Origin of the sequence: Bradyrhizobium sp. Ghvi (assembly GCF_900115265.1) — a bacterium.
GTDB lineage: Bacteria > Pseudomonadota > Alphaproteobacteria > Rhizobiales > Xanthobacteraceae > Bradyrhizobium.
The window spans coordinates 1-115,343 of sequence record NZ_FOVU01000006.1; the positions used below are offsets into that span (position 1 = coordinate 1).

Here is a 115,343-nt window from a genome sequence, read left to right on the forward strand (position 1 = left end):
AGGGCGTTGAGGCGGTCGAGGGTCGGATGGGTGAGCAAGGGACGATCTCCTAATTGTAATAGCGCGGTCCGCGGATGTTGGCATGCAGGATCGGCGCATCGTCCGCGGAGCGCTGGTGAGCGGGACGCCGATCGAGATTGTTGGCGAGGATCGACTTGACCGAGCCATAGGTGCGCGCGCCGATGTCGATCGCCCGCGCAGCCGCCGCGTCCAGCCGTTCGCGCCCATAGGAGGCGGCGAGCCTGAGGATGCCGAGGCAGGCGCGGAAGCCTTGTTCGGGGTGTGAGCGCTCGTCGAGAATGAGGTCGCACAATGCGCTGGTTGCCGGCCCGATCGCGGCGGCATCCTGACGGATACGCCCGATAGTCCAGCCGGCGTAGCGCCGATGGCTGGAGGCCATGTGCTCCGGCACGGTGGTGTGCTTGTGATTGCCACTCATGCGCTGATGCGCGGCAATCCGCTCGCCTTTGTGGAAGATCTCGACGGTGCGGGCGGTGAACCGCACCTCGACCTCGGCACGCGCGAAGCGATGCGGAACGCTGTAATAATGCTTCTCCACCTCGACGTGGTAGTCGAGGCTGACGCGGCGGATCCGCCACTCGGCGAGCACGTAGGGGCTCGCCGGCAACGGCTTGAGCGCCGGCCGGTCGATCTCCTCGAGCAGCCGGCGGCGCGTCACGCCGAGCCGCCGGATCGGCCGCTCCTCGTTGAGCCTGGTGAGCAACTCGCCGATCGCTGCGTTGACCTCGGCGAGGCTGTAGAAGACGCGGTGGCGCAGGCGGCCGAGCAGCCAGCGCTCGATGATGAGGACGGCCTGCTCGACCTTGGCCTTGTCGCGCGGCTTGCGAGGTCGCGCCGGCAAGACGGCCGTGCCGTAATGCGCGGCCATCTCCGCATAGGTGCGATTGATCTGCGGGTCGTAGAGGCTCGCCTTGATGACTGCGACTTTGGTGTTGTCAGGCACCAAGAGCGCCGGGACGCCGCCAATCGCCGCGAAGGCGCCAACATGGGCGCTGATCCAGTCGGCGAGCCCCTGCGTCCACGTCGCCTGCGCGTAGGTGAAGCTCGAGGCGCCGAGCACGGCGACGAAGATCTGCGCCGTCCTCCGCTCGCCGGTGAGGCGGTCGACCACCACCGGCACGCCGTCGCCCGCGTAGTCGACGAACAGCTTGTCGCCGGCCGCGTGCGCCTGGCGCATCGTCACCGACAGGCGCCCCTCCCAGGCGCGGTAAAGCTCGCAGAAGCGCGAGTACCGGTATCCGCCGGGCTCGGCGCCGATGTACTCCTCCCACAGGATCGACAGCGTCACGTGCTTGCGCTTGAGCTCGCGCTGCACCGCCGCCCAGTCGGGCTCGGCGATGCGGCGATGACCCTGCCGGTTACCGTTGCCGGTCTTGGCGAACAGGCGGGCCTCCAGGGCCGCGTCCGTGAGTTCGTCGGGCAACGGCCAGCTCAGGCCTGCGGCCTCGAACCGCCGGATGGTCAGCCGCACTGTCGAGGGCGCCGCGCCCATCCGCCGAGCAATCTCGCGGCTCGGCAGCCCAGCCGCCTTCATCCTGATCACATCGCGCACACGGCGCATCGCAAGCCTCTCCGTCGGCATCCAGGGTCCCCCTTCGCAAAACCGAAAGGTTGACCCTATGGGAGCCAGAAGAGGTCTCGTCACCCGGGCGACATCATCCCGGAATGGTGGGCGACATCATCTCGGAACGGGTGGGCGACTTCAAATCGGAATGGTGGGCGAGATCATCTCGGAATCCTGGGCGACATCGATCGGAATCCGCAGGTACCACGATCTCGCCGTCCATCACCGCCGAGTTCGCCTTGATGCGCCAGGCGTCATGAGCGACCTTCTTGAAGCGATGTGTCCAGTCGTGGCCGCGCCGGGTGAAGATCTTCGCCCTCTCGTTGGCCAGATGGACCTGAACACGGTAGCCGTCGAGCTTGATTTCGTGAATCCAGCGCTGCCCGGACGGCACCTTCTCTATCGAGGATGCCAGGGCCGGTTCGATGAAGCCGGGAAGAGGCGCCTTGACGCCCATAGCCGCCGGCTTTTTACGCTGAAACGCCACTGAAGAACTCCACGCTACAGCCGATTCAAATTGGCACAGTTCGAATCGTTCCGGAACCTGCGAATCCTTGTCGCGTTGCTTCGATGTCGCAACAGGAGGCACCGATGGCGGTAGCAAAGAAGAGCAAGACGGCGCGCGGACGAAAGCAGGATCGGGCGCGGGTGGCCGGCGGGCAGGACTACGAAGTGCAGTACGAGGCGAAGAAGACCGGAAAGTCGGCGCCGGCGGTGAAGAAGGCCGTCAAAAAGGTCGGCAACGCGCGCAAGCGGGTGGAGAAACGGCTGGGCCGCTGAGTCGGAGAGACGGGCTGGCGTCCGAGGGTGGCTAGTCAGAGGGGCATTCAGGGCAGGTGTCACCGATCGAGTCCAGCACATCGCGAACCGCGGCCTCCGCTGCTTGACGGGAGACGCCTTCCGGCAGGTCTCTACAGGCGATATCGAAGGCCCGCTCTCGGGCTTGCGGATCGGCGCGGTCCTGCATCCAACCGTGCTCCTCGCACTCGCGGATGGCGCCGGCTTCGTTCAGCACGTTGATCGCCCAACCCCGCAGGGTGCGGATCGCTGGCCGTCTCTGCTTGGTCATCAGCATTGAAGGTTCTCCCACGCTGAGACGAATCGTTTAGTCCCGCAGACGTTCCCCATCGCTAACATCTCGTGGTCCAAAGGCCGAATTTTCCGCCCGGCCAAGTGCCAGGGCGGGCAAGAACCTCGCGGGGCAGAAACGAAAAACCGGACCTTTATGCAGCAGCCACCTGCACAAAGGTCCGGCCTTATCTTAGCGTGCCGCGATACCGAACGGCTGCAAAGGACGCTTCATGTCCTTTGGGAGGTCTCGCTTTTCATCCGGGTTTCGATCCGGAGGCGGCAATCGATCAGTAGCCGATACGGCTACTACTTTTTCTTTGAAGTCTTCTTTGCCACCTTCTTGGTAGCTGCCTTCGCGGTCTTCTTTGCTTTCTTCGCTTTCTTGGCCATGTCGTCCTCTGTAAGAATTGGCTCTCAGTGAACATGCCCACGCCGTGCATAGACATGCGCACGACTGGGACGATATCACAAAAGCAAAATTGATACCAAGGAGACGTAAATCCGCATTGAGTCGCTCGCCGGAGGCACTCGCCCTCGGGCCTGCCGTCATTGCATGCCGGCGTCGCTATCACTGCCCTTCGGGTCGGGTGCCTTAACTGGTCTCGCGACTGCACTCGGTCCCGGGTCCCGCCGCTACGCGTCGGCGCTATGCTGACCCTCCTGCGGGTGCCTCTTTCGCCGCGTCCGCGAGTGGTCTTCGCTTTCGCTCCGCCAACAGGCCTCTCTTTCAGAATTGTGAAACTCCTGTAAAAATGCCGGGTGGTTCTCGTCTCATTGCCTGCATCACGTTCGCTCAGGTTTTTGGCGCGTGCGGCCAGGGCCGCATCGGGCTCTCGTGAACCGAGCCGCGCAGCGTCTCGGCCTTGAGGCTTCGATCCGTCGCGCTAGAGCTTTGGTGCTCCTCGCCGGGGGCACTCGGGAAAGGGGCTCGCCTTTCGGCGATCGCTATCACTGCCCCGTTCCCGGGTGCCGCTATTGAACCGGTCTCGTCGCTGCACTCGGACCCGCGTGCCCCTTCGGGTCGCTATGCTCACGCTCTCCGGGTGCCATTTTCCGTTGAGGCGATGCGCCGCTGGCGCACGCCTGATCGGGCCTGCGACCCTCAGATTGCGAAGAGGCTGAGAGTAAGAGTGCAGGCTGGTGTTTCCGTGACGGGTTACAAGCTGCGAGAGAGGCTCGCGGTGCCCGTCGCGGAGACCCGCGATGTCAAACCCTAACGCTTGCGCGCGCGCCGGCAAGGACCGGGCGAACCTCTACAGCGAAATCACTGATAAGATCATTGCCGAGCTCGAGGCCGGACGCGTCCCCTGGGTCCAGCCTTGGGGTACGGCCGCGGCGAAAGCGCCGCTGGCCATGCCGAAAAATGCGTCGACCAACCGGCAATACAGTGGTGTGAACATCCTCATCCTATGGGGCGCCGTGATCGAACACGGGTTTACCGGTCAAAGTTGGCTCACATTTCGTCAGGCGCTCTCACTTGGCGGCCACGTTCGCAAGGGAGAGCGCGGCACCACAGTCGTCTACGCTGATCGTTTCGTGCCGAATGACGAAAAGCGCCGCGCCGCCGAGACCGGCGAAGACGCTCAGGCAATTCCGTTCCTCAAACGATTTACGGTTTTCAACGTCGATCAGTGCGCAGATCTGCCTGACGAGATTGCCACCGCCGCGCCGCCACCGCCGGCTGGCCTCATCGAACCCACAGTCGACGCCCTGATCAACGCCAGCGGAATTTCATTTCGCATCGGTGGAGATCGCGCATTCTACGCAACAGGCGAAGACTATGTTCAGGTCCCACCGCCGCAGGCCTATTTCGAACCCATGAACTGGCACCGTACCGCCTTGCATGAACTCGGTCATGCGACCGGGCACCCCTCGCGTCTTAATCGGGACCAGAGCGGATCCTACGGTACCAAGAAATATGCCTTCGAAGAGCTGGTCGCCGAGCTGAGTTCCGCGTTCAGCTGCGCGTCGCTCGGGATCGTCCCGACCGTGCGTCATGCCGACTATATCGGCTCCTGGCTTGAAGTCCTGCGCGAAGACGTCAGGGCCATCGTGCGTGCCGCCTCACAGGCAAGCAAGGCCGCCGATTATTTGCTCGGCTTCGTTCCCGCGTCCATTGAGCCCGCGGTGCTGGACTCGGTTGTCGCCAATCACGATGCGGCGTGATGCTCGGCCTCGTGTAGCCGGCGAGAGTGAGAGGAGGGGAGGCTGTTCGCGACGGGTTGGAAGCCGAGAGAGAGTCTCACGGCCGCCCGTCGTGGAGAGCCAAAATGACGAAAGCCGTACAAAAGATCACGCTGTCGCCTTCCCGGGACATCCCCTTCAACAAGCTCGTGCTCAGCCAGTCGAACGTTCGCCGCGTCAAGGCCGGTGTCTCGATCGAGCAGCTGGCCGAGAGCATCGCGCAGCGTACGCTTCTGCAAAGTCTCAGTGTCCGGGCCGTCGTTGATACCGATGGCAACGAGACCGGCACGTTCGAGGTGCCAGCGGGCGGCAGGCGCTATCGCGCTCTCGAGCTCCTGGTGAAACAAAAACGCATGTCAAAGACGCAGGCGGTGCCGTGCGTCGTGCGTGAAGGGGGCATTGCCGCGGACGATTCGGTGGCGGAGAACGATGAGCGGGTCGGTCTGCATCCGCTCGATCAGTTTCGGGCCTTCCAGACCCTCCGCGATCTCGGCATGAGCGAGGAAGACATTGCCGCCCGGCACTTCGTGAACCCTGCGATCGTAAAGCAGCGGCTGCGGCTGGCGTCGGTGTCGCCGAAGCTGCATGAGGTGTATGCCGAAGTCGGCATGACGCTCGAGCAGCTCATGGCGTTCTCGGTCACGGCCGATCACGCCCGCCAGGAGCAAGTCTGGGAGAATGTCAGCCGTTCCGGGTATGACGAGCCTTACCAGATCCGGCGCTTGCTCACCGAGAACACCGTACGCGGGTCCGATCGCCGCGCCCAATTTGTGGGCCTTGATGCCTATCAGAACGCGGGTGGCGGCGTTCTGCGGGATCTGTTCGAGCACGACGACGGCGGCTGGCTTCAGGACGTCGTGCTGCTCGACCGCCTCGTAACCGAAAAGCTCAAAGCAGAAGCTGAGACGATTGCGGCCGAAGGCTGGAAGTGGATCTCCGTCGCCGTAGAGTTCTCCTACGGTTATACTCAAGGCCTACGAAAAATCGAAGGCAAGCCTGTTGATCTCTCACCTGAGGAGCAGGCCACCATCGATGCCCTAAATGCCGAGCAGGCCAAGCTGGAAGCCGAGTACCAGGATGCCGACGAGCTGCCCGAAGAGGTTGACCAGCGTCTCGGCGAAATCGAGGCGGCGCTGGCGGCGTTCGAAGACCGGCCAATGCTTTACGAACCGACGGAAATCGCCCGAGCAGGTGTCTTCATCAGCATCGATTCCGAAGGGCGCCTCGCCGTAGACCGGGGGTACGTCCGGCCAGAGGACGAAGTGCAGGCAAGTGATCCTGATGTCGGGCAGGACGCCGACGTGTCGTCGAGCGAAGGTCAAGAGGAGGGCCCTTCCGTCCAGCGCACGGTCATCGCGGTCGCAGGTAGTGCTCCCGATGCCGAGGACGATGATGAAGACGCGGCCAAGCCTCTGCCGGATCGGCTGATCACCGAGCTGACGGCGCATCGGACGCTGGCATTGCGGGATGCGCTGGCAGAAAATCCAGCGGTCGCGTTCCAGGCAGTCCTGCATAACTTCGTGCTGACGGCCTTTTACCGGTTCGCGTCGTCCGGGAGCTGTCTTGAGATCGGCCTTCGCACGCCGAACTTTCCCGCCCAAGCTCCGGGGCTGAGGGAAAGTGTTTCTGCCAAAGCTGTCGAGGCGCGGCACGAGGCCTGGAAGGCGCGGTTGCCGAAAAGCGAGAACGATCTTTGGGATGCGCTGACGGCTCTCGATCCTGGTGTTCAGGCATCATTGTTCGCCCACTGTGCGTCATTTGCCGTCAACGCCGTCTATGAACCGGCCAACCGCTACAATCAGGGCCGTGTCTCCGCCCACGGCGTTCGGACGCGTCTCGATCGGGCTGATGTGCTGGCGCGCGCGGTCGGACTCGACTTGGTGCAGGCTGGCTGGCGACCGACCGTCGACAACTATCTCGGCCGGGTCACCAAGCCGCGAATTCTGGAGGCGGTGCGGGAAGCCAAGGGCGAGTCGTCAGCACAACTGATCGACCATCTGAAGAAGGCCGACATGGCCAAGGAGGCCGAGCGGCTTCTCGATGGCTCGGGTTGGTTGCCGGAGCCGCTGCGTCTTGTGGCTCCCGATGTGGCGCCAGTGGAGCAGGAGGGCGAAGCGGGCTCGCTGCCCGAATTCCTCGCCGACGAAGAGGATCAGGAGACCGCCGGCGACGAAGATCCGCAACAACTCGACGCGGCTGAGTGACATCACAGAGCGGGACGGCTCCGGCCGCCCCGCGGTTGCTTGGGGACCGGTGCTCAGCGCCGGTCGCCCATTCTTATGGGCGAGGGCTCAGAGGGAGAGGCAGGCCGGGAAGGTTTGAATCGCCGTGGTCCTGAGGAGAGCGCCTGGTGGTTCGACCCATTCCAGCTCTCCGAAAGAAATCCTGCCATGACCGAATCTCTCGCAGGCGGCGCTGCCGCCGCGCCGCTCTCGATGCGTGCCGCTGCAACTTTCACCTCCGCCGCTGTCAGGGCCGCCCGACAGCTCCTGACCGAGCTCGAACGCGGCCGGCGCATCGATGCCGCTGTTCTGCGTAGCGCCATGGAGGCTGCCTTCGGCGCCTCCGACGCGGCCGGCGCCTGGAACTGGAAGACCGCCTATGACGTCTGCGAGGCGGCTACCGTTCTGTTTCTTCGCAAGTTTGGACCGGCCATGCGCGCCAAAGCTGGCTCGACGACCACCATGCTGCCGATGCTGGCGAAGATCGCGAACTGTCTGCCGACCCACACGCGGCGTTCCGAGGACAGCCAGGCGCTTCAGCAATTCTCGACGCCGATCCCGCTCGGGCTTGCCGCATGCACCGCAGCTGGCATTACTCCGGCCGATCGGGTTCTGGAGCCCTCCGCGGGGACCGGCCTGCTCGCTGTCTTTGCAGAACTAGCCGGCGGCGCCTTGGTGTTGAATGAGTTGGGCGAGGCCCGCGCAGAGCTGCTCGGCCATCTCTTCGCCAACGTTCAGGTCACGCGGTTCGACGCCGCGCAGATCGATGACCACCTCGATGCGCGCGTCGCACCGACCGTCGTTCTGATGAACCCGCCGTTCTCTGCGGTGGCCAATGTCGATCGACGGATGGCGGATGCGGCTCTCCGCCACGTCGCTTCTGCGCTCGCTCGTCTTTGCGACTGTGGACGCCTAGTCGCCATCACTGGCGCCAGCTTCGCACCGGATAACCCAGCGTGGCGAGAAGCCTTTGTGCGGCTCCAGGAACGCGGGCAGGTAGTATTTTCTGCGGCGATCGACGGCGCCGTCTACGCGAAGCACGGAACACAAATCGACACACGGCTGATTGTGATCGACAAGCTGCCCGCTGCCGATCCGGAGGTCTTTCCTTTCTCGCAAGGTATGGCGGGCGATGTCGCTACCTTGCTTGACTGGGTGAGCCGGCATGTACCTCCAAGGCTGGCCGTCGCCACGCCATCGGAGATCGCCGCTATCCGGCGGCCCGCGATGTCGCGATCGACCAGCGCGGTTGCACCGCCCTCATCGTCTTTTTCAATAGGCGCAGCGCCAGAAGGCGTCGATCTTGCGTACGAAACGGTCGAATGGTCCCCGCCGGAAGGCGCCCGGCTGACCGATGCGCTTTATGAGGAATACGGACTACAGTCGATCTGCATTCCCGGATCGTGCGCACATCCGACCAAGCTCGTGCAGTCTGCAGCGATGGCGTCCGTTGCGCCACCGAAGCCATCCTATCGTCCGCACCTGCCGGCCGATGTCTTGGTGGACGGAGTTCTGTCGGATGCCCAGCTGGAGAGCATCATCTATGCGGGCGAAGCGCATTCCGAATTCCTGGCCGGCTCCTGGACGGTCGACGCGACCTTTGACGTGGTGGCAGCCGCGCGCGACGACGCAGAGAACGCCGTCCGCTTTCGCCGCGGCTGGTTCTTGGGCGATGGCACCGGGGCGGGCAAGGGGCGGCAGGTTGCCGGGATATTGCTCGACAACTGGCTCAAGGGCCGTCGTCGTGCAATCTGGGTCAGCAAGTCCGACAAGCTGATCGAGGACGCGCAGCGCGATTGGTCCGCGCTCGGCATGGAGCGGCTGCTTGTCACGCCACTGTCCCGGTTTCGGCAGGGCACGGCGATCCGGCTTTCGGAAGTCACCCTATTTACCACCTACGCCACGCTACGGACCGACGAGCGCGGCGAAAAGCTTTCGCGCGTCAGGCAGATCGTTGAATGGTTGGGCTCCGACTTCGACGGAGTGATCGTCTTCGACGAGAGCCACGCCATGCAGAATGCGGTCGGGGGCAAGGGTGAGCGCGGCGACCAGGCGGCCTCTCAGCAGGGACGCGCGGGCTTGAGGCTGCAGCACGCCTTGCCGAATGCTCGCGTCGTTTATGTGTCGGCGACGGGCGCAACCACGGTCCATAACCTCGCCTATGCCCAGCGCCTCGGCCTTTGGGGCGGCGCCGACTTCCCGTTTGCCACTCGTGCCGAGTTCGTCGAAGCGATCGAGCAGGGCGGCGTCGCGGCGATGGAGGTGCTGGCGCGGGACCTCAAGGCGCTTGGCCTCTATGCGGCTCGCTCATTGTCCTACGAGGGCGTCGCGTACGAGCTCGTCGAACACCAGCTGACGCCGGAGCAGGTCCGCATCTACGACGCTTATGCCGATGCGTTCGGCATCATTCACAACAATCTCGACGCCGCGATGCGGGCTGCCAACGTCACCGGCGAGACCGGCACGCTGAACGGGCAGGCCAAATCAGCGGCACGCTCCGCCTTCGAAAGTGCGAAGCAGCGTTTCTTCGGTCATCTTCTGACCTCGATGAAGACGCCGTCGCTGATCCGGTCGATCGAGCGCGAGCTCGAGGCTGGCCACGCCGCTGTTATCCAGATCGTGTCGACGGGCGAAGCGCTGATGGAGCGCCGGCTCGCCGAGATCCCGACTGAAGAGTGGAGCGACGTCCAGGTCGACATCACACCGCGCGAGTATGTCCTCGACTATCTCGCCCATTCCTTCCCGGTCCAGCTCTACGAGCCCTTCACCGACTCGGAGGGCAACCTCTGCTCCCGGCCTGTCTATCGCGACGGCCGGCCGGTCGAGAGCCGGGAAGCCGTCGCCCGCCGCAACCGCCTCATCGAGAAGCTTGCATCACTACCGCCGGTACCTGGGGCACTGGATCAGGTCATTCAGCGCTTCGGCACCGAACTGGTCGCCGAGGTGACGGGCCGCTCGCGCCGCATCGTTCGCAAGGGCGGCCGGCTGGTGGTCGAAAATCGAGCCAGTTCAGCCAACCTCGCCGAGACTTCGGCCTTCATGGATGACGTCAAGCGCATCCTCGTGTTCTCCGACGCCGGCGGCACGGGGCGGAGCTACCATGCCGAACTGTCGGCGCGGAATCGCCGGTTGCGCGTCCACTACCTGCTCGAGCCCGGCTGGAAAGCCGACGCCGCGATCCAGGGCCTTGGCCGCACCAACCGGACTAACCAGGCGCAGCCGCCGCTGTTTCGTCCGATTGCGACAGACGTGAAGGCCGAAAAGCGCTTCCTCAGCACCATTGCGCGCCGGCTCGATACGTTGGGAGCCATTACGCGCGGCCAACGTCAGACGGGAGGACAGGGTCTGTTCCGGCCCGAGGACAATCTCGAAAGCCAGTACGGACGTGACGCGTTGCGTCAACTCTACACGCTGCTCTCGCGAGGCAAGATCGAGGGATGCTCGCTTGGGAGGTTCGAGGATGCGACCGGCCTGAAGCTCACGGATACCAATGGCTTAAGGGACGACCTGCCGCCGATCACGACCTTCCTGAATAGGTTGCTCGCGCTCACCATCGACCTTCAGAATGTCCTGTTCACCGCCTTTGAACAGCTCTTGACCGCTCGGATCGAGGGCGCGGTCGCGTCGGGTACCTACGACGTCGGCCTCGAAACGCTCCGCGCCGAGAGCTTTGTCGTCACCGACCGGCGGACGATCTACGTCCACCCGGGTACTGGCGCCGAGACCAGCCTGCTCGCGGTCACCCAGCGCCAGCGCAATCGTCCGGTGAGTCTGGATGACGCTCTTGCTCGTCTTTCCGATCGTCAGGCCGTCCTGCTGGTCAATGAGCGCTCGGGACGAGCCGCCGTGCAGGTCCCCGCGGCGAGCGTCATGCTCGATGACGGCGAGATCGAGCGGCGAGTTCGTCTGATCCGGCCGATGGATCAGCACACGGTCCCCTTGACCACCATGGCCGAAAGTCATTGGGACGAAGCGGATGGTGAACGCTTTGCCGCGGCCTGGCTGGCGGAACTTGCGGAGGTGCCCGAGTTCGCGGAAAGCACGATCCATGTCGTGGCGGGCTTGCTGCTCCCCATCTGGAAGTGGCTGCCGAACGAATCGACCCGTGTCTATCGGCTCCAGACCGATGCGGGCGAACGCATCATCGGTCGGAAGGTTTCTGCCGCGTGGGTCGCAAACGTCCTTGCGACGGACGCGCCTTCGCTGACGGCGGGAGCTGCCTTTGCCGCGCTGATGGAAGGACGGACCGTCCTCGACCTCGCAGAGGGACTTCAGCTTCGCCGTGTCCGGGTGATGGGTGCACATCGCATCGAGCTGTCGGGATTCAACGACACGATACGCGATCGCCTCCGTGCTTACGGCCTCTTTGGGGAGATCATCTCCTGGAAGCTGCGCATGTTCGTACCCACGGACGCGAGCGGCATCGAGGTCCTGTCGAGGGTGCTCGACACCTATCCGGTTACGGGCGTCAGTGAGCGGAAGGCCGCGTGATGTCCGGCTATGTCTCCGAGCTGGCACGCCGCCTCGCGCGCGAGGCCGAGGCGGTGTGCCGACACTATCTCCCCAATGGTAAGCGGGCGGGGCGGTACTGGGTGGTTGGCGACGTCCACAACACCCCGGGCCGCTCGTTATTTGTGCGGCTCCAGGAATCGTCGAAGGGCCCCGCCGGCAAATGGACCGATGCCGCGACCGGGGAGCATGGCGATCTCCTCGACATCATCCGCGAAAGCCTTGCCTTGCGAGACTTTCGCGAGGTCGCTGAGGAGGCGAGGCGCTTTCTGAAGCTGCCTCGTTCTGAGGAACAATCACTCCCGAGACCCGTTCGTCCAGTCGTGCCGGCCGGATCGCAAGAAGCCGCCCGTCGACTTTTTGCGATGTCGGGTCCGATCGAAGGGACGTTGGTGGAAACGTATTTGCAACGTCGTGGAATAAGCCAAATCCACCATGGTGGTAGCCTGCGCTTCCACCCACGTTGCTACTACCGACCGGACGAGCATTTGCCGACTGAAACCTGGCCGGCGATGATAGGCTCTGTCACGGACCTCGAGGGACGGATCACGGGCGTGCATCGCACCTGGCTCGATCCACACGGCTTTGATCGCGTGCGGCTCGGCAAGGCCCCGATCGACACGCCACGACGGGCCATGGGCGACCTGCTTGGTAACGCCGTTCGCTTCGGCGTGGTCGATGACGTGCTCGCTGCGGGCGAGGGGATCGAGACCATGCTGTCGCTGCGTTACGTACTGCCGACCTTGCCCATGACCGCTGCTCTCTCGGCCAATCACCTCTCAGCCATATTGCTGCCGTCTGGCCTACGCCGACTCTATATCGCCCGTGACGCAGATGCCGCCGGAGATGCCGTACAGGCTATTCTCACCCAGCGCGCAGAAGCCGCCGGCATTGAAGCGATCGCATTGTCGCCCCGGCTGGGCGACTTCAACGAAGATCTGCACATCTTCGGCCTCGAGGCCCTCCGAGCAGCGTTGCTACTGCAACTCGTACCGGAGGACGTCGTCCGTTTCCTGCATTCGTCGATGGCAACCGCGGAATAGCCCCGGCAATTCGATGGGCGTCGACAGGTCGGTGCGGCCAGTGCCGGAAGAGGACGCGACCACTGCCTTCTAGAGGGCGATCGGACGGCAAGCGGCTCGGGCCGGCAATGGCTGCGTCCGGCTATTTTCCGCCGCGCGCCGGCGACCAGAAGACACATTAGCCATCTGGCGAGCGCGCTTTGCATCGCGAAGCAAAATAGCCGGCCTCAGCCATCCTCCGCTGCGCTTCGGCCCTCCGCTCTGCTCCGGGTTCTGGCCCGTTCCGCCTGCCGTCTGAGTGATCGCCACGAAGGCCGCGATGGTCGCGGCCGATCCGGCAAAGGATCGCCTCCATGACCGACCACAATGACATCGAACCGCCGCACGCCGCATCTGCGACCGAACACGTTCTTACCGAATTGCAACTCTTCGGTTACCGCCCCTTCGACGATCAGCCCGATCCACGGCCGCTTCCCGAAGGCAGGATCATCAGCGGTGCCGTCGCTGACATCTTTGATGCCTTGGTCGCGACGTTGAGCGATACGCGGCTCGAGCCGGACCTTGACGACTTGCTTTGGTCGACCGTCAACCTGTTTCACCGAGCCGTCGACCGCGTCGGTCGCCAACTGGACGACAACGAACAGGCGCAGCAGAAGCGCCAGCGTGAGCAAGACGGCTCCGAAATTCGATCCGTCGAACTCGAGCGCATCATTGCGGAGGGAATCACGCTGATTGAGCGCCGCAACTGCCTGGAACTCTTCCGTGACCAGGCCATCGAGCGCTTCGAGACTCAAACCGGCTCATTCTGGCGCCCCCGATCGGGATCGCTGGTGAACCACCGTACGCTGACCGCAGCGATGATCGACTCCCGCGACTTCATCGCAGCCAAGCGCCGCGCGGAGACCGAGGTCATGTTGCCCTCAGGACCGAAGATCGCGCTCACCGGCGGGCTCGACTTCAATGACCATCACCTCATCTGGGATCGCCTCGACAAAGTTCACGCCAAGCATCCCGACATGGTCCTGCTCCACGGCGGCTCCCCGAAGGGAGCCGAACTGATCGCCTCGAAATGGGCGACCAACCGCAAAGTGGCTCAGATCGCTTTCAAGCCCGACTGGACGAAACATGCCAAGGCAGCACCGTTCAAACGCAACGATGCCATGCTCGAACTCCTGCCGATCGGCGTCATGCACTTCCCGGGCACGGGCATCCAGGACAACCTCGCCGACAAGGCGAAGCGGCTCGGCATCCCTGTCTGGAGGTTCGGCGGCGCGTGAGCGCCATCTTATCGACTCCAAGCGTCGAGGCGGAATTGCTCACGCCGCAACTCCGCCTCGTTTCGGCTCTACATTGGAGTTGCGCCATGGTGGTGGTGGAAGGCGCGACTGCTAGATCTATGCACATGGAGCCACCACCATGCTCGCCCTTGGGCTCGCTCTCAACACACTCGGCATCGGCTTGTTCTGCTGGGCGATCTTCGCGCTCGCGGTGTATGCGTTGCCGTTGTTCGTCGCACTGAATATCGGGATGGCGGCGTTTCATAGCGGCGCCGGCCTCGTTGGCGCGCTGCTTATCGGAATGGCCGCTGGCGCGCTAACGCTGGCCGTCGGTCAGGTCGCCGTTGCCGTTAGTCGGTCCTTGGCCTTGCGCATCGCGATCGCGACGGCATTCGCTGTTCCCGCCGCCGTCGCCGGCTATCATGTGATCTTCGCCGTGTCCCAGATCGGGGTGCCTTCGCTGGTTTGGCGTGAGGTCTTCGCTTGCCTAGGGGCGGTTTGCATTGGTGTCACGTCATGGACGCGCCTGATGATTCTGGCGGAGACTCGTCCGATCGAGTCGGGCAGGGTGGTGGAGAACCCGTCCTAACCAGTTCTTACGGCCGCATGGCCCGAGGGATGACCGTTTCCCGCCTTCATCGTCGAACAGGTTCGGATAGATCGGCGCGTTGAACGGGGATGATCGAGACTTGAGCACGGCGGAGGCAGTCCTCGTAGGAACTCCTCAACCAAACTGCCGCCGTCTCGATTTGGCACGCGCAGCCGGGGCAGAGCGATATTACCTCGATCCGTTCTTGGGAGACGATGCCGCCCTTTGCAGGAGATTGTTTCTCTTTCTGCACTGAATCGCTCCGACCTCTTGTTCATCAAAACCGAGATAGCCACGCTTCTCCGTAAGATTGTGGTTCAGCACGCGGACGCACGTGGCCTCGTTGATGGCTTGATCTGGCCGAAGACCGGCTTCGCCTCGATCGTCTGAGCCGCAACGCCGTTGATGCGACTTTCTTCCCCTGGGCTTCGCCCATTCCTCGCGAGCCAAGAAAGTCGCCACAACGGCGTCCTCCGCTGCGCTCCGGCCCGAGCGGGTGCGTCGCCGATCGTCCTCGACCCTAGATCGCCATCGAGGCCGCGGTGGTCGCGGGCTCGAAACACAAAAGGAGAAGTGACATGGCTAACATTGGTTCTTTCAAGAAGGTCGGCAACGATTTCCAGGGCGAGATCGTCACCCTGAGTCTGCAAGCCAAGGGCGTCCGCATCGTCGCCGAGACCAACCGATCTAACGACAACGCTCCCAGCCACCGCATCTACGTGGGCCGAGCCGAGATTGGAGCAGCTTGGTCGAAGCGCTCCGAAGAGGGCCGCGACTACCTCTCGCTCAAGCTCGACGATCCTTCCTTCAACGCTCCGATCTACGCCAACTTGTTCGACGATGAAGGCGGCGAGGGCTATACGCTGCTCTGGTCGCGGCCGCGCAAGACCGGCGAGTAAGAGCGCCCCACCAAGCCCCGTCCGGTCCGCCGGGCGGGGCGCTTCACGGTCGGCCTGAGGCGGCTCACGATTTGCTAAGCCGCGCAGCCTTTTTGAGCAGGTCCCCCGGTTCGATCCCCAATGCTTCAGCAATTTGCCCGAGCACGGTGACGCTTGCTGACACATCGCCGCGCTCGATGGCGCCGACGTAACGGGCGCTTAAACCCGCGCGCTCGGCCAGTTCCTCCTGCGTCATTTGTAGATCGTGGCGTTTCCGACGCAGGTTCACAGCCATGATCTCTTTGAGATCCATGGCGATATGGGAACTGAGCCGGAACGATCGTTCTAGGAACGATCGTTCCTATTCGTGTCCAAACATGCTATGTCTGCGGCGATGCTATATGCGTGGCCGACTTAGGTTGCCGATTTGTCGAACGCATATTCAGCCTTCCAACGCGGCGGAGGTCTGGATTGCGACCAAACCATGGCGTAGCTTATAGGCGTTCTAAAAGCGGGTGTGATGCAGAAGCCATCCCTAGATCCAGACGTAGCGGACAGTGCGCCGGACGAGCCAACGCTGACGGCCTATGACGAACAGCATGTCGTCACGTACATGCGCCTTCTGCAGGCGGAGGGCGAGGGGGCGGACTGGCGTGAAGTGGCTCGAGTGGTCTTGCATATCGACCCGGAGCGAGAGCCGGATCGTGCGCGGCACGCATATCAGAGTCATCTTGCGCGCGCCAAATGGGTGACTGAACAGGGCCGCCTATTGCGTGGCACCGGGTCGAAATAGAAGAAAATCGCCGGTTGGCGACTTGCAGGCAGAACTATTTTCTTTTGCTAACCAGTGGTCATTCCGATGCACCACGTGGTGTCAAACTAGGGGCTTCCTACAACCGTCTCGTTCATACCTATTGTGCCGCAATCGTTGTTAGCAGCGTGCAATGGGACGGAAGAAATGCCTGAATTCGACTGGCGGTCGCCGGATTCCTACAAGAGCCTACAAGACGCGGAAGTCACCGACATCGCCTGGGAATGTCTCCGCCGCAACGCCGACTATCGGCGGGAGTACGAGGTGATGATTGCCAACAGTCCGAACGGCGAAGTGACCGACGAATTCAGGAGGAAATGGGGTATCTGCTTTCGCCCATGACCCGCAGAGGTCATTCGACGAGCAGACGATCTTTTGGGCGCCTGAGGTTCTAGCGGCCATTGTTCCGGTGACGGTTGCTGGGGCCGCCGATCGCAATTCAGCGTCTCAACCCCTGCTTGACCTTACAGCAGGTCAGGTGCGGCGCGCCGCCGACGGCTGGCACGCCGTGCTGCGCATCGGTGGGGTAGATCACCGTGTCTGGTCCAAGGACCCGCTGGTGCTTGGCGCGTCATATGCAGCCGAACTGCCGTTCGACGGCGATTTCGGCGCGCGTGCGTATGCAGCCCGCCGACTGTGGCGCGCGATCAATGGGCGCGCGCCAGGTCCGGCATTTCACACGCTATCCAAACTGCGGCGCGAACGCCTGAGCGCTGCGATCCGTGCGCTCGATGCGCATAGCGCCGGCGGCAGTTATCGCCTTATCGCCGAAGCGCTGTTCGGCAAGAAGCACATCCCCGATCGCGCCTGGAAGACGCATTATCTGCGCAATCGAACAATCCGCTTGGTGCAAGGTAGCCTCGCGTTAATGCGCGGTGGTTACCGCAAACTCCTGCGGCCCGGGCGCAAGGACGAGTAGCGCAGTCCGAAGGGGTGCCGAAAATCGCCCCCTCAAGATTCGGCATCCCCCTCCGATATCGCGCTCCTCCATGATGACCGCACACACGCCGGCCTAGCCAGGCGTGGTGCGCTGTCCTCCTGGAGTTCTCAAATGCCCGATCCGATGGCCGGTCTTCCCCCGCGATTCCTGCGTACACCTGAGGCCGCCCGCTATCTTGGCCTGTCCGGTCGCACGCTCGAGAAGCACCGCACGTACGGTACTGGACCGACGTATCGGAAGATCGGCGGACGTGTTGTCTACGCCGTCGATGACCTGAAAGCATGGGCCGACCGCGGCGCCAAGACGTCGACATCGGATCCCGGTAAGGGGACCGTGCTACCCGCCAAGAAGCATCCGGCCCTGCGTCCCTACGCAGGTCAGGAACGTCGTTGATTGCCGCGTGAGAGCAGTGACCATGCGGCGCAAGCACCATTCCGAGCGCGATCAGCTTGAGCTCTTTCGGGCGCTGCCCGGTGATCTTGCCCCCCGCGACGCGCAGGATCTCATGGCTTATCCGTTCTTTTCGCTCGCCAAAACCAAGCGGATCGAGCCGATCGATTTCCGCGCGGGTGCGATCGCAATTCGTGTCGAAGCCGTTCCGGAACACGGCATGGCGACCATCTGGGATGCTGATGTCCTGATCTGGGCTGCGTCCCAGATCGTGGAAGCCCGTGACGCCGGCTTGAAGTCCTCGCGCCTGATGGCAGCAACGCCCTACGAGATTTTGACGTTCGCGGGCCGCGGCACCAGCGCACGCGACTACGACCGGTTGAAGGCGGGTCTCGACCGACTTCAGTCAACGACCGTGCTGACGTCGATCCGTCAGCCGGCAGAGCGGCGACGGCATCGCTTCTCCTGGATCAACGAGTGGAAGGAGACAGCCGATGCAAATGGTCGGCCATTTGGGATCGAACTGATCCTGCCTGATTGGTTCTATGCCGGCATCATCGACGACGCGCTCGTGCTGACCATCGACCGCGCTTATTTCGATCTGACGGGCGGCCTTGAGCGCTGGCTTTACCGCCTCGTGCGCAAGCACGGCGGTCGGCAGGACGGCGGCTGGAGCTTCGACCTTGTGCACCTCCATGCCAAGTCAGGCATCCTCTCGCCGCTCAAGCACTTTGCGTACGACATACGCCAGATCGTCCAGCGTCAGACATTGCCCGGCTATCAGCTCGTGCTCACGCGAGACCGGAACGGTGCCGAGCGGCTGAACTTCTCGCCTTTGACTGTTGATCCCTTAACGGCCCGCTTGCGCCGCCGCGGTCTCATTCCAAATTCGGAGGACAACCTGTGAATCAGCTCGTGCTATCGGAGACCGCAGCCCTCGTGCTATCGGGGACCCGATCCTCGTGCTATCGGGGACCGGAATCGCGCTTAAGAGCTTGTTTCTCCGAGCTTTCCGGCCGCTCTAACTTTACTAACCAGAAATCCTTCGGATTTCTTCTAACGGACCAGGCGGAAAGCCGCGTTGGGGGCGCCCGGAAACGGCGGTCCGTCAGTCTAGCTCGCCCTTGCGGGCCACGCACACTCTCCACCGAGCCTCAAGCTCACGGCTACCAGCTCCAGCGTCAGGGAGCTGCCGCATGAGCGATCTCACCGAATTGGAAGTGTTGTGGCTCGAGAAGCGCATCGAAAACCGCATTCGGTTCGGTCGTATTGTCAAGGAACGGAAGCTTGATCGCCATCGGCGCGTTCTGTCATTTGTGCCCGGCAGCATCTTTGCCTTCGTCCGATGGACGTCCAACGACTTCGGCACGGTCATTTCGCGCATCGACATCTTGCGTGCGGTCGCTCCGGGACAGCGCTGCTCGACCGTACCGTACGTGAAGCCTGGCGGAGAGATTTTGCTGCGGCTGTCAGGCTGGCCGAAGGTCGAGCGCGTGCTGCAGATGATCGATGCCATTGACGCGCTCGGGATCGATCCGGCTGACGTCGCGCCTGATCATTGGCATCACGTTCATAACCGTCTGTCCGTCAACGAAAACCCACGCCCCTACACGAAAGCCCGCCACCAGGCTTGGCTTCACCGGCAGAGGGTCATGCGATGACACCGCGGCTCAAGACGTTGATCGCGATGCTCGGCGGTGCCGTCGCACTTATCGCGCCAATCGTTGTGGAGATTGCGCCAGCCTATATTTGGAATGCATCCGAGAGCGTACCGATCGGGCTCTACCGTGTGCAGCCCCCGCACAAACTATTCGTTACGGAACTTCTCGCCGTGCAGCCGCCGGAGCCGCTCGCGACCTTCCTCGACCTAAACGGCTATTTGCCCATTGGCGTCCCCATGCTGAAGCGCGTCCTCGCCCTTCCGGGGCAGAGTGTTTGCAGAACCGGCCTCACGATTTCGGTCGACGACGTCGCGGTGGGCGAGGCGAAGGATCACGACGGGCGCGGCCGGCCGCTGCCGAAATGGCAGGGCTGCCGCGTTGTCGGCGACGGCGAGCTGTTTCTGATGAACTGGCAGTCGGACGACTCTCTTGATGGCCGGTATTTTGGATTTGTTCCGGCATCTAGCGTGATCGGCCGTGCGATGCCGGTGTGGACGTGGGAGGAGTGATCGTGTGCATTCGACGTGTTCTGCTCGCCATTCCCTTGTTCGATCGATTGCGGGATCGTTCGTCCGTCATGCGCGTTTGCGCTGTCGTGCCGCTGATGCTTCTTTCGACCGCGATCGACGGTGCTGCTTTGGCCCAGAGCGGATCAGCCGCCCAGCCGGCGATCAGTGAGAGCGCTCACGCATTTGCCGGCTTCATCAGTGATGCCTCGCAACGCTTTGCGACTGCGCCGAACTGGATTCGATCAGTTCTAAGCATCGAGAGTGCTGGTGACGTGCACGCCAGATCGACAAAAGGCGCAATGGGCCTGATGCAGATCATGCCGGCGACTTGGGCGGAACTTCGCGAGCGCTACAATCTCGGGAACGACCCCTACGACCCGCACGACAACATTCTGGCCGGTACGGCCTACTTGCGCGAACTGCTCGACCGGTTTGGCTCGCCTGGCGTGTTTGCCGCGTACAACGCGGGACCATCTCGCTATGAAGAGCATCTCGCAGGCGGCTCTCTGCCAGAGGAGACGCGAGCCTACGTCGCGAAACTTGCAAATCTACTTGGCATCGAATTGCCGCCGAGATGGACGTCCAGCGGACAGTCAGCAGCAGCTGCAACGCTATTCGTTACGCGATCCGATCTCATGAAAACACGCTTTCGGTTGCCGGCGCTCATGCCGTTGGGCGGCGTCACGACCGCAATCTCTGCGCCCGATGTTTCGCCCATGGTCCCCCGGCCCATTGGCGTGTTCGTCCCTCGATCGGATTTGGCAGTATCTCAATGACCAAGTGTGCGGGTTCGCAAGCCTTCGTGTGCTTCACCAAGCAGGTGCCGCGTGCTGATGGCGTAGGGGCGATGCCTTCGGCCCGCGCTCTACTCGTCGCTTCGCTCCTCACCAAGCCACCCTTCGGGTGTCTCGGCCCTTCGGGTAACGATCGCTATCGCAAGCGCTCGGAAGCAATGGGGGCTTCGCGAATTGGCTGCCAAGTCGCGGTGGCTCTTTCGGCGACCGGGAGACCACGACGGCAACGGGCATATGGTTCTCTCGGCCAATTGGCGTGTTCGTGCCTCGATCGATTCGGGAGCATCGCAATGACCAAGCGTGCGGGTTCGCAAGCTGACGGCGTACGGGCGATGCCTTCGGCCCGCGCTCTACTCGTCGCTTCGCTCCTCACCGAGCCACCCTTCGGGTGTCTCGGCCCTTCGGGTAACGATCGCTATCGCAAGCGCTCGGAAGCAGCGGGGGCTTCGCGAGCCGGCTGCCAAGTCGCGACGGCTCTTTCGGGATCCGGCGACTGGGAGACCACGACGGCAGGACGGCGAGATAAAAGGGGCTCGCCGGTCGAACCGCAAGCCATTGGCATGGCTTGGGTTCTGGCGTGCCGGTCGGTCGGGGCGCGTGCCGCGCCTTGCATTTTCACGAGTGCAATCAAAGGGGTTTTCGGCACCATGTGCGCTTTTGATCGTTGGGAGGCCCTGCCGTGAGCGTGCGCGACAGCGATCTGCGTATTCGGCCTGGGCGCATCCGCAGCACCCGCGCGCCGAAGCAAAAGAGCTTCATCAACCAGGTGCTACGTGCCGCGGAGAAAGCGGGACACTCCTCGGGACAGGCTGGGTCTGGCAGACGCTCTGCGGCCTATGGGCGCTCGACGTTTGGCCGCGGGCGCCTCGCCTTTACCCGCGCCAGATTGTTCAGCCCGGCGCGGCGCGTTGTGGTGAAGGCGCGCGTGGTTCGTCACAAAGGGCGAGCCTTCCGTTCAGCACCGCTGACGGCCCATCTTTCGTATTTGAAGCGCGACGGTGTGACCAGAAGCGGTGAGCGGGCCGAGATGTTCGATGCCGGCAGCGACCGTGCTGACGGCGCAGCTTTCGCGGAACGGTGCGAGGACGACCGGCATCATTTCCGGTTCATTGTCTCGCCGGAGGACGCCGGCGACATGACAGACCTGAAGGCTTTCACCCGCGACCTCGCCAGGCAGATGGAGGCCGATCTCGGTACCCGGCTCGACTGGGTGGCCGTTGATCATTGGAATACCGACAACCCACACGTCCATCTTCTCGTTCGGGGCGTGGACGAGGAAGGGGCGGATCTCGTGATCTCCCGCGACTACATCAGCCAGGGCCTGCGCACACGCGCCGAGGAACTGGTCGGCATCGAACTTGGTCCAAAGCCGGAGCACGAGATTCGCAATTCACTGGAGAGGGAAGTCACGGCGGAACGATGGACGCGCCTCGATCGGGAGATCCGGCTGGCGGCCGATGAGACCGGCACTATCGATCTGCGCCCGGAGAATTCCGGCAAGTCCGATCTGGAGATCAGGCGCCTCATGGTCGGTCGCCTCCAATACCTCGAGAAGATGAGCCTCGCCGCTTCCGCCGCGCCAGGAGAATGGATGGTCGGACTCGAATCCGAGCGGAGTTTGCGCGACCTCGGCATGCGCGGCGACATCATCAAAACCATGCACCGCGCCTTTACCGAGCGTGGGGAAGTGCGCGGTGTCGCCGACTATGTCATCGAAGGTGAACAGCCGACCTCGCGGATCATCGGACGACTGGTCGACCGCGGATTGCACGATGAACTGACCGGCGAGGCCTACGCCCTGATCGACGGAACAGACGGACGAGCGCACCACGTGCGCTTCCGAGGGCTCGAGGCTTTCGAACAGGCGCCACCGGTCGGCGGCATCGTCGAAGTCAGACGCTTCGGTCAAGCCGGCGATCCGCGGCCGACCTTGGTTCTCGCGACACGCTCCGATCTCGACCTCGGCAGCCAGATCACGGCACGAGGGGCAACCTGGCTCGACCATCGGCTGGTTGAACGGGACCCCATGCCGCTCGCCATGGGCGGATTCGGCCGCGAGACCCGCGACGCCCTAGAAGCCCGTGCCGAGCATTTGATCCGGGAGGGCCTGGCGCGGCGGCAGGGCCCACGCATCATCTTGCAGCGCGACCTCTTGAACACATTGCGCCGGCGTGAACTTGACGAGGTGGCCGCAAAAGTCTCGGCCGAGACCCGGCTCCCTTACGTTAAGCCTGACTCCGGGGAGCATGTGGCGGGTACGTATCGCCAGCGGCTGACGCTCACCTCCGGACGCTTCGCCATGATCGACAATGGGCTTGGCTTCCAGCTCGTCCCTTGGTCGCGCGAACTCGAACAGAAGCTCGGCCAACACGTCACCGGCGTCGTGAAGGATGGGGGCGGCATCGAATGGGGCTTTGGTCGCAAGCGCGACCTTGGCCTCTAGCAATCTCCAATGCAGTTACGGAAGGGCGTTCGCGATGTCCGGAACCAAGATCCTCTGGGGACAGGTGATCGTTGTCGGCCTCATTGTTTTGCTGGCCATCTGGGGAGCAACCGAGTGGACGGCTTGGCGGCTCGCCTATCAGCCAGAACTTGGGCGACCCTGGTTCGAGTTGTTGGGCTTCAAAATCTACTACCCGCCAATCTTCTTTTGGTGGTGGTTCGTCTACGACGCCTATGCACCTCAGGTCTTTGTCGAGGGAGCCTTCATCGCGGCGTCCGGGACCTTCGTCTCAATCGCGGTGGCGATCGGCATGTCGGTCTGGCGCGCGCGTGAAGCCAAGAATGTCGAGACCTACGGTTCGGCGCGCTGGGCTGGTCTGGAGGAGGTTCGAGTGGCCGGACTTCTCGGTCCTGATGGTGTAGTGCTGGGCAAGCTCGAGCGCGACTACCTTCGCCATGACGGGCCGGAGCACGTGTTGTGTTTTGCGCCCACGCGGTCTGGCAAAGGCGTCGGTCTCGTCCTTCCCTCTCTGCTGGCCTGGCCCGGCTCGGCCATCGTTCACGACATCAAGGGTGAGAACTGGCAACTGACCGCGGGCTTCCGTTCGCGGCATGGCCGCGTCCTGTTGTTCGACCCCACCAACCCAAAGTCCTCAGCCTACAATCCGCTATTCGAGGTCCGGCGCGGGGAATGGGAGGTTCGCGACGTCCAGAACGTCGCCGACGTCCTGGTTGACCCCGAGGGCTCGCTCGACAAGCGGAACCATTGGGAGAAGACCAGTCATTCCCTCCTGGTCGGCGCCATCCTCCATGTCCTCTATGCCGAGGTGGACAAGACCCTGGCCGGCGTCGCAGCTTTCCTATCCGATCCGAAGCGGCCGATTGAGGCGACGCTGAAGGCGATGATGACCACGGCGCATCTCGGCGAGCAGGGTGCGCATCCTGTGGTCGCCTCGACCGCGCGCGAGCTCCTCAACAAATCCGAGAATGAACGCTCCGGTGTCCTGTCCACCGCCATGTCGTGCCTCGGACTTTATCGCGATCCCGTCGTCGCCCAAGTGACCCGCCGCTGCGACTGGCGGATAGCTGATCTGATCGCCGATCGGCGACCGACGACGCTTTACCTGGTCGTGCCGCCCTCCGATATCTCGCGGACCAAGCCCCTGATCCGGCTCGTGCTGAATCAGATCGGCCGGCGCCTGACCGAGGACCTGCACGCCAGTGATCGCCGGCATCGCGTTCTGATGATGCTTGACGAGTTCCCGGCGCTGGGCCGGCTTGATTTCTTCGAGTCCGCGCTCGCCTTCATGGCGGGCTACGGCATCAAGAGCTTCTTGATCGCGCAGTCGCTCAATCAGATCGAGAAGGCTTACGGGCCCAACAATGCCATCCTAGACAACTGTCACGTCCGGGTCAGCTTCGCGACGAACGACGAGCGGACCGCCAAGCGGGTGTCGGATGCACTGGGTACGGCGACCGAGATGCGCGCGATGAAGAACTATGCCGGTCACAGGCTGAACCCCTGGCTGGGGCACTTGATGGTCTCGCGCCAGGAGACGGCAAGGCCGCTGCTGACCCCGGGTGAAGTCATGCAGCTTCCGCCAATGGATGAGATCATCATGGTGGCAGGGACGGCGCCGATCCGGGCGAAGAAGGTCCGCTACTACGAGGATCGGCGATTTACCGAGCGGGTTCTGCCGCCACCAGATCCGGCGAGCGCCGGCCGATCATCGCGAACGGACGGATGGTCAGCGCTCGGACCGCTGAAGCCGACGGCTACTCCGGCTGACCAAGCTTCGGAGGCCGAGGAAGACACGGCGAACAGCGGACTCCGTCGTGAGCCCGAGCTCCCCGATCACGTCGCGATCGCCAGGGAGACGACCGAACCGACACCGGCAGAAGAATTTGCTGCCGTCCTTGACGATGACGAGGATGCGGTCCGTCAGTCCCGGCTCATACGCCAACAGATGCGAGGTGTCGCCCGTCAGGCCGCCCTGGACCCGAATGACGGTATGGAGCTCTGAGGCGATATGCGCGACCGGATGAACGTCTATTTTCCGCCAGAGCTTCTGAAACAGATCTCGGATCTGGCCGATCGCAAGAAACTTTCCCGATCCGCAATCGTGGAAGCAGCTGTCGCTTCGTTTCTGTCACCGGATGCAGCGGACAGGCGGGAGGCGGCGTTTACCCGGCGCCTCGATCGGCTGTCGCGTCAGATGCAGAGGCTGGAGCGCGACGTTGGTTTGACGGCGGAAACCTTGGCTCTCTTCATTCGCTTCTGGCTGACGATCACGCCACCGCTGCCCAACGACGCGCAGGCCGCCGCGCAAGCAAAGGGGCGGGAGCGATTTGAAGGATTTGTTGAGGCACTCGGGCGCCGCTTGCAAAAGGGACAAAGCTTTCTCCGCGAGATTCCGGAAGATATCCGCCGTCAGGAACCGGCAGAAGAGACTTGATCGAACCATGTAAAGACCGTGTCTCCGGTCCTTCTTTTTCTACGCCAGCCTACGACCGCAGCGATTTAGCCGAACTGGCAAAAGCTGGACGCGCTATTCGGCTCGAGCGAGCTGAGAGCAAAGGGCCAGCATGCAAATCTCAACACCATGGCGTCGCATCGCGCGCGCTTTTCTACCTTTTGTAGCCGGGTACTATCTCTCTTATCTGTTTCGAACGATCAATGCTCTAATCGCCAACCATCTCAGCTCGGATACCGGGGTTGGGACTGCCGACCTCGGCTTGCTTACGTCGGTCTATTTTCTTGTTTTCGCGGCCGCTCAGATCCCCGTCGGTATATTGTTGGATCGCTTTGGTCCACGTCGCGTCCAGAGTGTTCTGCTCTTGCTTGCCGCAGCAGGCGCCGGCCTCTTCGCGATATCGACTGATTTCCTGTCGCTTTTGATCGCGCGTGCAATGATCGGGCTTGGCGTGGCGGCGGCGTTAACCGCAGGACTGAAGTCGATCGTCCTCTGGTTTCCCAGGGAGCGTGTCGCCTTGCTGAACGGCTACATGGTCATGCTGGGATCGCTAGGAGCGGTGACCGCTACAGCTCCCGTCGAACACCTGCTCGCCTGGATGGGCTGGCGGCAGCTCTTTGAGATCCTGGCAGCCGTTACGGGTGTTACAGCCATTCTCATCTATGTCTTGGTGCCTGAACGACCAATTGTCCCATCAACCGCGCGCGCCACCCTTGGCTCCATTTTCGGCGATCGGCGCTTTTGGCGAATCGCACCGTTGTCGGCGACTTGCATTGGATCAGCCTGGTCTCTGCAGGCTTTGTGGGCATCACCGTGGCTGACAGACGTCGAGGGGCTTGATCGTGCAAGTCTCGTGAGACAGCTTCTTACGATGTCGATCGTCTTGAGCTGTGGTGCCTGGTTGTTCGGTACGACGGTCCATTACCTCAAACGTAGGGGAATCGGGGCTGAGACGATATTAGTGATGGTAGCAGTTGTGTTTGTCGCAGCTGAGTTAGCCTTGATCTTGCGAGCACCTCTGCCGTCCATTGTGCCTTGGTCCGTTGTCGCCATTGTCGGAACGGCAACTGTGGCCAGCTTCGCGGTGATGGCGGATTACTTTCCGCCTGAGCTAGCTGGTCGCGCCAATGGCGCCCTAAACGTCCTGCACTTCGGTTGGGCTTTCTTGGCTCAAGTCGGGACCGGCCTGATCTTGGAGAAATGGTCTGCGAATGGCGGCCATAGGCCCGTCCAAGCCTATCAAGTCGCCTTCGGCCTCAGCGTAGCACTGCAGATCGCGGCGTTGGTCTGGTTCGCGCTGCCTTTGCGCCGATCCTTCTCCTTATGGATGAGTTCAATCCTCTTCTTCAAGCCGGCTGATCTTGCCTACGCTGTCGAGTCAGTCGGGTTGTATGAGGATTCGGTCATACTCGTCTCCGCGGATGACGGTGCGGAGTGGTAGCGGTAGCTCGCCGAGTACGATCTATTGAGTAGGCTTCAAAAATCAGTTCGCACTCTTCCTTTTTCTACGCCAGCCTACGACGACCCAAAGCGCTTGTTGCGTCAAGTCCATCGGTGCCTTTTCTAATCATCCCCACATGAGGACGCTCGTTGGACGTCGTCATTCGGTGGGGACGAACGGTGGCAATCCATTCCATTCAATCGGAAGCGAGTTCGCGCGGCGCGCGAATGCTGCGCAGCGCGCTTGGTTCTGCGATCGCCGGCTACCTCGAAGACGAAGCGATCATCGAGGTGATGCTCAACCCGGATGGGCGGTTGTGGATTGACCGGCTGTCGAATGGCCTGATCGACACAGGCGTAACTCTGTCGGCAGCGGACGGCGAGCGCATTGTTCGTCTGGTTGCGCACCACGTAGGTGCGGAGGTGCATGCCGGCTCGCCGCGGGTCTCTGCCGAATTGCCCGGGACCGGCGAGCGCTTCGAAGGTCTGTTGCCTCCGGTCGTTGCGGCACCGGCATTCGCGATCCGCAAACCTGCGGTCGCCGTGTTTACGCTCGACGATTACGTCGCCAGGGGGGTCATGACCTCGGAGCAGGCCAGGATCCTGAAGGGCGCGGTCGCTGCTCGTAAGAACATCCTCGTCGCTGGTGGGACATCGACCGGCAAGACGACCTTGACGAATGCCCTCTTGGCGGAGGTGGCGAAGACCTCCGAGCGGGTCGTTCTGATCGAAGATACGCGCGAGCTTCAGTGCAAGGCGCCCAATCTCGTCGCTTTGCGGACCAAGGATGGTGTGGCCACGCTATCGGAGCTCGTTCGGTCCTCGCTGCGGCTACGACCTGATCGCATTCCGATTGGCGAAGTGCGAGGTGCCGAGGCGCTCGATCTGCTGAAGGCTTGGGGTACAGGCCATCCCGGCGGCATCGGCACCATCCATGCGGGCAGCGCGCTCGGCGCGCTGCGGCGGCTCGAGCAACTCATCCAGGAAGCCGTCATCACGGTTCCGCGTGCCCTGATCGCTGAGACGATCAACCTCGTCGCTGTCCTTGCGGGCCGCGGCGCTGACCGTCGCCTCGCTGAACTCGCCCTTGTTTCAGGGCTTGGCGCCGCTGGCGACTACGACCTTTCATCAGCAGGAGACTGACATGCGTCATAAATTTCGCTTTGTTCGAGGTGTCGTTTCATTGGCCCCCTCTGGCGCGGTACTTTTGGCGTCGGTGCCGGCGTGGGCGGCTGGCTCTAACATGCCGTGGGAGCAGCCACTCAATCAAATATTGCAGTCGGTTGAAGGACCGGTCGCCAAGATCATCGCCGTCATCATCATCGTGGTGACCGGGCTAACGCTCGCGTTCGGGGACTCGTCAGGTGGTTTCCGCAGGCTGATCCAGATCGTGTTCGGTCTGTCGATCGCGTTCGCAGCCTCGAGCTTCTTCCTGTCGTTCTTCTCCTTCGGCGGCGGCGTGGTGATCTGATGGATGATCAAGTCACAGGCTTTGTCGTGCCCGTTCACCGCGCGCTCACTGAGCCAATCCTGATGGGCGGCGCGGCGCGGTCGGTTGCGATCGTCAATGGCACGCTTGCGGCGGCCCTTGGGCTCGGATTGCGGCTCTGGATCGCGGGTCTTGTCCTCTGGTTCATCGGCCACATGGCCGCCGTCTGGGCGGCCAAGCGCGATCCCGCCTTCGTCGATGTGGTGCGCCGACATCTGCGCATTCCCGCACATCTTAACACCTGAGCTCTCGGTCATGATGAACCTTGCCGAATATCGCCATTCCAGCGCGCGCCTCGCCGACTTCTTGCCCTGGGCAGCCCTCGTCGATGAGGGAATCATCCTGAACAAGGACGGCTCATTCCAACGGACAGCAAAGTTCCGGGGACCTGACCTCGACAGCGCGGTACCGGCCGAACTTGTCGGCGTCGCCGGTCGCCTGAACAACGCACTTCGCCGCCTGGGATCCGGCTGGGCCGTATTTGTTGAGGGGCAGCGTCATTTTGCTGGGGCCTATCCTCCGAGTACATTTCCGGATGTCGCGTCCGCGCTGGTCGATGCCGAACGCAGGGCCCAGTTCGAAGAGGCTGGCGCCCATTATGAGTCCAGCTACTTCTTGACCTTCCTCTATCTGCCACCCGAGGAGGGAGCGGCTAAGGCGGAGCGTTTGCTCTATGAAGGTCGCGACCGCACAGTTGGAGCAGATGCCCGGGAGGTGTTGCGCGGCTTTATCGATCAAACCAACCGGGTGCTTCAGCTCGTCGAAGGGTTCATGCCGGAATGCGCCTGGCTCGACGATCAGGACACGCTGACCTACCTGCACTCGACGATCTCGGCCAAGCGTCATCGCGTTCGGGTGCCAGAAATTCCGATGTATATCGATGCGCTGTTGGCCGACCAGCCGCTCACCGGCGGGCTAGAGCCCATGTTGGGCTCAGCCAATCTTCGGGTCCTGACGATTGTCGGCTTTCCGGGTGCAACGACCCCGGGGATCCTGGATGACCTGAATCGCCTGCCGTTTTCGTATCGCTGGTCGACCCGGGCGATCATGCTCGACAAGACCGATGCCACCAAGCTGCTGACCAAGATTCGCCGGCAGTGGTTCGCCAAGCGAAAGTCCATCGGCGCCATTCTCAAGGAGGTCATGACAAACGAGGCGTCGACGCTGCTCGATACCGACGCCCACAACAAGGCGATTGACGCCGACGCGGCATTGCAGGAACTGGGATCGGATCAGATCGGCCAAGCATTCGTCACCGCGACCATCACGGTGTGGGACAGCGATCCCAATGCTGCCGATGAAAAGCTGAGGCTGGTCGAGAAGGTCATCCAGGGCCGCGACTTCACCTGCATGATCGAGACGGTGAACGCCGTCGAAGCCTGGCTCGGCAGTTTGCCCGGGCACGTCTATGCGAATGTGCGGCAGCCGCCGGTATCGACCCTCAATCTGGCCCACATGATTCCGATGTCGGCCGTGTGGGCGGGCGAGGCGAGGGATCTGCACTTCAAGGGTCCGCCGCTTCTGTTCGGCAAGACCGAGGGATCAACGCCGTTCCGATTCTCGCTCCACGTCGGCGACGTCGGTCATACCCTTGTCGTGGGGCCGACAGGCGCTGGTAAATCAGTGCTGCTCGCGCTGATGGCGCTACAGTTCAGGCGTTACCCGAACTCGCAGGTCTTCGCGTTTGACTTCGGTGGTTCGATTCGAGCGGCCGCCCTCGCCATGGGCGGTGATTGGCATGATCTCGGCGGCGCATTGTCCGACGGAGGTGAACAACCCGTCGCCCTGCAGCCGCTGGCCTGGATTGATGATCCTTCCGAGCGCGGATGGGCGACGGAATGGATCGGCGCGATCCTGGCACGGGAAAAGGTCGAGATCACCCCGGAGGTCAAGGATCATCTGTGGTCGGCATTGACATCTCTCGCTTCGGCTCCGCGGGAGGAGCGCACCCTCACGGGCCTGTCAGTCCTGCTCCAATCGAACTCTCTGAAACGCGCCCTGCAACCTTATTGCCTCGGCGGTCCGTCCGGGCGCCTACTCGATGCCGAATTCGAGCGTCTCGGCGAGGCGTCGGTCCAGGCTTTTGAGACCGAAGGCTTGATCGGAACGAGTGCTGCGCCGGCCGTGCTGGCGTACCTCTTCCATCGTATTGGTGATCATCTCGATGGCCGGCCCACACTCCTGATTGTCGATGAAGGTTGGCTTGCCCTCGATGACGAGGATTTTGCGGGGCAGCTCCGGGAATGGCTGAAGACGCTTCGGAAGAAGAACGCGTCCGTCATCTTCGCCACCCAGTCGCTTTCGGACATTGATGGCTCCGCGATTGCACCGGCCATCATCGAAAGCTGCCCAACGCGCCTGTTGCTGCCGAACGAACGGGCGATCGAACCGCAGATCACTGCCATCTACCGCCGCTTCGGACTCAACGATCGCCAGATCGAGCTTCTGAGCCGGGCAACGCCAAAGCGCGACTACTACTGCCAGTCGCGTCGGGGTAACCGGATGTTCGAACTTGGTCTTGGTGAGCTCGCGCTGGCCTTTACCGCGGCCTCGTCCAAGACAGACCAGGCAGCCATCGCCCAACTCCTCGCCGAACATGGCCCTGACGGCTTCGTGCCGGCCTGGCTCCAGCACCGTGACGTCGCCTGGGCCCTCGACCTGATCCCCAATCTCGTCAATCTGGAGAAATCCCTATGAGGCGTCTTGGCCTATTGGCGGCCGCTGGCACGGTTGCGCTGATGCTCGGCGTCACGGCGCCGGCGCGAGCGCAGTGGATCGTCTTCGATCCCAATAACTACGTCCAGAATGTCCTGACGGCAGCGCGGGAGCTCCAGCAGATCAACAATCAGATCACCTCGTTGCAGAACGAGGCGCAGATGCTGATTAATCAGGCAAAGAATCTGGCAAGCCTGCCGTTTTCGTCGCTGCAGCAACTGCAATCCTCGATCCAGCGGACTCAGCAATTGCTGGCCCAGGCGCAGCGCATTGCCTACGACGTGCAGCAGATCGATCATGCCTTCTCGACGAGCTACGCACCGGCGACCAGCAGCCAGTCGAACCAGTTACTGATCTCCAACGCTCAATCGCGCTGGCAGAATTCTTATGCCGCGACGCAAGACGCGCTTCGTGTCCAGGCCGGCATCGTTGGCAACCTCGACACCAATCGCATCCAGACCTCTGCCCTCGTAACCTCGAGCCAGAGTGCCAGTGGCGCCTTGCAGGCAACTCAGGCCGGCAACCAGATCCTCGCGCTTCAAGCGCAACAACTTGCCGATCTCACAGCGGCCGCCGCGGCGCAGGGCAGGGCGCAGAGCCTTGAAGCCGCTCAGCGAGCCTCGGCCCAGGATCAGGGACGAGAACAGCTTCGGCGCTTCCTGACACCGGGGCAGGGCTATCAATCCTCCAACGTGCAGATGTTCCATTGATGACCGACATAGGGGCATTCAAGGCGTTGTCGCTGCTTACGACAATCGGCGTGCTGGTCGTTACTGCTTGCACTATTCAGCTTCGTGGTGGTGACGAGCCGCCCGTGCTGCCGAAGGCCGAGCAGACGACAAATGCAACCAGCTCTGTCCTTGCACGCTGCCGCAGCGTCACTGCGGAGGAAGCGGCGGGTTATCGGCATTGCAGGCAGGTCTGGGCCGAAAACCGGCGACGCTTCTTGGCCAAGAAAGCCGGTGCCGCGGCTCCTGGCGAAGAAGAATCCGCCACAGGGTTGGCGCTCGCCCCAAAGGATCAGAGCCGGATCCCGCAAGGCTATCCGCAACCGGTGACACCTGAGGCGAGCAAGCCATGACGGGTACGGGGATCATTGACCAGTTTCTGGAAACGTTCACGCGTTATATCGACAACGGTTTCGGATTGCTCGGTAGCGACGTCGGATATCTCGCAACGACCCTTGCTGCGATCGACATCACGCTCGCCGCGTTGTTCTGGAGTTGGGGAACTGACGAGGACATCATCGCACGCCTCGTCAAGAAAACGCTCTTCGTCGGTGTCTTTGCCTGGCTCATTGGTAACTGGAACAGTCTCGCGCGCATTGTCTTCGAGAGCTTTGCTGGCCTTGGGCTGAAAGCATCGGGCGCAAGCCTGTCCGCGTCGGACTTCCTGCGGCCGGGAAAGATCGCTCAAGTCGGACTCGACGCTGGCCGACCGCTGCTCGATTCCATCTCCAACCTGATGGGCTACATCAGTTTCTTCGAGAATTTCGTCCAGATCGTCGTTCTTCTGTTCGCCTGGGTCGTGGTGTTGCTCGCCTTCTTCATTTTGGCGATCCAACTCTTCGTCACCCTGATCGAGTTCAAGCTCACGACGTTGGCCGGCTTCGTGCTCATTCCCTTTGGCTTGTTTGGCAAAACCGCCTTCGCAGCAGAACGGGTCCTGGGCAACGTCATCTCCTCCGGAATCAAGGTCTTGGTCCTGGCGGTCATCGTTGGGATTGGATCGACCTTGTTCTCGCAGTTCACCGCCGGCTTTGGTGGCAATCAGCCAACCATCGAAGACGCGATGACCCTGGTCCTTGCGGCGCTCTCCCTGCTTGGCCTCGGTATCTTCGGTCCCGGAATCGCCAACGGCCTGGTGTCGGGTGGACCTCAACTCGGTGCCGGTGCCGCGGTTGGAACAGGCCTTGCTGCCGGCGGCATTGTTGCGGCGGGCGCGGGTCTTGCCGCCGGCGGTGCTGGTCTCGCTGGCGGCGCGATTGCTGGCGCCGCGCGTAGTGGGGGTGCTGCCATGAGCGGAGCAGCAGCGGCCTACCGCAGCGGCGGCCTTGCCGGCGTCGCGGAGGCCGGCGCTTCCGCTGCCATGAGCCCGTTGCGTCGTGCAGCGGCTGCGCTCGGTGGAGGTGGGCAAACCGGCGCGCAGGCCGCCGGCACTTCGGCCGAGGGGCAGCCCGATTGGGCGCGGCGCATGAAGCGTGCCGAGACTATTCGGCACGGGGCGTCGGCAGCCGGCCACGCGGTCCGCTCAGGCGATCACGGTGGCAGCGGCTCTTCCGTCGATTTGTCTGAAGGAGAGCGCTGACATGCAGCATTGCACCTTCGCCACCCACTGCGCAGGCGTCTCAAGCGCGGACACCGCTCGACTCGAACCGATCACTTGATCTCAGGGGCAACTATGTTCAAACGACCTTCCGTTCACTATGGGCGCATGCCCGAGCCGATCACGCCTTACCAAAAGGCAGCGCAGGTTTGGGACGAACGCATTGGATCTGCCCGCGTGCAGGCCAAGAACTGGCGCCTGATGGCGTTCGGTTGCCTAATGCTATCGGCCGGTCTCGCAGGTAGCTTGGTTTGGCAATCGAGCCAAGGCTCGATCACGCCGTGGGTTGTTGAAGTGGACCATCTCGGCCAGGCCCAAAGGGTTGCGCCGGCGAACATCGACTATCAACCCACTGATGCGCAGATCGCCTACGATCTTGCGCGCTTTATCGAAGATGTCAGAGGCCTACCGGCCGACGGTATCGTTCTGCGCCAGAATTGGCTCCGGGCCTATGACTTTACGACGGATCGTGGCGCGGCTGCACTGAACGACTATGCGCGCACCAATGACCCCTTTGCCAAGTTGGGCAAGGCCCAAGTGTCCGTCGACGTCTCGAGCGTGATTCGAGCGTCGTCCGAGAGCTTTCGCGTCGCGTGGACCGAGCGCGTCTACGACAACGGCTCGCTGAGTTCGACCGAGCGCTGGACGGCCATTCTCACCATCGCGATCGAAACGCCGCGCGATGCCGAACGTCTGCGCAAAAATCCTCTCGGCGTCTATGTCCGCGCCATCAACTGGTCAAAGGAGTTGGGTCAGTGACCAAGACGCCGTCTGACGTTCATTCGATACATTCCCTCCCGCAAAGCAGGCTCAATTCGCCTCGGTCCGAGTTCGTGGGCTCAAAGCGAGCGCTTCTGTCCGTGCTCTTGCTCTGTTCATCGGCGCTCGGCGGGTGCGCGACTTATATACCGCCGGAGATCAGCTATGACGCTGAGGTTCCTCCGCTGCCGGCGACGCCAGTGGCTCTCGACGACAGATCGCGACCGCTTCACGTCCCGCCTCTCTGGAAGCCGGCTCTGGGCGGCAAGTCGGGAGGGAAGGAAGACGCTGAGCCCGTGAGCCGGGTTGAGACCGCAAACAGCGCAGCCCGGGTCGAACCGCGCAAGCGGGGGTATTTCAACGCGGCGCAAATCTATGCCTACAGTCCTGGAGCCCTCTACCAGATTTACGCCGCACCGGGGCATATCACGGATATCGCGCTCGAGGAGGGAGAACAGTTGACGGGATCAGGGCCGATCGCGGCCGGAGATACCGTACGCTGGGTCGTTGGCGATACCGAGAGCGGGAGCGGCGACACACGCCGGGTCCATATCCTGGTCAAGCCAACCCGCGCGTCCATCGAGACCAACCTGGTCGTGAATACCGACCGGCGCACCTACCTGATCGAGCTCCGCTCCCGCGAGCGGCTATATATGCCGTCTGTTGCCTGGTACTATCCGGAAACAGCGCGCGAACGATCCGGTTCAGTCGCTCTGAAACCCGTTCTTCCGGATCCGGCGCAGCGTATCTCCCGTTACGCCATCGAAGGGGACAGTCCTCCTTGGCGGCCGCTCGCCGCGTATGACGATGGCCGCAAGGTCTATGTCGAATTCCCGCAAGGGATCGTGCAAGGCGAGATGCCGCCGCTTTTTGTCATCGGCCCGGAAGGCAAGACCGAACTCGTCAACTATCGCGCCTACGGCAACGTGTTGATCGTCGATCGGCTGTTTGCGGCCGCCGAACTGCGGCTTGGCGGCGAGCACCAGCAGAGGGTCCGTATTGTCAGGACCGACGGGAGGCCGTCGTCATGAACACTCGGAATGCAAACGATCACGAGCAGGCAGTTCCGCTGGAGACACAAGAGGATCAGTCCAGGAGCTTCCGCTTGAGAGCGGAGCACCCGCGCGTGACACGGCTGTCGCGGAAGGTCCTGGCCGGCGGGAGCGCGGTTGCCCTGCTTATCATCGGCGGAGCGGTGCTGTGGTCGCTGCAGAAGACTCGCCCTCGAGACCAGGCGACCGATGAGCTTTACAGTACCGACCATCACAATGTTGCCGATGGAATTGCGGCTCTACCGAAGGACTATGCTGGCGTTCCGCGCCAGGCAGTTCCACAGCTAGGTCCGCCGCTTCCCGGCGACCTCGGCCGACCGATCCTTGCCGCTCAAGGCCAGTTGCCGACGAACGGCGCTGATCCGGACCAGCAGCGCCGGGATCAAGAGACCGAAGCAGCCCGCATCAGCCATCTGTTCGCTTCGACCAATGGGAGAGAAGTGCGTGAGCCCATGGCTGCAGGTGTAGGAGGTGATCGCATCGCATCACCAAGCCCGACGAGTGCCAATGACGACGGATTTGCGCAGAACGGTCAGGACCGCAAGCTTGCCTTCGTGAACGCCTCTGTGGACCGTCGCACAGTCAGCCCTGACCGCATCGCCCGGCCGGCTTCACCATATCTCGTGCAGGCTGGCACCGTTATTCCGGGAGCCCTAATAACTGGAATCAGATCGGACCTGCCAGGCCAAATTACGGCGCAGGTGACCGAGAACATTTTTGACACGCCGACTGGCCGGTTTCTGCTTGTGCCCCAGGGAGCGCGTCTGATCGGGATCTACGATAGCCAGGTCACTTTCGGCCAGTCGCGTGTCCTGCTCGTCTGGACCCGGCTGATCATGCCGAATGGACGTTCCATCGTTCTCGAGCGGCAGCCGGGCGCCGACACTGCTGGTTATGCGGGCCTTGAAGACCAGGTCGACAATCACTGGGGCGAGCTATTCAAGACCGCTGCGCTATCGACGTTCTTGGCTGTCGGGACAGAACTAGGTGCAGGCTCCGACACGAATAGCAATGACAGTGCCATCATCCAGGCATTGCGGCACGGCGCCTCCGACTCGCTCAATCAAACCGGACAACAAGTAGTTCGGCGCAGTCTCAACATCCAGCCCACGCTGACCGTGCGACCTGGTTTCCCGGTTCGTGTTCTGGTCAATCATGATCTGATACTTACCCCGTATAGAGGCTGACAACATGCCCAAGCTTAAAATAGGAGAGCTTCCAGACGACAAGCCGGTCAAAGTGAGCGCGGAGCTGCCCCCGGCTGTGCATCGTGATCTCATTGCATATGCAGAAGTGCTTACGCGTCAGGGCGGTCAACTGGTCGATCCAACTAAACTCATCGCCCCCATGTTGGCGCGCTTTATGGCCACTGACCGAGGATTCTCTAAACTGAAACGTGAAGGCCACGTACCGGCCGCGGGCGAAGGACAGTGATGCTCGTGGTTTCATCGAAGCCGTTGCCCCTGCTAAGTCGTTGCCAGCATAGCGAAATGCTACAGTGTTGGCATTAAGAGCTGAGATATTATATCGGAAAGTGTGCTTTCGAGTTTTGCCCGAAACAACTCCGATTGCCAGTTTTCCCAATTTGCAGCCGGGGCACGGCTGGGCGTCGACGTGCAGTTATTCGGTCACCTTCGGTCGCATTACACTGCTCCGGCCATCGACGCTGAGAGGCACGTCACCCTCGATCGTGGCGCGACGTACGACGCGATGCTGGTCCCCGTAATCGTTGACCGCGTAATGCTGCGTTGCTCGGTTATCCCACAGCGCAATATCGTCCTCTAACCAATTCCAGCGCACAGTGTTTTCGGGCGCGGTAATGTGAGACTGGAGCAGATCGAACAGCTTTTGTCCGTCGTATTTGCGGATTCCAATAAAGTGCTTCACCAAGGCGCCCAGCAATAGCGTCCGCTCGCCTGTTTCGGGATGGACGCGTACGACGGGATGCTCGGTCTCAAAAACCGTTCTGGTGAACACCTCGTCGAAATGTTTCTTGTCGACCTCGCGGACCCGCGCGATCCCGGCGTAATCGAAGACGTTGCTGTGAACGGCCCATAGCCCCTCGGCAAGCCGTTGTAGCGGCGGCGGCAAACCAAGATAAGCGGCAGCTGTGTTCGACCACACGGTGTCGCCTCCGTACGTTGGCATTACAACGGCCCGCAGGACCAAAATCTTGGGATAGGCGTCGGCGAAGGTTCCATCCGCATGCCAAACGTCGGCGCGGCCGCCGCCGCGAGTGGAGTCCAGTTCGATGAGTGAGGCCATCCCCTTAGTAGCACCGAGCATCGGATGTGGCACTAGCTTTCCGAGACGAGCGGCAAAGCGCTCATGCTCGGCGTCATTGAGATGTCCTTGATTGCGGAAGAAGATTACCTTGTGCTCGAGCAATAAGGTGTTGATCGCGGCGATGGTGTGATCCGGTAGATCGCCTGATAGCTTGATATTTTTGACTTCGGCACCGATGCGCGCTGCACGTTTCACAACATCGGTGCTCGGAATGACGCTTCCGATCAAGGCGTTTGTGCTCATCTTGCTTGCCAGGTCCTTGCAGTTCTTCTCGCCCCTTGAAACGAAATCATCTTCAGCAAGCATCGTGCCAGTCGAAAGACGAAAAATGTACTCGACGTTGGGCAGTGAACGAATAGTGGCGTTTGGCGCGAGCCTTGAACTAAGCCTATGGTTGGGCCGAGTGACGAAAGAACTCGATCGCCGAGCTCACCCCTTCGAATGTAGGATAGCGAAGCGGACAGCAGGAACGCGCCAACGGCAGATCTTCCGTTATGCTTTTGTAGTCACTAAACTGCGTTGAAAAAAGAAATGCTTCTGTAGAATAGGCAACAGTTCATGATGGTCATGCCGCGCGGAAGCGCATCTCGGAAACAAATCATCCAATGATTGGTACTTTGACGAGACCGAGATTGCGGCAAGTTCGGTCTCAATTGGCATATCGCTGTGACGATGACGGTTCTTCTAGGGACAAATCATTGGCCTGCATATACAAGCGCAGCCTCTCTTATTGGCTCATGCTCCTACACTGGGTTGTGCGGCTCGCAAAATGGCGAAATGTCGCTGACGCGAGTCTCGATTCAAAGTCTTTGCACCTCTCCGCGAATTGGTTCAACAATGTAAATGCTTCCATGGCGAGATGGAGTGTGGAGAGGGTTAGCAGTGCTGCCTCTGTGCCTCTGTGCCTCTGTGCCTCTGTTTCTGGATCGCTTTTAAGCAATGGCCATCCCAGGCCGCGGCGGTAGCCGCAAAGTCGAATGGGCTTTCGAAAGTCTGAACGCGTACGATGCGCGTTGTACTGGACCTGACACGAGATTGTGCCTCTGTCAGAATACCGACAGGTGTCTGTGCACAATGCGGCAAGCCCGAGCTGACGTTTCCGTTCGTGAATTTCGTGAGGTAATTGATGGCCCGACCACCGGAGTCTCTGAGAGCTGTAGATGTAAGTGGCTGCGGCGCTGGTCCCCCATGGGCAATTGGCCCAGGAGATGTTTCGACGATTTTGCAGGCCTTGACCTTCATCACCGCTGCGTCGGGCTTCAATTCATCGTCGGCGCGCACAAAAGAACTTGCATGCGGTCGATTGTTGCAGCTTTGGGCTTGCGGCCAGCGTCGATTTATTTGAAGCTCAGAATCCGTGCCGACGCCCAATGCGGCCGCGAATGACTGCATCGAGATGCTCGATTCCGAGACCAAGGCCGTCGAAACGCCCGAGGACCATGCCGATGAGCTTCGGCTGTGGTTGCGCCTGCTCACCTGCACGACTCTGATCGAGGGCGAGGTCCGCGGCCGGCTGCGGGAGCGCTTCGACGTTACGCTGCCGCGTTTCGATCTGATGGCTCAGCTCGACAAGGCGCCTGATGGAATGACGCTGTCCGATGTCTCCAAGCGCATGATGGTCTCCAACGGCAACGTCACCGGCCTTGTCGAACGCCTGGTTGAATCCGGCCATCTCGACCGTCGCACCTCGGAGACCGACCGCCGCGTCCAGGTAATCCGTCTCACCAAACTCGGGCGCGCCGAGTTCCGCAGGATGGCCGCGGAGCATGAGACCTGGATCGCGGATCTATTCGCCGATCTGACGCCGAAGGATGTGCGCGAGCTGATGCGACTCCTGGCCAAGACCAAGGCATCGGCTCAAAAATCGGCTCCGCGTCGCCGGGTGTAAGGCCCAGCCCCATCCCCTTTCCTGCACGAAAATGCATGAGACCTCAAACCCGCTATGGCGCGGAATTGTTTTAAGCGGCCCACGCGCGACTGAAGCGGGCGCTGGCAGAGCTAGCCGGCCCTGGGTCCGATGATGAAGCCGAGGCCGGCGAGGTTGCGCGGCGCCGGATTCGGTGACCGCGTATTTCATCGACGAGAACGCGCTTCGCGAGTTTGGCACGGGTACCAACGCGAACGTGCGCAAGTGGCTTGCAACACGCTCCTGGATTAAAGCGCGCTCATACTGCGCGAGGGCGCCGTACCCGGAACAGGGATTCGCCGAGGGCATCCTGCGTGCAGGTTCTCGGTCAGCGAGCGGAACGCCACCCCATTGTCCTTGAGCGAGGTCACGATCGCGAGCCGAGCAGCGCATCGCGCTGCAGGCCCGTGTTTTGAGACGGGCATGAGGCCAACCATAGGCGGGTACCCATCTCAAATAGGTTTCCGTATGGCAGCGTTGGCGACAGAGTTTCCGCATATCATTGCGTCACTAGGCGCTTAGCTTAGGGGGCTACTACAAGATTCGGTAGCTGGCTAAGCCAACTTGAGGCCCTAGGATTCGGTCGCGTTCCCCGCCGATCATCATCTACGAACAGAAGTGAACGCAAGCCCACGCACGCCGGTGACTACAACGCCATGCGGTCGCTTTCCGCCCTTCCAGAGAGTGAAGTGCCACTGTGTCCGAACAACCCCTGCCGATGCTGCCGATGTGGCGCGTCGATCAAATTGAGCCCTCGCCCGAGATGTTGGCGCTACGTGACAACGGTCCGATCCACCGCGTGCGTTTCCCGTCCGGGCACGAAGGCTGGTGGGTGACAGGCTACGACGAGGCCAAGGCGGCGCTGTCCGACGCGGCGTTCCGGCCGGCGGGAATGCCGCCGAGGGCGTTCACCCCGGATTCGGTGATTCTCGGTTCGCCGGGGTGGCTCGTCTCGCACGAAGGGGGCGAGCATGCCCGGTTACGCACGCTAATCGCGCCGGCCTTCAGCAGCCGCAGGGTGAAGCTGCTGGCGCCGCATGTCGAGGCGATCGCTGCGCAGTTGTTCGAGAACTTGGCGGCCCAGAGCCAGCCCGCCGACTTGCGGCGCCACCTCTCGTTTCCGCTTCCGGCCATGGTCATCAGCGCCCTGATGGGCGTGCTCTACGAGGATCACGCCTTTTTCGCTCGCCTGTCCGACGAGGTGATGACGCACCAGCATGAAAGCGGCCCACGCAGCGCGTCGCGCTTGGCCTGGGAAGAACTGCGCGCCTACATTCGCGACAAGATGCGGCACAAGCGCCAGGATCCGGGCGACAACCTGCTGACTGATCTGCTCACGGCCGTCGATCAGGGCAAGGCGACCGAGGAAGAAGCGATCGGGCTGGCGGCAGGCATGCTGGTGGCGGGGCACGAGAGCACCGTTGCGCAAATCGAATGCGGCCTGCTTGCCATGTTCCGCCATCCGCAACAGCGCGAACGCCTGGTCGGCGATCCATCCCTGGTGGACAGGGCGGTGGAGGAAATCCTGCGAATGTACCCGCCGGGCGCGGGCTGGGACGGTATCATGCGCTATCCGAAGACTGACGTGACCATCGCCGGCGTGCATATTCCCGCCGAGAGCAAGGTGCTGGTTGGCCTGCCGGCAACGTCGTTCGATCCGCGCCATTTCGACGAGCCGGAAATCTTCGATGTCGGACGCCAGGAAAACCCGCACCTGGCGTTCTCCCACGGGCCGCATTCCTGCATCGGCGCGGCGCTGGCCAGGCTGGAACTCAAGGCGGTTTTCGATTCGATCTTCCAGCGCTTTCCCGCGCTGCGCCTGGCTGTAGCGCCCGAAGAACTGAAGTTGCGCAAGGAGATCATCACTGGAGGCTTCGAGGAGTTCCCAGTGCTCTGGTGATGTGCGGACGCCGCTGGGGATGCGATCGTCTCCGCGATTTGTCGACGCGCGGCCGCGTACGGGTCAGATCAGCCAGCCAACAGGTAACTAAGATGGACGTGAAAGAAGTCACGGCTGAATGCCGGGATGCCTTCGCCGAACTGGCGTCGCCCGCGTGGATCCACGACCCGTATCCGTTCATGCGGTGGTTGCGCGAGCATGATCCAGTGCATCGCGCGGCGTCGGGCCGCTTTCTGTTGAGCCGCCACGCCGACATCTACTGGGCGCTTAAGGCTACGGGCGATGCGTTCAGGGGACCCTCGCTTGAAGAATTGGCGCGCTATTTTCCGCATGCGGCGGCCAGCCTGTCGCTTAATCTGCTGGCCTCCACGCTAGCGATGAAGGACCCACCGACCCACACGCGTCTGCGCCGTCTGATCTCGCGCCATTTCACCATGCTCCAGATCGACAACCTGCGGCCGAGTATCTCGCGCATCGTCGCGGCGCGCCTCGATTGCATGGCGCAAGCGTTGGAACGAGGGGAGACCGTGGACCTTCATCGGGAATTCGCGCTGGCCTTGCCCATGCTGGTCTTCGCCGAAATGTTTGGCATGCCCCAAAACGACATGTTTAATCTCGGCGCTGGCATCGGCGCCATTCTGGAGGGCCTGAGCCCGCACGCCAGCGATCCCCAGCTCGCCGCCGCGGACGCGGCCAGTGCCAAAGTGAGGGTCTACTTCGGGGGGCTCATTCAGCTCAAGCGCGTCGCTCCCTGCCACGACATCGTGTCGATGTTGGTCGGCGCACATGACGATGACGCCGACACATTGTCGGATGCGGAGTTGGTCAGCATGCTGTGGGGCATGCTGCTGGGCGGCTTCGCCACAACTGCTGCAACAATCGACCATGCGGTCCTGGCGATGCTGGCGTATCCCGAACAGCGGCACTGGCTGCAGGCAGACGCCATAGGGGTCAAGGCATTCGTCGAAGAAGTCCTACGCTACGACGCCCCCGCCATGTTCAGCTCCGTTCCGCGTATCGCCCAACACGACATCGAACTAGGCGGCGTGGTGATCCCGAAGAACTCGGACGTGCGCGTGCTGATCGCGTCCGGCAATCGCGACCCGGACGCCTTTGCCGATCCTGACCGATTCGATCCCGCGAGATTCTACGGCACCAGTCCCGGCCTGTCGACCGACGGGAAGATCATGCTGAGCTTTGGCCACGGCATTCACTTCTGCCTTGGCGCGCAACTGGCCCGGGTCCAGTTGGCCGAAAGCCTGCCGCGGATCCAGGCGCGCTTCCCCACGCTGGCTTTGGCCGAGCAGCCGACTCGCGAACCCTCCGCATTCCTCAGGACGTTCCGCGCTCTGCCGGTGCGGCTGCAAACATTCGGAGTCTGAGATGCGCGTCGTGGTCGACCAGGATCTGTGCGGAACCAGCGGCCAATGCGTTCTGACCCTGCCGGGCACCTTCCGCCAGCGCACACCGGATGGTGTGGTCGAAGTTTGCGGGGGGCCAATTCCGCAGGCGCTGCACGCCGCCGTGCGGCTAGCGGCCAACCAGTGCCCGGTCGCCGCTATTCGGGTCATCGAAAGCGAAGCTGGCGATGACGACGCCGAGCGGCATGCCACAGGACACCAACGCAATGGAAGGCACGATGGGACGGTTTGAAGGAAAGGTGGCCGTGGTGACCGGGGCCGGCGCTGGTATCGGTAAGGCATGCGCCCTCGCGATCGCGCGCGAGGGCGGTAGAGTGGTGGTTGCCGACATCGATGGCTCGGCGGCCGCGGCGTGTACCGCGCAAATCGCGGCCGAGGCGGGCCACGCGCTGGCTCTGGCCATAGACATCGCCGAGGCGCAGGCTGTGGCAGCGCTGTTCGAGAGGGCGGATCGGCACTTCGGCGGGGTCGACCTGCTGGTGAACAACGCGAGCGCCATGCATCTAACTCTGCGCGACCGCGCGATCCTCGACCTGGACCTGGCGGTCTGGGATGAGACTATGGCGACCAATCTACGCGGCACATTGCTCTGCTGCCGGCAAGCCATCCCAGGGATGATCGTTCGCGGCGGTGGCGCAATCGTCAACATGTCGTCTTGTCAGGGGCTCAGCGGTGACACCGCGCTAACGTCCTACGCCGCATCGAAGGCGGCGATGAACATGGTATCGGCTTCGCTCGCCACCCAGTACGGTCATGCGCAGATCCGCTGCAACGCGGTTGCTCCCGGTCTCATCATGACCGAGCGTCTCGTGGCCAAGCTGGACGAGTGCATGCAACGGCATCTGCGCAGGCACCAGCTCCTGCCGCGAGTCGGCCGCCCCGAAGACGTGGCCGCGCTCGTGGCGTTCCTGCTCTCCGAGGATGCTGCGTTCATCACCGGGCAGGTCGTCTGCATTGATGGCGGCATGCTGGCGCATGTGCCGACGTACGCCGACGGGGGGAACAGTCTTTCCGCGCGGTCTTCCGGCGAGACCGCCGAAGCCGCTCAGTCGCCGCGCTACTGATGTACATGCTACTCAACCCGCTGAACCGCCGAGATCAGTTGAGGCACGACATCCCGGTCGTGCCCGGCGCTTTCCCCCTGGTCGGGCACCTTCCCGCCATCATCTGGGACCTGCCGCGCCTGCTGCGGCGCGCGGAACGGACGCTGGGCAGCCATTTTTGGCTGGATTTCGGCCCTGCCGGACATATGGTGACCTGTCTGGATTCGGATGCGATCGCGCTGCTCCGGCACAAGGACGTGTCCTCCGCGCTGATCGAAGATATCGCGCCCGAATTGTTTGCTGGAACGTTGGTTACCCAGGACGGCGGCGCGCACCGGCAGGCCCGCGGTGCGATCCAGGCAGCGTTTCTGCCCACCGGGCTGACCCACGCCGGCATTGGAGAGCTGTTTGCGCCCGTCATCCGGGCCCGGGTGCAGAGGTGGCGCGACCGCGGCGATGTAAACATCCTGCGCGAAACCGGGGATCTGACGCTCAAGCTTATCTTCAGCCTCATGGGAATCCCGACGCAGGACCTGCCGGAATGGCATCGCAAGTACCGGCAACTGCTGCAGCTGATCGTCGCGCCTCCGCTCGACCTGCCCGGACTACCCTTGCGGCGCGGCCGCGCCGCGCGCGACTGGATCGATGCGCGGTTGCGCGAGTTCATTCGCGACGCACGCGAACATGCCGCGCGCACGGGGTTGATCAACGACCTGGTGAGCGCCTTTGATCGCAGCGTCGGTGCGCTGTCCGATCAGATCCTCGTCGCAAATATCCGCTTGCTGCTGCTTGGTGGCCACGAAACCACCGCCTCGACGATGGCCTGGATCGTGATCGAGCTGGCGCGGCAGCCTGGGCTGTGGGACGCTCTGGTCGAGGAGGCGCAACGCGTGGGCGCGGTGCCGACCCGGCACGCGGACTTGGCGCAGTGTCCCGTCACTGAGGCGCTGTTCCGCGAGACGCTGCGCCTGCATCCGGCGACGCCCCTCCTGGTGCGTCGCGCACTGCGTGAATTGCGACTCGGCCGACGGCGCATTCCCGCGGGCACCGATCTGTGCATCCCGCTGCTGCATTTCTCGACCTCGGCACTGCTGCACGAAGCGCCCGCTCAGTTTCGTCTGGCGCGCTGGCTGGAACGCACGGAGCCGATCCGGCCGGTAGACATGCTGCAGTTCGGTAGCGGCCCACACGTTTGCATGGGCTACCACCTGGCGTGGCTAGAACTGGTGCAGTTCTGCATCGCCTTGGCGCTGACAATGCACGAGAGCGGGGCGCGGCCGCGATTGCTGAGCGACGCCGAAAAAAGCCGGCGCTATTACCCGACCGCGCATCCGTCCATGAACATCCGGATCGGATTTTCATGAGGTGGCATCGCACGCCCCTTTGCCGAGGCGTCGGCATCAGCGCTGCGCGGCATTGCTGCACCCGGCGCGGCATGATGCGATGCCGACAATACCTCGGCGACTCGCCTGTTTAGGACAAGGACGTGAACAACATGCGGACCGGATACACGCCACGGGACGACAACACTCGAGACTCTGCGTTCCGCGGATTGGGCACGCAGGTGCACGGCGAGCTGCAGTCCGAGATCTGGATGCAGGACGGCGCAAAGCGGGTCGAACAGGTGCTGGCGCGTCTTCTCTGCTCCGAACATGACAGTGAGACCGAGCTGATGGCGGCGATGCGCTACGCCACCTTGCATGGCGGGAAGCGCACTCGCGCCTTGCTATGTCTGGCAGCCGGCGCATTGGCCGGCAGGCCGGCGCACATGCTCGATGACGTCGGCGCCGCCCTCGAGATGATGCACGCGTGTACCCTGGTCCACGACGATCTGCCCGCGATGGACGACGACGTGCTTCGTCGCGGCCTTCCGACCGTGCACGTCAAGTTCGGCGAAGCAACTGCGATCCTCGTCGGCGATGCTCTGCAGGCGCACGCCTTTCTGACCCTGGCGGGCCTGAATGCGCCGGGCGACAACCGTATCGCGCTCGTGCGCGAACTGGCGCAGGCGGTGTCAGCCGAAGGTGCCGCAGGCGGGCAGGCCATGGATCTGTCGCTGGTTGGAAAGCACGTCGAGCTAGACAGGATCGTGGCGATGCACCGGATGAAGAGCGGGGCTCTCGTCCGCGCATCCGTTCGCATGGGCGCACTATGTGCTGTCCCGGAGGATGCTGCGCACGCTGTGCTATACCGTGCGCTCGATCGCTACAGCGCCTGTTTCGGCCTGGCTTTGCAAGTGATCGACGACATTCTCGACGTAACGGTGGATACCGCTACACTGGGCAAGACCGCCGGCAAGGATGCGGCGGCACAGAAGCCGACCTGCGCGTCGATCATGGGACTGCAGGCAGCACGTCAGTTCGCGCTGGATCTGTTGCGCGATGCTGGGGAGGCAATCGCGCTCCTGGGGCCGCGCGCGGAACGGCTGGCGCAACTCGTACGGCGGGTCAACGGGTATCTCTTCCAGCACGTGCCATGCGCTTGAACGCCCCTCCGCATCGACCCAGCGCGGTGCCGCTCTGCGATTTCCCGGCGACAGCCGTGCATGCTGCACTGTGTCCGAGTCCGCGGCGCCGATTGCGGCGGTTGCCGGCCGTGGGGCGCACCGTGCCCAGCCCTATGCGGCGGACCGTAGCGAGCATCGGGGCGCGTCGTCGAGCCGCAGCAGGGCGGCTGTCTGGCGCCCCTATGCGACCTGCCTCCGGCGACATGCGGGGCAACCGCCGAATCCCGGTTCTCGTTATCCTTCTGCAAAAGGAACTTCCTTCGTGAACGCGCTGTCCGAGCAGATCCTTTCCGAATTGCGCCGCCTGCTTTGCGAAATGAGCGATGGCGGCAGTGTCGGTCCGTCCGTCTACGACACGGCGCAAGCGCTGCGCTTCTACGGCATCCTCACCGGTCGGGAAGAAGCATACGCGTGGCTCATCGCGCAGCAGCAGGCCGACGGTGGATGGGGAAGCGCGGACTTCCCGCTGTTCCGGCATACGCCCACCTGGGCGGCATTGCTGGCATTGCAGCGCGCTGATCCTCTCCTCGGTGCTGCCGACGCACTCCAGGCTGCGACCCGTTTCCTCCAGCGCGAGCCCGATCCCTACGTGGATGCGGTCCCGGAAGACGCGCCGATCGGCGCGGAGCTGATCCTGCCGCAGTTTTGCGGCGAGGCCGCATCCTTGCTGGGCGACGTAGGTTTTCCGCGCCATCCAGCGCTATTGCCGTTACGGCAAGCCCGCTTGGCCGAGCTAGCGGCAGGGGCGATGTTACCGAGCGGCCATCCGATGCTACACTCTTGGGAGGCCTGGGGGACATCGCCCAGCACCGCATGCCCGGATGACGACGGCAGCATCGGCATCAGTCCGGCGGCGACTGCCGCGTGGCGTGCGCACGCCCTGATACAGGGGAGCGCGCCGAACGTCGCGCGCGCCGATGGCTATCTGCAGACGGCCTCGCGCGCAACGCGCTGCGACATCGAAGGTGTCGTTCCGAACGTCTGGCCTATCAATGTGTTCGAACCATGCTCATCGCTGTACACACTGCATCTCGCCGGGCTATTCGCGCATCCCGCGCTCGCCGAGGCCGTCCGCGTGATCGTCGCGCAGCTCGAAACCCGTCTGAGCGTGCGTGGTTTGGGCCCGGCCTTGTACTTCGCGCCTGATGCGGACGACACCGCCGTTGCGTTGTGCGTCCTGCACCTTGCGGGCCGCGACCCGGCTGTCGATGCCTTGCGCAGTTTCGAAAGCGGCGAGCATTTCGTGACCTTTCCCGGCGAGCGTAATGCCTCGGTGTCAACCAACATCCATGCGCTCCATGCGCTGCGTCTGTTGGGCAAGCCCTCCTCGACCACCTGCGCGTACGTTGAGGCCAATCGTAGTCCGCGGGGGGCATGGAGCAACGAAAAATGGCACGTTTCGTGGCTGTATCCCACCGCGCACGCGATCGCTGCGCTGGCGCAAGGCAAGCCCCAGTGGCGCGACGAGCGCGCGCTAGCGGCGCTGCTGCAGGCCCAGCGTCACGACGGCGGCTGGGGCACTGGTCGGACGTCCACTTTTGAAGAAACCGCCTATGCGCTGTTCGCGTTGCACGTGATGGACCGGAACCAAGAGGCGACAGAGCGCCAACGCATCGCGCAGGCGGTGGCGCGTGCGCTGGAGTGGATGCTCGTCCGCCATGCTGCGCATGCATTGCCGCAGACGCCGCTGTGGATCGGCAAGGAACTGTATTGCCCCACTCGGGTCGTGCGGGTGGCTGAACTCGCCGGGTTGTGGCTGGCGCTTCGGTGGGGTCGGCGTGTACTGGGCGAAGGAGCAGGAGCGATGCAATGATCCAGACCGACCGCGCGCTGCAACACGTGCTAAAGTGGGGACGGTCCCTGACCGGGTTCGCCGAGGAGCATGCTGTGGAAGCGGTCAGGGGCGGCCGGTACATCCTGCAGAGCATCCACCGGGGCCTGCGCGACATCAGCGCCCGCACCGGTCGCCATCCGCAGGACGAAACGCTGATTGTGGCGTTCTATCGCGAATTGGCGCTGCTGTTCTGGCTCGACGACTGCAATGATCTTGGCCTGATCGCGCCTGAGCAGCTCTCCGCGGTAGAGCAGGCGGTAGGGCAGGGCGAGCCGTGCGCGCTTCCCGGATTCGAGGGCTGCGCCGTGCAACGTGCTTCGCTGGCGGCGCTCGCCTACCATCGTCGCGATTATGCGCAGCTTCTGAAGGACACCCAGTGCTACTGCGCGGCGCTGCGCGCCGGACACGCACAGGCGGAACGCTGGTCCTACGCCGAGTACCTGCACAATGGCATCGTTTCGATCGCCTACGCGAACGTGTTCTGTTGCCTGTCGTTGCTGTGGGGGCTGGACATCGCAACGTTGCGCGCGCGCCCGGCGTTTCGGCAGGTCCTGCGGCTCATCTCGGCGATAGGGCGCCTGCAGAACGATCTGCATGGATGCGACAAGGACAGTTCGGCCGGCGAGCCCGATAACGCGGTGGTCCTGCTGCTGCAGCGCTATCCAGCTATGCCTGTTGTGAAGTTCCTTGAGGACGAGCTGGCCGGCTATACGCGCATGCTGCACCGGGTGATGGCGGAGGAACGCTTCCCGGCGCCCTGGCAATCGTTGATCGAGGCTATGGCGGCCATCTGCGCGGAGTACTACCAGACCTCACCCAGCAGGTACCGCAGCGACTCCGCGGGGCAGGGCATCGTTCGCTGGCCTGAACGCGCAGGAGGCGGCGGCGTGCGCGCGCTGCCGCGGTCCTACTCAACGCCCTCGCCCGATGAACGGATTGAACGAGCATGAGCGACACCGCCCTAAGCCGGCGCAAAGCCCATCATGTGGACACCGTGCTGGATCAGCGAAACGATCCGAACGTGTGACCTTTTTCGTGCGGGGACGACCATCGGTCAAGGCGTGAATATGCCTCTTTTTGACGGCGACGAACATGCGCTACGGTTTGATCTTTCGATTTTAGCTTCTAGCTTGATACTGAGGCTCGCGGACCTTCGAAGTAGGCCTCTAGGCCTATAGAGTTCCGCGTATTGCAGACCTCAGATATTGCCTCAGGCGTAAGATTGGATCAGGTATCGTAAGTTCGGCTGGTGTGGGGAAAGGCGGTAGCGCTCCCCCGCTACCAACAAAACGTTGGTCTCTAAACGAGCTTCAGGGCCAAGTGGATGGTATGCCGGTCAGCACTTGCGCCTGGCTTAAAACCGAATTTGCCGAACACGCCGAGCATCGGGACATTCTCGGGCAGGACTTCAGCAGTCAATTCCCGGAGCGCGGCGGCGCGCGCGAGATTGACGAGATGCTGCATCAGCAGCGAGCCGATCCCGCGTCCTTGCCAGGCATCGATGACCAGGAAGGCCAGCTCGGCCCGCCCCGGCTCGAAGACCACGTAGCGCCCGGCCCCGACCATCAGGTTGCGGCCCGACTGCTCGGCCGTCGCGACCAATGCGACATGATCGTGAAAGTCGACATCCATGAAGAAGGCGCGTTCTCTATCGGAGAAGTGACGTTTCATCGCGAAGAACCGCCGCTGGAGCGATTGCGCGCCTGTCTGCTCAATCGCGCTCAGCATGCCGGCCTCGTCCTTCGGCCGTAGCGCGCGGATTTCTATCGCGCTGCCGTCGCGCAAGAGCTCCCGTACACTGTAGTTCGCGACCGCCGACAATCGAAGCGCTCTCTCTGGGTCCAAGCTGTGTCCGGATCAGGCCTCTCGTCCGCCTGCGATCGGTTGATCTGGATCAAGATCGCCCTGGAAACGCTCCAGCTAGGGTTACGGATCGCCTGCGCGGCGCAACGAGATCAAGGGCCCGGCCGTGAAGACACTCCGCCAGCTCGTGACCGGGGAGGACATGATCCAGCTGATGGTCCGCCTCAGCCTGCTTGGCCTGCTGATCATCTGGACCGTCATCCTGATCCGTCCGTTCGTGACGATCCTCGCCTGGGCCATTGTGCTCGCGGTCGCGCTCAATCCGGTCTTCGTCCTGCTCGCCAAAGCTCTCGGCGGCCGCCCGAAGCTCGCGGCGGGACTTCTCACTGCGATCAATCTCGCAATTCTCATCGGGCCGGCGACCTGGCTCGGCCTAGGTGCGGTCGACGGGGTCAAGGATTTTGCCGGGCAGCTCGCCGCCGGCGACATCCTGATTCCGTCGCCTCCCGACAGCATCCGGAGTTGGCCCCTGGTCGGACCCCAACTTCATGATCTCTGGGAGCAGGCATCGACCAATATTCGCTCGGTGTTGCGCCAGGTTGCACCTTATCTGAAGCCGCTCGCCGGCACGCTGCTCGGACTTGCCGGCGACGCCGGTGTCGGCGCGATCAAGTTTCTGCTCTCGGTCGCCGTGGCCGGTCTGATGTTCCCCTACGGGCAACATCTCGTGGCCGCGGGCAGGGGCTTCCTGTCGCGAGTCGTGCCGGAGCAGACGGAGCACTTCCTGGATCTCGCCGGCGCAACCATCCGCGCGGTCGCACAGGGCGTGATCGGCATCGCGGTGATCCAGGCTTTGCTCGCCGGCATCGGCTTCAAGGTGGCGGGCATTCCGATCGCCGGGCTTCTGGCTTTGATCGTGCTGCTGCTGTCAATCGTGCAGATCGGTGGCGCGATCGTGATGCTGCCCGTGATCATCTGGATCTGGACTGCGAAGGATTTCACTACGGCACTTTTGCTGACGCTTTTCCTGGGCGTCGTCAGCGTTCTCGACAACATCTTGAAGCCGCTGGTGATGGGGCGCGGGCTGACTACACCGACCTTGGTCATCCTGATCGGCGTGATTGGCGGCACGCTGGCGCATGGCCTGGTCGGCCTCTTCATCGGGCCGATCATCCTCTCGGTGGTTTGGGAGCTGACGGTCGCCTGGATCCGCCTCGATCGCGCCGCGCCGGACGTGAATCGCGAAAGCTTGACCTGTTGACCTAAATCAACGTCCCGCAGCGCAGCGCGCTTTGTATGGGCAAAGAGGCGAGCGAGGGTCGAACATGTCGATGGAAACTCCAGTGTTGCCGGGCGGCCCGCTATCCGGGCTCGTCTCCTCCGCGGTCGAATACATGATCGATGCTGGACAGCGCAGCGTGCTGTTTCTGGACATCATGCGCCGGCGCGGCGATCAATATAATGAGCATGTCGCGAAAACAGCGCCGCACGTTTTGCAATATGCCGCAGAATTAATCATCGACGGCCGCAAGTTGGACGACCCGGTGAATTATGCCTTGGTGCGCATCATTCCGCCCAAGGGCGTCGAGATCGATCTCGAACGTCGGCCGTTCATCGTTGTCGACCCGCGCGCCGGTCATGGACCCGGCATCGGCGGCTTCAAGGCGGACAGCGAGATCGGGGTGGCGTTGAAAGCGGGCCATCCCTGTTATTTCATCGGCTTCCTGCCGGAACCGATGCCGGGACAAACCATCGAGCGCATCGCGCGGGCCGAGGCGCTGTTCATCGAAAAAGTCATCAGCCTTCATCCCAGGGCCGACGGCAAGCCCTGCGTCATCGGCAATTGCCAGGCCGGCTGGGCTGTCATGATCCTCGCCTCGCTACGGCCGGAGCTGTTCGGGCCGCTGATCATCGCGGGCGCGCCGCTCGCCTACTGGGCCGGCGTGCATGGCAAATATCCAATGCGCTATTCGGGCGGCCTGCTCGGCGGCAGCTGGCTGACTGCGTTCGCCAGCGATCTCGGCGGCGGCAAGTTCGACGGCGCCTGGCTGGTGCAGAACTTCGAGAACCAGAATCCCTCGAACACGCTCTGGACCAAGCAATACAACGTCTATTCCAAAGCCGACAGCGAGGCCGACCGCTATCTGGAATTCGAGCGCTGGTGGGGCGGGCACGTCAATCTCAACGCCGAGGAGATCCAGTTCATCGTCGACGAGTTGTTCGTCGGCAACAACCTCGCCGCCGGCAAGATCGAAATGTCCGACGGGCGGAAGGTGGATCTGCGCAACATCCGCTCGCCCATCGTGGTGTTCTGCTCGAAAGGCGACAACATCACCCCGCCGCAGCAGGCGCTCGGCTGGATCCTCGATTGCTACGCCGACGTGGACGAGATCAGAGCCTACGGCCAGACCATCGTCTACACCGTTCACGAAAGCGTCGGCCATCTCGGCATCTTCGTATCCGGCGGTGTCGCGAAAAAAGAACATGCCGAATTCTCTGAGAACATCGATCTGATCGATGTGTTGCCGCCCGGACTCTATGAAGCCACATTCGAGGCCAGGGGCACCGACACGACCAACGCCGATCTCGCGTTGGGCAATTGGGTGATGCGCTGCGAGGCGCGGACGCTGGACGACATCCGGGCGATGGGCGGCAATTCGCCCGAGGACGAGCGGCGGTTCGCGGCCGCCAAGCGGGTGTCGGAGATCAACCTCGCCGCTTATCGGAAAATCGTTCAGCCCTGGATCAGGAAGATGGTGACGCCCGAGATGGCGGAGACGATGCGCCATCTGCATCCCCTGCGGCTCCAGTACGAGGCCTTCAGCAGCAAGAATCCCTTGATGTCAGCGGTGAAGTCGGTCGCCGACGGGATCGAGGACAACCGCAAGCCGGTCTCCAAGGACAACCCGTTCCTCGCTTTCCAGGAGCAGATGTCCAGGCAGATCGTTCATGCGCTCGATAGCTGGCGCGATGCCACCGAAGCACTCAGCGAGATGGTCTTCCTCAACGTCTACGGCTCGCCGGCGCTGCAGACCGCGCTCGGGATCGATCCGAACTCAGAACCGTCGCGCCGGCGTGAGATGTCGGCGGAGCATCGCGTGATGCTGGACAAGAGAATTGCCGAGCTGAAATCGAAGATCAGCGAGGGAAGTCTTCGGGAGGCGAGCCTTCGCAGCCTGCTCTATATCGGCTCGGCGCGCGGAATGGTCGATGAGCGCAGCATCGAGGCGCTGCGGCAGGTTCGCCGCGAGCATAGCGGCCCGCAATTGACGCTTGCCGAGTTCAAGATGCTGGTGCGCGAGCAGTTCTTCATTCTGCTGCTCGATCAGGAGGCGGCCCTTGCTGCGATTCCCAGGATGTTGCCGGAGGACATGAACCAGCGGCGTGCCGTTCTTGTCGCCATGCGCAGCGTGCTGTCGGCCAGTGGCGAGATCACGGGTGAGCGGGCGAGGCGACTCCAGCGCATCGTCGCATTGTTCGGCGTCGAGGAGGAGGCGCCATCGAACGTCGCCCCTTTCGATCCAAAGGCAAGAGCATCGTAACAGCAGGCGCGCAAACTGGGAGCAATATGATGCCGACAGACGCAGGACACTCTCCCAGCAAGTACGATCGGCTGATCGCCGCGGCGAAAGCGTTGCCGGCGGTTCCCACGGTCGTGGTGCACCCTTGCGACGAAACCTCGTTGCGCGGAGCCGCGGATAGCGCGCAAGGAGGCATCATCAAGCCGATCCTGGTCGGCCCGGCTGGCAAGATCAGCGACACGGCGAAGAAGTTCGGTCTCGACATTGCAGGCTTCGAAATCGTCGACGCCGCCCATAGTGACGACTCCGCCGCGAAGGGGGTGGAGCTGATTCACGCCGCTCGCGGCGAGATGCTGATGAAGGGCAGCCTGCATACCGACGAGCTGATGCGGGCCGTGACGGCGAAGGTCGGAGGTCTTCGCACCGACCGCCGCATCAGCCATGTCTTCGTCATGGACGTCCCAGCCTATGCCGAGACGATCTTCGTCACGGACGCGGCCATCAACATCTTCCCCGACCTCGATGCCAAGCGCGACATCATCCAGAACGCCATCGATCTCTACACGCAGACAGGCTTCGGCAAGCTGCCGCGGGTCGCGATCCTGTCGGCGGTCGAGACCGTGACATCGAAAATCCCGTCGACGATCGAGGCGGCGGCGCTTTGCAAGATGGCCGATCGCGGTCAGATCACTGGCGGCTTGCTTGACGGGCCGCTGGCTTTCGACAACGCCATCGATCCGCAGGCGGCGCAGATCAAGGGCATCACATCCGAGGTCGCAGGCCGCGCGCAGATCCTGGTCGTTCCCGATCTCGAAGCCGGCAACATGCTGGCGAAGAATCTCGCTTATTTCGCCAAGGCCGACGGCGCCGGCATCGTGCTCGGCGCCCGCGTACCAATCGTGCTCACCTCGCGCGCCGACAGCCCGCGGGCGCGGATCGCGTCCTGTGCGGTGGCCGCACTCTACGCCCACGGACGACGTCAGCATTCGCCAACCATTGCCGCGTGAGTGCCATGGACACCATCCTCGTCGTCAATGCCGGCTCCTCCAGTGTCAAATTCCAGGTCTTCTCGATCGAGGGCGAGGGCAGGCTGCGACGGCAGATCAAGGGCCAGATCGATGGCATCGGCAGCCGGCCGCGGCTGCGCGCCAGCGGCGCGGGCGGCGATCCCATGGCCGATCGGGCCTACCCGATTGAAGCTGTGGCCGACGTGCCGGCCGCGATGGGCCTTGCGGCCGAATGGTTGAGGGAGGAGCTTCGCATTCATCCGATCGCGCTCGGACATCGCGTCGTCCATGGCGGACCGGACTATGACCGTCCGGTGATGGTCGATCACGGCGTGATCGCCCGGCTGGAGCGGTTCATCAGCCTCGCGCCACTGCATCAGCCGCATAATCTGGCGCCCATCCGCTCGGTGCTCGCCAATTTCCCCACCCTGCCGCAGGTCGCCTGTTTCGATACCGCCTTCCATCGCACGCATGCTGCGGTCGCCGATCACTACGCGATCCCGCACCAGCTTCATGCCGAAGGCGTGCGGCGCTACGGCTTTCATGGACTGTCCTACGAGTATATCGCCAAGGTCCTGCCGCAGATCGCCCCCGAGGTGGCCAAGCGTCGTGTCATCGTTGCGCATCTCGGCAGTGGCGCATCGATGTGCGCGATAAGGGAGGGGCGAAGCGTCGAAAGCACGATGGGCTTCACTGCGCTGGATGGATTGCCGATGGGCACGCGGCCGGGCCAGATCGATCCCGGGGTGGTGCTCTATCTCATCTTCGAGAAAGGCATGCCAGCCTCCGACGTGCAGAATTTTCTCTACCGTGACTGCGGCCTGAAGGGGCTCTCCGGCGTCAGCAACGACATGCGCGAGCTCGAGAAGAGCGCGGATCCCAAGGCAAAGCTCGCCATCGACTATTTCGTCTACCGGCTCGGCCTCAATGCCGGCATGCTCGCGGCCGCCTTGCAGGGTCTCGACGCCTTCGTCTTCACCGCCGGGATCGGGGAGAACTCCGCAACCATCCGCGAACGCGTGGCCGAACAGCTCGGCTGGCTTGGGGTTAGTCTCGATCACACGGAAAACGGCAAGCACGCGCGGCTGATCTCGCGGCCGGACAGCCGGGTTCCGGTCTACGTCGTGCCGACCGACGAGGAGCTGATGATCGCGCAGCATACTCTGTCGCTGCTGATGAACCGACCTTCGAGCAACCCCCAACAAGCGAGGGCGTCATGATTCCCGTTTATCCGGACACCAAGGTTGCGCTGAAGGGCAAGAAGGGCCTCGTGGTCGGCATCGCCAACGACCAATCAATCGCGTGGGGGTGTGCCCGGGCGTTTCGCGCGCTGGGCGCGGAGCTTGCCGTCACCTATCTCAACGACCGCGCCAAGAAGCACGTCGAACCGCTGGCGCAGGCGCTGGAGGCGCCGATCTTCATGCCGCTCGACGTCATGGTCGAGGGCCAGACCGAGCAGGTGTTCGAGCGGATCGCGAAGGAGTGGGGCCAGCTCGATTTCCTCCTTCACTCGATCGCCTTTTCGCCCAAGGAGGCGCTGCACGGCCGCGTCGTCGACGTCGGGCGCGACGGCTTCCTCAAGACCATGGACGTCTCTTGCTGGTCGTTTCTGCGGATGGCCCATCTGGCCGAGCCGTTGATGAAGAACGGCGGCACCTTGTTCACGATGACCTATTACGGCAGCCAGATGGTGGTCGAGAACTACAACATCATGGGCGTGGCGAAGGCCGCGCTGGAGGCGTCCGTCCGCTACGCTGCCGCGGAGCTCGGACCCAAAGGCATCCGTGTGCACGCGATCTCCCCGGGTCCGCTCGCCACGCGCGCAGCCTCAGGCATTCCCGAGTTCGACGAGCTGATGGACAAGGCGCAATCCAAGGCGCCGTCGCGCAGCCTCGTCTCGATCGATGATGTCGGCAATGCCACCGCTTTCCTGGCGCTCGACGGGGCCAGACTGATCACCGGCGGCGTGCTCTACATCGATGGCGGCTATCACATCATCGATTGAGGGACGGCCGCATTGGCCTTTCTTTGCACGCCCGATCCATCCGCCTCGCAGTGCGGCCGCGCTCAGCGGTAGTGCAGGGCGATCAGCTCGGCGACACAGGCCGGCTTCTTGCCGCCTTCGATTTCGATCACGAGGTGATAGTTCACGCGCAAGCCGTCGGGCGGCACGTCCTCGGCTTCCGCAATGCTCACCCGGCCACGGACCCGCGAGCCGGCCGGCACCGGCGCCAGGTACCGGATCCGGTCGGCGCCGCAATTGAGCGTGTTGCGTAGGCCCTTCAGGCCCATCACGGAGCGCACGAACATCGGCGCGAGCGAGAGCGACAGCAGTCCGTGGGCAATCGTCCTGCCGCCCGGCATCTCCACCTTGGCGCGTTCCTGGTCGACGTGGATCCACTGCTCGTCGCAGGTCGCATCGGCGAACTTGTTGATGCGATCCTGGGTGATCTCGATCCAGTCACTGACGCCGATCTCTGTGCCGACAGCGGCCTTGATTTCCTTGAAATCGTTGAATATCCGCATCGTGTGTGTCCCGTTCAGAGCCTCATTTCCGGTACCTTGTCGGGAACGGCGAGTTCGGCCTCCGTCACGGCCATGACCTCGCCGACGCTGATACCCGGCGCAGTTTCGAGCAACGTTGCCTTGCCATCGGCGAAGTCGATGACGGCCATGTCCGTCACCACCAGGCTGACCGGACGCGCCGAGGTCAGCGGCAGGTTGCATTGCTTGACGATCTTGGACTTGCCCTTGGCCGCGTGCTGCATGGCGACAATGACGCGTTTGGCGCCACTGACGAGATCCATCGCGCCGCCCATGCCCGGCACCATCTTGCCGGGGATCATCCAGTTGGCGAGATGCCCGCTTGCATCGACTTGCAACCCTCCGAGCACGGTCACGTCGACATGGCCGCCGCGGATCAGGCCGAACGACATCGCGCTGTCGAACGTGCAGGCGCCCGGCAGCGCGCTGATCGGCCGCCCGCCGGCGTCGGTGAGCAGAGGATGTTCCATGCCCTGCTCGGGGATCGGACCGGTGCCGATCAGCCCGTTCTCGGACTGGAAGAACACTTTCAGGTCCGGCGATACGTAGTTGGCGACCAGCGTCGGAATGCCGATGCCGAGATTGACGAGGTTGCCTGGGCGAAGCTCCTGCGCGACGCGCCGGGCGATGATCTCCTGTGCATCCATAGAGTCACCCGTTCGAATTCATGATGATGTAGTCGACCAGCGGCGCCGGCGTCACCACGTGGTCAGGCGCGATCACGCCCACCGGCACGATGTGCTCCGCGGTCACGATCACGGTGTCGGCCGCCATCGCCATGACAGGATTGAAATTGCGCGAGGTCAGCGCATAGGCGAGGTTGCCGAGATAGTCGGCCAGAAAGGCATGCACGAGCGCGAACTGCGCCCGCAGCGCAGTTTCGAGCAAGAAGGGTTTGCCGTTCACCTCGATCTGGCGTTTGCCTTCGGCCACCAGCGTGCCGACCCCCGTCGGCGTGAGCACGCCGCCGAGGCCGCAGCCGCCGGCGCGAATGCGCTCGGCAAAAGTGCCTTGCGGAATGAGATCGACAGCGACCTGGTTGGCCAGCATCTGCTGCTGGGCTTTCGGATTGAGCCCGATATGGGTCGCGGTCAATCGCGAGACCAACGTCGCATCGAATAGCTTGCCCACGCCTTTTCCAGGCGTCGCCGCGTCGTTGCAGATGAGGCTCAGATCGGACTTCTTCTGCCGGACCACCTCGTCGAGCAGGCGCTCCGGTGTTCCGACGCCCATGAAGCCGCCGACCATGATGCTGGCGCCATCCGGGATCATCGCGACGGCTTCTTCGAGGGAAACGGCCTTCATGATCGATACTCCAGTCAGTCGGTCGATTTGATGGTGGCGAGCGCGGCTCCGACTCCGTTGATCTGGGTCAAGGTTTCGCCTCAATCTCGGTACCATCGGCAATGCCGAGGCTCTGCAGCATCTCGCGCCACAGCTTGCGCACCTGGAGGTGGCGCCGCTCGAGCACAGCGCTCACGCCGTCGCGAAATGGCACGAGGCTGTCGCCCTTCAGGAACATGATCTGTGCCTGCAGCAGCCGGCCGCTCTCGAACTCGACGCGCCGCAGCGCCATCACGAACGGATCGTTCGCATTGGCCTCGACGGGGAGCAGCGCCGCCGGCCGGATGCCGGCGTGAACGGCATGGGCAAGCGTCGCAACGTCCACGGCGGCCGCGAGCGCGTGATCGGACAAGCCCTCAGTCGGCCCTGGAAACCACGCGATCTCCCACGAGGCCGCCAGATAGCCGAGCGCGAGGTCGGGGGCCCAGCTCGTTGCGCGCATCATAAGCGAGACGATCTCCACCTCGTTATAGAGCTGGGCATTCAATTCGGTCTGCCAGGCGGATTCCAGCCTCATGGGCAGGCTGAGTGCGAACCGGCGTCCCAACGCGCCGTGGGCGGAGATGAGAAACGCGGAGACGCGGGTCTGCTGCTGTGGTGGCACGCGGCCATCCAAATCGAGTGGGCCAAGAAATTTGCTCATGGCGTCGCTCGCCGCACGGGGATGGCGCGTAGATGATCGTAACCGTCGGGAAACGGAACGAGGTCGCCGCCGGCCTCCTCGGGTGCGATCCAGACTGCCTTGTTGCCCTGCCATCGTTCTGCCAGCACGTCGTCTGCGAAGCGCGCGAGCAGGTCGGCGGTCAGCGCCGGCTTCTCCAGGGTGAAGGCGTGGTAGGCGCGCGGAATGATTACCAGCGAGCTGTTGGGAATCTGGATGCGCAGGGTGTCGTGCAGCGCACGTGGCGTCAGGAAGTCGAACTCGCCGTTGAGAATCATGGTCGGGATGCCGATCGCCGGCAATTGCTGCGTCAGCGGTTTGAATTCCAGGAAGGACTCCATCAGATTCTGCAGAGCATACATGTCGTTGACGAGCCAGCCTTGCCGTTTCACGGCGTCGAGCCTGTCGAGCACCGGCGCGAGCCATGCGTCGGAGACGTTCATCGACAACAGCAGGTCTTGCAAGTAACTGGTCCCGCCCAGGATCAGACCGGCTCGCAAGGCGTTGCCGAGCAGAAACAGCTGCGGCGGCAGTTCGGCGAAGCAGCTCATCGGCACCAGTCCCGAGAGCCGCTGTCCATGTGCGGTCGCGTAGCGTAGCGCGATCAGACCGCCAAAACTGATGCCGCTCAGGAAGACAGGTCCATCGCCGAGCTCGCAGATCAACAGGTGAAGAGCTGCGACCTGATCGTCCTGACTGATGAAGAGCGTGGGCTTGTCGGATTCGCCCTGGCCGAGCAGATCGAACGTTGCAACGCGGAATCCGCGGCCGATGAGAGCGTCGCGATAGGCCGTCCATAGCTCGGCATATTGCGTGAGGCCGTTCACCAGCACATAGGCCGGCGCGCCGGAAGGACCGTCGAGCTCGTAACGAATGCGGTACGGGCCGTGGGCGAGGAAGGCCATGGAGACGTCCGGCAGGTAACTCGGTGCCTGACGATCCTCCGTCGGAAGTTCGGAAATCCGTTGAGTTAAATCAAAGGATGCACCGGCGCCGGTCCTTAGCGTCCAATCAAAACATTAGCCGGAGGATTTCGCCATGACGACGAAACAGGCCGCGTGTCGCTACGTCCTCAGCCTTCTTCTGCTGCTGATCGGGACGTCACTCGCGGTTGCGCAGCCCTTCACCCGCCGCTCGTCGCAGATGCAACATGACGAGTTGAAGAAAACTTACGAGATCGCGAACTTCCGCTTGGGCGGCAAGTACGATCTCTCCGATCCCTCAAAATGGGAGAATGGCGGCGAGGGCGGCGTCACCCTCGAATCCCTCGGCGCTGGCAAGCTGCACACCTCCTACATCGCGATTGGCAATGCCCGGCGCAATGCTGCCGGAGAGATCACCAACGCCGTGATCATCAATTCCTATTATTCCGGCGATTCCACCGACATGTACGAGCAGTGGGTCAAGGGCGCTCCCTTGTCTGGTGGCGTGCCGATCATCGGCCCGGGCCGGCCGATCGACACCGATCGCTACTACGTCGTCATGGTTGATCCGCTCGGGACCTGGGGTGCGAGCAAGCCGTCCGAAGGCCTCGGCATCAAGTTTCCGCAATACAGCTACTATGACATGGTGCAGGCGAATTATCGCATGCTGCGCGACGGCCTGAAGATCGCGCGTGCGGCGCTGGTGACCGGCGTCTCCATGGGTGGCACCCAGACCTACGTCTGGGGCGTGATGCATCCGGAGTATGTCGGTGCGATCATGCCGATCGGCGGCACCACGCAGTCGGATGGCGATGATCCCGTCGGCAACTGGACGTTCCAGATGATGACGGCCGCGATCGAGGCCGATCCCGTCTGGCAGGCGACCAAAGGCGATTATTATAAGCTCCCCAAGGAAAAGCATCCGGTGCCCGGCGTCGCGTTCGGCTGGTCGATCCTGGGCATGACGGGCTACGACTTTGCCTATCGCACGAGTCAGAACTGGAAAGCGGTCCAGCCGGAGATCTTCTACTGGGATCCGCCGAACGAGAAGGCCGGGCTGAACGTCACCAATCGCGCCAAACTCTACGACGCTGTCGATCTCGTCTGGCGCAACCGGGTCGGCGAGACCCACAACATCAATCCCTATCTCGGCCGCATCCAGGCGCGCACGCTGGTGATGCATATCACCAACGACCTCTGGCTGAACTTCAAGCTGGCCCAGCAGGCCGTTGATCGCGTGCCCGGCGCAGACCTCATCGCGCAGGAAAGCCCGGTCGCCCATTACGGCGTGTTCCCGATCATCAACCAGCGCAAGAACGATCCGAAGTTCGTCGCCTTCATGGACGATGTCGCCGCGCTCGATCGCGCGCAAAAATACGTCGACAAGAACTATCGCGTGCCGGGTGTCGCGGACAAGGTCGATCCAGCGAAGTCGTTCTGGAAAGACCATGTGACCTATCCTTATCCGGTCAAATACGCGACGGCGAAGGACAAGAGCGGCAATTCCTGGCAGATCGGTTATATGGACGAATATGCTGGCACCGAAAAGGATCCGAAGGTGCTGGTCATCATCCACGGCAAGGGCGCCTTCGCCGGTCATTACGGCAACGTCATGCAATACGCGCTGCGCAGCGGTTTGCGTGTGATCGCGCCCGATCTGCCGCACTACGGCATGTCGGGTCCGGGAAATCTCGACAACAGCCCGGCACGCACGATGCAGGACATGCGCGAAGTCATCTATGATCTCGTGGTGAACCAGCTCGGCGTCAAGAAGGCTTACTATCTCGGCCACTCATTGGGCGGGCAGTTCGTGATGGGCTATGCGTTGACCTGGCCAGACGCGGTCCAGGGCCTCGCGCTGGAAGCGCCTTCCGGTCTGGAGGAATATCCGCGCGAGATCAGCATTGCCAAAGACAAGAAGGCCAAGCTGTTCGATCAGGCGTTCGACCATGATTTCGACAAGTGGAAAGCGACCTGGGGTCCAACCGGCGTTCTCGACTCCGAAATCAAGCGCTCGGAGCAGAACATCCGCGACTTCTTCTATTTCAAGAAGCGCGATCCCGAGACCAACGCGGTATCGGCCGCGAAGGCCGGCTACTTCTTCAGCGACAGCGAGTATGCCCGCTTGCATACCGAGCAGCGTGTCGGCCTGATCAAGGGCAATCCCAAGGAGCTCGAGCAGTGGTGCAACGTCTTCATCTACGACATCTACACCATTGGAGCCGAGCTGCAGCAGGACGATCCGAAGAACCTCTACGAGCGGGTCATCCAGATCAAGGCGCCGATCTTCCTGTCGTTCGGTGACAAGGAGCCGTTCATCCCGACGCCTGCCTTCAACGGCCTCACGGATCTCGGGCGAGACGTCATTTCGCCCTTCATGACCCGGATGACCAATGCCGGCAATCGGCCAATCCTCAAGATCTACCCGGACACCGGCCATTTCATCCACACTGACAATCCGGTGGAATTCCCGGCTGATGTCGTCGACTTCGTGACTCGCGGAACGGTCGACACCTCGTCGCCCCAGGGCATCGACCGCATGATCAAGGGCGCGGTGGTCTCGGCCCTGCCGGTGGCGCCGACGCCGCCCGGTGCTGCGCCGACGGCCGGGCTGAACAAATAGGCCGGCTCATGACGAGAGTGCAGGCGGGCGAGGTCCAACTGGGCTGGCGAGAGTGGGGCAAGGGCGACGTCACCGTCGTCTTCATCCACGGCAATCTCGCCAGCAAGGACTGGATCGAGCTCGCCGCGCCGCTGTTCCCGTCCGGCCTGCGCGTGGTCGGCATCGACTGGCGAGGCTGCGGCGACAGCGATCGGCCCAGGCCCGCCGCGGACTACTCCAACTACTCGATGCAGCAACATGCCGACGATATGCTGGCGGCACTCGACGCGCTCGGCATCCGTTTTTGCCATCTCGCCACGCATTCGACCGGCGGAATCATCGCCGCGCGGATGCTTCTGATGCAGCCGCAACGGTTCGGACGGGTGTTCGCGCTCGATCCGGTCACGCCGCTCGGCATGGCCTTCAACAGCGATCAGATCGGCCTGTTTCGCGCGATGATGGCGAGCAAGGAGCTGACCCGGACGGTCATGGCGACGGCGGCGTCCTCGCTGTTCGTCCCGGAAAGCCTCGCGCCGAATGCCGTCCCGCGATTCCGGGAGGGACTGGGCGAGATCCGGGCCCTGTTCGAGCGCATCATCGAGCAGACCTTTCGTGTCTCCGAGGGCATCTGGATCGGTACCCCGGTCGACCTCACGCGCGAAAAGGACAGCGGCGAGCTGGAGCGTCGCATGGCAGAGATTCGGCATCCGCACCTCGTCCTCTGGGGCGAATGCGACGGCTGGATTCCGCCGGCGGACCTGCGCACCATGGCGGCCGCAATGCCCGACTGCCGGCTGGTGGTGGTGCCCGGTATTGGCCATTCCATGAATGTCGAACTGCCGGCGCTCTATGCCGGGTATTTCGGTGGCTGGTTTGGCGGGCTGGCAGAATGATATGATTGGAGTGCGACTCGAGCCGTCACCCGAACCAAGTGCGAGCCGTTTTGGAAGGGCAGGCTCGTGGCCGCCTGCCGGTCTTGTGAGGGGGAATGGCGCTTCAGTTCCTGCTTGTCGCGCTCGTCAGCGCGATCAATATCATGATCCATGCCTCCGTGACCGTGGGGGCCATCGGCATTGCCCGATCCGCCGGCTATCGGCACACGCGTTGGCCGAGGCTTCATTTGATGGCCGTGATGGTGGTGGCCGCCACGGCACTGATGCTGGCACATACCCTGGAAGTTCTGGTCTGGGCGCTGGCCTATCGCATCATCGGTGCAGCGCCGGCTGGCAGCGATCTGCTTTATTTCACCTTCGTCAACTATACGACGCTTGGCTACGGCGACATCACGCCGGTCGAAGATTGGCGCCTGCTCGGACCGATGACCGCGATGAACGGCATCCTGCTGTTCGGCTGGTCGACCGCCGTGCTGTTCGAGGTCCTCCGCAAGACTCTCGAGCATCTCGCCACGATCGGCGCGCCCGGATTCAGTCCTGAAGATCGATAGTGGCGAGCTGCTGCCGGTTCAAGAGAACGATTTGGCGCTGCGTGTTACCGAGAAATCCGATGATGCCGAGCTCGTGCAGCCGCGACAAGGCGCGCGATACGGTCTCCAGCGTGAGGCCCAGATAGTCGGCAATGTCGCGCCGTGACATCGGCAGCGCCATGACGGCGGACGCTGCAATCCGCTTGTCCATCTCGAGCAGAAAGGCGGCGACCCGTTCGAGCGAGGTCTTCCGGCCCAGAAGCAGCATGTGATCTTCGGCGTGCTGGAGGTTGATCGTGGTCATGCAGAGCAGGTTCTTGGCGACCATGGCGTCGCTCTCGGCGACGGTTTCGAGGCTCTCTCGCCTGATCAGCCGCACGGTGGTTTCCACGATGGCTTCGGCCGTAAAGCGATGCGAGGCGCCGTTCTCAAGACCGAAGATGTCACCGACGAGGTGAAACGCGCCGATCTGGCGGCGGCCATCCGACAGGAGCTTGTAGCTCCTGACGGCGCCGGACTTCACCTGATAGACATAGTCGGCGGACTCCTTCTCGCCGTAGATCTCGGTACCCTTTTTGTAGGTAAACTCGTTTAAACTCACGATCGGATTTGAGCTACTTGTCATCCCGAAGTCGTTGAGCGAATTGGGAAGAGATAGCGTGGCAGTCGTGATGCGCAAATACATGAGCCAACTCCTCAACAGGGCTCGATGAATTGGGTCTTGGGATTCCCTTTGTGGCGGGGGAAGCGCCGCGCTGTCGCCCTCCCGCAGTAGTTGATGTTTGGCGAACGAGTTATTCCAGACCATTGTCCCGCTGTTCATTGTACCAAAGGACAATGCGGCAAGAATGGTGCGTTGTATGAGAAGGAAAATCTTCCGACAGCGGTTCTGTCCTGAGTTGCAAAATTGGAAGTATGATCGGTATCATTCGACGGCTAGATTGCTGAATATAGCGGTGGCGCGCAGTGATCGGGCATGCAGGTATCAAGGTGCGCCGTGCAGGCATCTTCGACGATCTGGGTTGGAAGAGGGAAAGTTGCCTGGCCTCGTTCACGTCGTTGACGACGACGCCTCGTTTCGTAGCGCGATCGAGCGGCGGCTGAAGCTCGCCGGTTATGATGTCGCGACCTACGCATCTGCGCGGGAGCTGCTCGACCGGCTCCCCGACGACGGCAAGGCGGGATGTATTCTGCTTGACGTATGCATCCCGGGGCTGAGCGGCCCGGAATTGCAGAACCGCCTCATCGAGCTCGGCTCGACCCTCCCGATCGTGTTCCTGACCGGTCATGCCGATACGCCGACGACAGTCCGGGCCATCAAGGCGGGTGCCGAGGATTTCCTGATCAAGCCGGTGTCGTCAGAGCAATTGCTCGATGTCATCGGGCGCGCCCTGGCCCGCCACGAGGCCGGCCGGGATTATCATCGCAAGCTGGAATCGCTTCGCGCACTTGCGGCGACGCTGACCCCACGGGAGCACCAGGTGTTCGATCTGATCGTGCGCGGCAGGATCAACAAGCAGATCGCCTACGATCTCGGAACCACCGAGCGTACCGTGAAGGCCCATCGCCATCAGGTGATGGAGAAGATGAAGGTGCGCTCGCTTGCGGAACTGGTCTCGGTTGCGGAACGGCTCGGCATGCTTGATGCGGGCAAGGCCTAGGAAGGCCGGTCGTCGGCCCGTGGCGGCGACGGCTTAACCTGTACCAAGGGACAACATCATACTTTATTGACAGGCGACGGCAGGGGGTGGGCTAAATGCCGCAGCTGTCGGCCCATGCCAGCGCTTGGAGCCGGGCTGACGGTCTCCGGCAATGCGCCAGCCAAGGTCAATCTCGTTGCCCAGAAACAAGTGCATCCTCGTCGTCGATGACGATTCGTCGGTGCGGGTCAGCATGAATCGGCTGCTTCGCGCTTACGGATTCAGCGTGCTGCTGTTTGAATCGGGGAAAGAGCTGCTCGAGCGTGGCGACCTGGATGACGCTGTCTGTGCAATCCTGGATGTGAATCTCGGTGATCATTCGGGCATCGATCTGCGCCGCCGCCTGATTGCGCATGGGGGTTTACTGCCGGTCATCTTCATCACGGGGAGTGATAGCCCCGCCAATCGCTCCGCTGCCATCGAGTCGGGATGTGCAGCCTATCTGACCAAACCATTTGCGGCGCACGCGCTGATCGAGTCCATCCAAAAGGCCCGCGCCGGAATTGTTGCGGGTGCACCATGATGGCCCGCTCGCGGGTATAGGCTCGATGCTCTCGCTTCCCGCCCTGCGCTTGAAATCGCATTCGTTGATCTTGATCAAGGGCGGGCACGGGCTTTCGGCTCACGCCATGTTCGATCATGGTCCCCAAGGAGAGACAACATGACACGAACCGTCATGCGACTTGGACTGGTGGTGGCCGCGGCTCTCTTCACAGCAGCGCCGTTGTCGGTCCGCTTTTCGTCATCGGAGGCACCTTCCATTTCGGACGATCGTGCGGAGGCGCGAGTAGGCCGGCCGCTGACGCCGATGAGCGTCGCGGGCGTGCACCGCCGCGTGCATAGAAGGGCCTATTATGGCGCGGCCGCCGCGGGCGCGGCGGCTTATGGTGCATACGGCGGCTATCGGCGCTGCGGATATTCTCCTTATCCGCCCTGCTATTGAGGCCGACGTGAGGTTCGTCGCTGAGCGCGACGCGCCTCACGGCGTTTCGGACGAAGCGCGCAGCGGATCCAACTCACTCGTCGATATCCTGCTCCATGGTCTTGGCTGGTGCCCCCTTGTGGGCGGCGGCGAATTGGGCGAGGGGCAGGGTTGTCGTCAGGGCCAGGAGATTGGAATCGACAACCTCCAGGGTCAGGGACTTTCCGGTTTCCATGGTCTTGACAAATGTCGCGTCGGCCACGTCAGCTGCAATGCAGGCGTTGGTGAGGCACCAGCTATAGGGAAACTGGCGGGGGCTCGCACCATCGACCGTCAGCTTGACGGGATGTTGCAGATACATGCCGACGGGTAGAAACATTTGCAGCCGGGCCGTTCGGCTGTCCTCCCTTTCGATCAAATCGATCCGCACGGCGGTTTGCCCTGTGGGGAATTTGCCAGTGATCGAGGTTCGGCAGAGCATGGGAGCCCCGCCTGCCCTGAAGCAGAGCTTCTGCCAGTCGCCATAGACGATATCCTTGGCCTCGCGCTCGCCGCGCTTGGCTACTGCGGCGTTGGTGCCGCTGAGCCGCTCGTCCCTCGCGCTTGCCTCAGAAAAGGACGCGTTGATGAAGGCCGCCGCCAGGACTCCCCAGACGCAGTGAGTGGACGTGGGCATGGCATGACCTCCACCATTTCGCGGGCGTTTCCGCGCCTATTTCTGGGCTTCCAGGAATTTCTCGACCAGTGGTGACCACAACGGAATGGCATCCGGCGAGCCGATGAAGAAATGGCCTTCACTGCCGAACGGCGGCATCAGATGGTACTCGGCCTTGCCGCCTGCGGCGGTGAAGGCCTCATGCATGCGCTTCGACAGGGCGGGGCCGAAAAAGGTATCGTTCTCGATGTAGATCCACAGCATCGGCACGCGTGACGTCCGCCCGAACTCGGCGGTGGTCTCGACCAGCTTGTCCGGCGCGTAATTGTTGTTGGGCTTGCCGCCGACGCGACCTCCTCGACCCGCAGCGAAGATGATGATCGCCTTGACTGCGGGCGGGTTCACGCTCGATAGCGCGATCGATGCCCAGCCGCCGGCGGACTGTCCGACGACGATCACATCCTTGGGGATGATGCGCTTTTCAGCCGTCATGTAGTCGATGATCCAGAGATCGGCCTGCGCGACCGCGAGACCGGGCGAGCGAAAGTTGGGATTGGTGCGCTTGCCCACCTTCGAGAAGAACGGGCCGTAGATGCCGCGCTCGGGAATATCGATGGCGGACGCGCCATACCCGCTCCCGACCGGCGCCACTACGAGATAGCCGCGGCCAGCGAACCATTTTGCGGCTTCGCGGAATTCGACGAGCGGAAAGAAGCTGCGATCGGTCGGATTGAGTGAGACCCCGTGGTTCATGATGACGAGCGGGAAGGGGCCGTCACCGACCGGCCGCACCACATAGGCGAACATCGGCAGCGGCAAGGGCAATGCCCAGATCTCCTCCTGGATGCGCCGGGGTGTAGACGGTTTGTCGGCGCGCGTTGGCGTGATCAGCGCCAGGAAAACCAGCACGCATAGCACCTGTCGGAACGAGGATTGCGATCGCATCGCACTCTCCCTCATCCGGAATAAGTCGCAGCCACGATGATCGGGCCGAGAACGGTCAAGATCACATTCCCCACGGCGTAAGGCACCGCGACGCCGAGCACCGGGGTCTGGCTCTCAGCGACCTCGCATGCACCGGTCACGGCGGCGTCGACCGTCATGGCACCAGCCAGCGCGCCGCAGGTGACGACCGGGTTCATGCGCAGCACGTAAAAGGCCAGCAGCGTCCCGACGGTCAACGGCACGATGGTGATGACGAGACCCATGCCGACCAGCAACAGGCCATGTGCCTGGATCGCGGCCCATGCGGCGGCGCCGTTGCCGAGCCCGATGGCGGCAATGAATCCGCCAAGCCCGATGTCGCTCAGCGTCTGCTGCGCGGCGGGCGGCAGTGCGCCCATTGTCGGCCGACGCGAACGCAGCCAGCCGCAGACAAGGCCAGCGATCAATGCGCCGCCGCCACCGCCCAGCGTTAACGCGATCCCGCCGATCTTGAAGCTGGCGAGGCCCGCGAGCAAGCCCACGGCGATGCCGGCGGCGAGAAAGGCGATGTCGGCGCGGTCTCCCGCGCGCAGGATCTGACCGACATTGGCGGCAGCCCGCTCGATGTTCCGGGTGCTGCCGACCAGCGTCATGGTGTCACCGATATAGACCCGCGTATCGGGGCTCAGCGGCACCTCACGCCCGTTTCGTGTCAGCGCCCGGAGAAAAACGCCGCGGGCGTTGCGGCCAACGCGATCGGCGACGTCCCTGATCGAGCGACCATGAAGCTGGCGGTTGTCGACCAGCACCTCCATGACATTGCCGGGGATCGCCTTGAGGATCTCGTCGGCGTCGATCTCGGCGCCAATGACCGGCTTGGCCGCGACGATGGCGGCCGTGCGTCCGGCGATAACGATGTTGTCTCCGGCCTCGAGCACGGTGTCGAGATGCGGCTCGACGTCGATGCCCTGGCGGACGATGCGCTCGACGACGGTGCGGCTGCCGATCTCCTCCTCGATCGATTTGACGGTGCGGCCGGCAGCAGTCGAGACGAGATAGGCGCGTGCCTGGAACTTGCGGTAGGCAAGGTTCTCCGTCTGCGGGGCCTCGCCCCCGGAAAGCTCCGCCTCCAGCTTCTTCGCCTCGGCCTTCAGGTCAACCCGCATCAATTTCGGAGCGACGAAAGGAACGAACAGCAAGGTCAGGATATAGCCGAGCACGTAGGTGACGGCGTAACCGGCCGCAATATTGGCCTCCTGCTGCTTCAGCACGTCGGGCGGCAGACCGAGTTGCGCCAGCGCACCGGATGCGGTGCCAATCACGGAGGATTGCGTCAGGGCTCCAGCCGCAATGCCGGACGCGGTGCCGGGGTCGAGCTTTAACGTGAAGGCAAACGCCAGGACAATCAGCAGCCCCGTGCCGCCGATTGCGAGTGCCATCGCGACCTGGGCCAGGGTGCGAACGCTGAGGGACGCAAAGAACTCCGGCCCGGACCGATAACCGATGGTGAACACGAACAGGCTGAAGAGGATCGCCCGGAGGATCGGCGGGAACGTGAATCCTCCGAGCTGACCGACGAGCACGGCCACGATCAGGATGCAGGCCGTCGTACCGATCGCAAAGCCGCCGATCTTGACCCGGCCGAGCATGGTGCCGGCGGCAACGGTCAGGAGCAGAAAGATCTCCGGAGCAGTGGCGATGATCCACCTGACCGTGCCCATGGTCGCTAGTCCTCCAGCCGCGTGCGTCGGGCGAGTTGATGCTGCGGGCCGCCGCGAAGGGTTGATTCAGATCAACCCTTTGCCGCTCGTGCATGCCGTCAATGGCGACGCCGGGGTGCCAGAGAACAAGCGTGTCGGACATGAGCCCACTGGATATCGCCGCCAGCCCGTCGCTGCCTCGCGACGAGACGGTCCTGGTCGCGCTGCTGCTCGCATTCGCGGGCGGCTATATCGATGCCTATCCCTGGATCATCCATGGTGTCATGGCCAACGCCCAGACGGCGAACCTCGTCTTCCTCTGGGTCTATGGGATGACGGGCGACTGGGCGAGGGCTGTGCACTTCGCGCCGCCGATCCTGGCCTTTGCCGTCGGCATCGTGATTGCCGCGTGGCTGCGCCGCGCTTCCGGCGATCGCGCGAGCGCCATCAGCACGCTGATCGAAATTCTCCTGCTGATCGCCATCGGGATTCTTCATAACCGGACGCCCGAGGTCGCCGGCACGCTCGGCATTTCCTGCGTCGCAGCGATGCAGGCAGCGATCTTCACCAAGGTCGAGGGCGCGACCTACAGCACCGTGATGATCACCGGCAACATGCGCCAGGCCATCGAGAACATTTTTGTGGTGGCAAGCGGACCGGCTCCCTCCGGCGTATTGCGCCGCTCGGGCATCTTTACGGCAGTCTGCCTGACATTCGGTTTCGGCGCCGCGATCGGCGCATTCGCGACCAAGGCCATCCCAGATCTGGCACTCGGCATTCCCGTGATCTGCCTTTTGGTCGTGCTGCTGTGCTGCGAGGCCGGGGACTTCGAGGTGCGCGCATGAATGGACCGTCCAGACCGCGTGCGAGCTGGACACGATATGTCCCGCCATCGGCGTGGCTTGCCGCCTATCGTCGGGAATGGCTGCCATCCGACGCAGTGGCCGGCATCACGCTGGCGGCCTACGCGATTCCCGTTTCGCTGGCCTATGCCGCGCTGGCCGGATTGCCGCCGCAGGTCGGCATTTACGGCTACATGCTTGGCGGTATCGGCTATGCACTGCTCGGATCCTCGCGACAGCTCGCGGTGGGGCCGACCTCCGCGATTTCGCTGATGATCGCCGGCACGGTCGGCGCGCTCGCCGGCGGCGATGCGGTGCGCTATGCCGAGATCGCGAGCCTGGCTGCCTTCGCGGTGGCTGTTCTGTGCTTCCTCGCCTGGCTGTTCAAGCTCAGCGTGCTCGTCCGGCTGGTCAGCGACAGCATTCTGGTCGGCTTCAAGGCCGGGGCGGGGCTCACCATCATCATGAGCCAGTTGCCGAGCCTGCTCGGCGTCGCTGGCGGCGGCCACAATTTCTTCGATCGTGTCATCAAGTTGGTTGGGCAGCTCGACGGCATCGATTCGCTCGTGCTCGCGATTGGTGCAGTCGGGCTCGGGCTGCTCCTGCTCGGCGAGCGGCTCTTGCCAGGCAAGCCTGTCGGCATCACCGTCGTTGCGCTCGCAATCGTTCTGGCAACGCTCCTGGGCTTCCCGGCTCTCGGTGTGCCCGTCACCGGGAAGATACCGGAAGGGCTGCCGGCGTTGGGAATCCCGACATTCGGTTTGCTGGAGTTCGACGATCTGTTTCCGCTCGCGGCAGGTTGCGTGCTGCTGGCCTATATCGAAGGCGTGTCGGCGGCCCGCGCCTTTGCCGCCAAACACGGCTACCCGCTCGATGTTCGTCAGGAGTTTTTGGGACTAGGCGCTGCGAACCTCGCCGCCGCCCTTGGCCACGGCTATCCCGTTGCCGGCGGCCTGTCGCAATCGGCCGTGAATGACAACGCCGGTGCGCGGACACCGCTGGCGGTGGTGATCTGCTCGGTGACGCTCGGGCTGTGCCTGCTGTTCTTCACGGGGCTGCTGACCAACCTGCCCAAGGCGGTGCTCGCCGCGATCGTCTTCGTCGCCGTCTACCGACTGGTCGATGTTCGGGCGCTGTTTCGAATGTGGCGGGTCAGTCGTATTGATTTCTATGCGGCGGCGATCGCCCTGATCTCCGTGCTGCTGCTCGGAATCCTCCAGGGCGTGCTGCTCGCCTCGATCGCGTCGATCTTCCTGCTGCTGGCGCGGGCCTCGCGACCGAATGTCGCGTTCCTCGGTCGATTGCCCGGCAGCGGCCGCTATTCGGACAATGCGAGGCACGAGGGCGTCGAGCCGCTGGTTGGAATCATCGCCTTCCGGCCCGAAGCATCGCCGCTCTACATCAATGCCGAGACGATCCTGGATACCGTTATGGCGGCCCTGCGGAGGTCGCCGGACGTCCGGCTGGTGGCCTGCGACCTCTCGGCCTCGCCCTATATCGATCTGGCCGGCGCGCGCATGCTGCACGATCTCCACCACGAACTTGCATCACGCAAGGTGACCTTCTGCATCGTCGGTGCGCATGCGCAGCTCCGCGACCTGCTGCGAGCCGAAGGGCTCGCGGACAAGACCGACAGCGGTCTGTGGTTGGGCTCGGTCGACAGCGTGCTCGGCAATGATAAGGCGAGCGCCGAACAACGAACGGCCTGATGCCCTTCGTATTGCAATGCGAATGGCGCGGCGGCTCCTCTCAAGAACGCACGCAACCGTTGACTTGGATCAATAGAGCGACCGGCGCCGCACTCACGATCCGCATCACCTTTGCCCTCACGGATCGGGAGAGACACATGTCCAAAGAGCCCAAGGCCGCGCAAAAGCGCATCGACCAGTTCTTTTCCGGCCCCGGAGCGCGGGCAGACGACTGGCGCGATCTGGTCGAGGCCGCCAAGAGCTGGGCCAGGGTCGGCAATCGCGCAGCCTACGATGCGGCGCTGGCCGATCTCTCCATCACGGAAGAGTTTCACGGCTATCCGGGCCTGCAGCTGATGGCCGCACTGCGGGAAGCTGCCGCCGCCGGCGATGGGGCGACCTCGTTCGCTCTTGCGACAAGGATTGCTCAGGCGCTCGCGACGCGATCCTTTCGTCAGCACGCCGGCGACTGGAGCGCAAGGGACGACGGCAACGGCGATGCGCCCGAACTAATGCCACCCAGTTTCGGCGCGCATGCGGCGCGCCGGCCTTATTTCGAAACGTTGATCGTCACTGGCGTGTCACCGGGCCAATGGCCGGCGCTCGCCGCCGAATGGCGCAAGCTGCGGCGTCCGGTCGATGCCTTCATCTACGAGCCGGTCATCGTCGGCAGCCTGGAGGACGCCTTCTGCGCGACGATGCTCAATCCCAATCTCGGTGCCGTCATCATCAACGAGGGCTTTGGCCTGCGCTCGCGGCACGACGCTCCGGTGTTGCGCTCGATCATGGCTACTGCCGGTCTCAACGACGAAACCGATGCGTCGGCACTGCGGCTTGCCCGGATCATCAAGCGCGTCAGGCCCGAGCTCGATCTCTACATGATCTCCAACCGCGATGTGGAGGAGCTCGCCGGCAATCCCGAGGCCGACGCGGTTCGCCGCATCTTCTACTCCGTGGAAGAACTCCTGGAGCTGCATCTGTCGATCCTCGAAGGCATCCAGGATCGCTACGACACGCCGTTCTTCGACAATCTCAAGAAATATGCCCAACGTCCAATCGGCACCTTCCATGCGCTCCCGATCGCTCGCGGCAAGTCGATCTTCAAATCCGACTGGATCCGCGACATGGGCGAGTTCTACGGCCCGAACCTTTTCCTGGCCGAGAGCAGCGCCACCACCGGCGGTCTCGACAGCATGCTGGAGCCGACCGGCAACATCAAGAAGGCGCAGGAAAAAGCGGCGAGGGCGCTCGGCGCCGATCGCGTGTTCTTCGTCACCAACGGCACCTCGACCTCGAACAAGATGGCGGTGCAGGCACTGCTCGCGCCCGGCGACATCGCGATCGTCGACCGCAACTGCCACAAGTCGCACCATTACGGCATGGTGCTGGCGGGCGCCCAGCCGCTCTATGTCGAAGCCTTCCCGATGACGGAATATTCGATGTACGGTGCGGTGCCGCTGAAAACCATCAAGCAGGCGCTCTTGAACGCCAAGGCCGACGGCCGGCTCGACCGCGTCAAGATGGTCGACCTGACCAACTGCACCTTCGACGGCCACATCTACAACACACGGCGGGTGATGGAGGAATGCCTCGCCATCAAGCCCGATCTGATCTTCCTCTGGGACGAAGCCTGGTTCGGCTTCGCACGTTTCTCGCCGTTCCTGCGCCGCCGCACCGGACTTGGCGCCGCCAACGAGATCGAGGCGTGGATGCGCGATCCGAAATCGGTCGCGGCTTATGACAAGCAGCAGGCCGAGCTCGGCAAGAATCCTTCGGACGAAGTGCTGCTCAAGACCCGGCTCATTCCCGACCCGAGGCAGATCCGCCTGCGCGTCTACCAGACCAACTCGACCCACAAGTCGATGTCGGCGATCCGTCAAGGCTCGATGCTCTCGGTCAAGGACGTCGAATTCCACACCGTCGAGCAGCAGTTCAAGGAGGCGGTTTTTACCCACGCCTCGACCAGCCCGAACCAGCAGCTGATTGCCAGCCTCGACATCTCGCGGCGCCAGATGGAGCTGGAGGGTTACGGCCTCGTTGCCAATGCAATCGAGATCGCGTTCGCGATCCGCCAGGCAGTCAACAACAATCCGCTGATCTCGAAATATTTCCGCATCCTCGGCGCTGACGCCATGGTGCCGGCGCAATACCGCCAGAGCGGCTTCACCGACTTTTTGGCGCCGGGCGTCAACTGGGCCAATACGCTGAGGAGCCTGGACGAGGACGAGTTCTGCCTCGATCCGACCCGCATGACGCTGGTCTGCGGCATGGCCGGCTACGATGGCACGCAGTTCAAGGGCATTCTCGCCAACGAGTACAACATCCAGGTCAACAAGACTTCGCGCAACTCGGTGCTGGTCCAGTCCAACATCAACAACACCCGCAGCGACGTCGCGCATCTTGTTCGCGTCCTCGCCGAGATCGCGGGTGAGATCGACCGTGGCCTTGCCCACGGCGGCGCCAACGCCCGGAAGACCTTCGAGGCACGGGTGACCAGCCTGATGAAGGACGTGCCCGATCTGCCGAACTTCTCGCATTTCCATCCGAGCTTCCGCGGCGATGCCGGCGCTAAGACCAACGAAGGCGACATCCGCTCCGGCTTCTACGCGGCCTATGACGTCACGGGTTGCGAGCACATTCGCCTCAACGATCCCGAGATCGACCGGCGGCTGAAGGCCGGTCCCGATCTCGTCTCGGCGAATTTCGTGATCCCGTATCCGCCGGGCTTCCCGATCATGGTGCCTGGCCAGGTCATCACCCAGGAGACCATCGACTTCATGCGTAAGCTCGATGTGAAGGAGATCCATGGCTACGACGCCAAGGAAGGACTGAAGCTCGTGCGCACGGAAGCTTTGGCGAAGCTCGGCCGGCCAAAGCCCGATGCGAGGCCGAAGCTCAAGGCCGCATCTTAAGGCCAGGAGGGTACCATGCAGTCATTTTTCCAGTTCTTGCAGCAATATCCATATCTGCTGCTGTTCTTCGTCGTCGGTCTCGCCGTCTATATCGGCCGGGCCAGCATCAAGGGCTATGGTCTCGGCATGGTCGCCGGTGCCATCGTGGTCGGCGCGGGCATCTCGGTTTGGGCTTCCAGCTATGGTGTGAAGCTCGAGCTCAACAACTTTGCTAAGAGCTTGTTCTACTATCTCTTCATGTACGGCGTCGGCCTGCGCGTCGGTCCGTCCTTCATCAACAGCCTGAAAGGCGACGGCATCAAGTTCCTGTTCCTCGCCGTAGTGTCGAGCATTCTTGGCCTGACATTGGTCGTGCTGGGGGCGAAGCTCTTTGAATTGCCGCCGGGTGCCGCTGGCGGCATGCTGGCGGGATCGCAAACGATGTCGGCCGCGATCGGTTCGGCCGAGCAGGCCGTTACGTCGGGCGTCGTCAAGCTGCCTGCGGGGATGAAGCCCGAGGAAGCGACCGGCATGATCGCCTTGTCGTATGGCATCACCTACATCTGGGGCACCGTCGGCATCATCCTGATCTGCAAATATCTGCCGCGCTGGTGGGGCGTCGATGCAAGGGCCGCAGCGAAGCAGTATGAGCGGGAATTCGGCGTCAAGGATCTCGAAGGTGGCGGTCTGACCGGCTATCGGCAGTTCGGTCTGCGGGCCTACCGCCTCGAAAATCCCGCGACGGTGGGGATGAGCATCGCCAAGTTTCGCGCGATGAATCCGGAATACCGGATCGTCAATGTCGGGCGAAACGGCGAGCCGCAGGGTGCTGATCCCGATCTCGTGCTGCAAAAGAGCGACGTCGTCGCGCTAGGCGGCTCGACCGAGCATCTCACGGAGAAGATGGGCTTGATTGGTCCCGAGGTCGCCGATGCCAAGACGCTCGGCATACCCATGGACCAGGCGGACATCCTCGTTACCAACAAGGACGTGGTGGGACGCACCTTCGAATCCTTCCGTGAGACGGCCATCGCTGGCCAGTTGCAGGTAACCAAGGTCGAGCGTGGCGGCGTGCAGATTCCGGCAGGTCTCAAGACCAAGCTGGAGCGGATGGACATCGTCTCAGTGGTCGGCCTGAAGTCAGCGGTCAACGAGCTCGGCGAAATGTGGGGCCGCATCGCGCGTGCCAACACCTCGACCGATCTGCTGACTCTGTCGATCGGCATGATCCTCGGCTTCCTGATCGGCATGGTCGAATTTCCTGCGTTCGGCGCTAAGGTTGGCCTTGGCAACGCCGGCGGTCTGCTTCTCTCGGGTGTGATCGTGTCCTCGGTCGTGTCACGCCTGCGTTTCTTCGGCAACACGCCGAACGCGGCGCGAAATGTCCTCGAGGATCTCGGTCTCGTCGTCTTCGTCGCCATCGTTGGCGTCAATGCCGGCGCGGGCCTCCTGGCCCAGCTCACCGGTGCGGTCGCGCTGAAGATCTTCATCGTCGGCTTCATCGCCTGCACGATTCCGCCGTTCATCGTCTGGGCAATCGGCTTCCACGTCTTCAGGATCAATCCGGCGGTTCTGATGGGTGGCGTTGCTGGAGCGCGATCGCATTCGGGCCCGTGCCGCGAAGCCGCGGTCGAGATCCAGAGCTCGGTGCCTTGGATTGGGTTCCCGGTCGGCTATGCCGTCTCGGGCATCCTGCTCACCATCTTCGGCTACTTCGCAATGTTGCTGGCGCAATAACAAAAGGGGAATGTAACGTCATGAGAAAGTTTGCTATCGGAGCTGCCCTGGTCGCGTCGCTTGTTGGCGTTGCCGGTTTCAGCACGTCCTCGCGTGCCGACACCGGCCAGGTCGCTGTCGTCTTTACCAAGGGCGGCTTCATCGTTGGTGTCGGCGGTGGGGAAGGCGTGCTGCTCTACCGCGGCCACAAATATCCCTTCACTGTCTCGGGCATGAGCGTGGGCCTGACGGTCGGAGCATCCACCACGAAGTTCGTCGGCCGCGCCCTCAATCTGAAGGGACCGGCCTCAATCGAAGGTTCTTATGCGGTTGGCGGAGCGGGTGGGGCGGTCGCCGCAGGCGCGGGCGCCGTTCAGCTACAGAACAGCAATGGAGTGATCCTACAACTCAGCGGGCCAAAGATCGGCGCTGAAGTCTCGGCCGCGGTTGGTGGCGTCACGATCCGCCTGAAATAGAGTTGAACCGGCCGTGCCGCGGGCTCGTTCGAGCGCGCTGCAGGAGCTCACCTCATAAAGCCTCCGTTTTGTTGATTTAGGTCAAACTGGAAAGCAGATCGGCATCCGACTTTATCGTCGGGTGCCAATCGCGGTCCTGCGGCGGCATCACCGAAGAGCGAGTGACGGCACCCCAATCAACGGAGGAGATGCCATGCTTCGTTATCTTCTGGCTGCCCTTGCGGTCCTTGTCCTGCTCACTGTCAGCCTCATTCCCGACAACGCTTTCGCCCGTCGCGGTGGCGGCGGCTTTCATGGTGGCGGGGCGCGGGCAGGCGGCTTTCACGGCGGAGGTTTCCGCGGTGGTGCGGTTCATGCTGGCCGCGTCCATGGCGGGCATCGCGTCGCCGGACGTGCGCGTCCTGCTCATCCGATAGCCGGTCGTCCCGGCCGCTATCCGGTCGCAGGTCGGCCGGGTCGTCCCGTCGCCGGCTATCCCGGATACCGTCCCGGCTACGGCTACCGCTACGGCCGCGCGGCCTATGGTGCCGCCGCGGTCGGCGCCGCAGCAGCGGGCGCTTACGGCGCCTACGGCTACTACAACAACTATTGTTATGACAGCTACGGCAATTGGGTTTGCGGGCAGCAGAACCCGTATGGCTATTGAGTGAATGGCAGATCAGGCCGCTAAGCGGCCTGATCTCCTCAATAGCGCTGCGCGACGAAATTCATCCCCTTCAGGCTGGCCTGGTCGTTGTAGCGTCCCTTGTCGGAGCGTTTCGGCAGCTTGATCTTGTCCTTTTTGATACGCTTGTAAGGGATGGCGCCGAGCAGATGGGCGATGCAGTTGAGCCGTGCCTTTCGCTTGTCATCCGAGCGGATGATGAACCAGGGCGCTTCTTTGGTGCTGGTTTTCTTCAGCATCAGATCGCGCGCCCGCGAATAGTCGTACCACCTCGAATAGGATTCCAGATCCATCGGGCTGAGCTTCCATTGCCTGACAGGGTCGTCGATGCGGGCGTTGAAACGACGCTCCTGCTCCTCCATGCCCACTTCGAGCCAGATCTTGATCAGGATGATGCCGCCATCGATGACATACTTCTCCATCTGCGGGCACAGCGTGAGGAAGCGCTCGTGCTCGGCGGGGGTACAGAAGCCCATGACATATTCGACGCCGGCGCGATTGTACCAGCTTCGGTCGAAGATCACGATCTCACCGCCGGCCGGGAATCTCTCCATGTAGCGCTGAAAGAAAAGTTGCGTCTTCTCGCGATCCGACGGCGCGGGCAAGGCAACGACACGGAACACGCGCGGGCTGACCTTCTCGGTGATGGCCTTGATCGTTCCGCCCTTGCCTGCGGCGTCCCTGCCCTCGAACAGAATGATCACGCGCAGCTTGTTTTCCCGCACATAGTCCTGGAGGTGACAGAGCTCGACCTGAAGCTTCTCAAGCTCCTTCTCGTAGTTCTTCCGCTTCATCCGCTCCGCAGGTGAGTCCTTGGCCATGCCGATCCTTCCTGTTGCGCGTCAATCGTCCCAGGAAATGGTGACGCCGATATCGCCAGGCACACCGCCAGGGAACTCGATGACCTGATAGGCAATTCGATAGCCTCGCGGTTTCAGATAATCGGTCCAGAGCTGGAAGATCTCCTTGGGAATGCCGGTTAGCGTATTCTCCCAGCCCTTTTCCATCTGATTGATCGCGCGGCCCTTATCGGTGCAGAGCGAGTTCGGAAAACGATACACCAGAACTTCCGTCAGCCCGTTTCGCACCGCACGCTGGATGATGGTCGAGGCGAGCTTGATCTTCTCCTCCTCGGTCTTGCCGGACGGCTTGCTCAGGCGCTCGATCAGCGCGCGCTTCTCGGCCTCGGCCGCGGCCGCGACGCGGACATATTCCTCCGCTTTCTCCGCCTCCTTGAGGGCGGCTTCCTTTCGAATCTGGGCGGCATTGGGGATGAGATCGTCGAGGGCGGGCATGGCTAGCGCTCCTGATGGCCGTGCGATCAGCACGTCGGGAACGCTAGGTCGGGCAGGCGGCGTTCCCTTGATTCAAATCAAGCAAACGGCAGGACTTCTGAACACACTCTCGCAAGTACACATCCGCGGACCGGGGAGAGACGCTTGAGCGATCAGCTTCATCCGATGGCCCCACACCATCTGCCGTTCTATCTCGCGCCGGGCAGCGGGACCGATACGCTGATGGTGGGGATGGGCATATTTCTGATCGGGACCGTGCTCTGGGTGGGCACGCTCTATTGGAAACTGCACAGCCTGCCCGAGCGGATGGCGCACAAATCGCAAAAGTTGCAGTTCGAGTTTGTTGCGGTGCTCGGCCTGATTTCGCTGTTCACCCATATGCATATCTTCTGGATCGCCGGCCTGCTCCTCGCGCTGATCGATCTTCCCGATTTCGGGACGCCCCTGCGCAGCATTGCCGGGTCGGTCGAGAAGATTGCGGACGCGACGCCGGCCACTGACGCCGAGGCCATGCGGACAGAGGCAGCAATAGCGCCGCCTCCAGCGGAAATGCCGGGGTCTGCCAACGAGAAGGAGCACAGCCATGCTTGAGCTGCTGATCTGCTCCCTCGTCACGATCCTGCCCGATTACCTCTACCGCCGTTACGTCCAGGGCAAGCGCTTCGGCAAGGAGATCACCTTCTTCTCGGTCTGGTACGAGCTGCGCTGGGGCATCACCGGATGTTTGATGCTCACGGTCTCGCTGATCACGATGATCTTCTATTTCCATCCGGCGACGGACTCGGCGACGCTCTATTTCCGCACGGTGCCAATCCTTCCCGAGGGTTCTGGCCGCGTCGCCGAGGTGAAGGTCGGCTTCAGCCAGGCCGTGAAGAAAGGCGACGTGCTGTTCACGCTTGACGCCTCGAAGCAGCAGGCCGCGTTCGAGACCGCCAAGAGCAAGGTCGCGGAGGTCGATGCCGCGATGCAGTCCGCCAAAGCCGACATTGCCAAGGCCGAAGCGCAATCCGAGGAAGCAAAGGCGAACTATCAGCAAGCCAAGGACGAGCTCGACACCAAGTCCGAGCTGCAGCGCCGCAATCCCGGCATCGTTCCGCAACGCGACATCGAAAAGCTCCAGGTCCTGGTCAATCAACGGCAGTCGGGGATCGATGCTGCGGCCGCATCCAAGGAAGCAGCGGCCTTGCAGCTGTCGACGCTGCTCCCGGCGCAAAAGGCGAGTGCCGAGGCTGCCCTCGCGCAGGCCCAGGTCGATCTCGACAAGACCGTGGTCCGCGCCGGCGTCGATGGGCGCGTCGAGCAGTTCCTGATTCGTCCAGGTGACGTCGTCAATCAATTGATGCGGCCGGCCGGCGTACTCGTTCCGGAAGGTGCCGGGCGGAAGGTTCTCCAGGCCGGCTTCGGACAGATCGAGGCGCAGGTGATGAAGGAAGGCATGGTTGCTGAAGCGACCTGCGTCTCCAAGCCCTGGGTCATCATCCCGATGGTGGTCACCACGGTTCAGGATTACATCGCCGCCGGGCAATTCCAGGCAGGCCAGCAGTTGCTGGAAGCGCAGAATGCCGTCAAGCCCGGCACGATTCTCACTTTCCTGGAGCCGCTTTACAAGAACGGCCTCGACGGGGTAACGCCGGGCAGCGCCTGCATCGTCAACGCCTACACCAGCAATCACGAAGAAATCAACGCCAACGACACTTCGACAGGCCGAGCGATCGCGCTGCATGTCGTCGACGGCGTCGGCCTCGTGCACGCTTTGCTGCTGCGCATCCAGGCTTTGCTGCTGCCAATCAAGACATTGGTGCTGAGCGGACATTGAGTGGGCCTGTGCAGCATCGCCCGTTTCCTTGACATTTGTCAACAATCGGGCCGCTTGCACTCCCATGCTGATCACGTTTCGCACGATGGAGGATGGGATGATCCGCTGCGGCAAGACGTTGATCGTGCTTGCGCTGTTGTTGACCGTGCCGGCAGGCGTGTCGGCTCAAACGACGCAGCCGGCCGCGCCGCCGTCTGGCCAGGCCGCAGCGACCAGCCCCTCCGCGCCCGCTGCCGATCTGTTGAAGCCCGAGCAGCTCGAGGCGCTGGTCGCGCCCATCGCGCTCTATCCTGATGCGCTCCTGGCCAACGTGCTGGCGGCCTCGACCTATCCTCTGGAGGTGGTCCAGGCCGATCGGTGGCTGAAGGAGCGCAAGAACCTGAAGGGTGATGCGCTCCGAAGCGAGGTCGAGAAGCAGGCCTGGGACGACAGCGTCAAGGCGCTCGTGAGCACTGCGGACGTCCTGACCATGATGAGCGACAAGCTCGACTGGACCAAGAATCTGGGAGACGCCTTTCTCGCACAACAAGCCGACGTGATGGACGCGATCCAGCGCTTGCGCACCAAGGCCTATGACAACAAGAAGCTCACCACGACCAAGCAGCAAAAAGTCAGCGTCCAGACTCAGGAAAGCAAGCAGGTGATCGTGATCGAGCAGGCCGATCCGCAAGCGATCTACGTGCCATACTATGATCCCGCGACGGTTTATGGCGCGTGGCCCTATGCGGCGTATCCGCCGTATTATTTCGGTTACCCGTCCTATATCGGTGCCGGTGTCGTTGCCGCAGGCATCGCCTTCGGTACGGCGTGGGCGGTCGCGCGCTGGGGAAATTACTGGGGCGGTGGCTGCAACTGGGGTAATCGCAACGTCTATGTGAACCACCGTACCACCAACATCAACACCGGCTGGCAGCACAATCCGGCACATCGTCAAGGCGTGCGCTACAACAACACCAACGTCCAGCAGCGCTTCGGCAACAACAATCTGAAGGCCGGCGTATCCGACCGGATGGACTTTCGCGGCCGTGACGGACAGCAGGTGCTGCGTCCCGATCAGGGTAATCGGGCGGGTGACCGCGCCGGCGACCGCGCGGCAGATCGCGCCGGTGATCGTGCTGGCGACCGGGCGGGCACACGCGACAGGTCCGGTGGCGGCGGTCGGGCCGGCGCGGCGGATCGTGCCAAGGGCGGCGATCGGGCAGGCGCCAAGGGCAGCAAGGGTGGCGGCGACCGCGCCAAGGCTGCCAACCGTGCCGGCGGTGGTGCGGGCAATCGTGCTGGCGGCGGCAATCGAGGCGGCGCCATGAACGTCTCCTCCGCCCGCTCTGCATCCGCGGCATCCGCGCGCGGCCGTGCGAGCATGGCCAGCATGCCGCGCGGCGGCGGCGGCGCAAGCTTCGCGGGCCGTGGAGGTGGCGGCGGCATGGCGATGCGCGGGGGCGGCGGCGGATTCGGTGGCGGTCGCGGCGGCGGCGGTGGTGGCCGGCGTTCCGACATCGCGCTGAAGCACGATATCGTTCTGCTTGGCCGTCTCGCGAATGGGCTCGGCTACTACCGCTTCAGCTATCTCGGCAGCGAAAGGGCCTATGTCGGCGTCATGGCGCAGGAGGTGGAACGGGTGATGCCGGAAGCCGTCACCCGCGGCACCGACGGATACTTGCGTGTCCACTACGAGAAGCTCGGTCTGAAATTCCGCACTTACGGCGATTGGCTCGCCGGCGGCGCAAGGATTCCTGCGGAGGTGACGCCATGATCGGGGTCAAGTGGATTTTCCGTGCGGTCGTGCCCGGCCTCGCGGCGCTGGCGCTGATGAGCACTTCGCTGCAGGCCCAGCAGTCGTTTTCCTCGCCGGAGGAGGCGGCCGCGGCGCTGGCCGCCGCCGTCAAGAGCGGCCCGCGTGACATTCTCAAGGTGCTTGGCAGGAACGCCGAGGACATCGTCTCCTCCGGCGATGAGGTGGCTGACGCCGACATCCGGGCGCGCTTCACCTCGATGTATGACGCCCGGCATGCGATCAAGGCCGAGGGCAGCAAGAGCGCCACGCTGGTGCTCGGGCCCGACGATTTCCCGTTCCCGATCCCGCTGGTCAATACCAAGACCGGTTGGGAATTCGATGCGGATGAAGGTCGGATCGAGGTGCTCCGTCGCCGTATCGGACGCAACGAGCTCGATGCCATCCAGACCATGCTGGCTTATGTCGACGCCCAGAACGAATATGCCGACAAGGACCGCGGCGAAGGCACCGGCGTCTACGCCCAGCGCATCGTGTCATCGCCCGGCAAGAAGGACGGCCTGTTCTGGCGCGACGACAGCGACCCGAGCCCGCTCGGCGCGCTCGCGGCGCAAGCCTCGAGCGAAGGCTACAAGGCCGGCGAAGGGATGACCCCCTACCATGGCTACTACTTCCGCATTCTGAAAGGGCAGGGGCCGGACGCCCCGGGAGGTGCCATGAATTACGTCATCAAGGGCAAGATGATCGGTGGCTTCGGACTGATCGCCTGGCCAGCCGAATACGGCAATTCCGGCGTCATGACCTTCCTCGTCAATCACGCCGGCGTTGTCTATCAGAAGGATCTGGGCAGCCGGACCGAGTTCGTGGCCCCGCGCATAACCTTGTTCGATCCCGATCAGACCTGGAAGAAAGTCGATGCCGCGAAGCCGTGAGAGCGGGACTACCCGATTGCGTGCCAGCATCATTCGCTTTGCGCTGCTGCTCCTGCTGGCTTTGGTCATTCCGGCAGCCCCCTCGTTCGCGCAAGCCGCCGGTCAGGTTCACCTCAAGATCGTGAAGGTGGGCCTGCTCGTCGGCGGCGGCGCGGGCAACGGCGTACTCACGTATCGAGGCCGCAACTATCCTTTCCGCGTCACGGGAATGAGCTTTGGCATCACCGCCGGCGCAAGCATCGGCCGACTCACGGGATGGGCATCCGGTATTCGCGAGGTCAGCGACTTCGCCGGTGAGTACAGTGCCGTCGGCGGTGGCGCCGCCCTGGTCGGCGGCATCACAGGCGCGCATCTGCGTAACGAGAAGGGAGTGACGATGGTGCTCCAGGGGCCGAAGGCCGGCCTGGAGTTCGCGGCCAACCTCAGCGGCATCATCATAGCGATGAAGTGAGGGTCCCGGGCGTCGTCAGGACGGCAGCTGAAATGAAAACTCTGGTCGAACTGTTCCGAGACAATCCACTGTTCTGGATGCTGATCTTCGTTCCCATGGTGCTGATCGCGGAGGCGGTCGCACCTTCGGCGCATACGCTATTGTTCGTATTGGCAGTGTTGGCCATCGTGCCGCTCGCGGCGCTGCTCAGCCATGCCACCGAGTCCGTCGCCGAGAAGACGGGAGATGCGATCGGCGGATTACTCAATGCCACCCTGGGCAACCTCACCGAGCTGATCATCGCGGTCACCGCGCTTCGCGCCGGCCAATACATGCTGGTCAAGGCGTCGATCGCGGGCGCCATCGTCACCAACTCCCTGTTCATGCTGGGCGCCTCCTTCCTTCTCGGTGGATTGCGCTATCACGTCCAGGACTACAATCGCGCCGGCGGCAGGCTGCATGCCGGCTTGCTGCTGATGGCGACGATTGCGCTCCTGGCGCCGTCGGCAGTCGCCGACCTTGACCTCTCGCGCGGTGAGGCGATGGCGGCCAAGCTCAGTCTCGGTCTTGCGCTGCTGCTGATCGCTGTTTATGGGCTGAGCCTGCTGTTCTCTCTGAAGACGCACAAGGAGCTGTTTGCGAGTGAAGATCACGGCGAGAAGGGGCAGGCGCCGTGGCCGATCGGGCTTGCAGTTGGCACGCTCGTCGTGGTCACGGTTTTCGTGGCGCTGGTCAGCGAGATCTTCGTCGAATCGGTGCAGCAGGCCGCGGACGCGTTCGGGATGAGCCCGGCCTTCGTCGGCTTCATCATTGTTGCGCTGGTGGGGGCCGCGGCGGAAATGGCCGTCGCCTTTTCGGCCGCACGCAAGAACCGGCTCGATATGAGCGTTGGCATCGCACTCGGCAGTGCTTCGCAGATCGCCCTGTTCGTTTCTCCGGTGCTGGTCCTGCTCAGCTATGCGGTCGGCCCCAAACCGATGGATCTGCAGTTCTGGCCTGGTGCCGTCACCATGGTGATGATTTCGGCGGTGGTCGCCTCCTTCGTCACCAACAGCGGCCGCTCCGCGTGGTTCATTGGCGCGCTCCTGATTTGCATCTATGCGATCTTTGCCATGACGCTGTATGTGATCCCGCCGGGAGCCCACGGCCCGGTTTAGCTCGGCCGCGGCCCCATGCTCCGCCGCGCTATTTTGCCGCATCTCGGGCCGATTGCAGCTTCGCTGACGAGTCGGTGGCGGGCTCCGCAGGCGCCTCCAGCTCCTTGAGCGCATCGGCGGCGGTGATGATCGCGTCCCGAATCTTCAGAACATAATCGGCATCGATTCGCGACGCGAGCCAGCCACCTACGTTTTGTGCTTGCGAATGTGCTTAGCGCGTGCATGCTTCGGCTGCAAAACAGCAACTGCGCGAGTTGAGTTGACATGGTCATGCGCCGGCGTCCGTCGCAGACTGTCGAAAATGAAGTAAAACTTTCGGCTCATGTGATCGACCTCGATGGTCAGCGAGGTCGATCATGCCAGTGGATCGGTGCGGGAAACCGTCTCACGCGCACTCTCGGCGCTTCGGGCCAACAAACCGCTTCGTTTCGAGGGGACGACGCAGCGCCGTGTCGCGCTGCTCGACCGTCGGGCGCTTCTCGAACTCGACACCTGACGATCGCCCGCGTTGGACACGTCCCCTCCGAACAGTCCGGCCGTTGCGTTCGATCAGCGCTCGGAGTTGTGCGTCACCCCGATCGTGCGAGGGGTGGCGTGGCCGGCGAGATGGTCGGGCACCAAAGGCCCAAAGTGGTATTGACTGATGAGGGACGGAGATAAACGTTGTAAGCTGCGGCCTTGGTTGCGCGTGAACCAGGGCCCAAAGAGGCAGACGCCAAATGCCAGGGGAGCCGGACAGAGATTTCCCGGTAGCGATTGCGAACATTCCGGCATCGCGCGAGCAGCGCCGATTGGCCATCGCTGCGATCGCTGTTCTGGGCTTCATAGCAGTGGCAGTCGCGCCATTCGCGGGAACGCCGCTGCCACGTATCGATCTTTTCATTCCCGTTCTCCAGACGGTCCTTGCGATTGCTGATCTGATGACGGCAGTTCTCCTGTTCGCGCAGTATGCGATCCTGCATCAACGAGATCTCCTTGCGATCGCGAGCGCATATCTCTGCAGTGCGCTTTTTGCGTTCCTGCAGACGCTGACATTTCCCGGCGGATATGCGCCTTCCGGCCTCTTCGGAGACGGGTCAAATACCCCGGCTTGGTTTTTTGTTCTCTGGCACCTGACATTTCCGCTCGGAATATTGATTTATGCGCTCTCGAAAGACCGCAACGGATCGTCGGCTCGTTCCGATCGGTCGATCTGGGGTGCAATCGGGCTCACCATCTTCGTCGTGCTTGTTGTCGTGACCGTCCTATCGTTGCTTGTGACGATGGGGGTGACAAGCCTCCCAGCCTTTTACGAGGGAAGCGTCACCCGGCAGACCAATCTGGGGAACCAAGCCAATGTTGGGCTGCTGCTCTGGTACGGCATCGTTACCAGCGTGCTTCTGGCGCGCAGCCGCACAATTCTCGACGTTTGGCTTGTGGTGATCCTGATCGCGTGGATGCCGAACTTCCTGGTCGCGGCTCTCGCCAGTTCGGTCAGATTCTCGCTCGGCTGGTACGCTGCCCGTGGCTTCGCCCTCGTGGCGAGCTTCATGCTTCTGACGGTACTGCTCACGGAAATGACGGTCCTGTATTCCCGACTTGCAAATGCGTTCTCATTGCTGCGTCGCGAACGCGCCAGTCAATTGATGAGCGTGGATGCAGCTACAGCCGCCATCGCTCATGAGGTTCACTCTCCATTGAGCGCAATCACGATGAATGCGAGCACAGCCGTCTTGCTTCTTCAGTCAGATCCGCCCGCGCTCGAGCAGGTCGGCGAGATCTTTCATGACATAGAAGCCGATGGCCTGCGGGTGAGCCAGATCATCTCCAGCATCCGATCGCTGTTCAAGGCGGCTGACAACCGCATCCCGGTTACGTTGGGAGATATTGCGCAGAAAGCTCTCCTTCTTTCGAACCCGGACATTCTCGTCAGCCAAGTATCTGTATTGACCGACTTTCAAGATGGTCAGAACCAGGTATGCGTCGACCAGGTGCAATTGCAGCAAGTCGTGTTGAACCTCGTCAGAAATGCGATTGATGCGATGAGCGAAGCTCCGCCTGGCGCTCGCAAATTGAAACTGGCAACGAAACAGGGACATGGATCGACCATGTCATTGTTCGTTGAGGATACCGGTCCTGGCGTTCAGGCCAACAATGAACAGCGGATCTTCGACGCATTCTTCACGACGAAGAGTTCGGGCCTCGGATTGGGCTTGGCCATAAGCCGCACAATCGTGGAGAGCCACGGCGGGAGGTTGCGCTTGGTTAGATCTGGTCCGTCGGGGGCAACCTTTGAAGTTTCGCTCAACGTGGTCGCGCCCAAGCCGTAGGTCATAGGGGCAGCTTATTGCACAAAGCAGATCATGCCGCGTCCGCGCACCGAGCCTGATGGGTTCGCTTCGCGCGACGATCAGTGCGTCACTTCCACGCAATTTCCAACTCGTCAGAGTTCCATTCGCCATCGCGGTCGCCCGAGTCCGAGGCTTAGGTCCTTGCTCGTTTGATCAGGGCCACCCCCAACCAGCGTTCCGCACGAGCATCGCTGTCAGCTCTGTCGTGCCAGTATCCCTGAGGCATCATGCAGGCCGCTGTAGAATTCCTGGTGCAGTGCGGGCATAGGAACCCTCCCCATCGTCAACGCTTGAATCTCCGGGCCAGCCTCGCCGCCGATCGCTGGCCTGCGTGGCCCCGCCTCCAAGCCCCCAAACCCCAGGGTGGGGCCGCGCGTCGGGAGAGGAGATGCAATTGTCCGAACCGAGCGAGCAGGAGATCAGAGAGCGTGCGCACCAGCTGTGGGAGCGCGCCGGCAAGCCCGAAGGCCGCGAGGACGAGTTCTGGCATGCGGCCGAGCAGGAGCTGCGCAATGAGAACAGGTCGGACACAATGCGGACGCCGGATACGCTATGAAAAAGCCATGCCCGTTCTGTCGCGGTCTGGGCTGGGTTTGCGAAAACCATCCGTTGCGGGCCTGGACCGAAGAGCCGAGCGGATGCCAATGCGGTGAAGGCATGCCGTGCACCTGCAACACGGCCGAGGATCCGGAGGCGAGGGTGGTGGTCATCGAGGCGGATACCACCTGGCATTAGGGGGCGAGTGGACTTGCCTCCGCTCGTCCGGCAATGACGCTATTGATCAGAAAAAAGCCGCGGGGTTCTTCACCCCAGCGGCTCCGAAAAGTCCGCAGCTGTTGATCGCCTCCGCAGCCTCGTGCGTACCGCCGTTACCTTGTTTGCGGCCATGCACGGTCCTTCTAGGCAATGCGGTCTGATTCTGCTGTGACCTAAAGCACACACCGCAGAGGCGTGTCGTGAGCGCCATGTCGCAACGAGGCCTGACCCATCGAGCTCTGCGTCCCTCGGGCAAAACACCCTCCAGTCGTCAACCCCTCCTCGCAAAAATATTCCACTTTACCGAAATTCGGAAACGGCGTATGTGTCACCCATCCCGGCTCATCCTTGAGGGGCGGTCTCGAGTCGTCTTGATTGCGAGCCGGGCTTGCGGTGGACGCGGCAGCGTCGGGCGCGAGAGGTGCGGGCAGGGCGGGTAGTCCCTGTGAGCCCGTCACCGCGTGCAGACGAACGGCGCTGTCAGGTTCGTCTCGCCAGCATGCTTCCGGCAACGTCGACGAAACCGGTCGATCATGCGGCGAACAAGCGAGCCGTGCGTACGGCAAAACCGTGTGGTCCTGGCCGTCGTCGCTACGGTCAAGCCTTTCGCGGAGGTGTGGAGCGTCCAACCGGATCAACCACATCGTCAATTCGCGGGGCGAGGGAGGCCAGAAGGAATTCGGCTCCCGGGAGAGCACGGCATAAGCCGTCAACCCACTGCGCAGGGAAGGCCGAGTGATTGGCACCACCTGTATGCTGCTGTGCGGTTTTCCTGCGCTACATTTTCGCGCAGCGGACCGCGGGTGCGAGGTCGGCACCCGGTCTTCCCTGCGCCCTCTTGGACGAGAAGGCGGAACGGAAAGCAAGAGCTCGGGCTATTTGCGCCGCGAGGGCGCGCAACTGCGTCTGCTGTTTGACAGGTCGAACCCCGACGCGAGGGTCAGCCGGCTTCGATGGCGACGGGGCGGCCCGTGCGTGCCGATTCGCTGGCGGCATCGGCGAGCATCTGGGCGCGCAACCCGTCGAGACCGGTCGGAGAGGGCGCGGCCTTGCCAGTGCAGGCATCGATGAACGCAGCGAGTTCGGCGCGATAGGCGGCGGCATAGCGTTCGAGGAAGAAGTTCTGCACCGGATCGGCACGAAAACCCTTACCCGTCGCGATCTCGACGGTGGTCTCGTGGATGTTGCCGGCCCTCAGCATTCCCTTCGAACCATGCACCTCGATGCGCTGGTCGTAGCCGTAGGTAGCGCGCCGCGAATTCGAAATCTGCGCGATGCGCCCGCTCGCCGTCTTCATCAGCACGGCGGCGGTGTCGACGTCGCCGGCTTCGCCGATGGCCTTGTCCACCAGCGCCGAGCCGAGCGCGAAAATCTCGACCGGCTCCTCTGCCAGGAGGAAGCGCGCCATGTCGAAATCATGGATCATCATGTCGCGGAACAGGCCGCCCGAGCGTTTCACATAATCGACCGGCGGCGGTCCGGGGTCGCGCGAAATGACGCTGACGATCTCGATCTCGCCGGCTTCGCCACTGCGCAGCCGCTTCTCCAGGCCGGAGAAGTTCGGATCGAAGCGGCGGTTGAAGCCGATCATCAGCGGCTTGCCCGTCTTCTCCACAGTGGCAAGGCAACGGCGAATGCGGCCCGAATCGAGATCGACCGGCTTCTCGCAGAACACCGCCTTGCCCGCAGAGACGGCGGCTTCGATCAGATCGGCATGCGTGTCGGTCGGCGTGCAAATCAGGACGGCGTCAATGCCGGAATCACTGATGACCGCATCCGCGTCGGCCACCTTGGCGCCGGTCGCCTGCGCCAACGTGGACGCGGCCTCACGTGAGGCGTCGGCCACCACGACGAGCCGTGCATCGCCGCGCGAGGCGACATTGAGGCCGTGAATGCGCCCGATCCTGCCGGCGCCGAGAAGTCCAAACCGCATTGCCATCATCATTGCTTGACTATTGGAATAAGCATTCCATTCTCTGCGCCGTCTCGTCAAGGTCAGAGCGTGTCCGTCCCGATGTCTTCAACCGCCGTACAATATCGTATCAAATCGAACGACCACGCATTCACGACACAATTGCGCGAGCACGCACGCGCGTTTCCGAAGTGGCAAGGCGATCAGCGCAATGATGGAACCTGTTGGCCGGCTGGTCGAGGCCGGGCGGCGCGGTTGAGCGGGAGCGAGTGATGGCGACGATCAGACTCACCATGGCGCAGGCGCTCGTCGCTGCGATGGCCGCGCAGAGGACTGTCATCGACGGGCAGGAGCAGCCCCTCTTCGCCGGTGTCTGGGCGATCTTCGGGCATGGCAATGTCGCAGGGCTCGGCGAGGCGCTGTACGCCGTGCGCGACCGTCTGCCAACCTTGCGCGCGCATAACGAGCAGGCGATGGCGCATGCTGCGATCGCCTTCACCAAGGCCTCGCGCCGCCGGCGCATGATGGCGGTGACGAGCTCGATTGGCCCCGGGGCGACCAACATGGTGACGGCCGCAGCCGTCGCTCACGTCAATCGCCTGCCGGTGTTGCTGCTACCGGGCGATGTCTTCGCCGGACGCCGTCCCGATCCGGTGTTGCAGCAGATCGAGGATTTCGGCGACGGCACGGTCTCGGCCAACGACTGCTTCCGGCCCGTCTCGCGCTATTTCGACCGCATCACCAGGCCCGAGCAGATCATGCCCGCCTTCGAGCGCGCGATGCAGGTCCTGACGGATGCAGCCGAATGCGGGCCCGTGACCCTTGCGCTCTGCCAGGACGTGCAGACGGAAGCCTACGACTATCCCGACTGGTTCTTCGCCGAGCGTGTCTGGCAGCCGCGCCGGGCGCGCGCCGACGAGAGGCAATTGGCGGACGCCACGGCACTGCTCAAGGCGGCCAAGCGCCCGCTCGTCGTCGCCGGCGGCGGCGTCCTCTATAGTGAGGCGGAAGGCGATCTCGCCGCGTTCTGCACGGCGCACGGCATTCCGGCGGCGGAAACGCAAGCCGGCAAGAGCGCACTGCCTCACGATCTTCAGCTCAATCTCGGCGCGATCGGCGTCACCGGCACCGGCGCAGCCAACGATGCGGCGCGGCAAGCCGATCTCGTCCTCGCGATCGGCACGCGCCTGCAGGACTTCACCACAGGCTCGCGTTCGCTCTTCGCCGATCCCGCTTGCCGGATCGTCGGCCTCAATACACAGATCTTTGACGCCGGCAAGCACCGCGCGCTGCCGCTCGTCGCCGATGCCAAAGCCGCACTGGCGGAGCTCGGCGCCGCGCTTCGGGGCTGGACGGCACCTGCTGCCTGGACCGAGCAGGCGAGAGCCGGCCGCACCGCCTGGCTGGAAACGGCGGCGCGCTACCTGGCTGCCGGCAACGAGACCTTGCCGAGCGATGCGCAGGTTATCGGCGCCGTTCAACGCCGCAGCCGGCCTGATGATGTCGTGCTGTGCGCAGCCGGCGGCCTGCCCGGCGAGCTGCACAAGCTCTGGCGGCCGGGCGCGCCCGGCGGCTACCACATGGAATACGGCTACTCATGCATGGGCTACGAGATCGCCGGCGGGCTGGGCGTCAAGCTCGCCGATCCCAGGCGCGAAGTCGTCGTGATGGTCGGTGACGGTTCCTATCTGATGATGAATTCCGAGATCGCGACGTCGGTGATGTCAGGTGCGAAGCTCATCATCGTCGTGCTCGACAACCGCGGCTTCGGTTGCATCAATCGGCTCCAGAACGCGACTGGCGGCGCAGCGTTCAACAACCTCTTGCGCGACACCCGTCACGAGACGCTGCCCGCGATCGACTTCGCAGCCCACGCCGCCGCGATGGGGGCGATCGCGCGCAAGGTCGCTGGTATTACCGAGCTGGAAGCGGCGTTCGACGAGGCGCGAGGCCACGATCGGACCAGCGTCGTCGTGATCGACACCGACCCGCTGCGCTCGACCGATGCCGGTGGCCATTGGTGGGATGTGGCGGTACCTGAAGTCTCGGAGCGCGCCGAGGTCGAGGCCGCCAGGCGCGGATACATCGAGGCGCTCGCGCGCCGCAAATATTAATCGAGCGAGGACGACATGCCTATCCGCATCGGCGCGAACCCCATCGGCTGGTCGAACGACGATCTACAGGAGGTCGGCGGCGACACACCGCTCGAAACCTGCCTCGCCGAGGCGCGCGAGGCCGGTTTCGAGGGCATGGAGCTGGGCCACAAATTTCCGCGCGAGCCGCAGGCCCTGAAGGCTGCGCTCGCACCGTTCGGGATGGCCTGCATCTCCGGCTGGTATTCGGCGGAGCTGTTGAATCGCGATGCCGATGAGGAGATGCGGCATCTGCGCCCGCATCTCGATCTGTTGAAGGCGATGGGATCGACCGTGCTGGTCTTCGCCGAGACCTCGAACGCGATTCATGGCGGTCGCAGCAAGCCGCTGTCGCAGCGGCCAATCATGAAGGGGGGCGACTGGGTGGAGTTCGGCCGCCGCATCACGGAGGTTGCCGAGCGCACGCTCGCCGAGGGCGTCAGGCTGGTCTACCATCATCATATCGGCACCATCGTCGAAAGCGCTGATGACATCGATGCATTCATGGCGGCGACGGGCGAGGCCGCTCATCTCCTGCTCGACACTGGTCACGCCACGTGGGGCGGGGCCGACCCGGCGACGCTGGCGAGACGCTATCGCGCCCGCATCAGCCATGTCCACGCCAAGGACGTACGTCCGGCGGTGATGGACCAGGCGCGGCGCGAGGATTGGAGCTTCCTCGACGCAGTGCTCGGGCAGGGCAGCGAGCTGGGTATCTACACCGTGCCCGGCGACGGCATGGTCGATTACACGGCTGTCTTCCGCGAGCTCAAGGGCTATTCCGGTTGGGTTGTGATCGAGGCCGAGCAGGATCCGCAGAAGGCACACCCGCTGACCTATGCCAGGAAAGGCATGGCCCATCTGAAGCAGAGCCTGAAGCAGGCTGGACTTGCCTGAGCCCGGAGTGGCTGAACGAATGCGTCATGACATCGTCATTGGGCCGTCTTGGCCGGACCTCGCGCCAAGCGATGAATACCCCCCGGGCGCTTCGGCGGTGGGCGCGTGCTATCACGGCGTATCAGTCTGGCGGGCAGTTTGACATGCTTCGGCGATCCGGCCTTGCCGGTCGTCATCAGCTCGATCAGTTCGGCCGCGGCGGCGGCCCCAAGCTCGCGGCGGGGCTGGACGATGGTCGTCAAGGTAGGCTCGCAATAGTCGGCGTAGGCAATGCCGTCGAAGCCAACGACGGAGAGATCGTTCGGGATCTGGAGGCCGGCGGCGTGCATGGTCTTGATCAGACCAATGGCCATCTCGTCATTGGCCGCAAACAGCGCGGTCGGACGCGCCGTGGGCTTGAGCGCGAGGAGAGATTGTCCGGCCTCGACGCCGGCGTGAAAAGTGAAGTCGCCCGGCAGAATCAATCGCGCATCGGCCGCTATCCCTGTTTCGCGCAGAGCCTGCAAATAGCCTTCGAGACGCTGCTGCTCGAGGATGTTGGATTTCGGCCCGGACAGATAGGCGATCCTCGTGTGGCCCAACTCAATCAGGTGTTCCACCGCCTCGCGCGCAGTGCCGACATTGTCGATTGTGACCTGCGGGAAATTTTCGTGAGGGATGTGCTCGCAAGCAGCGACCAACGGTACGCGCGCGTCGCGCAAGTCTCTGGTGGGGCTGCGCATCACGTGACCGCACAGCAGGAGCACGCCGTCTGCCTGACCGGCACAGACGAGGTCGACGTAGCGCGCCTCCTTCTCCGGCGAGCCAGCCAGATTGGCAATGATGAGCCCGTAGCCGGCAGCCGACAGCGTGTCGTCGATGCCCTGAAGAACCTCGGCGAAGAACGGGTTGGCGATATCAGGCACCGCCACCAGCACGATCATGGTCTTGCGGACGCGCAGGTTCCTGGCGGAAACGTTCGGCATGTAGCCGGTGTCACGCACCGCAGCGAGTACGCGCATGCGAGTTTCCTCAATAACCACCTCGGGGCGCGCCAGTGTCCGGCTGACGGTCGCAACCGAAACTCCGGCGAGCCGCGCGACGTCGGCGATCTTGGCCGTTTTTTGGCGTGTCACTCTGGTTCGTTTGGTCATCTCGAAACTCGCCGTTTCGGCGTCATGACGGGACTTGCAAAAATTTGGAGTTCTGTTACGATGAGAATGTAATCGATTACATTCGGCAAGTAAACAACGAGCCAAAAGGCCGCAGCCGAATACACAGGCCTGCAAAGGCAGATCCGGGAGGGAATGATGAAGCGCACACTGTTCGCATCGGTGGCGATTGTCGCCGCGGCCTGGGCCTCGGTACCGGTCTCCGCTGAGGAGATGAAGGCCGAGGTCATCCACTGGTGGACCTCCGGCGGTGAGGCCGCCGCGGTGAAAGTGTTTGCCGATCAATTCACCAAGGCCGGCGGCACCTGGATCGATAGCGCCGTCGCTGGCGCGCCCAATGCGCGAAACGCTGCAATCAGTCGCACCGTCGCCGGCAATCCGCCGACCGCGATGCAGCTCAACACCGGCAAGCAGTTCGACGAGCTGGTGGAAGGCGATCTGCTTGCCGACGTCGATGTGGTCGCCACTGAGGATAATTGGAAGGGCGTCATGCCTGCGGCGATCGTTGCCGCGGCGACCCGCAACGGCAAGATGTATGCGGTGCCGGTCAACATCCACGGTCAGAACTGGCTCTGGTACAACAAGACTGTGCTCGCCTCTGTTGGCGCTGCCGAGCCGAAAACCTGGAATGACGCTCTCGCTATTCTCGAGAAGCTGAAGGTAGACGGCAAGGTGATCCCGCTGGCCTTCTCGGGCCAGAAGAATTGGGAGCAAAATCTGTTCAATGCTGTCATGATCGGCGTTGGCGGTGCGCAGATGTGGACCGGTATCCTCGGCAAGCGCGATGCGGCGCTGGCGGGAAGCGCCGAGTTCAAGGCGGTCGCCGTCACTTACAAGAAGCTCAAGGACTATGTCGATGCCGGCGCGCCCGGCCGCAACTGGAATGACGCGACCAATCTCGTCATCCAGGGCAAGGCCGGAATGCAGATCATGGGCGATTGGGCCAAGGGCGAATTCGTTGCGGCGGACAAGATCCCCGACAAGGACTATGGCTGCACCGTGCTGTCCAATGGCAGTGGCGGTTATATAATGGGTGGCGACGTGTTCGTGTTCCCGAAGGCGAAGGACCCGTCCACGACGAAGGCGCAGATGACCCTGGCGAAACTGATGCTGACGCCCGAGACCCAGATTCAGTTTGCGCTGAAGAAGGGCTCGATCCCGGTGCGTGGCGATGTCGACACGTCTGCACTCGACGCTTGCGCCCAAAAGGGTATGCGCTATGTCGCGGATAAAGCCCAGCAAATGCCGTCAGGCGACATGCTGGCGCCGCCGGCGCTGATCGGCGCGCTGCAGGATGCCATCTCGCAATATTGGAACACCAATATGAGCGCCGATGAATTCTCAGCCAAGGTCGCAGCTGTGCTGAAGTCCCAGGAGTGATGTCACAAAAGGCGGCTGACGAACGTCGGCCGCCTTTACTGCCCGTCGACTTCTCCTCAATCCGGCGATGTCATGCGTCTTTCGCTGAATTCCCGACTCTCCGCGTTCTCGGCGCTCTTGCCCGCGCTTCTGGTGATGCTCGTCGTCTATGTCGGCGCCACCAGCTGGACCGTGTGGATGTCGCTGACCAATTCCCGCATGCTCCCGAACAACAATTTCGTCGGGCTCCGGCAATATGAGATGTTGCTCGGCAACGATCGCTGGATCACTTCGGTCCACAACATCGTCATCTACGGCGTGCTGCTGGTGTCGCTCGCGCTTGTGGTCGGCTTCTTGCTAGCGGTCGCGATCGATCAGCGGGTGCGAGCAGAGGACACGATTCGCTCGATCTATCTCTATCCATATTCAATGTCCTTCATTGTGACGGGGCTGGTGTGGCAATGGCTGCTCAACCCGACACTCGGCATCCAGCACGTGCTGCGCAGTTGGGGCTTCGAAGGGGCGACGTTCGACTGGATTGTGCGGCCGGAGACCGCAATCTATTGCCTGGTCATCGCGGGCGTCTGGCAGGCTTCGGGGCTGGTGATGGCCATCATGCTCGCCGGCCTGCGTGGCGTCGACGAGGAGATCTGGAAGGCGGCGCGGGTCGACGGGTTGCCGAAATGGCGGGTCTATGTGTCGATCATCGTTCCGATGATGGGAGCGAGCTTTGCGACCGCCGCAGTGCTGCTATCGACCGGCGTGGTGCGCCTCTACGACCTCTCGGTGTCGATGACCAATGGCGGGCCCGGCATCGCCTCGGAAGTGCCCGCCAAATTCGTCATGGACCATCTGTTCGAGCGCGCCAATATCGGGCTTGCGACGGCGGCGGCTACCACCATGCTGATCACGGTGATCGCGGTGGTGGCACCCTATCTCTACTGGCGCGCGCGCAAGGGGGGAATGCGATGACCGCGGCGGCGCAGTTTTTGCCCGCCGCACGGCGGAGCAAGCGGATGAACCCGGCGCGCTGGGGCCTCTATGCTTTCATCTTCATTACCGCACTCTATTTTCTGCTGCCGCTCTATGTGATGGTCGTTACCTCGCTGAAGCCGATGGCGGAGATCCGGCAAGGCAATCTGCTGGCTTTGCCGATGAGTCCCAGCGTCGACGCGTGGGTGAAGGCCTGGACTTCGGCCTGCACCGGCTTGACCTGCCAGGGTATCAGGATCGGCTTTTTCAATTCGGTACGAATCCTGGTGCCGTCGGTCGCCATCTCCATCCTGGTCGGCTCGCTCACCGGTTATGCGCTGTCATTATGGCGTGTACGGGGCGCCAACATCCTGTTCGGCGCGATGATGGTGGTAGCCTTCATCCCGTATCAGCTTTTCATCTATCCCCTTGTGCGCGTTTTCTCCTTCGCCGGGCTCGGGCAATCGCTTCTCACCATCGTGATCATCCACACCATCTTCGGCCTTCCCACCATGACTCTTCTGTTCCGCAATTATTTTGCATCGCTGCCGGTCGAGTTGTTCAAGGCAGCCCGCGTCGACGGCGCAGGCTTCTACCAGATCTACGCGCGGATCATGATGCCGATGGCCACCCCCATGGTCGTTGTCGCGGTGATCTTGCAGACCACGGGCATCTGGAACGATTTCATCCTGGGGCTCGTCTTTGCGGGCCGCGATAATCTGCCGATGACGGTGCAGCTCAACAATATCGTCAACTCGACGCAAGGCGAGCGCGCCTACAACGTTGACATGGCGGCGACTCTATTGACCGCGCTGTTGCCGCTCGCCGTCTATTTTGGCTCCGGTCGGTGGTTCGTGCGCGGCATTGCCGCCGGCGCCGTGAAAGGCTGACGCGCCATGCAGAAATCCGACGTCGATATCAGGAGCCTGCAGATCGGCTTTGGCGGCCTCAAGGTGCTGGAGAATCTCAATCTCCACATCGCCAAGTCCGAGTTTCTGGTGCTGCTCGGGCCCTCCGGCTGCGGCAAATCGACATTACTCAATGCGATCGCAGGATTGATCGATGTCAAGGGCGGCGAGATCCATATCGGCGGCCGCGATGTCACCGGGGCAGAACCGAAGGATCGCGGCATCGCAATGGTGTTCCAGAGCTACGCGCTCTATCCGCGCATGAGCGTGCGCCGCAACATGTCGTTTGGGCTGACGGTCGCAGGCACGCCGCGGGACGAGATCGAGCGCCGCGTCGGAGAGGCCGCGCAAATGCTGCGGCTTACGGGTCTTCTCGACCGCCGTCCCAGCGAGCTGTCCGGCGGGCAGCGTCAGCGCGTCGCGATCGGACGGGCGCTGGTGCGGCATGCCGGCGTCTATTTGTTCGACGAGCCGCTCTCCAATCTGGACGCTCAGCTGCGCGCCGAACTCAGGGTTGAGATCAAGCGTCTGCATGCACGACTCGGGGCCACGATGATCTACGTCACGCACGATCAGATCGAGGCGCTGACACTCGCGGACCGCATCGCGGTGATGCAGGGTGGCGTGATCCAGCAGCTCGATACGCCGAAGAAGATCTATCGCGAACCCGTCAACCGCTTTGTCGCTTCTTTCGTCGGCTCACCCGCGATGAACTTCATTCCCGGCCGGATCACGCGCGACAGCGGGGTCGAATTCATTGCCGGTAAAAGCCGGCTCAGCCTGAACGGCTACGCCTTCTGCGGCCAGCCGGCCGACGCGCCGGCCGTCCTCGGCATCCGGCCAGAGCATATCGAGTTGACCGCGTCCGACGATCCGTCTTCAGTGTCGGCCCGCGTCGAGATGGTCGAGCCGATGGGCGCCGACACGTTGATCTGGTGCCGCCTTGCCGACGGCACAGCCTTCTCATTCCGCCACGACGCCGATGCGCACGTGCGCGTGGGGGACACGCTCACCGTCCGCTTCCCTGCCGACGCGCTGTCGCTGTTCGATGAGACGAGCGGACAGCGCCTCTAGCTATTCCATCCAGCCGAAAGCCAGACATGACCAAGCCGATCGATCGATTCTCCATCCAGCTCTATTCAGCCCGCTCCATCACGCCACTCGATGCGCAATTCGCGCTGCTGTCCGATCTTGGCTACACGATGGTCGAGCCCTGGGGCGCGTTGTTCAACGATCCCGAGACGCTGAAGAGGCTTCTCGATGTCCACGGGATGACCGCGCCGAGCGCCCATGTCGGCCTCGACACGCTCCGCGAGAATGCAGTTGGCACAGTGAGGATGTGCAAGGGACTCGGCATCGAAATCATCTTTGCGCCGGCCCCACCCTTGGGCGAGCGCGAGGGCGGAGAAACGGAATGGCGCGGCATCGGCCGTGAACTTGCCGAGATCGGCAAGTCGGTGACCGGAGAGGGACTGAGGTTCGGCTGGCACAACCATCATTGGGAATATGGCCGCACCGAGAGCGGCAAGACCTATCTCGAATGCCTATTCGAGGAGGCTCCCGACCTCGTCTGGGAGGCCGATCTCGCCTGGATCGTGCGTGGTGGCGGGGATCCGGTCGCCGAGATCAAGAAGCATGCGCAGCGTCTGGTCGCGTGTCACATCAAGGATCTTGCGCCATCGGGGCAGTGCGCCGACGAGGACGGATGGGCCGATCCCGGACACGGCATCATGGACTGGACGGCGCTGCGCGCGGCGATGGAGGAGGCTAGGGTCTCCCTGTTCGTCGCTGAGCACGACAAGCCGAACGACGTCGCCCGCTTCGCGCGCCGGGCGCGTGAGACGGTATCGTCGTGGACGTGACGGGGAGCGGAGCATGAGCAAGCTCGGAGTCGGTATCGTCGGATGCGGCAACATCTCGACGATCTACATGCAGAACATGCCGAAATTTCGCGATCTCGAGTTAGTCGCCTGCGCTGATCTGCGGCCGGAAGCTGCACAAGCGCAGGCGGCGCAATTTGGTATTGAGGCGCTGTCGATCGAAGCGCTGCTGGCGCGCTCCGACATCCAGATCGTCGTCAATCTCACCACACCGAACGCGCATTACGGGGTGAGCCGGGCGGCGTTTGACGCCGGCAAGCACGTGTTCGGCGAGAAGCCGATCACGGTGGAGGCCAACGACGCCGCGACCTTGGTCGCGGAGGCGGCGCGGCGCGGCGTGAAGCTCGGCTGCGCGCCGGATACTTTCCTGGGCGGCGGCGGACGGATGGCCCGCGAACTCGTGGATGCAGGTCGGATCGGCAAAGTGCTGTATGGCACCTGCTTTCTGATGTCGCATGGCATGGAGCACTGGCACCCCGATCCAACCTTCTTCTTCAAGCCGGGCGGCGGGCCGATCCTCGACATGGGGCCCTACTACCTTGCGGCTCTCATCAATCTGTTGGGTCCTGTTGCGCTTGTGCAGGGTCGTGCGAGCGCGGGCTTTGCCACGCGGCTCGTCACCTCGAAGGGGCCGATGAACAACAAGACCATCGCGGTTGAAACGCCGACAACGGTGATGTCGCTGCTGCATTTCGAGTCGGGCGCCGACATCATCTTTACGATGAGCTGGGACGTCTGGAAACACGGGCATCCGCCAATCGAGCTTTACGGCACCGAGGGTTCGCTGCGCGTGCCGGATCCCAATTTCTTCGGCGGCGCGGTGCAGTACACAGAGAAGGGTGGCGACTGGATCTCGGTCGCGGCCGACGACCGGCCGTTCGGCAAGCCGAACTGGCGCTCGCCTGCCTGGGCCGATCACATGCCGAACCAGGCCAATTATCGGTGCCTGGGCGTCGCCGAACTCGCAAGTGCGGTGCTGCGCGGCACGCCACACCGCTCCTCCGGCGCGCTGGCGAGCCACGCGCTGGAAGTGAAGCATGCGATCCTCAAGGCCAGCCTCGAAGGCGGAGAGATCGCGGTGCACTCGCGCATCGAGCGACCGGCGCCGTTGTCCGACGTCGATGCAATGGCATTGTGGGCCGGGGAGACGTTCTGAGGCGGGACCGTGCTCAGATGTGATTACTCGGTTTGGGTCTCCTGGAACCAGCAGGGGGCGGTGAGTTTTGTTGGGATATCGAGCTCAGCGGGCGCGTGCTGCGGGAGCGGTCCGGGGTAGGAGGAAGCATTCGATGAAGATGATCAAAGGGCCAGCGATATTCCTCGCTCAGTTCGCGGCCGACGCAGCGCCGTTCAATTCGCTCGACGCGATATGCGGATGGGCCGCCTCCCTCGGCTACAAGGGAGTTCAGATTCCGAGTTGGGACGCGCGGCTGTTCGACCTGAAGAAGGCCTCGGAGTCGCAGGACTACGCGGATGAAGTGAGGGGAATCGCGACCCGTCACGGACTTGCGATCACCGAGCTCTCCACCCATCTCCAGGGCCAGCTCGTCGCCGTTCACCCGGCCTATGATGCGGCGTTCGATGGCTTCGCCGTGCCGGACGTGCGCGGCAACGCCAAGGCCCGCACGGAGTGGGCGGTCGACCAGGTCAAGCGCGCGATCCTGGCGTCCAAGCGGCTCGGGCTCACTGCGCAGGCGACTTTCTCCGGCGCGCTTGCCTGGCCCTATGTCTATCCGTGGCCGCAGCGGCCCGCCGGCCTCATCGAGACCGCCTTCGATGAGCTCGCCAGGCGCTGGCGCCCGATTCTCGACTATGCCGACGAACATGGTGTCGATCTCGCTTACGAGATCCACCCAGGCGAGGACCTTCACGACGGTGTCTCCTACGAGATGTTCCTCGATCGGGTGAACAACCATCAGCGCGCGAACCTGCTCTACGACCCCTCGCACTTCGTGCTGCAACAGCTCGACTATCTCGACTACATCGACATCTACCACCAGCGCATCAAGGCATTTCACGTCAAGGACGCCGAGTTCAATCCGACCGGCCGCCAAGGCGTCTATGGCGGCTTCCAGAGCTGGGTCGACCGTGCCGGCCGCTTCCGCTCGCTCGGCGATGGCCAGGTCGATTTCGGCGCGATCTTCTCCAAGCTCACCCAATACGACTACGACAGCTGGGCGGTGCTCGAATGGGAGTGCGCCCTGAAGCATCCCGAACAAGGCGCGCGCGAGGGCGCCGAATTCATCAGAAGCCATATCATCCGGGTTACGGAGAAGGCCTTCGACGATTTCGCGGGCTCCGGTACCGACGACACAGCCAACCGCAAGATGCTCGGCATCTCCTGAAGGAGGGTGCACCATGGCGATCGAAACAAGCATTGAGACTGGCGGCCATCGTCGTATCCGGCTCGGTATGGTTGGCGGCGGACAGGGGGCCTTCATCGGCGCCGTCCACCGCATTGCCGCCCGCATCGACGACCAGTTCGAGCTTGTGGCCGGCGCGCTCGCGTCGGATCCGAAGCGAGCCAAGGTCTCGGCGAAGGAGCTCGGCATCGCCGATGATCGCGCCTATGGTTCCTTCGAAGAGATGGCGAAGGCTGAAGCCGCGCGAGCGGACGGCATCGAGGCGGTCTCGATCGTGACGCCCAACCACATGCATAGCCCGGTCGCAAAGGCCTTTCTTGAAGCCGGCATCCACGTCATCTGCGACAAGCCGCTGACGACAACCGTTGCCGAGGCCGAGGAGTTGGTGGCGTTGGTCAGGAAGACAGGCAGGATCTTCGTCGTAACCCACAATTACACCGGCTATCCCATGGTTCGGCAGGCGCGCGCCATGGTCGCGAACGGTGATCTCGGCGAGATCCGTCTCGTCAAGGCCGAGTATCTGCAGGATTGGTTGACCGAGCGATTAGAGGCCAGCGGCCAGAAACAGGCGGCGTGGCGCACGGATCCGTCCCGGTCAGGAGCCGGCGGTTGCATCGGCGATATCGGCACGCATGCCTACAATCTTGCCTGCTTCGTCACCGGGCTCGAGCCCGACGAACTGTTCGCCCAGTTGTCGACGTTCGTCGAAGGGCGACGCCTCGATGATGATGTGCAAATTCTGCTGAAGTGGAAGGGCGGCGCCAAGGGCATGCTGTGGGCCAGTCAGGTTGCCGTTGGCAACGAGAACGGGCTCACGCTGCGCGTCTACGGCAGCAAAGGCGGCATCGAATGGGCGCAGGAGAATCCGAACCATCTCTGGTTCACGCCCTACGGCAGGCCCAAGCAGCTCCTGACTCGCGGCGGGGCGGGCGCAATGGGCGAGGCGGGCCGAGTCACCCGCGTCCCATCGGGGCATCCTGAAGGTTACCTCGAAGGTTTCGCCACGATCTATGCCGAAGCGGCGCGCGCCATTCGGGCGGCGCAGGCTGGTGCAAAGCCGGATCCGGACGTCATCTTCCCGACCGTCGAGGATGGCCTGGCAGGCGTGAAGTTCATCGATGCCGCGGTGAAGTCCTCCGCAGGCAAAGGTGCCTGGGTTCGGATGACGTAACGGCGACGCCTTGGGCGCTCTCTCCGGCTAGACGTTGTGGCAGGCCAGTGCTCTATCGTCCGCGCCGGCGGAGCGAAGCTGGGGAATGTCGACCAGGCAGCGGTCGCTGGCCAGGGGACAACGTGCGGCGTAAGCGCAGCCGGCTGGCCGCTTGAACAGGCTGGGTGGTTCACTCGCTTCGATCGCGCCCAGGATCCGCTTGGATGGATCCGGCTTCGGAATTGCTGCGATAAGCGCACGCGTATAGGGATGCAGCGGATGGTCCAGGACAGTTCGCGTTGCGCCCCGCTCCACGATGCGTCCCATGTACATCACCGCGACGCGGCTGCTGATCTGTCCGATCACGCCAAGGTCGTGAGAGATGAAAAGCATCGACAGGCGCAGCTGCTCGCGCAGATCCATCATCAGGTTCAGGACCTGTGCCTGCACAGAGACGTCCAGGGCCGAGACCGGCTCGTCGGCGACGACGACCGATGGCGTCGGGAGAATGGCTCGCGCAATCCCGGCCCGCTGACGCTGCCCGCCACTCAACTCGTACGGATAGCGGGTGGCGAAAGAAGGATCCAGGCCGACAGCCGTCAAGGTCGAGGCGATCATGGCGCTCCGATCAGTGCGGTCCCTGAAGATGCCGTTGATGTCTCCGGCTTCAGCCACGGAATCGCCGATCGTGCGCCGCGGATTGAGCGATGCATAGGGATCCTGGAAGACCATCCGGACGTTCAGACGCATCGCACGCAGCGCGGCGCCGCCGGCCGCAATCGCGTCATCGTCTTTGAAGGCGATGTTGCCGCCATCGGGTTGAACCAGCCCGACGATGGCCCGGCCCAGGGTGGTTTTGCCGCACCCTGACTCGCCGACGATGCCGAGCACCTCGCCTTCCGCCAGCGACAGCGATACACCATCCACGGCCTGGACCCGGTATTTTCGGCCCGCGCGCCTGGCGGTGAACGAGACCTTCAGGTCCCGAACAGCGAGAATGTCGTCGCTGCTCATGCCGGTCCTCCACCGTTCAACGGGAAGGCGCAGAGCACCTGGTGTCCTTGAGAGACCGCGATGCGAGGCGGGTCTGTCGCGCGACACTCCTCGCGCGCAGCTGCGCAACGCGGAGCAAAGACGCAGCCGGCTCTTATCGTGCCGGGCGCCGGCGGCTGGCCCGATACGGTCGGCAGGCGATGCGCGCCGGCGTTTCGCACCGGCATGCAGTCCATCAATCCGCGCGTGTAGTGATGCCGCGGGCTGCCGAAGACCGCATCGACTCCTGCGGTTTCCACGATCCGGCCGGCGTACATGACGGCCACGCGGTCGGCGAGCTGCGCGATCACGCCCATGTCGTGAGTAATGAACAAGATCGCCATGTCGAGCCGGCCGCAGAGCTCGCGAAGCAGGCCGAGAATCTGGATCTGTATGGTGACATCAAGCGCGGTGGTCGGCTCATCGGCGATGAGAACCTGCGGCCGGCAGGCCAGGGCAATCGCGATCATGACCCGTTGGCGTTGGCCGCCGGACAGTTGATGCGGATAGGCGGACAGCTGCATTGCGGGATCTGGCATGCGCACCAGCTCGAGCAGCTCGCGCGCCCGAGCGAGCGCCGGGGCACCAGAAACCTGGTCGTGCACGCGCACGGCTTCGGCAATCTGATCGCCGATCCGGCGAACCGGGTTGAGCGAGGTCATCGGCTCCTGGAAGATCATGGCCATGCGACCGTGGCCCGCTTCGACACGTTGCCAGGGCTGTAGCTGCGTCACGTCGCTGCCATCGAGCACGACCCGTCCGGCACGAACCCGCGGACCGGGTTGCGGCAGCAATCCCATCACCGCAAGCGAGGTCATGCTCTTGCCGCAGCCGGACTCGCCGACAAGACCGAGGATTTCGCCCTTCGCCACGTCAAAGGATACGCCGGCGACGATGTCGACCGGTGCAGTCTCCGGCCCCAATGATACGGTGAGATCGCGAACAGACAGCACGAGCTAGCCCTTCTCGCCAAAGACTTGACGGAACCGCGGATCGAGCCGATCGCGCAATGCGTCGCCGACCAGGTTCAGAGAGAATGCCGTGGCCACGATCATCATACCCGGGAAGAACAGCAACCAGGGAGCGCGCGTGATGAAGGTACGGGATTCGGCCAGCATGTTGCCCCAGCTCGGAATTTCCGGCGGCGCGCCGAGGCCGAGGAAGTCGAGTGAAGCCGCGCCTAGCTGCGCGAAGGCGAAGACGAAGCTCGCCTGCACGAGGAGCGGTGAGACCAGGTTCGGCAGGATGTGCTTGCTGATCAGCCATATCGTCCCGGCACCCATGCTGCGGGATGCCTCAACATAGGTTTCTGCACGCAAGCGCAGCGTGAGACCGTAGACGATGCGCGTGGTCGTCGTCATATAGCCGACGCCGATTGCGAGAATGGCATTGGCCACACTCGGTCCCAAGATGACGATCAGCCCGAGCGCAAGCAGCAGCGCCGGGAATGCCATCAGCACGTCGACCATGCGCATCAGCACATGACCGAGACGGGGAAACAGGGCCGACAATACGCCGACGGGCACGCCCGTTGCGAGGGCGAAGACGACCACGCCCGAGCCGATCAGCAGCGCCATGCGCGCGGAGTGGATGACGCGCGACAGCGTGTCTCGGCCGAACTGGTCGGTCCCGAACCAATGGATTGTGTTCGGGGGCGTCAGGCGGGTCACCGGGTCGATGGCATAGGGATCGAACGGCGACAGCCACGGCGCGAAGACAGCGGCAAGCACCGTCGCCAGAAGGATGCAAAGGCCAGCCAGAGCGATCGGGCGGGCGATGAACGGCTTCAGCCACAAGATTGCGACGTCGCGGCTCATTGCAGTTCGACCCTCGGATCGAGCAGACGGTAGCTGAGGTCCACGATCAAATTGATCAGGAGATAGGCGACAACGATGACCAGGATGACGCCCTGGATCACCGGGTAGTCGCGACGGAGGATCGACTGAACGACCAGGCGGCCGATGCCCGGCAGCGCGAATACGGTTTCCGTCACCACGGCTTCCGAGAGCAGCGCGGCGAAGGTGAAGCCGAACGCCGAGACGACCGCCAACAGAGCGTTGCGCAGGATGTGCCGACGCACGACCTGCCATGGCCGTATTCCCTTGGCGCGGGCGGTGCGCACGTAATCCTCGCGGGAGACATCGAGCATGCTGGCGCGCGTCAGCCGCAGGATCAGCGCGGCATTCGGCGCCGCAAGCGCCAGACTAGGAAGGACCAGGTAGCGCAGGTTGACCACGCCGCCCTCGAAAATCGAGGGATAACCGGAGCTCGGAAACCAGCCGAGCCAGGCGGCGAAGATCAGGATCAGGTAGAGCCCGACCCAAAAGGTCGGGATCGAGGCCATCAGCATCGCCGCGCCTGATAGTCCCTGGTCAAGCCACGTGCCGTGCCGGACCGCCGCGACCACGCCGACCGGCACGCCGATCACCGCGACCCAGATCATCGTCATGGTGGCGAGCAGGATGCTGGTTTCGGCGCCGTCGGCGATCACCGACGTCACCGGGGCCTGGAAGAAGATCGATCGTCCGAGATCGCCCGCGAGCACGCGGCCTGCCCAACTCAGATATTGCAGGACGATCGGTTGATCGAGGCCGAGCTGATGCCGCAGCGCATCGATCTGGTCGGGCGTCGCGGTGTCGCCGAGCAGAACATAGATGGGATCGCCCGGCACGACATGGATGAAGGCGAAGATGATGACGGAGGCCGCCACGAGCGTCACCGCCGTCGTTCCCGTGCGCTTGAGTGCAAATGACCACATGTGATTGTGCGGCTGATCAACGGCAATGATGCGCGCCGCTGCAGGCGCCCGTCATCCTCGCGGCTTTCGTCCCGCGCCTCCTATTTCGTCGATACGTTCCAGAAGGCGGGGCCGTTGGGATTGAGCCCCTTGAGCTTGGGCGAGGCAATGTCATAGGTGTAGGCGTCGCCCACCTTCATGACCGGTACCTGATCGTAGATGAGCGCCTGGATCTTGTCCCATGTGGCTTTGCGCGCGGCCGCATCGGTCGAGCTGATCAACTCGGTCCGAAGCGCGCTGATCTCCGCGCTGTCCCACCAGCCGGGATAGCTCGCATTGAGGAATGTTAGCAGCAGCGGGTCGGCCGAGAACGAATGGTGGGTGACGAAGATGTCCCATTGTTCGGGCTGGCCCCGCATCTTCAGGAGGGTCGCCCAATCGACGACCATCATCTGAACATTGATCCCGGCGTCGGCCAGCTGGCGGGTGAAGACGGAGGCCTCGTCATAATGCGCCTGGTAGTTGGTCGAGACCAGGAGGCGGATCGGAGCGCCCGTGTAGTCCGCCTCCTTGGCGAGCTCCTTGGCCTTCTTCGGATCGTGCGGGCTGTAATTGTCAACGCCTGCGGTCGAGTACCAAGGCGTGCCCTTGGGAAAGATCGATCCCTCGGCGTTCCATAGGTCCTTGGACCCGAAAGCGACGCGCAGGGCCTGCGACTTGTCAAGCGCGGTCTGGATGGCGCGGCGAAGCTTGTAATTGTCTTTCAGGATGCCCTGCTTCGAGTTCATGAAGAACAGGCCGAAGATCGGCGCATTGGTTCGCTGCACCTGGACCGACGCGTCCTTGCTCAGCGACTCGTAAAGATCGCCGGAGATCATCTCCGCATAATCGTAGTCGCCGGCCTGGACGCCGCTCACGCGCGTGCCGACGTCGGGCACCGGGATGAACCGGATCCTGTCGAACATGGCGACGCGGGCGCCGGCGAAACCATCCGCCTTGTCCTTCACCGGCTTGTAGCCGTCGAACTTCTCGACCTCGACGTATCGGTTCGGCCGCCACTCCACGAATTTGTACGGTCCGGTGCCGATATAGTCCTTCTGCTCGATCGGACGGTTGCCGGCATTGGTCGCAATCTCTTCCGGATAGATCGCAAGTCCGCCGTTGACGTCCGCAACGAGAGTCTTCCAGGCGCCGTTGGGCGCCGATAGTTTCAGCGTGACCTCGTACTTTCCGGTCGCCTCGACCGAACTCGCCGCGGCCATCAGGAGCTTGCCTCGCGCGCCGTAGTTGCCCCAGCGCGTCATTGAGGCGACCACGTCCTTGGCGGTCATCTCCTTGCCATTGTGGAAGAGAACGCCCTCGCGGAGCTTGATCACGATGGTCCGGCCGCCATCGTCTTCGCGCGCGCTCTCGGCCAGCAGCGGGCGTGGCGTGTAGGTCGAGTCCAGCGCATAGAGCGTTTCGAAGATGTGGCGGCCGATGACCGATGCGACGTCCGCCGTCGTCAGCATGACATCGAGGGGCGGCGGTTCTCCGATGGTGGCTTCGCGAAGCAGGGTAGCGGCGCTCACCTGCGCGTTCAGGAACAGGGCGGCGGCCATTCCGATGGCGCCACGCGCCAAGACATTGAGAGCGCCTCTCATATACATCCCCTCCCGTCGCGTTTGATCCCTGCCATGGAGGGCGGGGATGGCCCCGGCCATTATGTCCGAAGGCACGTCGTTGTTTGTTTGAAAATTACATACGAGATACGCTAGATTTCAAGCGAAAAATCGCGATATCTTGTCCAACGGTTTGACGCTTGGTCCAGCCAGTCTTGTAAGTTTATTACAAAGGTTTAGCCCGCCGGGCAGGCTGGAAGTGAGGTCTGGGAAGGCTGGCAATGTCGCGTGCGAAGCGAATTCCCCCGGTGAAAGCCGCTGGCGCTGCGGCAATGACCCAGCCGAACCGCGACGGCTTCGTCGTAGGCGATATCCTCTCCGTCATCCGGCAGAGCGCGGCGGCCCTCAGCCCCTCGGAGCAGCGCGTCGCCACGGTGCTGCTGGCTGATCTCGAATTTGCCATTCACGCCAGTAATTCGGCACTGGCTCGTCGGGCGCGCGTCAGCGAACCCACCGTCACGCGCTTCAGCCGCTCTATCGGTTGTCGCGGCGTCCGTGACCTCAAGGTCAAACTGGCACAAGCGATGGCCGTTGGACGGATCTACGTCGAGCCTCCTCCCCATGTCGGGACGGATTTGGCGCGTCCAGCGCTCTGGCGCTCGGTGTTTCAGGAGATCCGCCGCGCCATTGCCGCTGCGGAAGAGGGGCTCGGGAAAGAGGATATCGAAAAGGCCGCCGAAGCTATTTCCCGCTGCTCGAAACTTGCCGCCTTCGGCGTGGGCGGCGGCTCGACGCTCGCTGCGGCGGAGGTTCAGAACCGGCTCTTTCGCCTCGGCATCGCCGCTTCCCACGCCTCCGATCCAAGGTTGATGCGCATGATCGCCGCGACGCTCGGCCGGGACGATGTCGTCGTCGCCATCTCGACCACCGGGACAGCCAACGAGGTGATCGAGGCCGCCGGTACCGCTCGGCAATATGGCGCTCTCGTCATCGCGATCACCAAACCGCAAAGTCGGCTCGCTTCGATCGCCGATATCGTGCTGGGCGTGTACGTGCCCGAGGCGCCCGATGCGCTCAAGCCGACCGCTTCGCGCTATGCCATCCTTGCCGCCATCGATCTGCTCGCCGCCTCGACCGCCTATTGCAAGCCGCTCGAAGCCCAGGCCCGCATGCGGCGGATCAAATACGAGTTGCTGAAGGGCTCGGATGGCAACTCCAATGGTCCGCTCGGCGACTGAACAGTCGCCGGCAAGGCGTCCCCATCGAGACGTCCGAGCTCAGATGGGCGGAACGATGAAGCAAAGCTCGGATGAAACAAGCCGCCGGGCCGCAAGACTGCGTGCAGCACTCGGTTGCAACGCTAAACTCAGGCGAGCACCGCAGGCCTCGGTGTTCGCTCGGCCGTTTCCATGAAATTTCGGTCGACGACCCCTAGCGTCCGCCGCACCATGCCGTCGACGATTGCTGCCGACTTGCTGGGGCGGACATATATCAGCGTGGACTTGAGCAGCCATGGCAAGACTGCCTGCTCCAATCGCTCCTCATAGGCGTTGAGCATCATGTCGAAGGCCTGCAAGCCGGGACCGGCCAGGACGACGTGATGCGGGCGCAGCACCGATATTGTCACGGCGACCGCCTCAGCAAGTGCGTTGCCTGCCTGTCGGAACAGTTGCTCGAGGCGGGGATCGCCGTTCCGTGCTCTGTCTCGCAGCAAGGCCATCTGCACCTCCGACGGTTGTTGCGAGGTCGCGGGCGGCAGGTCGATGATGGTGCGGGCGTCGCGGTAGAGCGCATAATCGGCGAGATAGGCCTCGATGCATCCACGCTGGCCGCAGCGGCATTGCGGCCCGTTCGGGGCCAGCTTGACATGGCCGATCTCGCTGCTGGCGCCGACTCCCCAGCGCGCCTCCCCGTCGACGACGACGCCCATTCCGACGCCGTGGCCGACCGTGATCGTGGCTGCGAGACCCTCCGCCAGCGCCGGTTCGGCTGCAGCCAGGGCCAGAGCGACCGGGACGGCGTCGTTCGCAATCACGACGTCCACTTCGAAGGTCCGGCGGATCGGCGTCGCCAGATCGACATCGGTGACCGACAGCGCCGGGCTCCAAAGATGCCGCCCGGTATCGGCATTCACGATCCCTTGCAGCGCAATTCCGATTCCGAGCAGCCGGTCGCGCGAGGTGCCCGTCACCTCAAGCATGGAATCGATCTGCGCGATCACGCTGTTGCACAGCGCCGTTGCATCGAGCGCGCGAGTCGCGAGCGCCAGCCGCGATTGCGCCAGCTCCGAGCCGCTGAAATCCGCGAGCAGCGTCTCGATCATGTTCATGCGCAGCGAAACCGCAACGATGCGGCCAAACTCCGGATTGAGCGTCAATTGTATCGCCGGCCGGCCACGGCGGCGGCCATTGCCGTCCGCATCGTCGTCGCCGCCATCGTCGGGCCAGGACATCGTCGCGTCCGTCTCCGACAGCAGGTCTTCCGCCATCATTTTCGACGTGATGGCCGAAATGGCCGGGAAGCTCAGTCCGGTATTGCGCGCGAGCTCCACGCGCGGCATCGGTCCGTGGCGCCGCAGGGCCTCTATGAGGCGGCCGCGATTCGATCCCCGCGCCAGGGTTGAAGTGCGGGCCGGCTTGAGATCATCGTCCATGCGCCATCCTTTAATTCATCAGTTGAAATTATTGGACTATTCGACTTTGGTGCATGCGGCACGGTGTCGTCGCAGGCGCGGCAAATGCGTCACATATTACCCTCCGCGCTATTGGAGAGTGAATGCGGGGTAATGATCACGCTTGACGAGCTACTTACCCCCTCATAATTTATTCACACACAAAATTAAATAGGGCGCAACAAGCGCCCGACGTCAACCCCGGGAATACCGGCTGGCTAAAGGGAGGTGCAGATGAACAGTTCACTGAAGAAATGGATCGTGCCGTTTTGTGCGAGTGCAGCCGTGCTCGCGATGACCTCCGGTGTGGTCCAGGCGCAGCAGAAGAAAACGATTGCGCTGGTCACAAACGTTGCGGCCGACTTCTGGACCATCGCCGGTCGCGGCCTCGAGAAGGCGCAGAAGGAGCATCCGGACTACAATATCGAGCTGATCGTCACCAACGAAGGCACCGCCGCCGGGCAGCGGCGGGAGCTGGACGATCTCTTGGTGCGCGGGGTCGCCGGAATTTCCATCTCCGTGGACGACGCGCCGCACGCGACCGAAGAGCTCAACAAGGTTGCGGAAAAGACCGTACTGATCACCACGGACAGCGACGCGCCGCAGAGCAAGCGTCTCGCTTATATCGGCACCGACAACGTCGCGGCCGGTCGGCAGGCCGGCGAGGAGATCAAGAAGGCCTTGCCGAACGGTGGCAAGATCGCGTTGTTCGTGGGAACGATGGACGCGGACAATGCGCGCGAACGCGTGCAGGGCATCAAGGACGCGATCGCGGGCACCAAGGTCGAACTGGTCGACGTGTTCACCGATCAGGTCGACTTCGCCAAGGCCAAGGCGAACATGGAGAACGTTCTCGTCAAATATCCCGACATCGCGCTGCTGTCCGGCCTGTGGAGCTACGAGACGCCGTTGATCTATGACGCCGTCAAGGCCGCTGGAAAGGCCGGCAAGGTCAAGATCGTCGGCTTCGACGAGGATCAACGCACGCTGCGAGGTATTTCCGACGGCACCATCGAATCGACGGTCGTGCAGCAGCCGTACGAGTTCGGATATCTGTCGGCCACCAACATCATCAAGACGCTGAACGGCGACAAGTCCTGGATTCCCAAGGACAGCAAGCTGATCGTTCCGACCAAGGTGATCAACAAGACCAATGTCGCGGAGTTCACGGCGCAGATGAAGGAACTGCTCAAGAAGTGACGTGAGCGCGCTTCGATGCCCGGCGGCTGTCTCCGCCGGGCGTTGAGCGGGAGAAGGAACGCCTGATGGTGGAGACGCTGCTCGAGCTTGCCGGAATTGGCGTGTCCTATCCCGGCGTCAGGGCTCTCGATAATGTCAGCCTGCGCCTGCAGCGTGGCGAAGTGGTGGGCCTGATCGGAGAGAATGGAGCCGGCAAATCGACGCTGATGCGCGTGCTGGGCGGTGTGATTGCGCCGAGCGAGGGCGTGATCCGCGTCGGCGAGACCACGCATCCCCGGATGACGGTGCGGGAGGCGACCCAGGCCGGAATCGCCTTCGTGCATCAGGAACTCAACCTGTTCGAAAATCTCGACGTTGCGGCCAACGTGTTCATCGGCCGCGAGAAGCTTACCGGCGGCGGTCTGAGGCTGGTGGACAACGCGCAGATGCGCGCCAGCGTGGCGCCCCTGCTGGCGCGGCTCGGTGCCGATTTCAGCCCCGATACGCTGGTCGACAACCTCTCGATCGCTCAGCGCCAGATGGTGGAGATCGCAAAGGCGCTCTCGATTGACGCGCGCGTCATCATCATGGACGAGCCGACCTCCAGCCTGACGATTTCGGAGACCGAACGGCTGCTGGAGGTGATCGCCGATCTGAAGGCGCACGGCATCTCGGTCATCTACATCTCTCACCGGCTGGGTGAGATCATGACCTGTGCCGACCGCGTCGTCGTGCTGCGCGACGGACGCACGGTGGGAGAGCTGGCGCGCAACGAGCTCAGCCACGCCGCGATGATCCGGCTGATGATCGGCCGTGATCTGAAGGCGCTGTATACGCCGCCGAAACGGGCGCCGCAGCCGGGCGGCTGCAGTATCGTCGATCTCGTCACGACCGCTTTCCCCGACAGGCAGATCAATCTCTCAGTGCGTCGGGGCGAGATCTTCGGTTTGGCTGGGCTGGTGGGGGCCGGCCGCACCTCTCTTGCCCGTGCGGCCTTTGGCATCGACCCGGTGCTGGGCGGCGAGATCAGGATCGACAACGAGAAGGTTGCCGTCGCCTCGCCGCGCGACGCGATCAGACAGGGCATCTATCTGGTGCCTGAGGATCGCAAGAAGTCCGGCCTGGTGCTGGAGATGCCGATCCGCGAGAACGTGACGCTGGCGAGCTTGGCCAATTATGCGCGCATGTGGCTGGTCGACGGGGCTGCCGAGCGGAAGGCCGCAAAAGAGCAGTCAAAGAGCCTGTCCATCAGGGCCCCCAGCATCGACATCGAAGCGGTGACGCTTTCCGGCGGCAATCAGCAGAAGGTCGTGCTTGGCAAATGGCTTTCCATGCAGCCGCGCGTGATGTTCTTCGACGAGCCGACCCGCGGCATCGACGTCGGCGCCAAGAGCGAGATCTACGCGCTGATGCGCGATCTTGCCGACCGCGGTGTCGCGATAGTGATGATCTCCTCGGACATGGAGGAGGTCATCGGCGTCTCGGACCGGGTCGGGGTGATGCATGAAGGCACCGTCAGCGGCGTGCTGGAGCGCGATCAGCTCAGTGAATACAACGTGCTGAGGCTGGCGATGGGCCAGGCGGTGCAAACCACGGAAGTCGTAACGTCATGACGAAGAAGGAAATTGGTCTTGCCGTGTTGCTGATTCTCGTCTCGGCCATCACGGGGGCAATCAATCCGGCCTTCCTGTCGCTGGTGAACATGCTGAACATGGCCAATCTCATCGGTCTGTTCGGCGTGTTCGCGCTCGGCGAGGGACTCGTGATCATCACCGGGGGGATCGACCTGTCGCTCGGCTCGATGTTCGCGCTGCTCGGTGTCGTCTTCATCGACCTGCTGACGACCTATGAGGTCCCCTGGCCGTTCGCGCTGTTGCTCGTGCTGCTGGGTGGCATTGGACTGGGCGCCATTCAGGGTTTCCTGATCACGCGGCTGAAGATGCAACCGTTCATCGTGACCTTGTGCGGGCTGCTGATCTATCGCGGCACCGCACGGTACTATACGAGCGACTCGACACGTGGCTTCGGCTATGGCGATGAAGCCGCCACACTGAGCAACATTGCCTCAGGCAACATCGCGGGCATCCCGAATACCTTCATCTTTCTAGTCATCCTTGCGCTCATCCTCGGCGTTCTGCTGCACCGCTCGGTGTACGGGCGCTGGCTTTATGCCGTCGGCAAGAACGAGGAGGCGGCGCGCTTCTCCGGTATCAACACGGATTTCGTCATTGCGACGGCCTACATCATCAGCGGTGGGCTGGCCGGTATCTCAACCGTGATGTTCGTATTCTACACCAACTCGGTCTCGCCGAGTTCTTTCGGCAATTTCTACGAGCTCTATGCGATCGCCGCCGCGGTCCTGGGTGGGTGCAGCCTGCGCGGCGGGGAGGGTTCGATCCTCGGAATCGTGCTGGGAACGGCACTGCTCCAGGTGCTGCAGAACCTCGTCAACATTCTCGGCATTCCCAACTCCCTGAACTTCGCGGTGATGGGATCGGTGATCCTGATCGGCGTGCTGGCGGACCGGCAATTGCAAAGCCGGCGGCAACGCAAGATGGCGCTGGCCAGCGTGGCCCGCACCGCGCCCAAGGCGACGGCCTTGCAGGAAGAGCCGGGCGCGCCACGCGGCTCGGCGGCCCTGCCGACGGGCACGGGCGATCGCGGATGACGTTTCGGCTCGTTCCGCGCAGCCGGGCTTTCACAGAAGTATTCGCGCAGGTCGGGGCGCAGCGAGCGTCTCAGACCCAGCCGCCGTCGACGATGTAGTGCTGCGCGGTGCAGGCGGAGGCCTCGTCGGAAGCGAGGAAGACGGTGAATTTCGCGATCTCGTCGGGCACGAGCCGGCGCTTGAGGCACTGCCGCTGCTGCAGTTCGATTTCGCCGGCCGGCGTCATCCATTTCTCGAGCTGCC

The 115,343-nt window shown here is 63.0% G+C and carries 105 protein-coding genes and 1 pseudogene (1 of these 106 running past the window's edge); 80 read left to right on the forward strand and 26 right to left on the reverse strand.

The window, feature by feature from the left end:
• Positions 1-49: 49 nt before the first annotated feature.
• Complete coding sequence (istA, locus tag BM374_RS22930; RefSeq protein WP_177248509.1) at positions 50-1,582, reverse strand: IS21 family transposase; 1,533 nt, start codon at positions 1,580-1,582, stop codon at positions 50-52.
• Between the two features lie 94 nt (positions 1,583-1,676).
• The gene (locus tag BM374_RS22935; protein WP_283807088.1) at positions 1,677-2,072 is read right to left on the reverse strand and encodes an ATP-dependent DNA ligase; all 396 of its coding nucleotides are present in this window, start codon (positions 2,070-2,072) and stop codon (positions 1,677-1,679) included.
• 104 nt (positions 2,073-2,176) lie between these two features.
• Here BM374_RS22935 and BM374_RS22940 point away from each other — a divergent pair, with 104 nt between their 5' ends.
• Positions 2,177-2,365 carry a DUF3606 domain-containing protein gene (locus BM374_RS22940; RefSeq protein WP_091881179.1) on the forward strand — a complete coding sequence of 63 codons (189 nt, stop codon included), beginning with the start codon at positions 2,177-2,179 and terminating at the stop codon, positions 2,363-2,365.
• Positions 2,366-2,396: 31 nt separating this feature from the next.
• On the opposite strand, the gene BM374_RS22945 is transcribed toward BM374_RS22940, so the two are convergent.
• The gene (locus tag BM374_RS22945) at positions 2,397-2,660 is read right to left on the reverse strand and encodes a hypothetical protein (RefSeq protein ID WP_092297034.1); all 264 of its coding nucleotides are present in this window, start codon (positions 2,658-2,660) and stop codon (positions 2,397-2,399) included.
• A gap of 1,199 nt (positions 2,661-3,859) precedes the next feature.
• Here BM374_RS22945 and BM374_RS22950 point away from each other — a divergent pair.
• The 7 genes from BM374_RS22950 (at position 3,860) to BM374_RS22980 (ending at position 15,358) form a co-directional block, all read left to right on the forward strand.
• Positions 3,860-4,822, forward strand: coding sequence for an ArdC family protein (locus BM374_RS22950; protein WP_092297036.1), 963 nt, complete (start codon positions 3,860-3,862; stop codon positions 4,820-4,822).
• A gap of 104 nt (positions 4,823-4,926) precedes the next feature.
• Complete coding sequence (locus tag BM374_RS38700; RefSeq protein WP_092297039.1) at positions 4,927-7,044, forward strand: ParB/RepB/Spo0J family partition protein; 2,118 nt, start codon at positions 4,927-4,929, stop codon at positions 7,042-7,044.
• A gap of 186 nt (positions 7,045-7,230) precedes the next feature.
• Positions 7,231-11,553 carry a strawberry notch-like NTP hydrolase domain-containing protein gene (locus BM374_RS22960; protein ID WP_092297043.1) on the forward strand — a complete coding sequence of 1,441 codons (4,323 nt, stop codon included), beginning with the start codon at positions 7,231-7,233 and terminating at the stop codon, positions 11,551-11,553.
• Positions 11,553-12,614: a DUF7146 domain-containing protein gene (locus tag BM374_RS22965; RefSeq protein WP_092297046.1), complete on the forward strand. Its 1,062-nt coding sequence runs from the start codon at positions 11,553-11,555 to the stop codon at positions 12,612-12,614. Before BM374_RS22960 ends, BM374_RS22965 begins: the two co-directional genes overlap by 1 nt.
• A 332-nt stretch (positions 12,615-12,946) precedes the next feature.
• Complete coding sequence (locus tag BM374_RS40140; RefSeq protein WP_092297049.1) at positions 12,947-13,870, forward strand: DUF2493 domain-containing protein; 924 nt, start codon at positions 12,947-12,949, stop codon at positions 13,868-13,870.
• Positions 13,871-14,009: 139 nt separating this feature from the next.
• On the forward strand, positions 14,010-14,459 hold the full coding sequence (locus BM374_RS22975) for a hypothetical protein (protein ID WP_092297052.1): 450 nt from the start codon (positions 14,010-14,012) through the stop codon (positions 14,457-14,459).
• 578 nt (positions 14,460-15,037) lie between these two features.
• Entirely contained in the window at positions 15,038-15,358 is a 321-nt protein-coding gene (locus tag BM374_RS22980) for a DUF736 domain-containing protein (protein ID WP_018457399.1), read from the forward strand.
• Positions 15,359-15,422: 64 nt separating this feature from the next.
• On the opposite strand, the gene BM374_RS22985 is transcribed toward BM374_RS22980, so the two are convergent.
• Positions 15,423-15,650: a helix-turn-helix domain-containing protein gene (locus BM374_RS22985; RefSeq protein WP_092295086.1), complete on the reverse strand. Its 228-nt coding sequence runs from the start codon at positions 15,648-15,650 to the stop codon at positions 15,423-15,425.
• Positions 15,651-15,857: 207 nt separating this feature from the next.
• Between BM374_RS22985 and BM374_RS39495 the strand changes: the two genes are divergently transcribed.
• The 23 genes from BM374_RS39495 (at position 15,858) to BM374_RS23100 (ending at position 36,572) form a co-directional block, all read left to right on the forward strand.
• Entirely contained in the window at positions 15,858-16,130 is a 273-nt protein-coding gene (locus tag BM374_RS39495) for a DUF2285 domain-containing protein (RefSeq protein ID WP_092297055.1), read from the forward strand.
• 165 nt (positions 16,131-16,295) lie between these two features.
• Entirely contained in the window at positions 16,296-16,490 is a 195-nt protein-coding gene (locus tag BM374_RS22995; protein ID WP_092297058.1) for a transcriptional regulator domain-containing protein, read from the forward strand.
• Between the two features lie 136 nt (positions 16,491-16,626).
• The gene (locus BM374_RS23000) at positions 16,627-17,067 is read left to right on the forward strand and encodes a DUF2285 domain-containing protein (RefSeq protein ID WP_244552672.1); all 441 of its coding nucleotides are present in this window, start codon (positions 16,627-16,629) and stop codon (positions 17,065-17,067) included.
• A 132-nt stretch (positions 17,068-17,199) separates the two neighbouring features.
• Positions 17,200-17,481, forward strand: coding sequence for a helix-turn-helix transcriptional regulator (locus BM374_RS23005; RefSeq protein WP_008561544.1), 282 nt, complete (start codon positions 17,200-17,202; stop codon positions 17,479-17,481).
• Between the two features lie 22 nt (positions 17,482-17,503).
• Complete coding sequence (locus BM374_RS23010; protein ID WP_092297064.1) at positions 17,504-18,385, forward strand: replication initiator protein A; 882 nt, start codon at positions 17,504-17,506, stop codon at positions 18,383-18,385.
• A 289-nt stretch (positions 18,386-18,674) separates the two neighbouring features.
• Positions 18,675-19,139 (forward strand): DUF2840 domain-containing protein, encoded by a 465-nt coding sequence (locus tag BM374_RS23015; RefSeq protein ID WP_092297067.1) that lies wholly within the window; start codon positions 18,675-18,677, stop codon positions 19,137-19,139.
• Complete coding sequence (locus BM374_RS23020) at positions 19,136-19,648, forward strand: S26 family signal peptidase (protein ID WP_092297070.1); 513 nt, start codon at positions 19,136-19,138, stop codon at positions 19,646-19,648. Before BM374_RS23015 ends, BM374_RS23020 begins: the two co-directional genes overlap by 4 nt.
• A 2-nt stretch (positions 19,649-19,650) precedes the next feature.
• On the forward strand, positions 19,651-20,424 hold the full coding sequence (locus BM374_RS23025) for a lytic transglycosylase domain-containing protein (protein WP_092297974.1): 774 nt from the start codon (positions 19,651-19,653) through the stop codon (positions 20,422-20,424).
• A 697-nt stretch (positions 20,425-21,121) separates the two neighbouring features.
• Positions 21,122-22,885, forward strand: coding sequence for a relaxase/mobilization nuclease domain-containing protein (locus BM374_RS23030; RefSeq protein WP_092297073.1), 1,764 nt, complete (start codon positions 21,122-21,124; stop codon positions 22,883-22,885).
• A gap of 34 nt (positions 22,886-22,919) precedes the next feature.
• Entirely contained in the window at positions 22,920-24,908 is a 1,989-nt protein-coding gene (locus BM374_RS23035) for a conjugal transfer protein TraG (RefSeq protein WP_092297076.1), read from the forward strand.
• 6 nt (positions 24,909-24,914) lie between these two features.
• On the forward strand, positions 24,915-25,340 hold the full coding sequence (locus BM374_RS23040) for a CopG family transcriptional regulator (RefSeq protein WP_092297079.1): 426 nt from the start codon (positions 24,915-24,917) through the stop codon (positions 25,338-25,340).
• Between the two features lie 130 nt (positions 25,341-25,470).
• On the forward strand, positions 25,471-26,799 hold the full coding sequence (locus BM374_RS23045) for an MFS transporter (RefSeq protein ID WP_092297081.1): 1,329 nt from the start codon (positions 25,471-25,473) through the stop codon (positions 26,797-26,799).
• Positions 26,800-27,026: 227 nt separating this feature from the next.
• The gene (gene trbB, locus BM374_RS23050; protein WP_177248510.1) at positions 27,027-27,941 is read left to right on the forward strand and encodes a P-type conjugative transfer ATPase TrbB; all 915 of its coding nucleotides are present in this window, start codon (positions 27,027-27,029) and stop codon (positions 27,939-27,941) included.
• A gap of 1 nt (position 27,942) precedes the next feature.
• On the forward strand, positions 27,943-28,269 hold the full coding sequence (locus BM374_RS23055) for a TrbC/VirB2 family type IV secretion system protein (protein ID WP_092297087.1): 327 nt from the start codon (positions 27,943-27,945) through the stop codon (positions 28,267-28,269).
• Complete coding sequence (locus BM374_RS23060; protein WP_092297089.1) at positions 28,269-28,532, forward strand: VirB3 family type IV secretion system protein; 264 nt, start codon at positions 28,269-28,271, stop codon at positions 28,530-28,532. Before BM374_RS23055 ends, BM374_RS23060 begins: the two co-directional genes overlap by 1 nt.
• Before the next feature lie 10 nt (positions 28,533-28,542).
• Entirely contained in the window at positions 28,543-30,984 is a 2,442-nt protein-coding gene (gene trbE / locus BM374_RS23065; RefSeq protein ID WP_092297092.1) for a conjugal transfer protein TrbE, read from the forward strand.
• Positions 30,981-31,712, forward strand: a complete 732-nt coding sequence (trbJ, locus tag BM374_RS23070; RefSeq protein WP_092297095.1) for a P-type conjugative transfer protein TrbJ — start codon at positions 30,981-30,983, stop codon at positions 31,710-31,712. The genes trbE and trbJ overlap by 4 nt, the downstream gene beginning before the upstream one ends.
• A complete protein-coding gene (gene trbK-alt / locus BM374_RS23075; RefSeq protein ID WP_092297098.1) occupies positions 31,712-32,083 on the forward strand; it encodes a putative entry exclusion protein TrbK-alt in 372 nt (123 codons plus the stop codon). The genes trbJ and trbK-alt overlap by 1 nt, the downstream gene beginning before the upstream one ends.
• On the forward strand, positions 32,080-33,309 hold the full coding sequence (trbL, locus tag BM374_RS23080; RefSeq protein WP_092297100.1) for a P-type conjugative transfer protein TrbL: 1,230 nt from the start codon (positions 32,080-32,082) through the stop codon (positions 33,307-33,309). Before trbK-alt ends, trbL begins: the two co-directional genes overlap by 4 nt.
• 93 nt (positions 33,310-33,402) lie before the next feature.
• Positions 33,403-34,086: a conjugal transfer protein TrbF gene (gene trbF / locus BM374_RS23085; RefSeq protein ID WP_092297103.1), complete on the forward strand. Its 684-nt coding sequence runs from the start codon at positions 33,403-33,405 to the stop codon at positions 34,084-34,086.
• Positions 34,083-35,117 carry a P-type conjugative transfer protein TrbG gene (gene trbG / locus BM374_RS23090; RefSeq protein ID WP_177248484.1) on the forward strand — a complete coding sequence of 345 codons (1,035 nt, stop codon included), beginning with the start codon at positions 34,083-34,085 and terminating at the stop codon, positions 35,115-35,117. The genes trbF and trbG overlap by 4 nt, the downstream gene beginning before the upstream one ends.
• Positions 35,114-36,325 carry a TraB/TrbI/VirB10 family type IV secretion system protein gene (locus BM374_RS23095; RefSeq protein WP_092297109.1) on the forward strand — a complete coding sequence of 404 codons (1,212 nt, stop codon included), beginning with the start codon at positions 35,114-35,116 and terminating at the stop codon, positions 36,323-36,325. Before trbG ends, BM374_RS23095 begins: the two co-directional genes overlap by 4 nt.
• Positions 36,326-36,329: 4 nt before the next feature.
• Positions 36,330-36,572 carry a DUF2274 domain-containing protein gene (locus BM374_RS23100; protein WP_092297112.1) on the forward strand — a complete coding sequence of 81 codons (243 nt, stop codon included), beginning with the start codon at positions 36,330-36,332 and terminating at the stop codon, positions 36,570-36,572.
• A 186-nt stretch (positions 36,573-36,758) separates the two neighbouring features.
• On the opposite strand, the gene BM374_RS23105 is transcribed toward BM374_RS23100, so the two are convergent.
• On the reverse strand, positions 36,759-37,667 hold the full coding sequence (locus BM374_RS23105; RefSeq protein WP_092297977.1) for a TauD/TfdA dioxygenase family protein: 909 nt from the start codon (positions 37,665-37,667) through the stop codon (positions 36,759-36,761).
• Between the two features lie 1,153 nt (positions 37,668-38,820).
• Between BM374_RS23105 and BM374_RS23110 the strand changes: the two genes are divergently transcribed.
• The 9 genes and pseudogenes from BM374_RS23110 to BM374_RS23150 form a co-directional block, all read left to right on the forward strand.
• A complete protein-coding gene (locus BM374_RS23110) occupies positions 38,821-39,312 on the forward strand; it encodes a MarR family winged helix-turn-helix transcriptional regulator (RefSeq protein ID WP_092297981.1) in 492 nt (163 codons plus the stop codon).
• Positions 39,313-40,027: 715 nt separating this feature from the next.
• Positions 40,028-41,230, forward strand: coding sequence for a cytochrome P450 (locus BM374_RS23115; protein ID WP_092297115.1), 1,203 nt, complete (start codon positions 40,028-40,030; stop codon positions 41,228-41,230).
• Between the two features lie 92 nt (positions 41,231-41,322).
• Entirely contained in the window at positions 41,323-42,612 is a 1,290-nt protein-coding gene (locus tag BM374_RS23120; RefSeq protein WP_092297118.1) for a cytochrome P450, read from the forward strand.
• Between the two features lies 1 nt (position 42,613).
• Positions 42,614-42,883 (forward strand): ferredoxin, encoded by a 270-nt coding sequence (locus tag BM374_RS23125; protein WP_092297121.1) that lies wholly within the window; start codon positions 42,614-42,616, stop codon positions 42,881-42,883.
• A complete protein-coding gene (locus BM374_RS23130) occupies positions 42,870-43,715 on the forward strand; it encodes an SDR family oxidoreductase (RefSeq protein ID WP_092297124.1) in 846 nt (281 codons plus the stop codon). The genes BM374_RS23125 and BM374_RS23130 overlap by 14 nt, the downstream gene beginning before the upstream one ends.
• Positions 43,715-45,058 (forward strand): cytochrome P450, encoded by a 1,344-nt coding sequence (locus BM374_RS23135; RefSeq protein WP_092297127.1) that lies wholly within the window; start codon positions 43,715-43,717, stop codon positions 45,056-45,058. The genes BM374_RS23130 and BM374_RS23135 overlap by 1 nt, the downstream gene beginning before the upstream one ends.
• Before the next feature lie 131 nt (positions 45,059-45,189).
• Entirely contained in the window at positions 45,190-46,179 is a 990-nt protein-coding gene (locus BM374_RS23140; RefSeq protein WP_177248511.1) for a polyprenyl synthetase family protein, read from the forward strand.
• Between the two features lie 283 nt (positions 46,180-46,462).
• Positions 46,463-48,013, forward strand: coding sequence for a hypothetical protein (locus BM374_RS23145; RefSeq protein ID WP_092297133.1), 1,551 nt, complete (start codon positions 46,463-46,465; stop codon positions 48,011-48,013).
• Positions 48,010-48,885: pseudogene (locus BM374_RS23150) on the forward strand (terpene synthase family protein); the annotation flags it as partial. The gene BM374_RS23145 and the pseudogene BM374_RS23150, both read left to right, overlap by 4 nt.
• Positions 48,886-49,333: 448 nt before the next feature.
• Here BM374_RS23150 and BM374_RS23155 read toward each other — a convergent pair.
• On the reverse strand, positions 49,334-49,855 hold the full coding sequence (locus tag BM374_RS23155; protein ID WP_092297136.1) for a GNAT family N-acetyltransferase: 522 nt from the start codon (positions 49,853-49,855) through the stop codon (positions 49,334-49,336).
• A gap of 148 nt (positions 49,856-50,003) precedes the next feature.
• Between BM374_RS23155 and BM374_RS23160 the strand changes: the two genes are divergently transcribed.
• The 5 genes from BM374_RS23160 to fabI all read left to right on the forward strand — a co-directional run bounded on the left by BM374_RS23160 (position 50,004) and on the right by fabI (position 56,370).
• Complete coding sequence (locus BM374_RS23160) at positions 50,004-51,098, forward strand: AI-2E family transporter (RefSeq protein WP_244552673.1); 1,095 nt, start codon at positions 50,004-50,006, stop codon at positions 51,096-51,098.
• Positions 51,099-51,162: 64 nt separating this feature from the next.
• The gene (locus BM374_RS23165) at positions 51,163-53,379 is read left to right on the forward strand and encodes a DUF3141 domain-containing protein (RefSeq protein ID WP_092297139.1); all 2,217 of its coding nucleotides are present in this window, start codon (positions 51,163-51,165) and stop codon (positions 53,377-53,379) included.
• A gap of 29 nt (positions 53,380-53,408) precedes the next feature.
• Positions 53,409-54,365, forward strand: a complete 957-nt coding sequence (locus tag BM374_RS23170; protein WP_244552674.1) for a phosphate acetyltransferase — start codon at positions 53,409-53,411, stop codon at positions 54,363-54,365.
• A gap of 5 nt (positions 54,366-54,370) precedes the next feature.
• On the forward strand, positions 54,371-55,585 hold the full coding sequence (locus tag BM374_RS23175) for an acetate/propionate family kinase (RefSeq protein WP_092297145.1): 1,215 nt from the start codon (positions 54,371-54,373) through the stop codon (positions 55,583-55,585).
• Entirely contained in the window at positions 55,582-56,370 is a 789-nt protein-coding gene (gene fabI / locus BM374_RS23180) for an enoyl-ACP reductase FabI (RefSeq protein ID WP_092297148.1), read from the forward strand. The genes BM374_RS23175 and fabI overlap by 4 nt, the downstream gene beginning before the upstream one ends.
• A gap of 62 nt (positions 56,371-56,432) precedes the next feature.
• On the opposite strand, the gene BM374_RS23185 is transcribed toward fabI, so the two are convergent.
• The 5 genes from BM374_RS23185 to BM374_RS23205 form a co-directional block, all read right to left on the reverse strand.
• On the reverse strand, positions 56,433-56,891 hold the full coding sequence (locus BM374_RS23185; protein WP_092297150.1) for a MaoC family dehydratase: 459 nt from the start codon (positions 56,889-56,891) through the stop codon (positions 56,433-56,435).
• Positions 56,892-56,905: 14 nt separating this feature from the next.
• Positions 56,906-57,556: a 3-oxoacid CoA-transferase subunit B gene (locus tag BM374_RS23190; protein WP_092297153.1), complete on the reverse strand. Its 651-nt coding sequence runs from the start codon at positions 57,554-57,556 to the stop codon at positions 56,906-56,908.
• A gap of 4 nt (positions 57,557-57,560) precedes the next feature.
• Entirely contained in the window at positions 57,561-58,214 is a 654-nt protein-coding gene (locus tag BM374_RS23195) for a CoA transferase subunit A (RefSeq protein ID WP_092297156.1), read from the reverse strand.
• Positions 58,215-58,281: 67 nt separating this feature from the next.
• The gene (locus BM374_RS23200) at positions 58,282-58,896 is read right to left on the reverse strand and encodes a hypothetical protein (protein ID WP_092297159.1); all 615 of its coding nucleotides are present in this window, start codon (positions 58,894-58,896) and stop codon (positions 58,282-58,284) included.
• On the reverse strand, positions 58,893-59,819 hold the full coding sequence (locus BM374_RS23205; RefSeq protein WP_092297162.1) for an alpha/beta fold hydrolase: 927 nt from the start codon (positions 59,817-59,819) through the stop codon (positions 58,893-58,895). Before BM374_RS23205 ends, BM374_RS23200 begins: the two co-directional genes overlap by 4 nt.
• Before the next feature lie 133 nt (positions 59,820-59,952).
• Between BM374_RS23205 and BM374_RS23210 the strand changes: the two genes are divergently transcribed.
• The 3 genes from BM374_RS23210 (at position 59,953) to BM374_RS23220 (ending at position 63,883) form a co-directional block, all read left to right on the forward strand.
• Positions 59,953-62,460: an alpha/beta hydrolase gene (locus BM374_RS23210; protein WP_092297166.1), complete on the forward strand. Its 2,508-nt coding sequence runs from the start codon at positions 59,953-59,955 to the stop codon at positions 62,458-62,460.
• A gap of 8 nt (positions 62,461-62,468) precedes the next feature.
• Positions 62,469-63,332: an alpha/beta fold hydrolase gene (locus BM374_RS23215; protein WP_092297169.1), complete on the forward strand. Its 864-nt coding sequence runs from the start codon at positions 62,469-62,471 to the stop codon at positions 63,330-63,332.
• A 95-nt stretch (positions 63,333-63,427) separates the two neighbouring features.
• Positions 63,428-63,883: a potassium channel family protein gene (locus BM374_RS23220; RefSeq protein ID WP_092297172.1), complete on the forward strand. Its 456-nt coding sequence runs from the start codon at positions 63,428-63,430 to the stop codon at positions 63,881-63,883.
• Here the strand turns inward: BM374_RS23220 and BM374_RS23225 are convergent.
• Entirely contained in the window at positions 63,864-64,547 is a 684-nt protein-coding gene (locus tag BM374_RS23225; protein WP_092297175.1) for a helix-turn-helix domain-containing protein, read from the reverse strand. The two genes, BM374_RS23220 and BM374_RS23225, sit on opposite strands and share 20 nt — an antisense overlap.
• A 352-nt stretch (positions 64,548-64,899) precedes the next feature.
• Here BM374_RS23225 and BM374_RS23230 point away from each other — a divergent pair, with 352 nt between their 5' ends.
• The 3 genes from BM374_RS23230 (at position 64,900) to BM374_RS23240 (ending at position 66,505) form a co-directional block, all read left to right on the forward strand.
• On the forward strand, positions 64,900-65,523 hold the full coding sequence (locus BM374_RS23230; RefSeq protein ID WP_177248485.1) for a response regulator transcription factor: 624 nt from the start codon (positions 64,900-64,902) through the stop codon (positions 65,521-65,523).
• A 175-nt stretch (positions 65,524-65,698) separates the two neighbouring features.
• Positions 65,699-66,085: a response regulator transcription factor gene (locus tag BM374_RS23235; protein ID WP_177248486.1), complete on the forward strand. Its 387-nt coding sequence runs from the start codon at positions 65,699-65,701 to the stop codon at positions 66,083-66,085.
• A gap of 138 nt (positions 66,086-66,223) precedes the next feature.
• A complete protein-coding gene (locus BM374_RS23240) occupies positions 66,224-66,505 on the forward strand; it encodes a hypothetical protein (protein WP_092297183.1) in 282 nt (93 codons plus the stop codon).
• Positions 66,506-66,578: 73 nt separating this feature from the next.
• Here the strand turns inward: BM374_RS23240 and BM374_RS23245 are convergent, their stop codons facing one another.
• Genes BM374_RS23245 through BM374_RS23255 form a run of 3 tightly spaced genes read right to left on the reverse strand, consistent with a single transcriptional unit; the run spans position 66,579 to position 69,784 of the window.
• Positions 66,579-67,160, reverse strand: a complete 582-nt coding sequence (locus BM374_RS23245; protein WP_092297186.1) for an invasion associated locus B family protein — start codon at positions 67,158-67,160, stop codon at positions 66,579-66,581.
• A 36-nt stretch (positions 67,161-67,196) separates the two neighbouring features.
• Positions 67,197-68,084, reverse strand: coding sequence for an alpha/beta hydrolase family protein (locus BM374_RS23250; protein WP_092297190.1), 888 nt, complete (start codon positions 68,082-68,084; stop codon positions 67,197-67,199).
• A gap of 11 nt (positions 68,085-68,095) precedes the next feature.
• Positions 68,096-69,784, reverse strand: a complete 1,689-nt coding sequence (locus tag BM374_RS23255) for an aspartate:alanine exchanger family transporter (protein ID WP_092297193.1) — start codon at positions 69,782-69,784, stop codon at positions 68,096-68,098.
• A 140-nt stretch (positions 69,785-69,924) separates the two neighbouring features.
• On the opposite strand from BM374_RS23255, the gene BM374_RS23260 reads away from it, so the two are divergent.
• The 6 genes from BM374_RS23260 (at position 69,925) to BM374_RS23285 (ending at position 78,022) form a co-directional block, all read left to right on the forward strand.
• Complete coding sequence (locus BM374_RS23260) at positions 69,925-70,608, forward strand: YoaK family protein (protein ID WP_092297196.1); 684 nt, start codon at positions 69,925-69,927, stop codon at positions 70,606-70,608.
• Positions 70,605-72,314 (forward strand): SulP family inorganic anion transporter, encoded by a 1,710-nt coding sequence (locus BM374_RS23265; RefSeq protein WP_092297199.1) that lies wholly within the window; start codon positions 70,605-70,607, stop codon positions 72,312-72,314. The genes BM374_RS23260 and BM374_RS23265 overlap by 4 nt, the downstream gene beginning before the upstream one ends.
• Before the next feature lie 137 nt (positions 72,315-72,451).
• The gene (locus BM374_RS23270; RefSeq protein WP_092297988.1) at positions 72,452-75,205 is read left to right on the forward strand and encodes a decarboxylase; all 2,754 of its coding nucleotides are present in this window, start codon (positions 72,452-72,454) and stop codon (positions 75,203-75,205) included.
• 15 nt (positions 75,206-75,220) lie between these two features.
• Entirely contained in the window at positions 75,221-76,921 is a 1,701-nt protein-coding gene (locus BM374_RS23275) for an aspartate:alanine exchanger family transporter (RefSeq protein WP_092297202.1), read from the forward strand.
• A gap of 20 nt (positions 76,922-76,941) precedes the next feature.
• The gene (locus BM374_RS23280; RefSeq protein ID WP_092297205.1) at positions 76,942-77,376 is read left to right on the forward strand and encodes a hypothetical protein; all 435 of its coding nucleotides are present in this window, start codon (positions 76,942-76,944) and stop codon (positions 77,374-77,376) included.
• 193 nt (positions 77,377-77,569) lie between these two features.
• A complete protein-coding gene (locus tag BM374_RS23285) occupies positions 77,570-78,022 on the forward strand; it encodes a hypothetical protein (protein WP_092297208.1) in 453 nt (150 codons plus the stop codon).
• Between the two features lie 38 nt (positions 78,023-78,060).
• On the opposite strand, the gene ppk2 is transcribed toward BM374_RS23285, so the two are convergent.
• Together ppk2 and BM374_RS23295 are read right to left on the reverse strand one after the other, a co-directional pair.
• Positions 78,061-78,861 (reverse strand): polyphosphate kinase 2, encoded by an 801-nt coding sequence (gene ppk2, locus BM374_RS23290; protein ID WP_092297211.1) that lies wholly within the window; start codon positions 78,859-78,861, stop codon positions 78,061-78,063.
• A 21-nt stretch (positions 78,862-78,882) separates the two neighbouring features.
• A complete protein-coding gene (locus tag BM374_RS23295; RefSeq protein ID WP_092297213.1) occupies positions 78,883-79,335 on the reverse strand; it encodes a hypothetical protein in 453 nt (150 codons plus the stop codon).
• 165 nt (positions 79,336-79,500) lie between these two features.
• On the opposite strand from BM374_RS23295, the gene BM374_RS23300 reads away from it, so the two are divergent.
• The 9 genes from BM374_RS23300 (at position 79,501) to BM374_RS23335 (ending at position 88,288) form a co-directional block, all read left to right on the forward strand.
• Complete coding sequence (locus tag BM374_RS23300) at positions 79,501-79,926, forward strand: hypothetical protein (RefSeq protein ID WP_092297991.1); 426 nt, start codon at positions 79,501-79,503, stop codon at positions 79,924-79,926.
• Positions 79,919-81,151, forward strand: coding sequence for an HlyD family secretion protein (locus BM374_RS23305; RefSeq protein WP_092297216.1), 1,233 nt, complete (start codon positions 79,919-79,921; stop codon positions 81,149-81,151). The genes BM374_RS23300 and BM374_RS23305 overlap by 8 nt, the downstream gene beginning before the upstream one ends.
• Before the next feature lie 97 nt (positions 81,152-81,248).
• Entirely contained in the window at positions 81,249-82,904 is a 1,656-nt protein-coding gene (locus tag BM374_RS23310; RefSeq protein ID WP_177248487.1) for a DUF3300 domain-containing protein, read from the forward strand.
• Entirely contained in the window at positions 82,901-83,815 is a 915-nt protein-coding gene (locus BM374_RS23315; RefSeq protein ID WP_092297220.1) for a DUF2950 domain-containing protein, read from the forward strand. Before BM374_RS23310 ends, BM374_RS23315 begins: the two co-directional genes overlap by 4 nt.
• A gap of 16 nt (positions 83,816-83,831) precedes the next feature.
• Entirely contained in the window at positions 83,832-84,266 is a 435-nt protein-coding gene (locus BM374_RS23320; RefSeq protein ID WP_349509995.1) for a hypothetical protein, read from the forward strand.
• A gap of 32 nt (positions 84,267-84,298) precedes the next feature.
• On the forward strand, positions 84,299-85,402 hold the full coding sequence (gene cax, locus BM374_RS23325; protein WP_092297226.1) for a calcium/proton exchanger: 1,104 nt from the start codon (positions 84,299-84,301) through the stop codon (positions 85,400-85,402).
• A 337-nt stretch (positions 85,403-85,739) separates the two neighbouring features.
• Positions 85,740-85,898 (forward strand): hypothetical protein, encoded by a 159-nt coding sequence (locus BM374_RS38705; protein WP_177248488.1) that lies wholly within the window; start codon positions 85,740-85,742, stop codon positions 85,896-85,898.
• Positions 85,899-86,121: 223 nt separating this feature from the next.
• Positions 86,122-87,711, forward strand: a complete 1,590-nt coding sequence (locus BM374_RS23330; RefSeq protein WP_092297229.1) for a sensor histidine kinase — start codon at positions 86,122-86,124, stop codon at positions 87,709-87,711.
• Between the two features lie 409 nt (positions 87,712-88,120).
• Positions 88,121-88,288 (forward strand): DUF2934 domain-containing protein, encoded by a 168-nt coding sequence (locus BM374_RS23335; RefSeq protein WP_502689456.1) that lies wholly within the window; start codon positions 88,121-88,123, stop codon positions 88,286-88,288.
• Between the two features lie 1,140 nt (positions 88,289-89,428).
• Here the strand turns inward: BM374_RS23335 and iolG are convergent.
• On the reverse strand, positions 89,429-90,421 hold the full coding sequence (gene iolG, locus BM374_RS23355; protein WP_092297999.1) for an inositol 2-dehydrogenase: 993 nt from the start codon (positions 90,419-90,421) through the stop codon (positions 89,429-89,431).
• 251 nt (positions 90,422-90,672) lie between these two features.
• Between iolG and iolD the strand changes: the two genes are divergently transcribed.
• A complete protein-coding gene (iolD, locus tag BM374_RS23360) occupies positions 90,673-92,514 on the forward strand; it encodes a 3D-(3,5/4)-trihydroxycyclohexane-1,2-dione acylhydrolase (decyclizing) (protein WP_092297235.1) in 1,842 nt (613 codons plus the stop codon).
• 15 nt (positions 92,515-92,529) lie between these two features.
• Positions 92,530-93,429, forward strand: coding sequence for a myo-inosose-2 dehydratase (gene iolE, locus BM374_RS23365; protein ID WP_092297238.1), 900 nt, complete (start codon positions 92,530-92,532; stop codon positions 93,427-93,429).
• A gap of 35 nt (positions 93,430-93,464) precedes the next feature.
• Here iolE and BM374_RS23370 read toward each other — a convergent pair whose 3' ends face one another.
• The gene (locus BM374_RS23370; RefSeq protein ID WP_092297241.1) at positions 93,465-94,562 is read right to left on the reverse strand and encodes a LacI family DNA-binding transcriptional regulator; all 1,098 of its coding nucleotides are present in this window, start codon (positions 94,560-94,562) and stop codon (positions 93,465-93,467) included.
• 156 nt (positions 94,563-94,718) lie between these two features.
• Between BM374_RS23370 and BM374_RS23375 the strand changes: the two genes are divergently transcribed.
• The 8 genes from BM374_RS23375 to BM374_RS23410 all read left to right on the forward strand — a co-directional run bounded on the left by BM374_RS23375 (position 94,719) and on the right by BM374_RS23410 (position 103,233).
• On the forward strand, positions 94,719-95,960 hold the full coding sequence (locus BM374_RS23375) for an ABC transporter substrate-binding protein (protein ID WP_092298002.1): 1,242 nt from the start codon (positions 94,719-94,721) through the stop codon (positions 95,958-95,960).
• A 72-nt stretch (positions 95,961-96,032) separates the two neighbouring features.
• Positions 96,033-96,911, forward strand: coding sequence for a carbohydrate ABC transporter permease (locus BM374_RS23380; RefSeq protein WP_092297244.1), 879 nt, complete (start codon positions 96,033-96,035; stop codon positions 96,909-96,911).
• A gap of 44 nt (positions 96,912-96,955) precedes the next feature.
• A complete protein-coding gene (locus BM374_RS23385; RefSeq protein ID WP_244552675.1) occupies positions 96,956-97,801 on the forward strand; it encodes a carbohydrate ABC transporter permease in 846 nt (281 codons plus the stop codon).
• A 6-nt stretch (positions 97,802-97,807) separates the two neighbouring features.
• Complete coding sequence (locus BM374_RS23390; RefSeq protein WP_092297249.1) at positions 97,808-98,893, forward strand: ABC transporter ATP-binding protein; 1,086 nt, start codon at positions 97,808-97,810, stop codon at positions 98,891-98,893.
• A gap of 26 nt (positions 98,894-98,919) precedes the next feature.
• Positions 98,920-99,681, forward strand: a complete 762-nt coding sequence (locus BM374_RS23395) for a sugar phosphate isomerase/epimerase family protein (RefSeq protein WP_092297252.1) — start codon at positions 98,920-98,922, stop codon at positions 99,679-99,681.
• 13 nt (positions 99,682-99,694) lie between these two features.
• Complete coding sequence (locus tag BM374_RS23400) at positions 99,695-100,855, forward strand: Gfo/Idh/MocA family protein (RefSeq protein ID WP_092297255.1); 1,161 nt, start codon at positions 99,695-99,697, stop codon at positions 100,853-100,855.
• A 133-nt stretch (positions 100,856-100,988) separates the two neighbouring features.
• Positions 100,989-102,044 carry a sugar phosphate isomerase/epimerase family protein gene (locus tag BM374_RS23405; protein WP_092297258.1) on the forward strand — a complete coding sequence of 352 codons (1,056 nt, stop codon included), beginning with the start codon at positions 100,989-100,991 and terminating at the stop codon, positions 102,042-102,044.
• Positions 102,045-102,057: 13 nt separating this feature from the next.
• Positions 102,058-103,233, forward strand: a complete 1,176-nt coding sequence (locus BM374_RS23410; RefSeq protein WP_092297261.1) for a Gfo/Idh/MocA family protein — start codon at positions 102,058-102,060, stop codon at positions 103,231-103,233.
• 27 nt (positions 103,234-103,260) lie between these two features.
• On the opposite strand, the gene BM374_RS23415 is transcribed toward BM374_RS23410, so the two are convergent.
• The 5 genes from BM374_RS23415 to BM374_RS23435 all read right to left on the reverse strand — a co-directional run bounded on the left by BM374_RS23415 (position 103,261) and on the right by BM374_RS23435 (position 108,624).
• A complete protein-coding gene (locus tag BM374_RS23415; RefSeq protein ID WP_092297264.1) occupies positions 103,261-104,226 on the reverse strand; it encodes an ABC transporter ATP-binding protein in 966 nt (321 codons plus the stop codon).
• Entirely contained in the window at positions 104,223-105,197 is a 975-nt protein-coding gene (locus BM374_RS23420; RefSeq protein ID WP_092297266.1) for an ABC transporter ATP-binding protein, read from the reverse strand. The genes BM374_RS23415 and BM374_RS23420 overlap by 4 nt, the downstream gene beginning before the upstream one ends.
• A gap of 3 nt (positions 105,198-105,200) precedes the next feature.
• Positions 105,201-106,061 carry an ABC transporter permease gene (locus tag BM374_RS23425; protein WP_092297270.1) on the reverse strand — a complete coding sequence of 287 codons (861 nt, stop codon included), beginning with the start codon at positions 106,059-106,061 and terminating at the stop codon, positions 105,201-105,203.
• Complete coding sequence (locus BM374_RS23430; RefSeq protein WP_092297273.1) at positions 106,058-107,002, reverse strand: ABC transporter permease; 945 nt, start codon at positions 107,000-107,002, stop codon at positions 106,058-106,060. Before BM374_RS23430 ends, BM374_RS23425 begins: the two co-directional genes overlap by 4 nt.
• Positions 107,003-107,082: 80 nt before the next feature.
• Positions 107,083-108,624 carry an ABC transporter substrate-binding protein gene (locus BM374_RS23435; protein ID WP_092298004.1) on the reverse strand — a complete coding sequence of 514 codons (1,542 nt, stop codon included), beginning with the start codon at positions 108,622-108,624 and terminating at the stop codon, positions 107,083-107,085.
• Positions 108,625-108,863: 239 nt separating this feature from the next.
• Here BM374_RS23435 and BM374_RS23440 point away from each other — a divergent pair, with 239 nt between their 5' ends.
• Positions 108,864-109,820 (forward strand): MurR/RpiR family transcriptional regulator, encoded by a 957-nt coding sequence (locus BM374_RS23440; RefSeq protein ID WP_092297276.1) that lies wholly within the window; start codon positions 108,864-108,866, stop codon positions 109,818-109,820.
• Positions 109,821-109,948: 128 nt separating this feature from the next.
• On the opposite strand, the gene BM374_RS23445 is transcribed toward BM374_RS23440, so the two are convergent.
• Complete coding sequence (locus BM374_RS23445) at positions 109,949-111,235, reverse strand: ROK family protein (protein WP_092297279.1); 1,287 nt, start codon at positions 111,233-111,235, stop codon at positions 109,949-109,951.
• 252 nt (positions 111,236-111,487) lie between these two features.
• Between BM374_RS23445 and BM374_RS23450 the strand changes: the two genes are divergently transcribed.
• From BM374_RS23450 to BM374_RS23460, 3 genes are all read left to right on the forward strand, one after another.
• Positions 111,488-112,453: a sugar-binding protein gene (locus BM374_RS23450; protein WP_092297282.1), complete on the forward strand. Its 966-nt coding sequence runs from the start codon at positions 111,488-111,490 to the stop codon at positions 112,451-112,453.
• A gap of 65 nt (positions 112,454-112,518) precedes the next feature.
• Positions 112,519-114,045, forward strand: a complete 1,527-nt coding sequence (locus tag BM374_RS23455) for a sugar ABC transporter ATP-binding protein (RefSeq protein ID WP_092297284.1) — start codon at positions 112,519-112,521, stop codon at positions 114,043-114,045.
• Complete coding sequence (locus BM374_RS23460) at positions 114,042-115,100, forward strand: ABC transporter permease (protein ID WP_092297288.1); 1,059 nt, start codon at positions 114,042-114,044, stop codon at positions 115,098-115,100. The genes BM374_RS23455 and BM374_RS23460 overlap by 4 nt, the downstream gene beginning before the upstream one ends.
• 70 nt (positions 115,101-115,170) lie before the next feature.
• On the opposite strand, the gene BM374_RS23465 is transcribed toward BM374_RS23460, so the two are convergent.
• Positions 115,171-115,343, reverse strand: partial view of an SDR family NAD(P)-dependent oxidoreductase gene (locus tag BM374_RS23465; RefSeq protein WP_092297291.1) — the 3' end only. It continues 586 nt past the right edge of the window; the window shows 173 of its 759 coding nt (coding positions 587-759); the start codon falls outside the window, past its right edge — the gene reads right to left on this strand; it ends in the stop codon at positions 115,171-115,173.

Coding starts and splice junctions, on each gene's coding strand:
- istA (WP_177248509.1), bottom strand. CDS start 1,582: ATGCGCCGTGTGCGCGATGTGATCAGGATGAAGGCGGCTGGGCTGCCG.
- BM374_RS22940 (WP_091881179.1), top strand. CDS start 2,177: ATGGCGGTAGCAAAGAAGAGCAAGACGGCGCGCGGACGAAAGCAGGAT.
- BM374_RS22945 (WP_092297034.1), bottom strand. CDS start 2,660: ATGCTGATGACCAAGCAGAGACGGCCAGCGATCCGCACCCTGCGGGGT.
- BM374_RS22950 (WP_092297036.1), top strand. CDS start 3,860: ATGTCAAACCCTAACGCTTGCGCGCGCGCCGGCAAGGACCGGGCGAAC.
- BM374_RS38700 (WP_092297039.1), top strand. CDS start 4,927: ATGACGAAAGCCGTACAAAAGATCACGCTGTCGCCTTCCCGGGACATC.
- BM374_RS22960 (WP_092297043.1), top strand. CDS start 7,231: ATGACCGAATCTCTCGCAGGCGGCGCTGCCGCCGCGCCGCTCTCGATG.
- BM374_RS22965 (WP_092297046.1), top strand. CDS start 11,553: ATGTCCGGCTATGTCTCCGAGCTGGCACGCCGCCTCGCGCGCGAGGCC.
- BM374_RS40140 (WP_092297049.1), top strand. CDS start 12,947: ATGACCGACCACAATGACATCGAACCGCCGCACGCCGCATCTGCGACC.
- BM374_RS22975 (WP_092297052.1), top strand. CDS start 14,010: ATGCTCGCCCTTGGGCTCGCTCTCAACACACTCGGCATCGGCTTGTTC.
- BM374_RS22980 (WP_018457399.1), top strand. CDS start 15,038: ATGGCTAACATTGGTTCTTTCAAGAAGGTCGGCAACGATTTCCAGGGC.
- BM374_RS22985 (WP_092295086.1), bottom strand. CDS start 15,650: ATGGATCTCAAAGAGATCATGGCTGTGAACCTGCGTCGGAAACGCCAC.
- BM374_RS39495 (WP_092297055.1), top strand. CDS start 15,858: ATGCAGAAGCCATCCCTAGATCCAGACGTAGCGGACAGTGCGCCGGAC.
- BM374_RS22995 (WP_092297058.1), top strand. CDS start 16,296: ATGCCTGAATTCGACTGGCGGTCGCCGGATTCCTACAAGAGCCTACAA.
- BM374_RS23005 (WP_008561544.1), top strand. CDS start 17,200: ATGCCCGATCCGATGGCCGGTCTTCCCCCGCGATTCCTGCGTACACCT.
- BM374_RS23010 (WP_092297064.1), top strand. CDS start 17,504: ATGCGGCGCAAGCACCATTCCGAGCGCGATCAGCTTGAGCTCTTTCGG.
- BM374_RS23015 (WP_092297067.1), top strand. CDS start 18,675: ATGAGCGATCTCACCGAATTGGAAGTGTTGTGGCTCGAGAAGCGCATC.
- BM374_RS23020 (WP_092297070.1), top strand. CDS start 19,136: ATGACACCGCGGCTCAAGACGTTGATCGCGATGCTCGGCGGTGCCGTC.
- BM374_RS23035 (WP_092297076.1), top strand. CDS start 22,920: ATGTCCGGAACCAAGATCCTCTGGGGACAGGTGATCGTTGTCGGCCTC.
- BM374_RS23040 (WP_092297079.1), top strand. CDS start 24,915: ATGCGCGACCGGATGAACGTCTATTTTCCGCCAGAGCTTCTGAAACAG.
- BM374_RS23045 (WP_092297081.1), top strand. CDS start 25,471: ATGCAAATCTCAACACCATGGCGTCGCATCGCGCGCGCTTTTCTACCT.
- trbB (WP_177248510.1), top strand. CDS start 27,027: ATGCTGCGCAGCGCGCTTGGTTCTGCGATCGCCGGCTACCTCGAAGAC.
- BM374_RS23055 (WP_092297087.1), top strand. CDS start 27,943: ATGCGTCATAAATTTCGCTTTGTTCGAGGTGTCGTTTCATTGGCCCCC.
- BM374_RS23060 (WP_092297089.1), top strand. CDS start 28,269: ATGGATGATCAAGTCACAGGCTTTGTCGTGCCCGTTCACCGCGCGCTC.
- trbE (WP_092297092.1), top strand. CDS start 28,543: ATGATGAACCTTGCCGAATATCGCCATTCCAGCGCGCGCCTCGCCGAC.
- trbJ (WP_092297095.1), top strand. CDS start 30,981: ATGAGGCGTCTTGGCCTATTGGCGGCCGCTGGCACGGTTGCGCTGATG.
- trbK-alt (WP_092297098.1), top strand. CDS start 31,712: ATGACCGACATAGGGGCATTCAAGGCGTTGTCGCTGCTTACGACAATC.
- trbL (WP_092297100.1), top strand. CDS start 32,080: ATGACGGGTACGGGGATCATTGACCAGTTTCTGGAAACGTTCACGCGT.
- trbF (WP_092297103.1), top strand. CDS start 33,403: ATGTTCAAACGACCTTCCGTTCACTATGGGCGCATGCCCGAGCCGATC.
- BM374_RS23095 (WP_092297109.1), top strand. CDS start 35,114: ATGAACACTCGGAATGCAAACGATCACGAGCAGGCAGTTCCGCTGGAG.
- BM374_RS23100 (WP_092297112.1), top strand. CDS start 36,330: ATGCCCAAGCTTAAAATAGGAGAGCTTCCAGACGACAAGCCGGTCAAA.
- BM374_RS23105 (WP_092297977.1), bottom strand. CDS start 37,667: ATGAGCACAAACGCCTTGATCGGAAGCGTCATTCCGAGCACCGATGTT.
- BM374_RS23110 (WP_092297981.1), top strand. CDS start 38,821: ATGCTCGATTCCGAGACCAAGGCCGTCGAAACGCCCGAGGACCATGCC.
- BM374_RS23120 (WP_092297118.1), top strand. CDS start 41,323: ATGGACGTGAAAGAAGTCACGGCTGAATGCCGGGATGCCTTCGCCGAA.
- BM374_RS23125 (WP_092297121.1), top strand. CDS start 42,614: ATGCGCGTCGTGGTCGACCAGGATCTGTGCGGAACCAGCGGCCAATGC.
- BM374_RS23130 (WP_092297124.1), top strand. CDS start 42,870: ATGGGACGGTTTGAAGGAAAGGTGGCCGTGGTGACCGGGGCCGGCGCT.
- BM374_RS23135 (WP_092297127.1), top strand. CDS start 43,715: ATGTACATGCTACTCAACCCGCTGAACCGCCGAGATCAGTTGAGGCAC.
- BM374_RS23140 (WP_177248511.1), top strand. CDS start 45,190: ATGCGGACCGGATACACGCCACGGGACGACAACACTCGAGACTCTGCG.
- BM374_RS23165 (WP_092297139.1), top strand. CDS start 51,163: ATGTCGATGGAAACTCCAGTGTTGCCGGGCGGCCCGCTATCCGGGCTC.
- BM374_RS23170 (WP_244552674.1), top strand. CDS start 53,409: ATGCCGACAGACGCAGGACACTCTCCCAGCAAGTACGATCGGCTGATC.
- BM374_RS23175 (WP_092297145.1), top strand. CDS start 54,371: ATGGACACCATCCTCGTCGTCAATGCCGGCTCCTCCAGTGTCAAATTC.
- fabI (WP_092297148.1), top strand. CDS start 55,582: ATGATTCCCGTTTATCCGGACACCAAGGTTGCGCTGAAGGGCAAGAAG.
- BM374_RS23185 (WP_092297150.1), bottom strand. CDS start 56,891: ATGCGGATATTCAACGATTTCAAGGAAATCAAGGCCGCTGTCGGCACA.
- BM374_RS23190 (WP_092297153.1), bottom strand. CDS start 57,556: ATGGATGCACAGGAGATCATCGCCCGGCGCGTCGCGCAGGAGCTTCGC.
- BM374_RS23195 (WP_092297156.1), bottom strand. CDS start 58,214: ATGAAGGCCGTTTCCCTCGAAGAAGCCGTCGCGATGATCCCGGATGGC.
- BM374_RS23200 (WP_092297159.1), bottom strand. CDS start 58,896: ATGAGCAAATTTCTTGGCCCACTCGATTTGGATGGCCGCGTGCCACCA.
- BM374_RS23205 (WP_092297162.1), bottom strand. CDS start 59,819: ATGGCCTTCCTCGCCCACGGCCCGTACCGCATTCGTTACGAGCTCGAC.
- BM374_RS23210 (WP_092297166.1), top strand. CDS start 59,953: ATGACGACGAAACAGGCCGCGTGTCGCTACGTCCTCAGCCTTCTTCTG.
- BM374_RS23215 (WP_092297169.1), top strand. CDS start 62,469: ATGACGAGAGTGCAGGCGGGCGAGGTCCAACTGGGCTGGCGAGAGTGG.
- BM374_RS23220 (WP_092297172.1), top strand. CDS start 63,428: ATGGCGCTTCAGTTCCTGCTTGTCGCGCTCGTCAGCGCGATCAATATC.
- BM374_RS23225 (WP_092297175.1), bottom strand. CDS start 64,547: ATGTATTTGCGCATCACGACTGCCACGCTATCTCTTCCCAATTCGCTC.
- BM374_RS23240 (WP_092297183.1), top strand. CDS start 66,224: ATGACACGAACCGTCATGCGACTTGGACTGGTGGTGGCCGCGGCTCTC.
- BM374_RS23245 (WP_092297186.1), bottom strand. CDS start 67,160: ATGCCCACGTCCACTCACTGCGTCTGGGGAGTCCTGGCGGCGGCCTTC.
- BM374_RS23250 (WP_092297190.1), bottom strand. CDS start 68,084: ATGCGATCGCAATCCTCGTTCCGACAGGTGCTATGCGTGCTGGTTTTC.
- BM374_RS23255 (WP_092297193.1), bottom strand. CDS start 69,784: ATGGGCACGGTCAGGTGGATCATCGCCACTGCTCCGGAGATCTTTCTG.
- BM374_RS23260 (WP_092297196.1), top strand. CDS start 69,925: ATGAGCCCACTGGATATCGCCGCCAGCCCGTCGCTGCCTCGCGACGAG.
- BM374_RS23265 (WP_092297199.1), top strand. CDS start 70,605: ATGAATGGACCGTCCAGACCGCGTGCGAGCTGGACACGATATGTCCCG.
- BM374_RS23270 (WP_092297988.1), top strand. CDS start 72,452: ATGTCCAAAGAGCCCAAGGCCGCGCAAAAGCGCATCGACCAGTTCTTT.
- BM374_RS23275 (WP_092297202.1), top strand. CDS start 75,221: ATGCAGTCATTTTTCCAGTTCTTGCAGCAATATCCATATCTGCTGCTG.
- BM374_RS23280 (WP_092297205.1), top strand. CDS start 76,942: ATGAGAAAGTTTGCTATCGGAGCTGCCCTGGTCGCGTCGCTTGTTGGC.
- BM374_RS23285 (WP_092297208.1), top strand. CDS start 77,570: ATGCTTCGTTATCTTCTGGCTGCCCTTGCGGTCCTTGTCCTGCTCACT.
- ppk2 (WP_092297211.1), bottom strand. CDS start 78,861: ATGGCCAAGGACTCACCTGCGGAGCGGATGAAGCGGAAGAACTACGAG.
- BM374_RS23295 (WP_092297213.1), bottom strand. CDS start 79,335: ATGCCCGCCCTCGACGATCTCATCCCCAATGCCGCCCAGATTCGAAAG.
- BM374_RS23300 (WP_092297991.1), top strand. CDS start 79,501: ATGGCCCCACACCATCTGCCGTTCTATCTCGCGCCGGGCAGCGGGACC.
- BM374_RS23305 (WP_092297216.1), top strand. CDS start 79,919: ATGCTTGAGCTGCTGATCTGCTCCCTCGTCACGATCCTGCCCGATTAC.
- BM374_RS23310 (WP_177248487.1), top strand. CDS start 81,249: ATGATCCGCTGCGGCAAGACGTTGATCGTGCTTGCGCTGTTGTTGACC.
- BM374_RS23315 (WP_092297220.1), top strand. CDS start 82,901: ATGATCGGGGTCAAGTGGATTTTCCGTGCGGTCGTGCCCGGCCTCGCG.
- cax (WP_092297226.1), top strand. CDS start 84,299: ATGAAAACTCTGGTCGAACTGTTCCGAGACAATCCACTGTTCTGGATG.
- BM374_RS38705 (WP_177248488.1), top strand. CDS start 85,740: ATGGTCAGCGAGGTCGATCATGCCAGTGGATCGGTGCGGGAAACCGTC.
- BM374_RS23330 (WP_092297229.1), top strand. CDS start 86,122: ATGCCAGGGGAGCCGGACAGAGATTTCCCGGTAGCGATTGCGAACATT.
- BM374_RS23335 (WP_502689456.1), top strand. CDS start 88,121: ATGCAATTGTCCGAACCGAGCGAGCAGGAGATCAGAGAGCGTGCGCAC.
- iolG (WP_092297999.1), bottom strand. CDS start 90,421: ATGCGGTTTGGACTTCTCGGCGCCGGCAGGATCGGGCGCATTCACGGC.
- iolD (WP_092297235.1), top strand. CDS start 90,673: ATGGCGACGATCAGACTCACCATGGCGCAGGCGCTCGTCGCTGCGATG.
- iolE (WP_092297238.1), top strand. CDS start 92,530: ATGCCTATCCGCATCGGCGCGAACCCCATCGGCTGGTCGAACGACGAT.
- BM374_RS23370 (WP_092297241.1), bottom strand. CDS start 94,562: ATGACCAAACGAACCAGAGTGACACGCCAAAAAACGGCCAAGATCGCC.
- BM374_RS23375 (WP_092298002.1), top strand. CDS start 94,719: ATGAAGCGCACACTGTTCGCATCGGTGGCGATTGTCGCCGCGGCCTGG.
- BM374_RS23380 (WP_092297244.1), top strand. CDS start 96,033: ATGCGTCTTTCGCTGAATTCCCGACTCTCCGCGTTCTCGGCGCTCTTG.
- BM374_RS23385 (WP_244552675.1), top strand. CDS start 96,956: ATGAACCCGGCGCGCTGGGGCCTCTATGCTTTCATCTTCATTACCGCA.
- BM374_RS23390 (WP_092297249.1), top strand. CDS start 97,808: ATGCAGAAATCCGACGTCGATATCAGGAGCCTGCAGATCGGCTTTGGC.
- BM374_RS23395 (WP_092297252.1), top strand. CDS start 98,920: ATGACCAAGCCGATCGATCGATTCTCCATCCAGCTCTATTCAGCCCGC.
- BM374_RS23400 (WP_092297255.1), top strand. CDS start 99,695: ATGAGCAAGCTCGGAGTCGGTATCGTCGGATGCGGCAACATCTCGACG.
- BM374_RS23405 (WP_092297258.1), top strand. CDS start 100,989: ATGAAGATGATCAAAGGGCCAGCGATATTCCTCGCTCAGTTCGCGGCC.
- BM374_RS23410 (WP_092297261.1), top strand. CDS start 102,058: ATGGCGATCGAAACAAGCATTGAGACTGGCGGCCATCGTCGTATCCGG.
- BM374_RS23415 (WP_092297264.1), bottom strand. CDS start 104,226: ATGAGCAGCGACGACATTCTCGCTGTTCGGGACCTGAAGGTCTCGTTC.
- BM374_RS23425 (WP_092297270.1), bottom strand. CDS start 106,061: ATGAGCCGCGACGTCGCAATCTTGTGGCTGAAGCCGTTCATCGCCCGC.
- BM374_RS23430 (WP_092297273.1), bottom strand. CDS start 107,002: ATGTGGTCATTTGCACTCAAGCGCACGGGAACGACGGCGGTGACGCTC.
- BM374_RS23435 (WP_092298004.1), bottom strand. CDS start 108,624: ATGAGAGGCGCTCTCAATGTCTTGGCGCGTGGCGCCATCGGAATGGCC.
- BM374_RS23440 (WP_092297276.1), top strand. CDS start 108,864: ATGTCGCGTGCGAAGCGAATTCCCCCGGTGAAAGCCGCTGGCGCTGCG.
- BM374_RS23445 (WP_092297279.1), bottom strand. CDS start 111,235: ATGGACGATGATCTCAAGCCGGCCCGCACTTCAACCCTGGCGCGGGGA.
- BM374_RS23450 (WP_092297282.1), top strand. CDS start 111,488: ATGAACAGTTCACTGAAGAAATGGATCGTGCCGTTTTGTGCGAGTGCA.
- BM374_RS23455 (WP_092297284.1), top strand. CDS start 112,519: ATGGTGGAGACGCTGCTCGAGCTTGCCGGAATTGGCGTGTCCTATCCC.
- BM374_RS23460 (WP_092297288.1), top strand. CDS start 114,042: ATGACGAAGAAGGAAATTGGTCTTGCCGTGTTGCTGATTCTCGTCTCG.